This is a genomic window from Corynebacterium afermentans subsp. afermentans, assembly GCF_030408355.1.
Taxonomy (GTDB): domain Bacteria; phylum Actinomycetota; class Actinomycetes; order Mycobacteriales; family Mycobacteriaceae; genus Corynebacterium; species Corynebacterium afermentans.
On sequence record NZ_CP046606.1, the window covers coordinates 678203 to 789693 of the forward strand.

Sequence of the window (111491 nt, forward strand, 5' to 3'; positions counted from 1 at the left end):
CCTAGATGTCGCCGCCAGAGGGCTAGCTTGCGTTCTTTTGTCTCCTAATTTCCGAATGCGTTTACCCAGAAACGCACTGTTGGGATTGGGTTAGACTTTCCAATAGCCAAGGTGATTGACACGGAGTTGACGGAGGCACGTTGTACGACGTCGTAAGGAATGCTTATGCAAAGCGCGCTCCCGAATACGTTGAAGCCTTGGGGTCCATTCAGGATATGAGTCCGCAAGATGTAGCACTGATTTCTGAATGGGGAAGAGCTGTCGATGGTCCGGTGCTGGATGCGGGGTCGGGTCCCGGACACTGGACGGACCTATTGCGAACTTTGAAATGTGAAGTAGTCGGGCTAGATATGGTCCCAGAGTTCATTGAGATTGCGAAGAATAGATTTCCCTCAACCAACTTCGTTTTGGGCGACTTGTCGAAGATACCCCTTAAGGCCTCCAGCCTCGGAGGGATTCTTGCCTGGTACTCATTGATTCATTTGCGGCCAGATGACTGGGGCTTGGTCCTGAGTGAATTTGCTAGAACTCTTAGGCCTGGTGGATCTCTTCTTCTCGGAGCGTTTTTGGGGGAACAAGGGGCTCCGTTCGAGCATGCAATTACTGAGGCTTACTACTGGTCAGAGCTAGAGCTACGAAAACAGTTGAAGTCGGCTGACTTTCAAGCAATCTCTGTTCACTCTCGATGCGTGGCCGGCATTAGGCCGCATGTGGATGTTCTCGCACAGCGTTGTTAGATGGGGTCACCTTGGCTTTTTGGACAGTTACCGTTGCGGCAGCACGTCCATAGAAGCCACGAACAAGTGAACAACACTCCCAAGCAGAGGTGCCCAAAGAGAACAATGCGCGGTCGTTTTGCCAACCGGCGCAACCGCGAGTGCTCCATGAGTTAAAAATATTAGAACTAATGTTCAGTGTCTCGGTAGTGAATCACGCCAGTGTGAGACAATCAATGCTGTCCGGTCCATTCCTCCCTAAAGAAGGTGACACGATGGCCAAAGACAACAACCAGAACCTCGGTGTAGCATGGTTCGACAAAATTCAGGGCAACATTGCTAGTGCTGTCCTTGGGAATTCGCTAGCTATCGCACAACGGGCCACAGGCCTTACTAGCTCTTTGGAACTTGCTACAGCATCGAACAGCGCACTCGAAAAGATCGGTGCGATGCAGACGGTCACACACGCACACGAGATCGCTGACCGCATCTCCGGCGTACTTGAAGAGGAACAACGTCAACAGTTGAATATGGTCGGAGTGCTCCGCCCCGGCATGGTCGTAGGTATGGACCCCACAAATTGGCAGCAAATCACTGGGCTAAAGACTTCCATTGATGCTGTAGCGAAGCTCGATATGCCAATGGCAAATATTTCTGCCCTCACCGAAGTTGGCAGAATTACTCCCCCAAAAGGCATGATCGACGAGATCGGTATCACCAGAATTGGTCAATCCGTAACCGACGCACAGACCCGAATGATGGCTGTTCCACGCGGACTGGCCCCCGCAATCGAGCAAGCAACCAAACACCTCACCGCCTCTCAGCAGCTGCTTAAACAGATGCAGAATGTGTCAGCAGGAATGCCGGTGGCCCTTGAGGGGGCTGCAGTAGCGTTGCCCGATTTCGAGAAATTCGCGGCGGCATCAAGAATCGTCGGCGGACACTTCAACAAGAACAATGTCGACAACGTTCTACGTCGCTTCGAACAGCTCGAGAAAGAGCTCAACCTCGACATCCCAGTTAAAGCCACTGACGATATTGATGACTTGGTTGAAGATGCCAAAGCCGTTGAATTCGTTGAAAGCCAGATCATCGAAGATGGAATTCTCAAACCATCAATTTCGCAGGCATTGCTTGGTTTCAACCTCAGTGATCTTACCCTCACGCAATCGGGCACCCTGGTTGCATTCGGAGGATCTGTCGCTACCTATCTCCATTATGTTCTTGGGGAATTGCTCGATGAAAACATCACCGCAGCACGATTTCTCACCATTGCGATTGTCTATTTCCTCCCCGTTTATGGCGCCGCAATGGCCGCAGATGGAGCACTTAACAATGGTCAGGATTCACCGGCTGCATAGTGGCCATTTGTAGCCGGCAGTCTGGTTCGACTCCATTCAGCCCGCCTCGTAGCGTCATTTGAATGAATTCGACTCACGGATACACCCAAAACACCAACATCCGTTCCGGCACACGTTTGAGCAGAAATCGGCAGGGCAGCTGGCGTACGGAGATATGGAGGTTGATGACCTTGAGGTGCTGCATCATCTGCCGGTCAGGACCGTGCCAGTGCTTATAGGATGGGATGCTGCATTTAGAGATAGTAGGGCTGACTCGCACAGGTTGGGTGAGTTCCTCATTTACCCACGCTCGACAAGAAGGAGCGATCTTGTCTCTAAGTGCCTGAAAACGATAGTGATGCTTAATGGGTTACAACCACCTAACATGCGTCGAATGCGAACCACATGGATAGTGGGTCACCTCGAAAATCACGTTCCATAAGTTGCGATCTGTGAAGCGGTAGGCAATACGAGCCCACGTGAGATCCTCTCCGAGGGCATCTCGGTGCTTCTGGCTTGAGGAGGTTTCTGAATGGGATCCAGGTTTGAAATGGGCTTCGGCGGGGCACTTGCCGCGCGAGAGGAAAATGGAGCGCCATGGGTTCCGCCATGGTGGCAGAGTTTCGTCATTGTGCCTCTTGCAGTAATCGCCATGTACGTTGTGTTTCCTGTTAGCGAGGGTTCCGACACTTGGCTTTCAAATGTGTTCATTCCAGTCGCCTGGACTCTTGGCGTGTACTACGTCTTTATCCTGCCCATCTTTCACTTCCGCAGGTATCGATGGAATAAGAAACACGGCGAATAGGCGGTCACGCGTCACCTACCTGCGCAAACTACCGGTTGAACGGCTGGGAGACCCACGTGAACGGCCGGTCCAGAAGGGTGGTGCCGAGCTTGGAGGGGGTCAGCTCGAAGGCGTCGGAGGTGCCGTCGATAGGCGAAAGCTCGAGGCCATCGCCCTCGGCGCGCCAGGTGAACTCCATCGTTTCCTCGACGGGGCCGCGCGGGGCGGCGTTGACGCCGTCGTCGGTCATGGGCGCGGTGAGCTGGATAATCACCCGGTCGCCGTCGAGGGTGTAGAAGCCTTCCTGGAGGTCGCCGGAGGCTCGTCGTAAGGCAACGAGCCCATGGAAGGAGCCCTCGGGGGTCTCGGCGCCCTCCACTCGGTAGAAGCTGCCGGCCGCGGGGCCGTCGATGGAGCCGAACGCGATCGCCGCCCAGCGCTGGTCGTCGGACAAGGCGGGAGCCGCTTCGATGTCGCCGCCGGACACCGCATACAGGCCGGAGAGCTCGGTGCCCTCGCGGTCGAGCGCCTTCGGGATGCCGGTGAACATGGCAAACCCGGCCGCGCCGAGTACGACCACGGCGGCGACGGCGGGGAAGAAACGGGTCACGCGGTGGACCTTGTCGCTGGTGATCACCTGCGGCGCCTCGACGGCCTCCGTCGCGCGCCCCGCGAGGAAGCGGAACAGCCGCGGCAGCCACGGCGCCAGCACCAGCAGGTACAGCAGCGCCTGGAGGGCCGAAGGGATCTTCACGGGCACGTCGAACGTCATGTTCAAAAGCCACACCACAGCCAGATCAATGAAGCCGATCAGCCCGCCCAGCCAGGCGGTGCGCCGCCACAGCAGCAACAGAGCGGCGACGAATTCGGCCAGCCCCGCGAGGAACTGCACGACGGGGGAGAACCCCATGAACGTCCACAACAGGCCCATCGGGGACTTCTCACCGAGGGTGATCAGCAGCTCCGGGAAGTCCGGCCGCGACATTTGCATCAGCCCGAGTTTGAACCCTGCGTACGGCATGAGCAGCACAATCGCCGCCATGCGTATGACCCAGTGCAGTGCCCATCCAATTTGTTTCGTGTTCATGGGCAGCAGTCTAGTTAGAATTGGCGGGGTGAAACCTCGGGCAGTTGTCGTCGGCGCCGGGCCCAACGGGCTCACGGCCGCCGCGCGCCTCGCGGCCAGCGGCTGGCGGGTGGAGGTGCTCGAGCGCGCAGGCAAAGTCGGGGGCGCGGCTGCGACGCAAATGCTTGACGACGCCACGCTGGTCGACCTCGGCGCCGCCTGCCACCCCTTCGGGGCCGCCAGCCCGGCTTTCCGGGCGCTGCAGTTGGAGGACTACGGGGTGCGCTGGCTGCGCGCGCCGTACGAGATGGCGCACCCGCTCGATGGCAGCGCGGCGGTGCTGGCAGGCTCGCTGGAGGACACCGCGGCGGGCCTTGGCATCGACGAGAAGGCCTGGGCGCGGCTGCACAAGCCGGTGGTAGCGCGCGTGGACGATTTGCTTGAAGACGTGCTCGCGCCGATGCCGCGCGTGCCCGGCCACCCGCTCGCGCTGGCGCGGTTCGGCGCGCGCGGGCTGTGGCCGGCCACGGCGCTGGGGCGGGCCGCGCTGCGCACCGAGGAGGCCCGCGCCCTGCTCGCCGGCAGCGCGACGCACGCGATCACCTCGCCGTCGCGCCCGCTGACCGGGGCGTTCGGGCTGCTGTTTGGCGCGCTCGGCATGACACGCGGGTGGCCGGTGGCGGAAGGCGGCTCGGGCGCGGTTACGGCCGCTCTGGCCAAAGTTGTCGAGGAGCACGGCGGTCAGGTGCACCGCGGCGAGGAGGTCCGCGCCCTGCCCGATGCGGACGCGGTGATCTTGAATCTCACACCACGGCAGGTGCTGCCTCTCGACGGCACGTCGCTGCCCGCCCGCCGCGCCCGGTCCATGCGCCGGTGGCGTTACGGGCCGGGCGTGCACAAGGTTGACTTCTTGCTTAACGCCCCAGTGCCGTGGGCGGATCCCCGGGTGGGGAAGGCGGCCACGGTGCACGTCGGCGGCACGGCGGAAGAGATCGTGCGCGCCGAACGAGACGTGGCCAGCGGGATCATGCCCGAGCGCCCCTTCGTGATGGCGGCGCAGCAGTACGCCGCCGACCCCTCGCGCGGGCTGGTGCTGTGGACCTACGCCCACGTCCCGCATGGCTACCGGGAGCGCTACCCGGGTGAGGTGGCTGAGAAAATCACGAAGCAGATCGAACGGTTCGCGCCGGGCTTTCGCGCTGTGGTCAAAGAGAGAATTGAGACGCCGCCGCAAGAACTGGAGGCGTGGAACCCCAACCTCGTCGGCGGCGACATCGCGGGCGGCGCCATGGACGGCACCCAGCTGCTCATGCGCCAGCCGCACCGGCTGCGCAAGGGGCTGTACCTGGCCTCCGCGTCGACGGCGCCGGGCGCCGGGGTGCACGGCATGCCCGGCTGGTGGGCCGCCGAGGCGGCGCTGCGGGACTTCGGGGCTACTCCTCGCCGGTGAGCTCGCGCAGCTTCGCGCGCACCGCGGAGGCCTCCGGGTTGGTGGCGTGTGTGCCGTCGGAGTAGAGCACGGTGGGCACGATGCGGTTGCCGTCGTTGACGGACTCGATCCAGGCGTTGACCGCGTCCATGCCGTCGGCGTCCACGTCGACCAGGTCGTAGGGGGTCTCGGTGCGGTCGAGGCGCTCGCGCAGCTTGCGGCAGAACGGGCACCATTCTGCGGCGAAGATGGTCACGTGCGAGGAGGTCTCAGGTGCGGCAACGGTCATGTCAAACCCTTTCAAAACGTTGGAACTTGTAGCGCAGGCCGGTCGTGGAGGTCTGCCATTCGCCGTCGCGGACCAGCTCGAAGGCGTCGTCGATGCGGGGCGCGTGGACGGCTGTGTTTGCGGGGAGGTCCGGATGGACGTCGATAAGTGTGCGCTCGATGACATCAACCTCATCCAGGGTGGCCTCGTAGACCTGGGCGCCGCCGATGATCCACGCGTCCGACTCCAGGTCCGGGATGTCGCGGCACACCGACGCGCCGTCCGACCACTCGTCGGCCTCGCGCGAGGACAGCACAATGTTTTTGCGGCCCGGCAGCGGGCGCACGGGAAGCGACTCCCAGGTGCGCCGCCCCATGATGATGGGGCTGCCCAGGGTGGTTTCCTTGAAGTGCTTGAGGTCCTCGGGCAGGTGCCACGGCATGCCGGCGCCGTCGCCGATCACGCCGTCGAGGCTTTGCGCCCAGATTGCGCCCAGGGTCATACGGACACCTCCGCCTTGATGGTGGGGTGCGGGTCGTAGCCCACAACCTCGATGTCGTCGAAGTCGTAGTCGAAGATCGACGCCGCCTTGCGCAGGCGCAGCTGCGGGTACTCGCGGGCGTCGCGGGAGAGCTGCTCGCGCACCTGGTCGAGGTGGTTGTTGTAGATGTGGCAGTCGCCGCCCGTCCAGATCAGCTCGCCGACTGCAAGGCCCGCCTGCTGCGCGAACATGTGCGTCAACAGCGCGTAGGAGGCGATGTTGAACGGCACGCCGAGGAACATGTCGGCGGAGCGCTGGTACACCTGCATGCTCAAGCGGCCGTCGGCGACGTAGAGCTGGAACAGCAGGTGGCACGGCATCAGCGCCATCTTGTCCAGCTCGGCCACGTTCCAGGCGGAGACGAGGTTGCGGCGCGAATCCGGGTTCTCGCGCAGGGTGCGTAGGACCTCCTCGATCTGGTCGATGTGCCCGCCGTCGGGGGTGGGCCAGGAGCGCCACTGCACGCCGTAGACCGGGCCGAGCTCGCCGTCATCGTCGGCCCACTCGTTCCAGATGCGCACCCCGTTGTCCTGCAGCCAGCGCACGTTGGAGTCGCCGCGCAAGAACCACAGCAGCTCGCCGACGACCCCCTTGAAGTAGACCTTCTTCGTGGTCAGCAGGGGAAAGGACTCGGACAGGTCGTAGCGGATCTGGCGGCCGAACACGCTGCGGGTGCCGGTGCCGGTGCGGTCGCCCTTCTCGGCGCCGTTTTCTAAAACGTTGCGCAGCAGGTCCTCGTACGGGGTGGAAATCACTTAGCTACTCCTTCAAAGGTGCCGTGCTCGTCGTGGTAGCGGGAGGCGGCCTCCAGAATGTCGTCGGCAAGTTCGGGCCGGCAGATCACAATATCGGGGATGTAGGTGTCGGTGTTGTTGTAGCGCAGCGGGGTGCCGTCGAGGCGCGAGGCGTGCAGCCCCGCCGCGAGCGCCACGCCCACCGGCGCGGCCTGGTCCCACTCGTACTGGCCGCCGGCGTGGACGTAGGCGTCGTAGTCGCCGAGCAGCACGTGCATCGCCTTCGCGCCCGCGGACCCCACGGGCTGCACCTCGAAGTCGAGGGTGTGGGCAACATGCTTCGCGACGGCCGGGGGCCTGTTCCTCGACATCGCCACCTTGCCCGCAAACGGCCCGGAGACGTGGCGGACATCGGACGACTTGAACACCACACCTAAGTCCGGCAGGCCCACCGCGGCGTGGGTGGGCACCCCGTCCTCCACCAGCGCAACGTGTACCGCCCAGTCCTGGCGGCCCGTGGCGAACTCCTTCGTGCCGTCGAGGGGGTCGACGATCCAGACCCTGTCCTTCGACAGGCGGTCTTGGTTGTCGGCGGCCTCCTCCGACAGGAAGCCGTCGTCAGGCCTGTGCTGCGAAAGCACCCTGGAGATCCAGCTTTGGGCGAGCTCGTCGCCCGCCTCGCCGAGCTCGCGGCCCCGCAACAGGCCCACGCCGCGCACGCCTTTGAGGATCTCGCCGGTGCCCTCGGCGATGAGGTTGGTCAGCCGGGAATCCGAGTACTGAGCAGTCATGCACCCGACTCTACCGCTAAGGTGGGCGTGATGAACGCGCCGATCCTCAGCCGCTTCCACCCGCAGGTGGCCCAGTGGTTCGGGGACGTCTTCGCCGCGCCGACCGCGGTGCAGGAGCAGGCGTGGCGCGCGATCTCCGACGGCGAAAACGCGCTGGTGGTCGCCCCCACCGGCTCCGGCAAGACGCTCGCGGCATTTTTGTGGTCGCTGAACTCGTTGGTGGAGCGCGCCGGGCAGCAAGCCCTGCCTATCGACGGCGCGAACAGCTCCACCCACGGCGGCGTGCGAGTCCTCTACATCTCGCCCCTGAAAGCGCTGGGCGTGGACGTGGAGAACAACCTGCGCGCGCCGCTGGCTGGCATCGCGCGGGTGGCGCAGAAGTTGGGCCGCGACATGCCGGACATCTCGGTCGGGGTGCGCTCGGGCGACACCCCGCAGTCCGAGCGCAACCGGCAGGTGCGAAAGCCGCCGGACATTCTGATCACCACGCCGGAGTCGCTGTACCTCATGCTCACCTCGAAGGCGGCGGGCATCTTGAAGACGGTGGACACGGTCATCGTGGACGAGATCCACGCCCTGGCTGGCACGAAGCGCGGCGTGCACCTTTCGCTCTCGCTGGAGCGGCTGCGGCGGCTGGCGGGTAACTTCCAGCGCATCGGCCTGTCGGCCACGGTGCGCCCGATCGAGGCGGTGGCCAACTTCCTCGGCCCGAAGACCACCATCATCAATCCGCCCGCCGAAAAGCGCTGGCAGCTTTCCGTGAGCGTGCCCGTCGAGGACATGAGCGACCTGCCCGTGCCGGAGGACGCCTCCACGATCGGCGACGCGGTGTTCGACGACGCGCTGGAAGAGGCGGAGCCAGTCCAGCCGCCGGGCGCGGTGAACTCCATCTGGCCGCACATCGAGCGCTCCATTTACGACGAGGTGATGGCGCACCGCTCCACCATCGTGTTCGTGAACTCGCGCCGCACCGCCGAGCGGCTGACCAGCCAGCTCAACGAGCTGTGGGCCAAGGAGCACGACCCGGAGGCGCTCTCGCCGCAGACGCGGCGCCCGCCGGCGCAGCTGATGAAGTCGGTCGACACCGCTGGCCACGCCGCGAACGTGATCGCGCGGGCCCACCACGGCAGCGTGAGCAAAGACGAGCGCGCCCAGACCGAGACCATGCTCAAGGAGGGCACCCTGCGCGCGGTTGTGTCCACCTCCTCGCTGGAGCTGGGCATCGACATGGGCGCGGTTGACCTGGTGATCCAGGTGGAGTCGCCGCCGTCGGTGGCCTCCGGGCTGCAACGCGTGGGGCGCGCCGGGCACACCGTCGGCGCGGTCTCGGAGGGCACCTTCTACCCGAAGCACCGCTCCGACCTGGTGCAAACGGCGGTGACGGTGCCGCGGATGCGCTCCGGCCTCATCGAGGAGCTGCACACCCCGCGCAGCCCCCTGGACGTGCTGGCGCAGCAGACCGTCGCGGCGGTGGCGGTCGAGGACCTGGACGTCGACGAGTGGTACGACACGGTGCGCCGCGCCTGGCCGTACCGGGACCTGGCGCGCGAGGTATTCGACTCGGTGATCGACCTGGTCGTCGGCGTCTACCCGTCCACGGACTTCGCCGAGTTGCGGCCCCGCGCCATCCTGGAGGGCTCGGTGCTGAAGGCGAGGCCCGGCGCCCAGCGGGTCGCCGTCACCAACGCCGGCACCATCCCGGACCGAGGGATGTTCGGCGTCTTCCTGCTCGCAGGCGCCGAGGACAAGGCTCCCCGCCGCGTCGGCGAGCTCGACGAGGAGATGGTCTACGAGTCTCGCGTCGGCGACGTGTTCACCCTCGGCGCCTCCAGCTGGCGCATCGAGAACATCACCCGCGACCAGGTGCAGGTCTCACCCGCGCCGGGGCACACCGGCCGCCTGCCGTTCTGGACCGGCGACGGGCTCGGCCGGCCGTACGAGTTGGGCAAGGCGGTGGGCGCGTTTCGTCGAGAAGCAAAGAGCTCGCTGGACAAAAGCCTGGACGAGCGGGCGCGGACCAACCTGCTGCAATACCTCGAGGAGCAGGAGGAGGCCACCGGCATCCTGCCGGACGAGACGACGCTGGTGCTCGAGCGGTTCACCGACGAGCTGGGGGATTGGCGCGTGGTGCTGCACACCCCCTTCGGCAAGGGGGTGAACGCGGCGTGGGCGCTGGCCACCGGCTGGCGGGTGGCGCAGGAGACCGGCATGGACGCCCAGGCGGTCGCGGGCGACGACGGCATCGTGCTGCGCCTGCCGCAAGGCGACAAGGATCCGGACGGGGCGGTCTTCCAATTCGACGCCGACGAGATCGCCGACATCGTCACCGAGCAGGTGGGCAACTCCGCCCTGTTCGCCTCCCGGTTCCGCGAGTGCGCCGCCCGCGCCCTGCTTCTGCCGCGCCGCAACCCCGGCAAGCGCGCGCCCCTGTGGCAGCAGCGCCAAAGAGCAGAGCAGCTGCTGGACGTGGCCCGCAACTACCCGTCGTTTCCGATCATCCTGGAGACGGTGCGCGAGTGCCTCCAGGACGTCTACGACCTGCCCGCCCTGCAGGAAGTCATGCGCGACATCAACACGCGCCGGGTGCGCATCGCCGAGGTGACCACGGACCAGCCGAGCCCCTTCGCCTCCTCGCTGCTGTTCAACTACACCGGCGCGTTCATGTACGAGGGCGACACCCCGCTGGCGGAGAAGCGGGCCGCGGCGCTGTCGCTGGACCCGTCGCTGCTGGCCAAGCTGCTCGGCACCGTGGAGCTGCGCGAGCTCTTGGACGCCGACATCATCGCGGAGGTCGACGCCTCGCTTCGCCGGCTCGGCCGCGCCGAGACCTCGGAGCAGTTCGCCGACACGCTGCGCATCGTGGGGCCTTTGCCTATCGACGAGCTCCGCCTCTACACCACGGTGCCCCTCGAGTCCTTGGAGCAAGCTTTGGGCGCGCGGATGATGCGGGTGCGCATCGGCGGGCGCGAGCACGTCGCCCAGGTGCTCGACGCGCCGCTGCTTCGCGACGGCCTCGGCGTGCCCGTCCCGCCCGGCGTGGCCGCCCAGGTGCAGACCATCCCCGACGCGCTGGCCCAGCTGGTCGGCCGCTGGGTGCGCACCCGCGGGCCGTTCACCCTGCGCGACCTGGCCGACGCCTTCGGCCTGGCGGTCGGCGCGGCGCACGCGGCGCTGCAGCCGCTGGTGGACAAGGACAAGGTCATCCCGGGCCGCTACCGGCAGGGAATCGAGGAAGAGGAATACGTCGCCGCCGAGGTGCTGCGGATCATCCGGTCGCGCTCGCTGGCGGCGGCGCGCGCCCAGACCCGCCCCGTTTCGCAGTCCGCCTACGGGCGCTTCCTGCCCGCGTGGTCGAACGTCGCCCCGGTGGGGGTGACCCCGGCGCTGCGCGGGGCGGACGGGGTCTACTCGGTGCTGGAGCAGCTCGCCGGGGTGCGGCTGCCGGCCAGCGCGTGGGAGTCCCACATCCTGCCGGCCCGGGTGGGCGACTACTCGCCGGTGATGCTCGACGAGCTCACCGCGTCGGGGGAGATCACCATCGTCGGCGCCGGCAAGGCGGGCGCGCGCGACCCGTGGATCATGCTGCTGCCGGCGGACTACGCCGCTCAGCTCATGCCGCAGGTCGACGAGCCGCTGCTGTCGCTGACCCAGTCCCAGGTGATGGAGAAGGTGCGCCGCGGGGGTGGGTTCTTGTTCAGCGATCTCCTCGAGCCCACTACCACGACCGAGGAGCTGCGCGAGGCGATGTGGGACCTGGTCGAGGCTGGGTTTTTGGCCCCCGACTCGTTCGCGCCGATCCGGGCGCGGCTCGCCGGAGGCAAGACGGCGCACAGGGCGCGCCGGAGGCCGTCGCGAAGCAGGGTGCGCTCGGGGCGGACCTCGTTCGCGGCGAGCGTGCCGCCGGACATGGTGGGGCGGTGGTCGCTCACACCGACGCCCGACGACGACGCGACGCGGCGGTCGGTGGCCCTCGGCGAGTCGCTGCTGGACCGCTACGGGGTGGTCACCCGCGGCTCGGTGGTGGCCGAGGACATCCTGGGCGGGTTCGCGCTGGCGTACAAGACGCTGTCCGGGTTCGAGGCCTCCGGCAAGGCGATGCGCGGCTACCTGGTGGAGGGGCTCGGCGCGTCGCAGTTTTCCACCCCGGCGACCATCGACCGGCTGCGAGGCCACCAGGATTCCGACGACGTGGTCGGCTGGCCCTCGGGCGCCCGCGAGCCGCACGTGCACGTGCTCGCCGCCACGGACCCGGCGAACCCGTACGGGGCGGCGCTGCCGTGGCCGGCGCAGGGACCGACCCGCTCGGCCGGCGCGATGGTGGTGCTGATCGATGGGCTCCTGGCCGCGCACGTCACCCGGGGCGGGAAAACGATGACCACGTTCTTCGACTTCTTCCCGGACGGGGTCGACGACCCGATGCCGTTGGTTGTCGGCGCGCTCACGGACGCGGTGCGTGCAGGCCGGATGCAGCCGTTGAGTGTGGAAAAGCTCGACGGTGGGCCGGCCTTTTCGCTCAAGGAGTACGGGGCGACGGCGACCCACAAGGGCGCGAAGATCGGCGGGCGTGCCTCGGCGCCCCCGAAGCGGCGCGGGCGCAGCGTGGCGGAAGCGCTGGGGGAGCTCGACGGCAATGAAGGTGCCGGACCAACCTTCGACGACTAATTCACGTTGGAAGCGCATGGCTTTTAGGGCCGCATCGGCATGCGGTGGGTGGGTCGATGGTTGGCCTGGCCCGCGCGCCCCGGTGGTGGCGGTGGGGAAGTGGGCCAGTGCGTTTCTGCAGGTGGTGGAGCCGACGTCGAGTTCCGTTTCGCCCGGATCCGATTGACCGCCGAGTGCATGGCGGGATCCGTGGTGTTGGTGTGGCGGGTACCGTCGGCCTTTACCAGGACGGCGCCGCCGGTCTCCGGGTCGTAGTCCATGTACCCCTTATTAAAGGAGCCGTCCCGGTGGTCGTTGTTGCACCTGTGGTGGGTGGGGCACAGGCCGGTGAGGTTCTCGATGTCGGTCGCGCCGTAGCGTAGCCAGGAGATGATGTGGTGGGCCTCGCACTCGCTCATTGAGGTCGTGCAGCCGGCCCAGGAGCACACGCCCTGCACCGCGAACATGGCGATGCGCTGGCCCACCGACGCGAGCCTCCGCGACCGGCCGAGGTGCAGCGGCACCCCGGAAAGCCCGTCGACGGTGAGCAGGAAATCGCTCGTGCCGCCCATTCCTAGACGAACCAGATCGAAGGCGTCGAGCTCCACCCCGACGTTGGTCTGGAACAGGGTGTTGGCGTCGGCCCCGGCGAGGTCGTCCAACGTGATGGACACGACCACCGACGCCGCGCCGCCGTTCGCGGCCTGCTGCCCCTCCTCGTACTGGCGCAGGATAGCCATGTACTGGTCGTAGCGGCGCTGCCCCTTTGTGCGCGGGTCGCGGTCGCGCTGGAGCTCGGCTGGGATGTTGGCATTCGGCGACAGCCCTTTGTCGGTGAGCGCCTTGTACAGCGCGTAATCGGCGCGGGTCATGGACAGCGTCACGTCGAAGGTACCGTCGCTGTTCTCCCTGCCCAGCGAGGCGTCGCGCTTTTCAAAGCCAGCGTTCGGGTTCGCCTTCACGTGTGGCTTGTTGGCCTCGGCGACCAGGCGCTTCACAAACAGCCGCAGATCTTTCTCGTCGCGGTACTTCGCCTGCTCCATCGCGCGGGCGTAGATGCGCATCCGCTCGCCTTCGGCTGCCTTGAGCAGCTTGTCCAGCTCGCGGCGGATGATGTCCTGCTTGGCGGCCGGGACCTCGTCGGCACGCTTGCGGGCCTCCTCCTGGTCCTTGCGGCGGCGCTCGGCTTCCTCGTCGGCGGCCTTGCGTGCGGCCTCCTCCGCAGCGGAGCGGTCCTCCTCCGAACCGTCCTCTGCGTCGAAGAGGTCGTCCAAATCCGGCTCGGGCGGAGGCGGCGCGTCGAACAGCGCCTTCGCCCTCGCGAGGCGGTTGTACGCTTCCCCGCGGGAGATTCCGAGCTTCTCGGTCAGGTAAGCGTCCGGGTGGTTCGCTCCGACCAGCTTGCCGGCGTCCGCCAGCACGCACGCCTGCGCGAAGGCGGCGTCGACGTACGCCTTCTTGTCCATCGCGCGTTCGAGGCGCGCGATGTCGCGGGTGATGGTGGCGAGGGGGAGGGCCGAAGGATCGTCCAGAAGCTGGCGCAACTGCGACAGGCCGTCGGTGACCTGGTCCACGAGCTCGGCGATTCCGTTCATGACACACCCTCCTTCCCGCAACATTTCTCGGGTGTTGGGTGTCAATGTATCGGCGCGTCCGACACGCCAAATCAAAAATAGAACAGGTGTTCTAAATTAGCTGCTTGACCAGGTGGTTAGCAGCCAAAAGGCTGAGTCGTGGGTTCGCTTCACGTACGTCTTTCACTGCGCGCACGAACTGCGCTTTGGGGTCGGTGCCGGTCTCCGCGAGCACCCCGCGCGCCCACTCGACAGCGGCGTCCATGTCCGGGAAGAAGCCCACCAGCGACTCTTCCGGCGTCGGCCCGGTGTTAACAGTGTTGAAGATTTTGCGTAGAAATTGGAACATAGACCCCACTATGCCCGAAGGTGATTCCGTCTATCAGCTTTCAAAACGTCTGCAGTGGATGCAAGGCCGCGAGGTCACAGCCACCAGCATTCGCGTTCCGCGCTACGCCACCGTCGACTTCACGGGCATGACCTGCGAGCGCGTCTGGCCGTACGGCAAGCACCTGTTCATGCAGTTCGCCAAAGACGGCTACCAGCCGCAAATCCTGCACACCCACCTGAAAATGGAGGGCACGTGGTCCATGTACCGCGCCGGCGCCAGGTGGAAAAAGCCCGCTCACGCCGCCCGCGTGGTGCTTTCGCTTAGCGACGAACCAAAGGCCGACATCGAACTCGTCGGCTTTTGGCTCGGGCTGGTCCGTGTCTTCCCGGCCAGGGAATACCAACAAGAGATGGGCTACCTCGGACCAGACCTGCTCGACCCCGACTTCGACCTCCACGAGGCGGTGAGGCGCATCGAAGCCGAGCCCGGCCGCGAGATTGGCCGTGCGCTGCTAGATCAGCACAAACTCGCCGGCATCGGCAACGAGTACCGGGCGGAGATCAACTTCTTGGCTGGAACGCATCCGGCGGAGTTGGTGCGTGACGTGGACGTCGAGAAGCATGTGCGTCTCGCCCGCAGGCTGATGTGGGCGAATAAAGATGCCCCCGTCCGCGTGACCACCGGGATCAAGCGGGCGGGGGAGACGAGTTACGTGTTTGGCCGCAACAATAAGCCGTGCAGGCGGTGCGGCACCCTGATCACCAAGGGATTCCTCGGCGGGGAGGGCGACCTGGAGCGGGTTATTTGGTGGTGCCCGCGGTGTCAGCCTGCACCTTCGCCGCGTTTTTCTCGCGCACCGCACGGCGGATGAAGAACACCAAAAAGCCCAGGATGATCAGGAGAAGCACCACGTAGATCACGTTGGAGTAGGTGTCGGCGTACTCGGTGGCCTTCTCCCAGTTGTCGCCGAGGACGAAGCCCAGGTAGATCAGGATGGCGTTCCAGATGCCGGAGCCCAGGGTCGTCCACAGGCCGAAGGTGACCAAGTTCATCTTGCCCAGGCCGGCGGGGATGGAGATCAGCGAGCGCACGCCGGGGATGAGGCGGCCGAAGAACACGCTCGGCTTGCCGTATTTGGTGAAGAAATTCATGGCGGCGTCCACGTCGGAGGTGCGCACGAGCCACATCCAGTCGGCGATTCTGCGCAGTCGCTCGAGTCCCAGCCACACGCCGACCCCGTAGAGCACGTATGCGCCGATGACGGACCCCAGCACGGACCAGATGAACACGTTCAACATGTTCAGCGACCCCTGCGCGACGGTGAAGCCGGCGAGTGGCAGCACCACCTCGGACGGGATGGGCGGGAAGAGGTTCTCCAAGAGGATCGCGATGCCGACGCCGGGTGCGCCGAGGGTCTCCATGAGGCCCACAATCCAGTCGATGATGCTCTGCATTGGGCCTATCTTGCCCTACTCAACCTCAAGCGTCCAAGTGTGCACCGGCGCGTCTGCCTGGGAATTTTTCATGTACTGGCGTAAAACCCGCGCGAGTCCATCGGCGTCGCCCATCAGCGGTGCTCCCGGTACCAGGCGATCAGGCTGTCGGTGGAGGAATCGCCCGTGTCCGGCGCCTCTTCGCCCGCGACGGCGGCGGCCAGGTCGTTCGCCTGCGCCTTGCCCAGCTCCACGCCCCACTGGTCGAAGGCGTTAATGCCCCAGATCGCGGCCTCGACGAACACGACGTGTTCGTACAGCGCAATCAGCGCGCCCAGGCTGAACGGGGAGAGCTCCTTCGCCAAGATGGTGGTGGTGGGGCGGTTGCCCGGCATCACCTTGTGCGGGGCCAGTGCGTGTGCCACGCCCTCGGCCTCAATCTCCTGCTGGGTCTTACCAAAAGCCATGACCTTCGTCTGCGCGAAGAAGTTGCCCATGAGCAGGTCGTGCATGGAGCCCTCGCCGGTGGCGGTGGGCAGGTCCGCCCGCGGCTTGGCAAAGCCGATGAAGTCCGCCGGCACAAGCGTGGTGCCTTGGTGGATCAGCTGGAAAAACGCGTGCTGGCCGTTGGTGCCCGGCTCGCCGAAGTAGATTTCGCCGGTGTCGTGGTCGACGCTTGCGCCGTCGATACGCGTGTGCTTGCCGTTGGACTCCATGGTCAGCTGCTGCAGGTACGCGGGGAAGCGGGCGAGGTCCTGCGAGTACGGCAGCACCGCGTGCGTCTGCGCCTTGTGGAAATTGCGGTACCAAATGTTCAAAAGCCCCATCAGCACCGGCACGTTCTCCTCAAACGGAGCGGTGCGGAAATGCTGGTCCATGGCGTGGAAGCCGTCGAGCATGCGCATGAAATCCTCCGGGCCGATGACGGCCATAAGCGACAGCCCGATCGCGGAATCCATGGAGTAGCGCCCGCCTACCCAGTCCCAGAACGGGAACATGTTGGCGGTGTCGATGCCGAACTCGGCCACCTTCTCCGCGTTGGTGGACACGGCCACGAAGTGCTTCGCAATCGCGGACTCGTCGCCGTCGAACTGCTCGAGCAGCCAGCGCTTCGCGGCGTGCGCGTTGGCCAGCGTCTCCTGGGTGGTAAACGTCTTGGAGGCGACGATGAACAGCGTTTCTTCCGCATCGACCTCCGCGAGCACCCGCGTCATGTCCGCCGGGTCCACGTTGGAGACGAACTCTGCGGTAATTCCTGCGGTGGCGTAGGTGCGCAGCGCTTGCGCAGCCATGGCCGGGCCCAGATCCGAGCCGCCGATGCCGATGTTGACCACCTTGGAAATCGTCTTGCCGGTGTGGCCCACCCACTCGCCGCTGCGCAGCTTGGTGGCGAACTCTCGCATCTGCTTCAGTACCGCGTGCACGTCCGCGGTGACGTCCTGGCCGTCCACGGTCAGCTCGGTGCCTTCGGGGGCTCGCAGGGCGGTGTGCAGCACCGCGCGGTCCTCGGTGGTGTTGATTCGCTCGCCGCTAAACATCGCCTCGATGCGGCCTTTCAGGTCCGCTTCTTCCGCGAGCGTGAGCAATTGCTTTGCGACGTCTCCGTCCACCAAGTTCTTCGAAAGATCCACCCGAAGCCCGGCCGCGTCGAATGTGTAGCGCTGCGCACGCTCATCGTCCGCCCGGAACAAATCCCGCAGGGTGGTGCGGGACTTTTCCGCGTGGAGTTTTTCCAGCTTGCCCCAGCTTTCGGTGGACGTGATGTCGTGCATGTCAGCCTCCCAGGTGGCAGTCCAGGTCGCGGTTGGGTTGTCCTTGTTCAAAGGTAGCCAAAACTCGCAAGGAGCGTCCGTGTGACGGGAATGCATGGATAATGGCTGCCATGAGCATTGTGAAAATCAACGCGATTACTGTCCCCGAGGGCGCCGGAGAAGAGCTGGAGCGCCGGTTTGCCGCCCGCAAGCATTCCATCGACGGCCACCCCGGATTCGAGGGCTTCCAGTTGCTGCGCCCGGTCAAGGGCGAGGACCGCTACTTCGTGGTCACCCGCTGGGCGGACGAAGAGTCCTACAACGCGTGGTGGGAAGGCGCCGGCCGCGCCGGGCATGGAGAAAACGCGGGGGAGAAGCCCCGCAAGCCGGTGTCGCAGTCCGCGGACTTGCTGGAGTTCGAGGTCGTGCTCGACTCCACCGACGGCGCAACCACCGCCGGTGAGGCGTAACGGGGCCTTACCCCAGCTTGCCCCGGCCCAGGCGCAGCAGGATCTGCGCTAAGCCGGGGCCTTCCTCACCCAGTTCGTCGCGGAACTGGTTAATTATGGCCACTTCGCGGGTATGCACCAGGCGGGTGCCGCCGGAACCCATGCGGGTTTTGCCGATGGCGCGGGAGATTTCGCTGCGGCGCTTCACCGCGTCGAGGATCACGCGGTCGAGCTTGTCGATCTCTTTGCGGTACGCCTGAATCTCCGCGTCCGAGAGTGGGTCGTCTGTGCCGGAAGGCATGCGGATTTCAAGCTCGCTCATGACTGATCATTATGCCAGTTCGAACACCCGCACGGGTCGTGTCGGAGGCGTTAGTACAGTTACGGCCATGACTGATCTGACCCTGGGTTTGAATCCGCAGCAGCAGGCCGCCGTCGTCCATGAGGGCAGCCCGCTGCTCATCGTTGCGGGCGCGGGCTCCGGCAAGACGGCGGTGCTCACCCGCCGCATTGCGTACCTGCTGCACAACCGCGGTGTGGCGCCGTGGCAGATCTTGGCCATCACCTTCACCAACAAGGCCGCCGCGGAGATGAAGGAGCGAGTAGGCCAGCTGGTCGGTCCGGAGGCGGAGCGGATGTGGGTGGCTACGTTCCACTCGGTGTGCGTGCGCATCCTGCGCCAACAGGCGCAGCTGGTGCCGGGGCTGAAGACCAACTTCACCATCTACGACTCGGACGATTCGCGTCGGCTGCTGGGCATGATTGCCAAGGACTTCAACCTTGATTTGAAGAAGTTCACGCCGCGCACCCTGGCCAACGGCATTTCCAACCTCAAAAACGAGCTGGTCGGCCCGGAGCGTGCGCTGGCGGACGCGGAGCGCACCCACAACCCGTTCGAGACCACCGTGGCCAAGGTCTACGCGGAGTACCAGCGCCGCCTGCGCCAGTCCAACGCCCTGGATTTCGACGACCTGATCGGCGAGGTGGTGCGCATCTTCAAGGAGCACCCCCAGGTCACGGACTATTACCGCCGCCGCTTCCGCCACGTGCTGGTGGACGAGTATCAAGACACCAACCACGCCCAGTACGAGCTCATCCACACCCTTGTCGGCGACGGCCCGGATGCGCCGGAGCTTGCGGTGGTGGGCGATTCGGATCAGTCCATCTACGCGTTTCGCGGCGCGACCATCCGCAACATCGAGGAGTTCGAGCGCGACTACCCGAACGCCACCACGATCATGCTGGAGCAGAATTACCGCTCCACGCAGAACATCCTCGGCGCGGCGAATGCGGTGATCGCGCAGAACGAGGGACGCCGCCCGAAGAAGCTGTGGACGGATCAGGGTTCCGGCGAGAAGATCGTTGGCTACGTCGCAGACAATGAGCACGATGAGGCGCGCTTCATCGCCTCCGAGATCGACACCCTGGCCGATAGGGGAGTGCCGTACTCGGACATGGCGGTGATGTACCGCACCAACAACGCCTCCCGCGCGCTCGAGGACATCTTCATCCGCTCCGGGATCCCGTACAAGGTTGTCGGCGGCACGCGCTTCTACGAGCGCCGCGAGATCCGCGACATCGTCGCCTACCTCAAGGTTCTGGAGAACCCGGACGACACGGTGAGCATGCGCCGCATTGTCAACGTGCCCAAGCGCGGCATCGGCGACAAGGCGCAGGCGATGGTGGCGCTGCATTCGGAGAACAACAATCAAAGCTTCGGGCGATCGCTTGTCGACGCCACCTCGGGCAACGTTGACATGCTGGCCAAGGCCGCCACAAACTCGATCACGCGCTTCGTGGACTTGATCCGCCAGATACGAGACGACATGCCGTCGATGCGCAACGAGGTCACGGGCATGCCGGACTTGGGCGCGTTGATCACCCGGGTGTTGGAGGACACCGGCTACCGCGCCGAGCTGGAGGCGTCGAACGACCCGCAGGACGGCGCGCGCCTGGACAACCTCAACGAGCTGGTCTCTGTCGCCCGGGAGTTCTCCTCTGAGGCCGCGAACCAGGTGGCGTACATGACGGACGAAGAACTCAACGAGGTGATGCAGGAAGGCGAACCCGCCCCGGGCTCCCTGCAGGCGTTCTTGGAGAAGGTCTCCCTGGTGGCGGACGCGGACCAGCTGCCGGAGCACGAGCAAGGCGTGGTCACGCTGATGACGCTGCACACGGCGAAGGGCCTGGAGTTCCCGGTGGTGTTTGTCACCGGGTGGGAGGACGGGCAGTTCCCGCACCTACGCGCCCTGGGAGACCCGGCGGAACTCGCCGAGGAGCGACGCCTGGCGTACGTGGGTATTACCCGCGCGAAGGAGCAGCTCTACCTGACGCGAGCGATCCTGCGCTCTTCATGGGGCTCCCCGGTGACCAACCCCGCCAGTCGCTTCCTCGCAGAGGTCCCGGAGGACCTCATCGACTGGCGGCGGTTGGAACCGGAGCGTTCGTTCAGTTCTGACGCGTGGGGCGCGACCACCCGCTCCCGCCCGCCGGCCCGTTCCCGCCGGGGCGGGTCCGGGGCCAAGGTGCACAAGAACCTCAACCTGGCGGTGGGGGACCGGGTTAATCACGCCAAGTACGGGCTTGGCACCGTGATGGCGGTCGAGGGCTCGGGCGTTCGGGAGACGGTGACGATTGACTTCGGCTCCTCGGGCACCGTCCGCCTGATGACGATCGGCGGCGTGCCCATGGAGAAGCTCTAGCCCGCTAGATCTTGATCCCTTGGGCGGCGAACCACGGCACCGGGTCTACCTGGTTCACGCCGTCCGGCTTGATCTCGAAGTGGAGGTGCGGGCCGGTGGACTGGCCCTCGTTGCCGATGGAGGCAATCTTCTGTCCGGCGGTGACGCGCTGGCCCACGGAGACGTCGTAGTGGCGCATGTGGCCGTAGACGGACACCTCGCCGCCGTCGTGCTTAATTACGACCCAGTTGCCGAAGCCGCGAGCCGGGCCTGCGGAGATGACGGTGCCGTCCATGACGGAGTAGATCGGGGTGCCCAGGTCATTAGCAATGTCGATGCCCTGGTGCACGGTGCCCCAGCGCGGGCCGAAGCCTGAAGTGAAACGGCCGGATGCCGGGGTGACTACGGTGCGTCCGTCGGCGGTGCGGCCGCGCTGTGGCGCCACCCAGTCGCTGCCTTTCGCAGGAGCAAACGCGGCGGCGAGCGGAGCCTCGAGAGCGCGGGGGTCGTAGACGATCTTGTAGTCGCCTGCGGTGATCGTCGCGCCGCTTTCCTTGATGGCGCCTGCGGCTTTCGCAACTGCGCCTATAGCTTGGCCCGCGTCGGAGATGGTTGCGCCGCCCACGGTAACGGTCAGGGCGGTAGCAGGCGCGGGGGCCAGGGTGAGCGCCATTGCCGCTGCGGCCGAGACGGCTGCGATGCTCGAAGTGAGACGTCGGTTCATGTTTGGGGGATACCTTTTCTAACTCTGTAGAGGGCTAGGCGCGGTCTCGGCCACGCACACATGCAGAGAATCTAACCGGCAAAACGCCCGCTGGCAATGCTGTGACGTGCACGTTTGTTCGAATCTGGAGAAAAACTTAGGTGTCTGTCCAGCTCACCCGGCGTGTTACTGCTGTGAAAATTGTTACGCATGGTATTTAAGGTCGGGGGTGGTGTATTTACCCCCGTCAAAGAGGCTGTGCGCGTCAACTGCGCAAAAACGGGGCCTCCCGCACGTCGAAAAGCGAGGAAGGCCCCGTTGGAAAAGGGCTGAAAAGTTTAGAGGCCGATGCCTCGGGCTGCCAGCCAGGAAGCCGGGTCGGACGGGGTGGCGCCGTCCGGCCAGATCTCAAAGTGGAGGTGGGAGCCGGTGGAGAAGCCCTCGCTGCCCATGCCGGCGATGAGCTGACCGGGCTGCACAACCTCGCCGACGGCCACGTTGAGGGTCTGCATGTGGCCGTAAACGGAGATGGAGCCGTCCTCGTGGCGGATACGGATCCAGTTGCCGTAGCCCTGCGCCGGGCCAGAGTCGACCACGGTGCCAGCGGCAACGGCGCGGATCGGGGTGCCTGGGGAGTTGGCGATGTCGATGCCGTTGTGCATCGAGCCCCAGCGCATGCCGAAACCGGAGGTGAAAGCGCCCTCGGCCGGCTTGGTAAACAGTGGAGCGCGGGCGGCTTCGTCCAGGCGGGCAACCTCGTCGGAGTGCTGGATAGCCTTGTCGAGCTGCTCGGTGAGGTTTTCCACCGGCTTGTACTCGGCGATGGCCAGGATCTGCGGTGTCTCTTCGGCGGAAGCCTCGGTCACTCCCGGATCCGCGCTCTGCAGCTCGTCGGCGTCTGCGGCGAGCTTGATGTTCTGTCCCTGCTCGGCGACCTGGTTGCTGGTGAGGGCACCTGCAACGAGGCCGGAGAAACCAGCGGTGGACACAGCGCCGGTGGCTGCTGCGACGACGGCAACGCGCCCCTTGTTAGGGGACTGCTTGCGGTGCTTGCCGCCCTGCTTCTTAGAGTTGAACATGAGCCCTCTTTGAGATCTTCCGTTGGCCGTTCCTCCCGCTGTTCACGGCGGAATCGTAACCTTCCTGTTATCTACGAGAGGTTACTGTAACGAATTGGTTTCGTCGGAGCAAGACAGAAGCTGAAATATTTCTTAAATCGAGCTTATTGGGGTGAACGTTACATCCCCGTCTTTTTGGAGATGCGCGCCACGCCGTTGCGCGGTGAAGGTGCAACGCCGCTTTTTGCCAGGTGGCACGGGCACGTGGCGGGGCGTGCGGGTGTCATTGTGGTGGGTGCTGAGTCTGGGGTGGCAGAGTGGGACACGATGAGCACCACACCCAACCAGAGGCCGCGTCAGTCGGATGCGCGCCGTCAGCGTCGCAAAGGCGCAAGCAAGCGCAAGATCACGGGCATCAAACGCCCGGCTGCGAACGACAAGGTTCCTGCCACCGCGAAGGAGCGCGTGCGCCACTACCTGCCGTACGCGATCGTGCCCAATTTGGCGTTGGTGCTCGGGCTTGTCGCGTTGTGCTTCGCGGTGATCCTCATCGCTGGTTGGAGCCTCACGTATTTCCCCGGTGCGGTCGGTGAGGCATGGTTCGCGCTCCACGGCGTGCCGTTGCTTATCGACGGCGTCTCGCTCACCGCAATGCCGCTGCTGCCCGCAGTGGGTGTCGCGGCTGTGGTGGCGGTGCAGGTACGAAAAGCCACCGCGGGCCGCGTCAGTGTGCTTGACCTGCTGACTCTGCTCGGGCTTGCGCTCGGCCTGCCGCTCGTGGTCAGCGCCATCGCGTTGTTCATGGTCTTCGACGCCTCGAATGTGTACCCGGTTGGCACACCGCCTGTCGTCGCGGCGTTCGCTTACCCGCTGATCGTGCATCTGTTGGGCTTCATCATCGGTGTACGGCGCGTGGTGTGGCACGCCCTGGCAAAGCGCAGCGGCATCCCCGCCGAGACTGTCGACGCCGGGGCCAACGCGGCGAACCTCATCCTCCGCCTGCTCGCGGCGGCGGCCGTCGTTTTCCTTATCGTCCTTGCCTTCGGCTACGCTCGCGTCGGTGAGCTGGCCTCGCAGTTCCCGCAACTCGGCGTCGCTGGGGGAACCGCTTTGGCGGTGCTAAGCCTGCTGTACCTGCCTAACGCGGCGGTCGCACAGCTGGCGGTGCTCCTCGGCGGCAGCTTCGAGGCCGCCGGAGCGGGTGTGAGCCTGTTCGCCGCCTCCAACGTCGCGTACCCGCCGCTGCCGCTGTTCGCGGCTATCCCGGCGCAGATGCCGCAGTGGGCTCCGGTGCTGTTGGTTGTGCCGGCGGCGGTGCTGGCGCATGCCTTCGTGGCCAAGCCGATGACGCTCGAGGGCGTCGCGGCGACCGCGACGTGGGCCGCACTCATGGGAGCGCTGCTGGGCATCTTCTCGGCTGGGGGTGCCGGTGCCTACGGGCTCGTCGGAACTGATCCGTTCGCGCTCGCATTGTCGCTGTTTATCTGGGTGGCGCTAGCCGGCGCGCTTGTGCGCGGGGTGGCGCTGGTGAGGCAACGCGCATCCGCGCGCAGCGGTAGTTAGACTTAAGCCCGTGAGTGACTCTGCGAAATCGGTGGCCGTCCTCGCGTCGGGCACCGGCACCCTGCTGAAAGCGATCATCGATAACCAAGAGAACCGCTACCGCGTTGACATCGTGGTGGCGGATCAAATTTGTCCAGCGCTGCAACGGGCTAAAAACGCTGGCATCCGCACGGCCGTGGTGCCGATGGAAGCAAACCGCAACACCTGGAACGACAAAATGGTGGCCGCTGTGGCCTCCGTCGAGCCGGACTTGGTGGTTTCCGCGGGGTTCATGCGGCTGCTCGGACCGGCGTTCGTGCAGGAATTCGAGGGGCGAACGATTAACGCCCACCCGTCGCTTTTGCCGTCGTTCCCGGGGGCGCACGCGGTGCGCGATGCGCTGGAGCACGGCGTGAAGGTCACCGGCTGCACGGTGCACTACGTGGACGCCGGCCTGGACAGCGGCGAGATCATCGCCCAGCGCGCCGTTGAGGTGCAGCCGGGGGACACAGAGAGCGAGCTCCACGAACGCATTAAGAAGGTGGAGCGCGAACAGATCGTTCACCTGCTCCGCAACCTCGAAATTGCAAACGGAAAGGCTGTATTTAATGTCTAAGCGGGAAATTAAGCGCGCGCTGATCAGCGTCTACGACAAGACCGGGCTGGAGGAGCTGGCACGGGCGCTCGGCCAGGCGGGCGTGGAGATTGTCTCTACCGGCTCCACCGCCAAGCGCATCGCCGACGCGGGCGTTTCCGTCACCGAGGTCGCGGACGTGACCGGCTTCCCGGAGGTGCTCGACGGCCGTGTGAAAACGCTGCACCCGCGTGTGCACTCCGGCATCCTCGCGGACCTGCGCAAGGACAGCCACGTGGATCAGCTACAGGAGCTGGGCATTGAGCCGTTCGACCTCGTTGTGGTCAACCTCTACCCGTTCGAAGAGACCGTTGCTTCCGGCGCCACCTTCGACGAGTGCGTCGAGCAGATCGATATCGGCGGCCCGTCCATGGTCCGCGCCGCGGCCAAGAACCACCCGTCGGTCGCCGTGGTCACCTCGCCTGCCCGTTACGGTGAGGTCGTCGAGGCCGTCAAGGGCGACGGTTTCGACATCGAGCAGCGCAAGCAGCTCGCACTCGAGGCGTTTACGCACACTGCGCTTTACGACGCCGCGGTCTCCTCCTGGCTGTCCAACCAGCTCGGCGCGGACGCCTCCGGCGCCGGCGAAGGCACCACCGACTTGCGCTACGGCGAGAACCCGCACCAGGCCGCCCGCCTGGAAAACGAGGGCTGGGGCCTTGCCGCCGCCACCCAGCACGGCGGCAAGGAGATGAGCTACAACAACTACCAGGATGCCGATGCTGCATGGCGCGCCGCCTGGGACCACGAGCGTGCGTGCGTGGCAATTATCAAGCACGCCAACCCGTGCGGCGTGGCCGTCTCCGATGTCTCCATCGCGGACGCGCACAAGAAGGCCCACGCGTGTGACCCGGTCTCCGCCTACGGTGGCGTGATCGCCTGCAACCGCGAGGTCACCCTGGAGCTGGCAGAGCAGATCAAGCCGATCTTCACCGAGGTCGTCGTCGCACCGTCCTATGCCGCGGACGCGCTCGAGCTTTTGCAGACGAAGAAGAACCTGCGCATCCTCGAGGTCGAGCCGAAGCAGCAGGACGAGGAGCGCAAGCAGATCGCCGGCGGCTGGCTCGTGCAGGAGCGCGACCGCTTCCAGGCAGAGGGCGACAGCGCCGCCAACTGGACCCTGGCGGCCGGCGAGGCTGCCGACGAGCAGACCCTCGCGGACCTCGAATTCGCGTGGCGCGCAGTGCGTTGCGTGAAGTCGAACGCGATTCTGATCGCGGCCGAAGGGGCGTCGGTAGGCATTGGCATGGGCCAGGTCAACCGAGTCGACTCCGCAAAGCTCGCCGTGGACCGCGCCAACACCCTCGACGAGGGCCGCAACCGCACCAACGGTGCCGTCGCCGCCTCCGACGCGTTCTTCCCCTTCGCGGACGGGTTCCAGCTGCTGGCTGACTCCGGTGTGAAGGCCGTGGTCCAGCCCGGCGGCTCCATCCGCGACGAGGAGGTCATCGCCGCCGCCGAGGCCGCCGGCGTGACCATGTATCTGACCGGCACCCGCCACTTCGCCCATTAGAAAGATCGTTTCCCGTGCCCTCTAAAGTTGCAGCCCTGGCCCTGACCGCGGGCCTGGCGTTTCCCATGTCATCGGTACCGACGTACACGGCGATCGACCAGATTCCCGTGATTGGCCAGCCGATCGTGCAGGCCTACAACCAGCTGCCCCCGCAGGTGAAAAACGCCATCCGCCTGCCGCTGCCGCTGACCACCCCGAAGCCCGGCAAGGCGCAGCATGTCGCACCGGCCGTGGACGTCCAGGCACAGCTGGACCGACTCGTCGCGGACGTGGTGGGGCGCCATGGTGGCCGCGCCACCGTGGCGGTCGGCCCCTTCACCGCGGGCGACAACCGTCCGGAGCCGGCGTTTTCGACCATGAAGGTGCCGCTGGCCATTGCCGCGCTGCGCCAGGACCAGGCGTTTTACCCGGACGCTGAAGCCGCTGTGACCCGCTCCGACAACCCCGCCGCGCACCGCATGTTCGGCCAGGTGCCGGCCGCGAGTTACGAGGGCGTGATCCGCGAAGCGGGTGCCCGTACGACCACCCCGGCCGGCTACCAGATGGGTACGATGTGGACCACCAGCGACCAGGCCGAGTTCGCCTCGGGCCTGCGCTGCGTTGCGGGGCACGAGCCGGTGCTGGACATGATGGGGCGGATCGTGGACTACCAGCACTGGGGCCTGGGCCGCATCGGCGGCGCCCGCTTCAAAGGCGGCTGGAACCACCACGAGGGCGGGCACCTGGCCCGTCAGTTCGGCCTGATCCCGGGCCCGCACGGCGACATCGCCGTGGCTATCACCGCCCACAGCCCGAAGGGCCACGAGGGCAGCTTCGCCATGCTGAACGAGCTCGCAAACGGGTTGAACGCCATGCGCGGCGACCTGCCCACGTCGCGCTGTTAGGGGTGTGCCATGACCAATCAAGGCTCCAGCAAATGGTCACCGGACCAGCCACACTTCACGGATCCGGACGTAGGACACACACAGCAGTTCAGCGCGGTGCCGCAGCAGCAGTACGGCCAGCCCAACGACTACCAGACGAGCTACCAGCCGCCTGAGCCGGCGGACAAGCGCGGCGGTCCGAGCCCGTGGCTCTACGTGCTCGCGGCGCTGCTACTCGCCGCACTTGTCGGTGTGCTCGCCTTTATGGGCGGTTCCGGCGCGTTCAACCGCTCCAGCGAGCCGGTGACCAGCACGGTGGTTGAGACTCGTACGCTGCCGAAATCGGAGGCTCCCGAGCAGCGGCCCAGTGAGCCGTCGAAGCGCACGTACTCGCAGTACGCCCCGGATACGGAGGTGACCTCCGCAGGGTTTGCCGCCAATGTGTACGAGGCGTTCCAGGGTACCTACGCCCGCACCGGCACGACGGATATGACGGTGTCCGTGTACAGCCCGGCCACCGAAATCACCTACCGCATGACCTGCTCTGGTGGGGAGACGGTGTACTGCACCGGCGGCAACAACGCCCGGGTCAAGATTTGGTAGCTCGCTGGCGCTTGGGGCTCGCCGCAGCCGGCGCACTGTTGTTGTCCGCCTGTTCGGGCGGCCAGGAAACCGTGACCGTCACCTCCGTGGTCACCTCTGAGGTCACGGAGGCGCCGGCCTCCGTCCCCGATGCGCAATTGCTTCTCGACGCCACGGTCGCCCACGTCGAATCCATCTACGGCGGGCAGCTGGGCGTCGCCACGGTAAGGAATGAGGAGCCGGTAGCGGCCGGATTCACCGCCCCGAGCCCCGCCTGGTCCACCATCAAGGTGCCAATCGCCATAGCCGCCATGCGCGCTTTTCCCGGACTCGAGGAAGACGCCCGCGCCGCGGTGAGCGCGTCGGACAACGCGGCGGCGCAACGCCTCTACGACGCCGTCGGTGCAGGCCCCGTCGACGGGGTCCTTGACCAGGTCGGACTTGCCACGGGATTGAACACGGAACCGCTCCGGCCCGAGTTTTCCACTTACGGACAAACCCAGCTCAGCGTGGCCGACGAAGCCGTGCTTGCGGGGCAGCTCGCCTGCGTGGAAGGCGCTGGGCCCGTGCTCGCGCTCATGGGGCAGATCGACCCTTCGCAGGCGTACGGACTGGGAACGATCGGGGCGCTGTTCAAGGGAGGCTGGGGTCCGGACACCGCGGGTGCCTACCAAGTACGGCAGTTCGGGCTCGTCCCGCGCGGAGACGGTGCGCTGGCACCGGTCGCGATCACGGCGCTGCCCGCGGACGGGACCTACGAGACGGGCCAGGCCATGCTGAGCGCTGCTGCGGAAACACTCGCCGCCGGTCCGATGCAGTTGCCGGTTGCGGCCTGCCAGCCCTAGTCCTGCTCGTTCTTGCGTGAGACCAAGTCCACCAGCTCGAGCATGCGCTCCGTGCGGCGGTCCGGCAGGTCCGTGTGGAGGACGTCCAGCACGGCGTCGGCGATGGTGACGGCGGGGGCGGGCAGGGCGTCGTCGACAAGCGGGAAGGGCGCGGTGCCTGTGTTGTCGCGCATCTCGATGGCCGCGAGCGTCATGTGGAACGGCAAGTCGATGCGCGGGTCGTCCTCGCCGACGATCTGCCCCGACAGCTTGCGGAAGATCCCCTCCAACTCTTGGCGCGCCTCGTGGTACTCCGCGAACTCCTCCGACAGCAGCACCGGCAGCTGGTAGAGCCTGCCGATGTTCCAATTCGACGACAGCAGGATCCGCGACTCCGCGGCCACCAGCGCCCACAGCTTCACCGCCGCCGACTCGTCGGTCTCGGCCAGATCCGACGCGAGCGCCAGCGCCGGCTGGATCGTGCCCATCAGCAGCGTGAGAAAGATGTCGCGCTTGGAGGGGAAGTGGTAGTACAGCGAAGCTTGGCGCATGCCCACCGCGTCCGCGATGTCATGGGTGGAGGTGGTGGCGAAACCCTTGCGGGTGAACAGTTCGGAGGCGGCGTCGAGGATCTCCTCGCGCGCGGTGGCGCCTCTTCGGCGGGGGCTTTGCTTGCGTGGCCGTCCGACCGGTTTCGCCATGCCTTCCGTCCTTTCTGGGGAGCTCGCTGTTTGCGGTTGCGCGGGATAACTATAGACGAAAAGCACCCGCTCTCGACCCTCCGGGGAGGGGAGTGCGGGTGCTTCTTTTGAGCCGAAGACTCTACGCTGTCATCGTCAACCGGCTAATTAGCGGGTGGTGAACGGCAGAAGAGCCATCTCGCGCGCGTTTTTCACAGCGGTAGCGACCTGGCGCTGCTGCTGCGGGGTCAGGCCCGTGACGCGGCGGGAACGGATCTTGTGGCGGTCGGAGATGAACAGACGCAGGGTCTCAACATCCTTGTAGTCGACCGACTCGATGCCCTTCGCCTTCAGCGGGTTCTTCTTCGGGCGGCGGGACTGCTCAATGCGCGGCTTACGCGAATTGTTGCGCTTCATAATGTGAGTCCTCCTTACCACGAAGACTTACGGACGCCAGGCAGCTCACCACGGTGAGCCATCTCGCGCATACGGACACGGGAAACACCGAACTTGCGGAGGTAGCCACGGGGGCGACCGTCACGCGAGTCACGGTTGCGCACGCGAACCGGGGAGGCATCGCGCGGCTGACGGTTGAGCTCGAACTGGGCGTCAAGACGGTCCTCGTCAGAGGTCTCCGGGTTCTTGATGATGGCCTTGAGCTCGTTACGACGCTCCGCGTAGCGGGCGACGATCTCTTTACGCTGCTCGTTCTTAGCGATCTTGGACTTCTTCGCCATGGATTATCGCTCCTCGCGGAATTCGACGTGCTTGCGAACAACCGGGTCGTACTTCTTCAGCGTGATGCGATCCGGGTTGTTGCGCTTGTTCTTGCGGGTCACATAGGTGAAACCGGTGCCCGCAGTGGACTTGAGCTTGATGATCGGGCGGATATCGTTACGTGCCATTAGATCTTCTCACCTCGTGCGCGGATCTTGGTGACGACGGACTCGATGCCGTCGCGATCGATGATCTTCAGACCCTTGGTGGAGACGTTCAGGGTGATGGTACGGCCCTCGGAGGGCAGGTAGAACCGGCGCTTCTGCACGTTGGGGTTCCAACGGCGCGAGTGGCGGCGGTGCGAGTGCGAGACGGTCTTGCCGAAAGACGGCTTACGTCCCGTGACCTGGCAATGTGCCGACATGGGTTAGCTTCCTTACTCTTCTTGCCGCCCACGACACGATCGCTATGTGAGGAAAAGCGCCAGGTGAGAAGCGGAGTGAGGGTCCGCGACCAGCGCAAGTGCAATCGGTTGACGCAGGCGTATACGTGTACTTCGACAACAGCGAGGAATCACCCTACCGTCTTAGGCCTCTATCTCATAATCGCGTCTGGCTGGCCTTTCGATCGCCCGACGCTAGCGACGCCCGGGGAGGGGCCACCGGGCCGAGGGGGCGTCGATAGGCGGAATGTGCAATTAGGTAAACGCGCACGTGAACTGTAAGATACTGCGGGTTATCCGGCGACCGCCGGATGCAAAGACCATTTCGCACCCAACTCGGGCACGATCTTCGCGCTCGCTTCTCGTCGCGAGAGGCGCGGAGAACCGACCCGTAGTTCAATCCTGAGGGAGACGAATCAAATGAGGAAAGACATTCACCCGGATTACCACCCGGTGATTTTCCAGGACGCAAACACGGGCCACAAGTTCCTGACGCGCTCCACCCTGACCTCCGCACGTACTGAGCAGTGGGAAGACGGCAACGAGTACCCGCTCGTGGTCGTGGACGTCACCGCTGAGTCCCACCCGTTCTGGACCGGCGCGCAGCGTCTCATGGACACCGCTGGCCGCGTGGAGAAGTTCAACCAGCGTTTCGGCGGCATGGCCCGCCGCAAGAAGAAGGCCAACTAGAGGGGATAAAGGAGACTCGTCATGGCAACACCGAAGTTCAAGAAGTCCCGCGCGAACACGCGTATGCGTCGTTCCCAGTGGAAGGCCGACAACGCCGACCTGCAGACCGTCAAGATCGACGGCCAGGAAGTGCGCATCCCGCGCCGCCTGGTCAAGGCTGCTCAGGCCGGTCTGATCGACGTCGAGCAGTTCTAAGCTTCTAAGGGTCGCATTAGACCCATCGAAGGAACCGGGACCCCCAGGTGGGGCCCGGTTTTTTCAGCTTAATTCAACGCTGAGGAAAATATAAGTCATAATAATCCTATGAAAATTCTCGTAGCCGACGACGAGCAGGCTGTCCGTGAGTCGCTGAGACGCTCACTGCGCTTCAACGGATACGACGTTGTGCTCGCCGTAGACGGCGAAGATGCGCTCGACCAGATCCGTATTGAACAGCCTGATCTGACCATCCTCGACCTCATGATGCCCAAGCTCGACGGCCTGGGTGTCTGCCGTACCCTGCGATCCTCCGGGTACGACGGCCCGATCCTCATGCTCACGGCTCGCGACGGAGTGTCCGACCGTGTGGCCGGCCTGGACGCGGGCGCGGACGACTACCTGCCCAAGCCCTTCGCCTTGGAGGAGCTCCTGGCGCGTGTTGGCTCGCTGCTGCGCCGCACCCGCTCCGAGGCTCGCAAGGCCGCGGGCAAAGACCAGACCCGCCTCCAGTTCGAGGACCTGGTCATGGACACCTCCACCCGCGACGTCACCCGCGGCGGCCGGGCAATCTCGCTGACGCGTACCGAGTTTGCGCTGCTGCACCTGCTGCTGCAGAACCCGCGCCATGTGCTGGCCCGCCAGACCATCCTGGAAGAGGTGTGGGGCTACGACTTCCCGACCTCTGGCAACGCGCTGGAGGTCTACATCGGCTACCTGCGCCGCAAGACAGAAGCGGGCGGCGAATCGCGCCTGATCCACACCGTTCGCGGCGTCGGCTACGTCCTTCGGGAGACCGCTCCGTGATTTTGCGGCGTTTCACAGGCGAAGCTGCTCTGCGGGGACAGGCCAATACCGGCCGGTCGCTGCCCAACAGCTTGGCCGTACTCGCCGGCGGCATCGTCGCCGTGGTCATTTTGTTGACCGCGCTGTTTACCTACCGGCTTTCAGAAACGACTCGTCTGACCGTCATGGACGATGACCTGCGCACCCGCACCTACGGCGTATCGCTGCAGTTGAAAGACCTGGACACGGACGATCAGGATGGCTTTGAAAAAGCCCTCGACGACTTCAGCCGATCCAGCCCGTGGGTGAAGGTCTCGGCCGCGCCCGCTGGCTCCAACGTGTTTTACGGCGACCCGGTGCCGGTGGCGGGGCCGTACACGGCGACGTCTTCAGGCGACATGCTCTCCCAACGCACCGTGGCGGGGGAGCGCGTGGTGGTGCGTCGCAGCGCCTCCGGTGTCACCGTGGCCATCGCAAAGCCGTTGGACGTGTTGAGCATCGTCTCCGGCAGTTGGGGAGCGGCCGCGCTCGTCCTCGCCGGCACAGGCGGGCTACTCGCCTGGATTGCGGGCGCGGTGATTTCCGCCGTTGGCCTCCGACCTGTGCGCCGGCTGCACCGAGCTATCGACGCCGCCAACGAGTCCGACCAGCTGACAGAGCTGCCCGTCGACGGCGACGACGAATTCGCGGACATCACCACCTCCGTGAATAAGATGATCGCCACGCTGGAAGACTCTAAGACGCGCCAGGCACAGCTGGTGGCGGACGCCGGCCACGAGTTGAAAACCCCGCTGACCTCGATGCGCACGAACATCGAGCTGTTGATGATGCTGTACAACTCCGGACAACAAGATCAGATCTCGGAGCAGGACCGCAAGGACTTAGAGCGCGACGTGATGGCGCAAATGGAGGAAATGTCCATCCTCATCGGCGACTTGGTGGATCTGACGCGAGACGAAGCGCAGCAGGGCGCCGAGCCCGAGGATCTCCGCCTCGACGAGGTGCTGGAGGAAGCACTCGACCGCGTGCGGCGCCGCCGCCCGGACCTGGCGTTCCAATTCGAAGCGGACCCGTGGGTCATCACCGGCGACCGGTTCGCCATGGGCCGCGCCCCGATCAACCTCATCGATAACGCCGCGAAGTGGTCGCCGCAGGGCGGCACCGTGCGCGTGTCGCTGAAGGCGGCGAAGCGCAACGCGGTGCTCATTGTCGACGACTCCGGCCCCGGCATCCCCGAGGACCAGCGCGAGAAGGTGTTCGAGCGCTTCTACCGCGCGCCCGAATCCCGCTCGATGCCGGGGTCCGGTTTGGGCCTGGCCATTGTGAAGCAGGTCTTTGACCGCCACAACGCAACCATCGTGGCGGAGGAGTCCGACGACGGCGGCGCACGCTTCCGCGTGGTGTTCCCAGGCCGCCCGCCGCAAACGGACAACGAGGATGCTGACGCCACAGCCGCAGAAACCCAGGCGCGTGTGATTCCGCGCAAGAGCTACAGCTAGACCCGCAGGCTAACGCGCACAGCAATTGTTCAGGAATTGTTACGAAACGCGGTGCATGCCCTCAAGTTCTGCCACAGGGCGGCGGGGCATAATGGCCCGTCATGAGTGAAACGAACTTCCCGGAAGACACTTCCAGTTTTCCGTCGAACAATGGCGTTTACCAGGTGCCGTCTCAGCCCCAGGCGTACAGCCGCCGTGCCAACGACGGCAAAGGCGGCAAGGGCATTGCAGGGGCATTTGCCGTTGCGCTGGCAACGGCTCTCGTTGCAGGCGGTGGCGCGGGCTACTTCGCCGGCTCGACCCAGGCGGGCAAGGGGACGCAGAGCGCGCTGGAAAGTGCTCCGGACAGCTCCTCGGAGGATTCCCGGAATGGATCTGGCGGTGTGTCGTCGCAAAGCGAACTGCGTAACCCGACAGTTGCGGACCCGGCCGAGGCCCCCGAAGGCTCGGTAGAGCAGGTGGCCGCCGCGGTGCTGCCCGCGGTGGTCTCCATCGAGGTGGCCACGCCCCGCGGCAGTGCGGAAGGCTCCGGCTCCATCATTTCCGCAGACGGCTATGTGTTGACCAACCACCACGTCATCGCCGGCGCCGACACGCCCGGGTCGAAGGTGCAGGTCACGTTTAACGACGGCTCACGCCGCAGCGCACAGTTCGTCGCCTCCGACGTCAACACGGATGTCGGCGTGCTCAAGATCGACGACGTCAACGACCTGCAGGTGATGCGATTCGGCAACTCCGACGAACTGCGCGTGGGTCAGGAGGTCGTCGCCGTGGGCTCGCCGCTGGGGCTATCCGCCACTGTGACCAGCGGCATCGTCTCCGCGCTCAACCGCCCGGTGCGCGCCTCCCAAGGCGGTGGGGAAAGCTCGCTGATGGACGGCATCCAAACCGACGCCGCGATCAACCCGGGCAACTCCGGCGGCCCGCTGGTGGACCGCAGCGGCAACTTGATCGGCATGAACTCCGCGATTGCTTCGCTGTCCGCGGGCGGCATGGGGCAGGGCGGCCAGGGCGGCTCCATCGGCCTCGGCTTTGCCATCCCGTCGAACTTTGCCAAGCGGGTGGCGGAGCAGCTCATTGAAACGGGCGAAGCGACCCAGCCGATGCTCGGTGTGCGCGTGAGCGTGATGCAGGGCTTCGGCGGCGGTGCCGTGGTGGCGGGGGTGGAGCCCGGCAGCCCCGGCGAGAAGGCCGGCCTGAAACCTGGTGACGTAATCACGCGCCTGAACGACCGGCCCATCGACTCTGCCGACGCCCTGATCGCCGCGACGCGTTCCAAGGCGTTCGGGGAGACAGTGACGCTGCAAGTGCAGCGGGAGGGGGAGTCTCAGCCGATTCCGGTAGAGGTGACCTTAAGTTCCGAGTAACTTCATATCTGACCTATCCGCCCCGTTATGTCTTAAGGGAGTCTGACCACGATGCCGGAATTGTTTGACGCGCTCGACATCACCGAGCCGGACGATGCGACGCTGCGCGCGTCCGAGCTGGAGAGCGATTCCCCGACGTCGCCGGGCGCCATCGTCGTGCTGGTGGGCGACCGCCGCTACGACGCGCCGGGCGACAACACCGACGAGATGGTGGTGGAGCTTTTGCGCGAGGCTGGCTTTGTGGTCGATGGCGTGGTGCGCGTGAAGTCCAAGAAGTCTGAGATCCGCAAGGCCATTGAAACTGGCGTGGTCGGCGGCGTGGATCTGGTGCTCACGCTGGGAGGCACGGGCGTCGGCCCGCGCGATAAGACGCCGGAAGCGACCCGCGCGGTCATCGACAAGGTGGTCCCCGGCGTCAGCCAGGCCATCCGCTCGTCCGGCCAGGCGTGCGGTGCAGTGGACGCGTGCACCTCCCGCGGCATCTGCGGCGTGTCCGGTTCCACGGTCGTGGTCAACCTCGCGTCCTCGCGCCAGGCGATTCGCGATGGTGTGTCGACGGCGACTCCGCTGGTACGCCACCTCATCGACGAGCTGAACCAGCACTCGGTATAACCCCGGCGCAGTACAGCAGGCAGATGGAACGCAAACGTAGGCGCGCCGTGCGCAAAGCGGACGTGGAATACGACCGGTCCGCGGACGCCGCGCCAAACACACAGGCAGAAGAAAACCCGGCCCTGGACGCTGAGCGCGAGGTGCTGCTCGGCGACGAAGAGCCGGGTTTGACGGGCCGCGATTTCTATGAGGCGGAGCGGCCTCCGCACTACGGGGAGTAGCTTTCAGCCAGTCCCGCTCAAGGACGAACTAGTTCAGCGGCTTGTGAACGTTGTTCGGGTTCTGGCCTGCAAGCAGGTCGCGGATCTCCGTGAGCAGCTCGGTGTCGGTCGGCTCCGGCTCATCCGGGTCGATGCCCTTGCGCCGCTTCTGCGCCTCGTCCAGCTTGTTCATCGGAGCGACGAGCAGGAAGTAGATCACTGCGGCGATGAGCAGGAAGTTGATGATGGCGGTGAGGACGGCGCCGAAGTCGACGAAGGTCGCCTCGTTGCCCTCGCGGACGAAGAAGCCCAGGCCGGAGTAGTCTAGGCCGCCGAGGGCTGCGATGAGCGGGTTGATGATCGCGTCGGAGAACGCGGTGACAACTGCGGTGAATGTCGCGCCGATGACGACGCCGACGGCAAGCTCGATGACGTTGCCGCGCATGATGAAGTCTTTAAATCCTTGAAGCATGCTTCGGGATATTAAACGCGCGCTCACGGTTGCTCAATACCAGCGTGAGCGGTTCCGACAGGGAAGCGGCGGCCACGGCTGCAGCCTCACCCTGTCTGAGCAGCACTAACACCGCGTCACCTTCTCCAGATGTGACGACAATCCCATTTTTAGCAACCACGCGGGGCCCTTGGCCCACAACGTCAACTTCTGCCCCGTGATGCAGCATGGGCAAAATGTCCGGTTCCGCCAGCGGCACTGGAACCATGGAGAACTCCTCGCCGTCCGGTTTGTCCTGGGTGAGCAGGCCCGCCAGATCGGGCCCGACTAGGCGCGTGGCCGTGACTACTTCGCCGCGGGAGGCGGCCGCCGCGAGCAGTTGCCCCTCCGCCAACGCCGCGTCGTCGAGCGCGTTGTCGGGCACCGACTCCGCCGGGAGCCGCCGCAGCTCCAGGTCGTCCGCGCTGAGCACGGTGCCGGGGGCGACATCGCGGGAGAAGGTCAGCGCTGGCGGGTCGGACCGTGAGGCGTCGATAAGCACATGCAGCACAGCGGCGACGACGAGGAAGACGGCTATCGCCCTGCGGATGAGCACGGAGCGGCGGTAGCCGGGGGAGCGGAGGTTGTTGAAGCGCGCGGAGAGGTCCATGGGAATAAGACGGCGTAAAGCGCGCCTCGGTTCCCTAGACGCGGAAGAAACCCTCCGGCGTGATCACGGCGTCCACCGCCTGGTCGTGCGCGTCATGCGGCACAGCGTCGACAACCTCCCAGTCGTAGACCACTGCCGCAACGGGAACATCCAGGTTCGACAACGCTCGGTCGTAGTAGCCGGCGCCTTTGCCCAATCGCATGCCCTGCCTATCGACGGCTAACGCCGGCGCCACCACCAGCCCGCAGGAGCGCAACACGTTTGAGGTGAAGCGCGGGCCCGTCGGCTCAGTGATCCCCAAGGCGCCGGCCGTATCCGCGGCCCCGAGCTGCGCCCAAGCGAGCACCCCGCCCGGTAAAGAAATGGGTAAAAACGGCGTGCGCGCCACAGCGACGAGCTGTGCCGCGAAATCCGCAGGGCCAGGCTCGGAGGCGAGCGGGTTATAGGCGGCGATGTTGGTGCCGCGCGCGTTGAAATCGTCGATGCACGCCAAGGTGGCCGCGACTATTGCCTGGTCGAGCTTTTGTTTTCGTTCCGTGCCGCGTAGCTCGCGCCGGTTGGCGAGGTGCGCCGCACGCATGGCGGCCTTCCGGGATTGGGTGGTTGCGTCCACTTCGGGGTGCTTACTCCTTGCTTCTTACGGGTCGCAGCCCGGTTGTGAAGGTTGGGGGCTGTAGGCTTTGCGTTTATGCAGAATTCTACTGACCTTCCCGTTGATGCTGCGAACGCTTCTGTGAAGACTGTTGTGGTTCCGGCGGCGGGTATGGGGACTCGTTTTTTGCCGGCGACGAAGACGGTGCCGAAGGAGCTTTTGCCGGTGGTGGATACCCCGGGCATTGAGCTGATTGCTGAGGAGGCTGCGGCGGCTGGGGCGCAGCGTTTGGCTGTGGTGGTCGCGCCGAATAAGGAAGAGATCATGCGGCACTTCGGCGAGTTTTCGGACTTGCAGGACCTGATGGTCGCCCGCGGCAAGCAGGCCCAGGCGGACAAGGTCGCCCGCGCCAACGGGTTGATTGAGGCTGTGGCGGTCACCCAGGATGAGCCGCTTGGGCTTGGCCATGCGGTTGGTTGCGCGGAAGAAGCGTTGGACGACGACGAGGATGCGGTTGCTGTGATGCTGCCGGATGATCTTGTGTTGCCGGCGGGTGTGATGGACAAGATGGTCGCTGTGCGCAATGCACTCGGGGGTTCGGTGTTGTGCGCGTTTAACGTCTCGCGCGAGGAGGTGTTCAACTACGGCGTGTTCGACGTGGAGGATGCCCAGGCTGATGTTGATGGCGTTGAGGTGCTCAAGGTGCGTGGCATGGTGGAAAAGCCTGCTGTTGAGGATGCGCCGTCGACGCTGGTGGCTGTCGGTAGGTACCTGTTGGACCGGGGGATTTTTGATGCGTTGCGGCGTATTGAGCCGGGTAAGGGTGGGGAGCTGCAGCTGACTGATGCGATTGAGTTGATGATCTCTGAGGGGCATCCGGTGCATGTGGTGGTGCATGAGGGCAAGCGTCACGATCTGGGCAACCCTGGTGGCTACATCCCGGCGAATGTGGACTTCGGTCTGCGCGATGAGAAGTATGGCGCGGCGCTGTATACCGCGGTGAAGAAAATCATCGCCGACTTCGAGGCAGAACACCCCGAGGTTGCCGCAAAGGCGCAGGACAACGCGTAGACGAAAGGGGCACGGGCCATGCGCAGCGTAGAGGACCAGCTTGCGGCTGTAGTGGACGCGGCGACCGCCCCCGAGCCGATCCGGGTGGCGCTGACGGACGCGCTCGGCCTGATGTGCGCCGAAGAGGTCACCTCCACCACGCAGGTTCCCGGGTTCCCTCAGGCGGCTGTGGACGGCTTCGCCGTGCGCGCGGTAGACGTGGGCGGCACCGCCGGGCTGCGCAGGCCCGAGCGCCGCGACCGCAACGAAAACGACCACAACGAAAACGACCAGGACGGTAACGGCGAGGAAGCCCCCGCCGCCCCACAGCCGAATCGCGAACGCGCCCTTCCGGTGGTAGGCGAGGTGCCCGCCGGCTCCCAGAAACCGCTGCGCCTACAGCCGCGCCAAGCGGTGCGCGTCGCTACCGGCGCCCCGCTGCCCACGCTCGCAGACGCGGTGCTGCCGCTGGAGTGGACGGACCGGGGCCGCAAGCGCGTTACCCCGCAGCGCCCAGTGCGAACTGGTGATTTCGTGCGTCGGCCCGGCGACGACATTCAGCCCGGCGACATTGCTGTGCGACAGGGCGCGGTGCTCGGCCCCGCCCAGATCGGCCTCGCCGCCGCCGCGGGCCGCGACAAGCTCCTGGTGTACCCGCGCCCGCGCGTAACGGTGATGAGCTACGGCCTGGAGCTGGTGGACTTGGATCGCCGCCCGGGCCTGGGGCAAATCTTCGACATCGCCTCCTACGTCGTGGCCGCTGCCGCCAAGGAGGCGGGCGCGGACGTGCACCGCGTCGGCATTATTAACGCCGAGCCGCGCCGCATGCGCGAGACGGTGGCCGGCCACATCGCGAAAAGCGAGTTCGTCATCATCACCGGCGCCGTCGGAGGCTCCGGCGCGGCGCCGATCCAGGAGATTTTGCGTGAGCTCGGGCAGATCGACACTACACGCGTGGCCATGCACCCCGGTTCCGTGCAGGGCCTCGGCCTGATGGGTGAGGAGCGCATCCCGGCGTTCCTTCTGCCGTCCAACCCGGTGAGCGCGCTGGTGATCGCGGAAACGTTCATCCGCCCCGCCATCCGCCGCTCCCTGGGCAAGACCGCGGTGACGCGCCGCACCGTCGAAGCCCGCTCCTTGCGCGAGCTCAGTTCGATTCCGGGCCGCCGAGGCTACATCCGCGCCCGCCTCATGCGCGATGCCGACACCGGAGACTACTTGGTCGAACCGCTGTCTGCTCTGGAGGCCGGGCCCGCGCACCTGTTGGCCGGTTTTGCGGAGGCCAATGCCATGATCTGCCTGCCGGAAGATGCCGTGCATGTGCGCCCCGGCGACATCGTGGACGTCGAGTACCTCCGGCAGCGCAGCTAGGCGCCACCCCGTGTTCGCGATGTTTCGCCAGCCCACCCCGGGCTGGCCTGAGTCCACGCCGACGGCCACGCTTCCCGACGGCAGATCCGTCCGCCTCCGTCCCCTGACCTCTCGCGATGGGGAGGATTGGGCGGGCACGAGAAACGTCGATAAGCAATGGCTCGAACCAGTCGAGCCAACCGTAGACGGCACCTGGGAGGACGCGCACTCGCACGCGGCGTGGCGCAACACCTGGCTAAACCTGAAGCGGCTGGCCAACCAGGGCACGGCGGTGCCGCTGGTCATCGAGGTGGACGGCGACTTTGCCGGACAGGTCACCCTGGGCAACATCCAGCACGGCATTGTCTCCGAATGCTGGGTGGGCTACTGGGTGCACTCGCCGTTTATGGGCCGCGGGGTGGCCACTGTCGCCTGCGCGTTGGGCGTGGACCACGCGTTTTCCCGCGTCGGGCTGCACCGCGTGACCGCCACCTACCTGCCGCACAACCCCGCGTCCGGCCAAGTGCTCAAGCTCAACGGCTTCCGCGAGGAGGGCTACCTGCGACGCAACCTGCACATCGACGGGCAGTGGCGCGACCACCACTTCGTGGCGTTGAACGCCGACGATTTCCCCACCACAGCCGTGCAGCGCCTGCGCGAGGCTGGCCGGGTGCGCTAAGGGCGAAAAACACCTGCGCTCCACCGGCGCGCCGACCCGTTCGCCTGCGCAAGTGCCGATACCGTGGACTCCTGACTTTAAGGGTGCAACTGACGCGGAAAGGTGGCATCGCCCATGGGCAGCCCGAGCTTAATGATCATCTTGATCCTGGTCGTGTGGATCATCGTCCTCGCGCCGTTGATGATCGGCAACAACAAGCCGATCCGCCGCTCCGGCGACGGCTACGACGAAACGCGCGTGCTGCATGAGGGCGGCACCGCGCCGATGGCTGAGCGCCGCCGCCCGAAGCTCACCGCCGCCGACATCCACCGCCACAGCGAGGACACCGACTATGAGGTTGTCGAGGCAACAGATGCCGAGGAGCAAGTGCTTATCGACGACGCTCCCGCCCTGCGCACCCTCTTCCGCCGCCCCGGCGCCGAGGATCAGGCCGACCACATCGACGGCGAAGTGATCGAGCACGTCGACGACGAGGCTGAGCCGGTCGAAGCTGAAACGGCTGAAGATGAAACGGCCGAAGATGAAACGGCCGAGGGCGGCTCAACCAAGGTCGTCGCCAGCGAGACCGGCGGCGGCTCCACCTCTGTAAAGATCCTCGCCGCGGAGGATGCTGCGGAGGACGATGCTGAGGACGCTGTGGCTGAAGCAGAGGCCGACCGCTACGAACTGGACGAGTCCTACACTGCACCCGAGGACTTTGGCTATGCGGGGGAGACCGGAGGCGTCGAGAAGCAGAGCGCCCCGGAAGCGGGCGTTGAGGAAGCACCGGAAGATCTCGACAACGAGGTCGACACCGCGGAGGCGGCCGAAGCGGGCGACGAGGACCTCGCCTTCGCCGCTGCGCGCCGCGGCCGCGGCGGATTCGACCCGGAGCGCGAAAAGAAGAACACCGCCACCCGCTTCCAGCGCCGCCAGCGCACCCTGCTGGCGCTGATCGCCGCGTGCGTGGTCACCTTCGTCATCGCGTTTGTCGCAGGCGGCTGGACCTGGGTGCTGCCCGCCGTGGCAGTGGGGATGACCGCATGGTTCATGGTCGCGCTGCGCCGCGTCGTGTTGCAGGAGCGCGCGCTGCACGCCCGCCGCCTGCGCCAGCTGCGCCGCGCCCGCATGGGTGTGGCCATGAGCAACCACACCGAGCACCCACGTGACGCACGCCTGCGCGCCGGCTCCGTCGTGCTGGACCTGGACGACGAAAGCCCCGACTTCGACACCCTGCCGTCCGCCCGCTACGCGCCGGAAAACGACCCCGGCTACGACGACTACGAAGACCTCGGCGGCTACGGTACCCGCGCCTCCTAAAAACCGTGAGAACCTCCACTGCGCTGGCGATTTAACCGGCGCGTGGGGGAGGAGTAACGTAACGAGGTGCCCAAGGGGCTATAGCTCAGTTGGTAGAGCGTCGCGTTCGCAATGCGAAGGTCAGGGGTTCGATTCCCCTTAGCTCCACAGTTGTCATGAGTCGCGTCATGCTTGACGCATGAGTCGCGACATGCTGGACGGACCGGCATCCCAGTTGTTTTTGTTCTGGGGTGCCGGTTTTGTTCATTCGGGGGGGCAGTGGTGGGTCGCCGTGTTTCCAGTAGGCCTTTTGGTAGTCGCGGGCGGTGATGATGTCGTTGCGTAGTGCTTCCGGCACGGCGTGCGGGTGGGTGTGAGGGGCGCGTGATTTCGGTGCGATTGCTTCGGCGCCGCCTGCGTCGTAGGCGTTGAGGATCTGGTGGACGCGTTGCCGTGAGATGCCGAAGCGTTTGGCGACGCTGGTGGGTGTGCCGCCTTGATCTCTGACGGCTCTGACGATGGCGATGTTGCGGTTAGGATTGTTCATAGTGTCAAACATGTCCCGACTCACCAGTCAAACATCACCGACACGACTGAGGTAACCCTAAGTGTCAACAATGACGCGACTGACCTGTCAAGGATCACAACGTCTTCCGCAGGCACACCCCGTCAAATATGTCGTGACTTCAGACACCCTTAGCTCCACAGTTCGATAAAATCCCTGGTCATGTTTGGCCAGGGGTTTTGTTGTATCTACCCTGGTAGGTGCACTATTCCTGGTGCTGTTGCAAAGTTGGGCGGGGAGCCGAGACGACCCAGTTTCTCATTTCCTGATGGCCGCTGCGTGCCGGCGTTCTCAGGCCGTCTCGAAGGCCCGGTTGACGATCACCGCGTCCGGATTGGGGTGCCCATAAGCAAACATCGTGCCCTGACCTTTCCACAATGAATGCATCGCTTCCATCCCTTTCAACGTCCGGTGGGCAGACGTCCGATTTTTGAACGCCCCCTCCGGTCCCAGGATTCGTTTCAACCGGCCATGATCTCCCTCGAGAACGTTGTTCAGGTATTTCACCTGACGGTGCTCCACCGTCTGAGGGCAGATTCCCTCCGCCTTCAGCTCGGAGATCGCCTTGGCCAGGGAGGGTGCCTTATCTGTATTAATTACCCGCGGGGAACCGGCTGTCGTATTCGATCGCAGCGTCTTGGCCAGGAAACGCTTGGCCGCCGCGACATTGCGCTTCGGAGAGAGATAAAAGTCCAGGGTCTGCCCACCGGCGGTAATAGCCCGGTAGAGATAGCACCACGTGCCGCCGACCCGAATATAGGTCTCATCCACCCGCCAGGACCGGGCCTGCCAGTCGGGTACCTGCCGGTACCACCGAGTGTGCTTATCCAACTCAGGGGCGTATTTCTGCACCCAGCGGTAGATCGTGGTGTGATCGACTGGCACACCCCGCTCGGCCATCATCTCTTCGGGATCGCGGTAGCTCACGCCGTAGCGGCAGTACCACCGCACCGCCCACAGGATGATTTCACGGGGGAAATGCCGACCGGAGAAGATGCCCATGGCCGTGATTATTTCACGCCGGTCTTTCTACTGCCCCAACTTTGCAATAGCACGCTAAAGCGTATGCCGTGCCATATGCCTAAACATACGGCATGTACTGTGGGGCGTATATTCACCCGCCCCATCGCGGTAGCTATGCGTTTTTCAACGCCCGATACACCGTAGGGCTTGAACGGAATTCATGTAGGCGCAATCAGGGGCTATAAAGTATCGCATTACTTGCATCCAAACCTGTACATTCAGAGAATTGCCTTGGACTGGCGGTAACAGGTACCAGATATGCGTTCGTAAAATTCGCGCGCGTTAATGTCGCTCCACGAAGGTCTGACTCGCTAAGAATTGCGTTCGTAAAATCTGCGTCGGTGAAATCTGCCGATTTCAAGTTAGCCCATGCCACCATGGAGCCGCGAAACGAGCATCCTTTGCATATGCTTCCTTCGAGATTGATATCCGTCAGGTCATAGTTGGACATATCTTTCCCGGAAATGTCTTTCCCAGCGAGCTCCGTGGCCCACGATTGAGGCATCGTTTTGTACATTTGCTATTTAATCTGCGGTGAATTGATAATCCATTGCGGGCAACGGCCTTGGTAGTCAAGACAGTGGGTGGTTGCAACAGCACCATCTTATCGGGGTGTGTGCCCTTGACTGCCGCGTCTGGTGCGCGCCGGATGCCGCAGAGGTAGTGGATGGTGCCGTCTGCCTCCTCGTGGTGGATGATGTGGCGCAGTGGGGTGCGCTCCTCGGGTGCCCGCCGCGCCGGGCTGGTAGTGGTTTTTGGGGAAAGCATGGGGTGCTCCTCGGGTCGGTTTTCGGTGCGATAAGCAACAGTTACGCAACAGATGCGGGCTCAATGGTTGTAAATAGTGCGTCTACCGGCGGGTTAATGGTTATCGTCGTGGAGCCCCCTTAGCTCCACTTGATTGCGGGACCCGGTCGAATACGGCCGGGTCCCGTTACGTTTTGCCGATCGGCAAAGCTGCCTCCCGTTGAAACTCAGGCATAAAGGAGCAGCTGAAGTGGAAGATTCGTTGGGCGCGCAGAAGATCCGTCGCGCGGTGCTGATTGTGGCGCTGTTGAACCTGGCCTACTTCTTCGTGGAGTTTGCCGGTGCGGTGGCCATTGGGTCGGCGTCCCTGTTCGCGGACTCCGCCGACTTTCTCGAGGACACCGCGATCAACCTGCTGGTGTTCTTCGCCGTGGCGTGGCCGGCCGCGCGCCGTCGCACCGCGGGTAGCGTGCTCGCAGCGCTGATCCTCATCCCGGCGGTGGCTGCGATTGTCACCGTCGTCACCAAGATCATGAACCCGGTCGCACCGTCGCCGGAGGGCCTGACCGGCATCGCGGTCGGTGCCCTGGTAGTCAACGTGATCTGCGCGATCCTGCTGATGCAGCTGCGCGGCGAAGGTTCCTCGCTTGCCACCGGCGCCTGGCTGGCTGCGCGCAACGACGCGCTGGCCAACCTGCTCATCATCGCCGCCGGACTGCTCACCTTCGTGTGGGAGACCGCCTGGTTCGACATCGTCGTCGGCGCTATCATCGCCGCGATCAATCTCTCCGCCGCCAAGGAAGTCTGGGAGGCATCCCGCGAGGAGCACGACTCTGTCGAGGACGCCTTCGCGGACATGGATGACGATTAAACGCCGCCTAGACGCCGCTTAAGCCCACACTCCGGACGCACCGCGGCGCCAGGTGCCCACCAGGTTGGTGTCGACGATGCCGGTGGATTCCATCAGCGCGTACATGGTCACCGGCCCCACGAAGGTGAAGCCGCGCTTCTTCAAGTCCTTCGCCAGTTGCTCGGACTCGGCCGAGCGAGTCGGCACCTCCGCCATGGTACGCGGCACTGGGGTGTGCTCCGGCTGGTAGGACCACACGAACTCGCCCAGGTGCGTGCCCTGTTCCCGCAGGTCAAGCGTTGCCTGGGCGTTTTTCACTGCTGCTTCGAGTTTGCGCCGGTTGCGGATCAAGGAAGCGTCGTCAAGCAAATGCTCGATGCTCATCCCCGCGACCTCCTCCGGGTTAAAACCGCGGAACGCCGCGCGCAGCGCCTCGCGCTTTTGCAGGATCAGACGCCACGACAACCCCACCTGGAAGCCCTCGAGGCAGACGCGCTCGAACATGCCTTGCTCGTCGGTGACGGGCATGCCCCATTCGGTGTCGTAGTACTCGCGCAAAAGCGGGTCGGCGGCGGCCCACGGCGGGCGGGCTCGCCCGTCGTCGCCGATGACGGGCCAGCCGGATTCGGGATCGGTCTCTGGTGTGGTGCGAAAATCAGTCATACGTATTGGACTCAGTTCTACCCCGTTTGGTTCCACGGGTACGCTAATCGGCATGAATAGGCCCGCCGTCCGCGACTTTGCGCTGCTTGTACTCCGGCTCGTGCTGGGCGCGGTGTTTGTGGCGCACGGCTACAACCACTGGTTCGAGATGGGCATGGCCGAAACCGGCCGCCAGTTCGCGGCGCTCGGGGTGCCGCAACCACAGCTGTCTGCCTACCTCACCGGCACCGTCGAGCTCATCGGCGGCGCGTTTTTGGCAGTGGGGCTCTTAACCACGATCACCGCGTCGCTCCTCGCCCTTATCGTTTTAGCCGCCGGGTACTTCGTGCACCTGGGCAACGGCTTTTTCATCGAGGCCGGGGGAGTGGAGTACGTGCTCGTGCTCGCCGCCGCGCTGTTTATCATCACCGTCTTCGGCACCGGCCGTGCCAGCCTGGACGGGGTGCTCACGCGTGGTTAGCCACGAGGAGGTCCAGGCGGCGCTGTCCGCGCGAATCGACGGCGAGAAGGCTGAACTCGACGACGCCATCGTCGACGCCCACGTGTCCGGTTGCGCGGAGTGCCGGGCGTTTTTGGACCGTAGCCTGGCCCTGTCCCAGTCACTCGGTGGGGACAGTGCAATGGCTCCGCCGCAGGACCTGTCTGCCGCGATCCTCGCGGGCGTGGACAACGAGTGGCGCCGCTTCGCCCGCCGCCGCGAACTCGGCATGGGCGTGGGGCGCCTGCTGCTCGGCGTTATGGCCGTGGTGTGGGTGTTGTGGGCCGTGCGCCTGATCCTCTCCGGCGGAGAGGAGCCGGTCGTGGCGTCCGCCGCGTCCGTTCGCTTCGGCGTGGCGCTGGCGCTGGGCTTTACTGCCTGGCGCCCGCAGCAGATCCCGGGCGTGGTGCTCATTGTGGGCACGATGTTCACCTTCACCGTCGGGTTCGCGGTGCGCGATTTCGTGCTGGGTACCGGCGCGTTCGAGCTCGCCGGGGTGCTCATCCCGCTGCTGAGCTTGGTGGCCCTGGTGTGGACCTGGGTGGCCGACCGGGGTGGAGCGTGGCGCCGGGCGTGGCAGATGCTCGACGCCCGGCCGTACTAGCTACTTCCAGCTGGGCAGCCACATGATGGATTCGTACCAGGCGTCCGGGATCTTAAAGCCGTAGAGGATGGGCGACCAGTAGATGAAGCTGGCCACCACCAGAGCGATGTAGACCGCGGCGGCGAGCTGGCCCCAGCGCATCTCAAAGCCTGCGACCTTGTTCACCCAGGACCACGTCACGGGCCGGCCCTTCTTGGCCAGGTTGCCCAACGCCAAGGCCAGCAGCACAGCGGTAAACGGCACCAGGGCGGCGGCGTAGAAGAAGTACATCTGGCGGTCGAAGGCGGCCAGCCATGGCAGGAAGCCGGCGGCGAACGCGATCACCGGCACGATGACGCGGAAGTCCTTGCGGGTCAGCCAGACCCAGCACGCCCACAGCAGCACCGGCACGGTCAGCCACCAGATGGCGGGGGTGCCGAACATGTAGATCATCTCGCGGCACTTGCCGTCGCCGGGCGCAATGGAGCACTCGAGGTCGGTGGCGGAGTAGTAGAGGATCGGGCGCGCCGAAACCAGCCAGGCCCACGGCTTGGAATCCCAGGGGTGGGAGTGGCCGGAGGACGACGTCAGCGAGGCGTGAAAGTTCAGCACCGAGAAGTGGTAGTAGAACCAGCCGGCGATCGGCTCGGGCAGGTTAGCCAGCCAGGGCCAGTCGGAGCCGGCGATGGTGCCGTCTGTAAGCGAGTGGCGGTACACGGAGGTCTCAGAGGCGAACCAGGCGCGCCAGGACCACAGGTACAACACGGCGGGGATGAGCACGATGGAGGCGAGGGCCGACGGGACGTCGCGAAGCAGGGTGCCCGAGATCGGCTTCTCCACGCCGTAGCGGCGGCGCAGGAACAGGTCCCAGAACGACGACAGCAGGCCGAAGAACATGATGTAGTACAGGCCGGACCACTTCACTGAGAGTGTCAGACCGAGCAGCACGCCGGTGGCGAAGCGCCACCAGCGAAAGCCCATGCGCGGGCCGAACGGGCCCGCGTCCTCGAGCTTGCCGGCCAGCCACGCGTCGTGCCAGCGGTGGTGCACCTCGCGCATGTCGCCGGCCAGGGTCCACGCCGCCATCACCACGAACAGCACCTGGAAGACGTCGAGCATGCCGAATTTGGCGGAGACCAGCAGGACGCCGTCGAAAAGCGCGATGATGCCCGCGATGATCGCAATGTTGGTGGACTGGCTCAGGCGCCGCGCGAGCAGGAACACGAACACGATCACAGCAGTGCCGAACAGGCCGGTCATGAGGCGCCAGCCGAGTGGGGAGTAGCCGAAGAGGAGCTCGCCCAGCGCGAGCAGCTGCTTGCCCAGCGGGGGGTGCACAACCAGCCCGTAGCCGGGGTTGGACTCGATGCCGCCCAAGACCGGGTTGAACCAGCTTTCCACCATGTCCCATGCCTGCGGTGCGTAGTGCTTCTCGTCGAAGACGGGGGTGCCGGAGCTGGTCGGTTGCACTAGCCCGATAAAGCGGGTGAGCAGCGCCAGCACGCCGATGACGGAGGCGGCGATAGTGTCGCGGCGAGTCCACGGCACAGTCACGGGTGCCTCGGGGGCAGGCTGGGCGGGCCGCAGGGAACGCGTGGTATCTGGTGCCGCCTCGTCGGCGTCAGACGGCGGTCCGGCGGGGTTCGGGGTGCTCGTGGTAGTGGTCACGACGCAAGATATTAGCGCCTTGGGCGTAAGCTCCCGTGGTATGTCCGCCGAGCAAGACAACCTGACACAGAACCTCCCGGCCGGAGTTGTGCTCGCGGCCACCCCGCTTGGTAACGCGGCAGATGCGTCGCCACGGCTGGCGCAAGCGCTCGCGGCCGCGGACGTGATCGCCGCAGAAGACACACGCCGCACGCGCGCGCTCGCCGCGGCGCTCGGCGTGGAAGTCGCTGGGCGGGTGGTGTCCAACTTCGACCACAACGAAGAATCGAGGGTGCGGGAGCTTCTCGACGCCGCACGCGCCGGCACCGTCGTCGTTGTCACCGACGCTGGCATGCCGCTGGTGTCCGACCCCGGCCACTCCATCGTCGCCGCCGCCCACGACGCCGGCATCCCCGTCACTTGCATCCCGGGCCCCTCCGCGGTCACCACGGCCCTGGCGTTGTCGGGGCTTAACGTGGGCCACTTCATCTTCGACGGCTTCGCGCCCCGGAAGACCGGCGCGCGCCGCGCGTGGTTGGAAACACTCGTGCACGAGCGCCGCGCCGTGTGCTGCTTCGAGTCGCCGCACCGCATTGAGCAGTTGCTTATCGACGCCGCGGACGTTCTCGGCCCCGAACGCCGCGCCGCGGTGTGCCGCGAGCTGACCAAGACGTACGAGGAGGTCAAGCGCGGCACGCTGGGGGAGCTTGCCGAGTGGGCTGCCGACGGGGTGCGCGGGGAGATCACGCTGGTGATCGAAGGTGGCACCGGGCAGCAGGCCGAGCCCGAGGACTTAGTCGATCTGGTTTTGGAGCTGGTCGACGGAGGCCAGCGCATGAAAGATGCGGCGAAACAGGTGGCGAAGCAGTACGGAGTGAAGGTCAGAGACCTCTATGCTGCCGCGTTGGATGCGCGAAGCTGACGTCGATAAGCAATAGTTCCCTGCGCGCGAGCTAGCACAATGGTGTGATCTGCGCTAGCCTGCTTGGGTTCTTGAAAACCCCTGAAAATTTGCGAGGAGAACTATATGTCTCAGCGTGATCTCCAAAGGGATCCCCACGATCCTGATGTGGAGCCGCGGAGTACGGATCCCATCAAGACTGCAAAATCTTCCGCAGTTGGCGAGATCGCCGCACTGCTGCGCGCAGACCGCGACGGCGCGCAACCCGATTACACAGACCCTGAGGAAAGCGTCGTTAGCGAAGCCGACGCAGATGACGCCCCGATCAACTGGGGCATCGTCATTCCTCTGGCAGTGATTGTCGCGGCGATCGTCGGCTGGGGCCTTGCCGCGCCCGACAACTTCTCCAACTTTGCGGACAGGGCGTTCGGCTGGGTCATTGACAACCTGGGCTGGGCCTTCGTCCTCGGCGGCACCATCTTCGTCGCCTTCGTCATCGTCATCGCGGCGTCGAACTTCGGCACCATCCGCCTCGGCACCGCCGACGAACGCCCAGAGTTTAAGACAACATCGTGGATCGCCATGATGTTCGCCGCCGGCATGGGCATCGGCCTGATGTTCTACGGCGCTGCCGAGCCGCTGGCGATGTACCTCGACGGTGTGCCGGGCCACGACGAGCACGAAGTCGGCACCGCGATGGCGCAGACCATGTTCCACTGGACGCTGCACCCGTGGGCCGTCTACGCCATCATCGGCCTGGCTATCGCGTACTCGACGTTCCGCCTCGGCCGCAAGCAGCTGTTGTCCAGCGCGTTCATCCCGCTGATCGGCGAGAAAGCAGCCAACGGCTGGCTGGGCAAGCTCATCGACGCCTTCGCCGTCTTCGCCACCATCTTCGGCACCGCCTGCTCCCTGGGCCTCGGCGCGCTGCAGATCAGCTCCGGCCTGGAAGCCTCCGGTTTCGTGGAGAACCCGTCCAACAAGCTGATCATCGGCATCGTGGCTGTGCTCACCCTGGCGTTTTTGCTGTCCGCAATGTCGGGCGTGTCCAAGGGCATCCAGTGGCTGTCCAACACGAACATGGTCGTTGCCGCAATCCTGGCGATCTTCGTGTTCGTGTTCGGCCCGACCGTGGCGCAGCTGAACATGCTGCCGACCGCTGTTGGTAACTACCTGCAGAACTTCTTCGAAATGGCTGCGCGCACCGCTGAGAGCCAGGACGGCGAGGCCGGCGAGTTCCTCTCCGGCTGGACCATCTTCTACTGGGCTTGGTGGATTTCCTGGTCCCCGTTCGTGGGCACCTTCCTGGCGCGCATTTCCCGCGGCCGCACCGTGCGCGAGTTCTGCCTCGGCGTGATGCTGGTTCCGGCTGGCCTGTCCACCGTGTGGTTCGCCATCTTCGGCGGCACCGCTATCAAGATGGAGCAGGCTGGCGAGTCCATCGTCGGCGGCGGCTCCAACGAAGAGCAGCTGTTCAACCTGCTGCACTCGATGCCGGGAGGCTACGTTATGGGCGTGTTTGCCCTGATCCTTCTGGGCACCTTCTTCATCACCTCGGCGGACTCCGCGTCCACCGTGATGGCGTCTATGACCCAGTCCGGTAAGACCGAGGCGAAGCCGTGGCTCGCCGCAATGTGGGGCCTGGCCACCGCATTCGTCGGCCTGACGCTTCTGATCTCCGGTGGCTCGGACGCGCTGAACTCGCTGCAGTCCGTGACCATCGTGGCCGCAACTCCGTTCTTGATCATCCTGATCGTGCTGATGTTCGCGATTGTCAAGGACATGTCCAACGACACGATCTACCTGGACAAGAAGGAGCAGGAGCGCTTCAACCGTCAACTGGCTATCGAGCGTCGCATGCACCGCGATCAGCAGCAGCTGGAAGAGCGCAAGGCGCAGGTGAAGAAAATGCTCAATCCGCGTTCGCGCTAGGAGCTTTCGCTTTTCGACGAACTAAAGTTGCGGCCCCGCCAAGCAGTGCAGTGCTTGACGGGGCCATAACTTATGCTGTGAGCCATGACTTCTTCCGAGACCAACAACAACGTTCTTGTGTGCGTTGCGTGGCCGTACGCCAACGGCCCGCGCCACATTGGCCACGTCGCCGGCTTCGGCGTGCCGTCCGATGTCTTCGCCCGCTACCAGCGAATGACGGGCAAGAACGTGCTCATGGTCTCCGGCACCGACGAGCACGGCACCCCGCTTTTGGTGCAGGCCGATAAGGAAGGCGTGACCGTCAAGGAGCTGGCGGACCGCTACAACAAGCAGATTGTGGAGGACCTGGCGGGCCTGGGTCTGTCCTACGACCTGTTCACCCGCACCACCACCCGCAACCACTACGCGGTGGTGCAGGAGCTGTTCCGCGGCCTGAACGAAAACGGCTACATGATTCGGGAGACCACCCAGGGCGCGATTTCCCCGTCGACGGGCCGCACGCTTCCGGACCGCTACATTGAGGGCACCTGCCCGATCTGCGGCGCCACCGACGCCCGCGGCGACCAGTGCGACACCTGCGGCAACCAGCTCGACCCGGCGGACCTGATCAACCCGGTGTCCAAGATCAACGGCGAGACCCCGGAGTTCATCGAGACCGAGCACTTCATGCTCGACCTGCCCGCGCTGCACGACGCGCTGGAGCAGTGGCTTTCCACCCGCGAGGACTGGCGCCCGAACGTGCTGAAGTTCTCCCTGAACCTGCTGGAGGACATGCGCCCGCGCGCCATGACCCGCGACATTGACTGGGGTATCCCGATCCCGGTGGAAGACTGGCAGGACAACCCGTCGAAGAAGCTCTACGTCTGGTTCGACGCCGTCGTTGGCTACCTGTCTGCATCGATTGAGTGGGCGCACCGCTCCGGCAACCCGGAGGCGTGGAAGGACTTCTGGCAGGACCCGGCCACCGAGGGCTACTACTTCATGGGCAAGGACAACATCACCTTCCACTCCCAGATTTGGCCGGCGGAGCTGCTCGGATACGCGGGCAAGGGCGCCAACGGCGGCACGGTCCGCGAGCTCGGCGAGCTGAACCTGCCCACCGAGGTCGTCTCCTCCGAGTTCCTCACCATGTCCGGCTCCAAGTTCTCCTCGTCCAAGGGCGTGGTCATCTACGTCAAGGACTTCCTCGCCGAGTTCGGCCCGGACCCGTTGCGTTACTTCATCGCCGTGGCCGGCCCGGAGAACAACGACACGGACTTCACCTGGGACGAGTTTGTCCGCCGCGTGAACAACGAGCTGGCGAACGGCTGGGGCAACCTGGTCAACCGCACCGTGTCCATGGCGCACAAGAACTTCGGCCAGGTCCCAGCACCCGGCCCGCTCGAGGCGTCCGACGAGCGCATCCTCGACCTAGCGGCCGAGACCTTCACCACCGCCGGCGAGGCCCTGGGCAAGGCGCACTTCAAGTCCGCGATCACGAAGATCATGCACGTCGTTGGCGAGGCCAACGCCTACATCGCCGAGCAGGAGCCGTGGAAGCTGGCCAAGGACGACTCCCAGCGCGAGCGCCTGGCTACCGTGCTGTGGACCGCGCTGCAGGTCGTCTCCGACTGCAATGCCATGCTCACCCCGTTCTTGCCGTACACCGCGCAGAAGGTCCACGAGACTTTGGGCCGCACCGGCATCTGGGCCGCCGAGCCGCGCGTCGAGGAGGTCGGGGACGACGAGGAGTTCAACCTCGTCGGCGCTGGCCTGCCGGAGAAGGGCCAGACCTACCTGACCATCACCGGCGACTACTCCCAGCAGCAGGCCGAGTGGAAGCGCGTGGACGTCACCCCGGGCACGGAGCTGTCCAAGCCGCAGCCGCTGATTGCCAAGCTGGACCCGGAGCTGGGTGAGACCGGCCCGGAGTGGGCGCCGGTGCAGTAGCCCCGCGCGGCACCATTTCCGCTAAACCCAGCTAGTAGGATCCAGCTATTCTGCCCCAGGGGGTCAATAGCTGGGCCCTACTAGCTGGATCCGCGCTTTTGGGGCGCGGGTGCCGGACGCAGCGCGGCGGGGTGCTCACAAGAACTGCCCCAGGAACTTGGTCAGGGTGCCGGGCTCCTCGTCCTCGAAGCGCTGGTCCACCACCACGAGCGGGGCGGTGTATTTCTCGCCCGCGCTGCCGACGTCTTTGGCGACGACGAGGTCGGTGCCGTAGTCGTCGATAAGCAATTGCCACTGAAACCCCTCCCGCACGAGCGCCTGTCCGAGCGCGGTGCCGTAGAGGCGCGCGGTGTCGCCGCGGGGGAACGCGCGGCGCACGTCCGGCGGGAGCGCGAGGTAGTCGGCGAGTTCGGCTTCGAAGGACTCCACGATGTCCGCGGGCGAGCCGTTGATGCCGCGGCCGGCGGCTTCGGCGAGGTCCGCCTCGATTTGGGTGGTGGTGGCTGAGTCGATGTCTTCAAATGCCATAGGGTGCATCGTATGAGCAAAAAGAAACCGCGTCCCACACCCGTGCCCGCCGAGCCGATCGCCGGGCTAATCGACGCCCACACGCACCTCGCGTCCTGTGGCGCACGCACCAAGGATGAGGTGGACGCGTTCGTCGAACGCGCCCTATCCGCCGGCGTTGAGCGCATCTGCACCGTCGGCGACGGCCTCGAGGAAGCGGAGCTCGCGCTTCAGGCCGCCCACCTCAACGAGCGCGTGTTCGCGGCGTGCGCCATCCACCCGACGCGGGCGGACGAGCTTGACTGCGACGCTCGCGCCCGCCTGATCGAGATGGCCGCCGACGAGCGTTGCGTGGCGGTGGGCGAGACCGGCATCGACACCTACTGGCTAAAGCACGACGCGGAGGGCACCGCACCGCTAGAGGTGCAGGAGGAGGCGTTTCGCTGGCACATCGACTTAGCCTGCGAGACGGGCAAGGCGCTGATGATCCACAACCGCGAGGGCGACGCCGACATGATGCGCATTCTCGATAGCGCGCCGCGGCCTAAGCACGTGATCCTGCACTGCTTCTCCTCGCCGTTGGATGTGGCGCGCGAGGCGATTGAACGCGGCTATGTGCTCAGTTTCGCCGGCAACGTGACGTTCAAGCGCAACGATCACCTGCGCGAGGCGGCGGCGCTGGCGCGAGTGGGGCAGCTGCTGGTGGAAACGGACGCGCCGTACATGACGCCCGAGCCGTACCGCGGGGCGAAAAACGAGCCGGCGTTGATCGGGCATACGGCGAAGGTTGTGGCGCAAGCGCGCGGCATGGAAGTGGCCGATGTGGCGCGTGAGATTGCAGAGACGTTTTCGCGGGTCTACGGGGTGTGACCTGGCACGTCCGTCCTTGAAACCCCGCGGGCGTTACCGTATCGTTACCCGGGTTATTAGCTGAAGCACTTTCAGCTGAGCCGACCCGTGAGGAAACACATGTCCCGTCAGATCAAGCGGATCAACCCGAAAAGCACCGCCACCAAGCGCGCCGTCGCCGGCACCGTCGCCGGCGCCGTCCTGGTCGGCGGCGCGGGCACGGCACTCGCCACCCAGAAGCAAGTCACCGTCGACGTCAACGGCGAGGAAACCAATGTGCGCACCTACGCCTCCGACGTGGCAGGCGCGCTTTCTTCCGCCGGTGTCGATGTCGCGCCGGACGACCTGGTCTACCCGGCGCCGGGGGAGGAGCTGTCCAGCGGCGACACCGTCACCGTGCGCACCGCGAAGCCGGTTGCCGTGGTCATCGACGGTGTTGCACAGGAGATCACGTCCACCGCCGGCACCGTCGGCGAGCTGATCGAGCAAGCCGGCGTGGCCGGACACTCCGCTGTGGACGTGGACCGCGACCAGCCGATCACCCACGGCATGAACCTGGACGTGACCACCCCGAAGATCGTCGCGCTGCGCGACGGCGGGAACCTGACCTACGTCTCAGCCGCCGCGAAGACCGTCGGTGACCTGCTTGCCGCCCGCGGCGTCACCTTCGACACCGACGACCGACTCAACGCCGCGCTCACCGACGCCATCGAGCCGGGCATGGAGATCGTGCTCGACCGCGTCAGCACCGTGGACCGCCCGGAGACCGTCGTCGTCGAGGCCCCGGCTGAGTACGTCGACGACGACTCGCTCGAGGAAGGCACCGAGGAGGTCCGCGAAAAGGGCGAACAGGGCGAGACCGAGGTCATCCACCGCACCGTCACCGTCAACGGCAAGGTCGAGTCCGAAGGCGTCGCTGAGGAAAAGGAAGTGAAGAAGGCCAAGCCGGCCCTGATCGCCCGCGGCACCAAGCAGGCCGGCAACACCGGCGCGGCCGCCCCCGCGGTGGCCTCCGGCAGCGTCTGGGATTCGCTTGCGCAGTGCGAATCCGGCGGCAACTGGGCCATCAACACCGGCAACGGTTTCTACGGCGGCCTGCAGTTCACCCCGTCCACCTGGGCGGGCCACGGCGGCACCGCGTACGCGCCGAGCGCGAACCTGGCCACCCGCGAGCAGCAGATTGCCATCGCCGAGCGCGTCCAGGCATCCCAGGGCTGGGGCGCTTGGCCGGCCTGCACCGCCCGCCTGGGTATCCGCTAGATGGCGGGGGCGCAACTCCTCGGGCCAGCCGAGATCCGCGACCTCGCCGCCGAGCTGGATGTCACGCCGACGAAGAAGCTGGGGCAGAACTTCCTGCACGACCCCAACACCGTGCGCCGCATCGTCGCGGCCGCGGATCTTTCTGCCGACGACCACGTCGTGGAGGTCGGGCCGGGCCTCGGCTCGCTCACCCTGGGGCTGATCGACACCGCCGCGAGTGTGACCGCGCTCGAGATCGACCCGCGCCTGGCCGGGCGCCTGTCCACCACCGTGGAGACGTTCGCCCCGCAGTACGCCGAGCGGCTGTCCGTGATCAACACCGACGCGCTGAAGGTCGCCCGCGCCGACTTTGACGTCGCGCCGACCGCGCTGGTGGCGAATTTGCCCTACAACGTCTCGGTTCCGGTGCTGCTGCATTTGTTGGCGTCGTTGCCGTCGATACGCAGGGTGCTCGTGATGGTGCAAAAGGAAGTTGCCGACCGCCTCGCTGCCCAACCCGGCTCGAAGACCTACGGCGTGCCCAGCGTCAAGGCCGCGTTCTACGGCGACGTCTCGCGCGCCGGCACGATTGGCAAGCACGTGTTCTGGCCGGCACCGAACATCGAGTCGGGGCTGGTGCGCATCGACGTCGCGGCCGACGCCCCACGCGAGCTTCGCGACACTATCTTCCCGCTGGTGGACGCCGCATTCGCCCAGCGCCGCAAGACGCTGCGCTCCACTCTGGCCGGCATCTACGGCTCGGCCGCGGCCGCCGAGGACGCGTTGCGCGCCGCCGGCATCGACCCGGGCCTGCGCGGCGAGAAGCTCACCGTCGCAGACTTCATCCGCCTGGGGGAGGCCCGCCATGGTGCGTGAGATCGTCGCCTCCGCGCCGGGCAAGGTCAATCTGCACCTCGGCGTCGGTGAGGCGCGCACGGACGGCTACCACGACCTGGTCAGCGTTTTCCACGCGGTGGACCGGCGCGAGGTGGTGCGATTGCTTCTCGACGGCGACCCCGTAGCCGGCCCAGCAGTCGAGTCCATGCACACCACGTTTTTCGTGGACGAGCCGGACGAGGACATCGACGGGCCGAACAACCTGGCGTGGCGCGCCGTCGAGGCCGTGGTGGCGCGCGCGGGCGTGGCGGTGCCGCGCGTGCGCATCGAGGTGGACAAGCACGTCTTCGTCGCCGGCGGCATGGCGGGCGGCTCCGCCGACGCGGCCGCCGCGCTGGTAGCGGCCAACGCGCTGGTGGCGCAGTTCGGCGAGCCGTTGCCGGACGAGGCGCTGCACGAGATCGCGGCGTCGCTCGGCGCGGACGTGCCCTTTTCGCTCATGGGCGGCACGGCGCTCGGCACAGGCCGCGGCGACGAGCTGGTCGAGATGCTCTCGCGCGGCCGGCTGCACTGGGTGTTCATCAACCCCAAGATCGGTATCAACACTTCGGGAGCGTTCTCGCTTCTCGACGACCTCCGGCACGGCAACCCCGCCCTCGTGCCGCATTTGGACGCCACCGAGCTGTCCCAGGCGCTGACCTCCGGCGACGTGGCGCGCGTCGCTGCGGCGCTGCACAACGACCTGGAGGCGCCCGCGTTGTCGATGCGGCCGGTGCTCAAGCGCGTGCTCGGTGTAGCCGCAGAGGCTGGCCGCCGTGCCGTCGTCTCCGGGTCCGGCCCCACCGTGGCCGTGCTCTGCGATGATGCCAACGCCGCGCGGTTCGCCGCTGAGCACTTGGCGGAGCAGTTCGACGGCTACGAGGTCTTCGTCGCCGAAGGCCCCGACCACGGCGCGGTGGTGGGGAAGGTGGGTTAACCGGAGGCGTCGTTACGCGTGCGCCTGCGTAAGATTGCAAGCCATATGGCTAACCTGATCAACCTGGAAAACGTCTCCAAAACCTGGGTGCTGAAAACGCTTCTCGACGGGGTCTCGCTCGGCGTGCAGACCGGTGAGCGCATCGGCATCGTCGGCGTCAACGGCGGCGGCAAAACCACCCTGCTGGAAGTGCTCACCGGCATCGAGCCGCCGGACGCAGGGCGCGTCTCGCACACCTCGGATCTGCGCATGGCGGTGGTGACGCAGCGGTTCACACTGGATAGCGCGCTCACGGTCGGCCAGGCCGTCGTCGAGCCGCTGGGCCTGCAGACCTTCGAATGGGCCTCCAACGCCCGCGTGCGCGAGGTGCTCCAAGGCACCGGTGTGGCGGAGCTTGGCCTGGACACCCCGGTGGGGCAGCTCTCCGGCGGCGAGCGGCGCCGCGTCAACCTCGCCGCCGCGCTCGTGCAGGACCTGGACCTGGTGGTGCTGGACGAGCCGACCAACCACCTCGACGTCGAAGGTGTGCAATGGCTTGCCGACCACCTGCTCTCGCGCAAAGTCGCGGTCGTGGTGGTCACCCACGACCGCTGGTTCCTCGACACCGTAGCCACGCTGACGTGGGAGGTGCATGACGGCACGGTCGATGTCTACGAGGGCGGCTACAACGACTGGACCTTCGCGCGCGCCGAGCGCGCCCGCCAGGCCGACGCCATCGAGCAGCGCCGCCAGAACCTCGCCCGCAAGGAGCTGGCGTGGCTGCGCCGCGGCGCACCGGCGCGCACCTCCAAGCCGCGCTACCGCATCGAGGCCGCCGAAGCCCTGATCAAGGACGTCCCGCCGCCGCGCGACACCGTCGAACTCATGGCCTTTTCCAAGCAGCGCCAGGGCCGCGTGGTCATCGAGCTCGAAGACGCGCGCATCGACGCCCCCGACGGCCGCACCCTGGTCGACCACCTCACCTGGCGCCTCGCGCCGGGCGAGCGCATCGGCCTGGTCGGTGTGAACGGCTCGGGCAAAACCACCCTGCTGCGAACCCTGGCCGGCGAGTACCCGCTCGCAGCCGGCAAACGCATCGAGGGGCAAACCACCCGCATTGGCTGGCTGCGCCAAGAACTCGACGACCTCGACCCGGAGCGCCGCGTCATCGACGCCGTCGAGGATGTGGCCACCTACATCTCCCTCGGCAAGAAGGAGCTGTCCGCCTCCCAGCTCGCCGAACGCCTCGGCTTCTCGCCGAAGCGCCAACGCACCCCTGTGCGCGACCTCTCCGGCGGCGAGCGCCGCCGCCTCCAACTCACCCGCGTGCTCATGAGCGAGCCGAACGTTTTGCTTCTCGACGAGCCCACGAACGACCTCGACATCGACACCCTCCAAGAGCTGGAAAACCTCCTCGACTCCTGGCCCGGCACCCTGGTGGTTATCTCCCACGACCGCTACCTGATTGAGCGCATCGCCGACAACACCTACGCGCTGTTCGGCGACGGCAAGCTGACCAACCTGCCCGGCGGCATCCAGCAGTACTTGGACACCCGCGCCGACCAGGCCCGCACTGCCGGCGTGCTGGATCTGGGGGAGGGGAAACCGGAGGGCGTCGAGAAGCAAATGAGCTCCCAACAAGAGCGCGAACTGCATAAGAAGATGAAGGCCCTCGAGCGCAAAATCGCCAAGGAAAACGAGCGGGCGGAAGCACTCGAAACCGAAATCGCCGAGCTTTCCGAAGCCGGCGAATTCGACACCATCGGCGCCAAAACCAAAGAGCTCAACGCCGTGAAGGACGCCCGCGAGGAGCTCGAGATGGAATGGCTCGAACTCGGCGAACAGCTCGAAGGCTAGGGTGGGGCGCATGATTTTGATCAACGTGCGATTCAAGCCCCTGCCCGAACACGTCGACAACTTCCGCGAACTGGTCAAGGACTTCACCGACGCCTCCCGCGCCGAAGAAGGCAACATCTTCTTCGACTGGTACCGCAACGAAGACAACCCCGACGAATACCTGCTCATCGAGGCATTCCAAGACGACGCCGCCGAAGCCCACGTCAACTCCGACCACTTCAAGGCCGCCCAGGAATTCTTCCCCACGATCCTCAAAGAGACCCCCACCATCATCAACACCCTCATCGAAGGCAAGACCGAGTGGGACCAGATGGCGGAGTTCAAGGTCTCCTAGGGGTAACCCCAGAGGGGCGCAATGTTTCCTGGAGCGCATTCATGGCTTAATATCTCCCCCGTCACATTTTCCTAGAACGTGAAAGGGGTGTCCCCAGTGACCGCTCCAGATCCGACCCAGAGTGGGTCCACCGCGGCCGACGTGCCCGCGAAACCACCAGCCGCGGCGAGGGGGATCGGCCCCATGATCGGCGCCATCTTCCTCATGGCCACCTCGGCCATCGGCCCAGGATTCCTCACCCAAACATCCGTCTTCACCGTGAAGATGGGCGCAGCGCTCGCCTTCGCGATCCTGCTGTCCATCGTCATCGACATCGCCGTGCAACTCAACGTCTGGCGCATCCTCGGCGTATCCGGCCTGCGCGCCAGCGAACTCGCCAACAAGGTGGTGCCCGGCCTCGGCTGGGCACTCGCGGTGCTCGTCGGCGTCGGCGGCTTCATCTTCAACATCGGCAACGTCGCCGGCACGGGCCTCGGCCTGCAGGCACTCGCCGGCATTGAACCGCGCATCGGCGGCGCCATCTCCGCCGTCATCGCCCTGGTGGTGTTCCTGTCAAAGCGCGCCGGCGCCGCACTCGACGTCATCGTCGGCATCCTCGGCGCGATGATGATCCTGCTCATGCTGTATGTCGCCATCTCCTCGAACCCGCCGGTGGCGGAGGCCATGCGGCAGACGGTCGCGCCTGAGGCGATCGACTTCAACGTCATCACCATCCTCATCGGCGGAACCGTCGGCGGATACATCGTGTTCGCCGGCGTACACCGCCTCATCGACGCAGGCCACACCGGGCCGGAAAACATCGATTACCTCACCCGGTCCTCGGTCACCGGCATCATCGTCACCGGCATCATGCGCGTGCTGCTGTTCCTCGCGGTGCTCGGCGTGGTGGCCACCGGTGTCACGTTGTCCAAGGACAACACTGCCGCCGACGTGTTCTACCAGGCCGCCGGCGAGTTCGGCCGCCGCGCGTTCGGCCTCGTGCTGTGGGCCGCTGGCCTGTCCTCGGTGATCGGCGCGTCGTTTACCTCCGTGTCGTTTATGACCAAGCAGGGCTTCGACCCGAAGAAGCGCACGATGTTCACCGTCGCGTTTATTGTCGCCTCCGCCGCGATCTTCCTCGCGCTCGGCGGCACCCCGCCGCAGAAGGTGCTGCTGTTCGCCGGCGCGTTCAACGGCTTGATCCTCCCGATCGGTTTCGCGGTGGTGCTCTTCGCCGGCATCTTCCGCCGAGACCTGTTGCGCGGCTACAAGCCGCCGGCGTGGATGCTCACGATCGGTGTGCTCGTGCTGGTGCTCACGCTGTACATGGGTTGGAGCTCCATTAGCAAGCTTCCGGAGATTATCTCGATGTAGCGTTGAGGCATGTACGCCTCCTACACCCCAGCGCAAGCCCGCGCGTTGTTCCGCACCACGGATGTGGCGACAACGGCGGGCTTTTCCGCTGGCTTCGCCCAGGCCAATCTGATCGCGCTGGATCGGAAGTACGCGTTCGATTTCTTGTTGTTCGCGCAGCGCAACCCGAAGCCGTGCCCGCTGCTCGGGGTGTTAGAGCCGGGCGAAGTTTCCTCGCCGCTGCTTGCGGGTGGCGATATCCGCACCGACATTCCGTCCTACCGGGTGTTTTCGCACGGCTCGCTTATCGACGAACCAACGGATGCCACCGCCTACTGGACCGAGAACACCGTCGCATTTGTCATCGGGTGCTCCTTCACCTTCGAACAGGCATTGCTAGACAACAATGTGCCGGTCGCCCACATCGAACAGGGGGTGAACGTGCCGATGTATCTGACCAACATCGACTGCGAACCTGCCGGGGTATTCAGCGGGAAGATGGTGGTCTCCATGCGTCCCATCCCGGCGAACTTGGTGTCGGACGCGGTGCGGATCACCTCGCGCTACCCGGCGGTGCACGGAGCGCCGGTGCACGTGGGGGAGCCGGGGCTAATCGGCATCGACGACCTGGCCGCGCCCGATTTCGGCGACGATGTAGACATCCCAGCAGGTTGGGTGCCGGTGTTCTGGGCGTGTGGGGTCACGCCGCAGTCGATCGTGATGCATTCGAAACCGGAGCTGGCAATCTGCCATTCGCCGGGCAAGATGCTCATCACCGACGTGCGGGACGTGGCGTACCAGGTTCCCTAAAGGTCCCGGCTGTGGACAACTTTGGTGCTTTTTGAAGCGGGTTATCCACAGTTTCTGGTTGTGGGGGTTGTGTGGGGTTGCGTTGGGTTTAGGGTCTGTGGCCATGAACTCGTTCGACGCATTCATCCAGGCGATGTCCGCAGTATCCATGGAGACACTGCGGCACTTCGACCTGCCGGTTGCCCTTGCTGCCGGGATGGCGCCGGATCGGGCGCGTGCGTGGGATCAGATGCAGGACGTCTACTACGGGACAACGAAATTCACCCGCAAGCAATCGGAGGCTGTGCAGAAAGCCCGCGGGTTCTCCCTCGACGAACTCGGACTGATCGAACGTCGCATCAGCGGAGTGAAAGATGCCGGCGAGCGGTGGCGGCTGCGGCTAGAACTGTTGGATGTCACCGGCGGGTACCGCGCGATCGAACGCGCCGCACGAGAGATCGTGCCCCGCGAGGACAATGCCCCGACAAAGAAACAGGTGGCGTTCTCGGCGCCGAGAAACGGGCGGGCGCGCATCACCATCGACACCACCGACCGCAAAGCAGCCGACTTAGAGCATCGCCTGCGGCAAGGCATCGACGCCACGCTGCCGGCGGCGGCGCAGATGGAGGAGGCGTTCTGGCGCATCGTCGAAGGTAAGGCTGGCGGGGTGGTCGCCGCCGCGCCACGGCCGATTGTGATGGTGCCGATCACCGAGCACGCACGCATCATGGCGGGTGACGGCGACGACGTCATCCTGACGCTGACTGACGGCACCATCATGACGGGTGCGGAGTACCTCCAGCAAGAGTTCGGCGAGGCACTCGAGGTCGCAGCCTTCCACCCCGAGGAAGGCGCGGTGAACCTCTACGACACCGAGCGCTTCGCCAACCAGAAACAGCGCGATCTTGCCTGCATGGTCTCACCCGTGTGCGCGTTCCCCGGCTGCCGCCACGGGGCGTACGGGTCGGAGATTCATCACGTGACAGCGTGGAAACACGGCGGGCTGACCAACATGAACAACCTGGTGCCGCTATGCAGGTATCACAACCGGATCAACGACGATGACCCCTGGCGCACCAAACGCGGCCGCATCGCCATGATCAGGGGCGCACCCTGGTGGATCTCACCCCGCGGGTACCACATCAAAAACACCGACCGCGGAGCACTCGAGCAGCTCTTCGGCCCCCGAAGAGCAGGCCCCTAGACAACGCGAAACGCCGCCGCCCAACAACGGACGACGGCGTAACACCCGCGCGCCTAGGAAATCGTCGCGATGGTGGCGTTCGCCTTGACGCGCTCGCCCTGTTGTGCGGCGAGGGAGATCTGCCCGTCTCGAGGCGCTTTGATCTGCGATTCCATTTTCATGGCCTCGACTGTGGCGATCGCGTCGCCCTTGGAGACAACGTCGCCGTCGGCGACCAACCATTCAACGATGGTGGCTTCGTACTTCGACGTCACGGCTCCTGCTTCGTCGCTGGCCGGGCCAGCTGTTTCGGCCGGGGCCGTGGCCGCGCCGCCGCCGAGCATGGCGACGGGGAAGCCGATGGTGTGCAGTCGGCCGTCGATTTCCACGACGACGTCGCGGCGCTCGTCGTAGATGTGCTCGATGTCGACGCCGTTGTGTTTCTGCGACGGTGAGTAGTTGTGGTCGACCCAGTCGGTGTAGACGTCGAGGCTCTCACCGGTGATTTCGGGCGCGTCGACCATGTCGCGGTGGAACGGCAGCACGGTGCGCACGCCTTCGATGACGAACTCGCTGAGCGCCTGCTTTGCGCGGGCGAGGGCGGTGTCGCGGTCGGGTCCCCAGACTACGAGTTTGCCCATGAGCGAGTCGTAGTACGGCGGGATTTGTCCGCCGGTGCGAACGCCGGTGTCGATGCGCACGCCTGGTCCGGTCGGCACGTCGAAGCGCGTCGCCGTGCCGGGCGAGGGGGCGAAGCCGTTGGTGACATCTTCGGCGTTGATGCGGAACTCAAAAGCATGACCGCTTATCGACGGGTCGATCCCGTTGCCGCCGTTGCTCTTCGAGTCGACGAAGGAAAGGGGCAACCCATCCGCGATCCGGAACTGCTCGGCGATGATGTCCACGCCGGTGACGGCCTCGGTGATGGGGTGCTCGACCTGGACGCGGGTGTTGACCTCCAAAAACGACACGGTGCCGTCTTCGGAGACGATGTATTCGACGGTGCCGGCGGACTGGTAGTTCGCCTTGCGGATGATTTCGCGGGCGCCTTCTTCGATGGCGCTGCGCTGCTCGTCGGTGAGGAACGGGGCGGGGGCTTCCTCGATGAGTTTTTGGAAGCGGCGCTGGGTGGAGCAGTCGCGGGTGCCGAGCACTGCGACGTTGCCGTGCGCGTCGGCAAGCACTTGCGCCTCGACGTGGCGCGGGTGGGTGAGGAACTTCTCCACGTAGCACTCGCCGCGGCCGAACGCCTCCTTTGCCTCGCGACCAGCGGAGGCGAAGCCTTCCTCGATGTCGGCTTCGTCGAAGACAACTTTCAGGCCGCGGCCGCCGCCGCCGAAGGCTGCCTTGATCGCGATCGGCATGCCGTGCTTGTCGGCGAAGTCGCGGGCTTCCTCCCAGGTGGACAGCGGCTCGCCGGTGCCTGGTGCGAGCGGGGCGTCAACCTCGACGGCAAGGGCGCGGGCAGAGAGTTTGTCGCCGAGTAGTTCGATGGCCTCCGGCGATGGTCCGATCCAGGTCAGGCCGGCCTGCTCGACGGTGCGGGCGAAGTCGGCGTTTTCGGACAGGAACCCGTAGCCGGGGTGGAGGCAGTCGGCGCCGGCGCGGTGCGCGATCTCGATGAGCGCCGGGATGTTCATGTACGTCTCGGCGGAGGTCTTGCCCGGCAGCAGGTAGGCCTCGTCGGCGATCTGGGTGTGCAGCGCCCCGGTGTCCGGCTCGGAATAGACGGCGATGGAGCGGATGCCCAGATCGCGGGCGGTGCGCGCGATGCGCGCGGCGATCTCGCCGCGGTTGGCAATCAGTACGGCAGAAAGAGTCATGAATTAACCTTCCAGGGTGTAGCGCTCGAAGCGGAGTTTTCCGCCGGGCGGGAGTTGTGCGGCGATGTCGACGTCTTCATTGATCACGGTCGCGATAACAGGGTAGCCACCGGTCACGGCGTGGTCGCGCAGGAAGAGCACCGGTTGGCCGGACGGGGGGATCTGCACGGAGCCTGCGACCATGCCTTCGCTGGGCAGCTCGCCGTCGCGCGAGCGGGTCAGCGGGGCGTCGGATTCGAGGCGCAGGCCCACGCGGTTGGAGTCGCCGGTGACGGTGAAGGTGGTGGCGAAGAACCGGTCCACGGCGTCTTTATCGAACCAGTCGTCGCGGGGACCGAGGACGCAGCGCACCACGCCGACGACGTCCGCGCCGTCGCGTTCGACTCGCAGCGGGTTGGTCAAAAGCGAGTTGGCGGACTGTGGAGGGGTCAGTGACATGGCGATGGTGTCGCCGGCTGCCAGCGGTTTCGGGCCGAGCCCGGAGAGCATGTCGGTGGCCGCCGAATCCAGCTCGGTGTCGGCGATGAGCCCGCCGCGCACGGCGATGTAGGTGCGAAAACCGAGGCGCGCCGGCTTGACGACGACCTCCGCGCCCGCCGGCACAATCGTCGGGGTGGCCAGCGGCGCGGGGCGCCCGCCGACGGTGACGTCGGCGTCGGCGCCGGTAACGCAGATGACAGTCTCGGCCAGGGCGGTCATGGTCAGCCCGCCGACGTTTTCCAAAAGCGTGGCGTTGCGTTTGTTGCCCACGGCGGCGTTGGCGGTGCGGGCGGAGGCGCGGTCGGTGGACCCGGACGTGGTTACGCCCAGGTTGCCGTTGCCTTGTCGGCCGAGGTCCTGGTACAGCGTCTGCAGGCCCGCGTCGTCCAGCGTGAACACGGGGCGCCGCGGCGGTGTGGCCAGGTGCTTGCGCGCGGTCTGCGTGTCCGCGGGCAGGGTGTCCACAGCGTGGTAGTGCACGCGGTCGCCGGGGGCGACGAGCGCGGGCGGGGTGGCGGTGGAGTCCCACATCGGGGTGGCGGTGGTGCCGATGAGCTGCCAGCCGCCGGGGGAGGTGCGCGGGTAGACGGCGGAGAACTCGCCGGCGAGGGCGACAGCACCTGCGGGCACGGCGGTGCGCGGCGAGTCGCGGCGCGGGATCGTCAGCGCGCGCGAGGCGTCTTCCGGCACGCAGTAGGTGAACCCGGGGGCGAATCCGCCGAAGGCGGCGACCCAGGTGGTGGAGGTGTGCCACTCGATCAGCTCGCGCGGGCTCATGCCTAGCGACGTCGCCAGCGCGTCGACGTCCTCGCCGTCGTAGCGCACGTCGATGTCGATGTCGCGCGACGTGCCCATATCCGCAGCTGCGGGTGAATAACCGGCGAGCACGTCGACGGCGTTGGTGGTGGCGGTGGGCGAGTCGAAGGTTACGAGCACGGTGCGCGCGGCGGCGACGACGTCGGTTTGGTGCTCCAGCGGCGAGGCGGAAAGCGCCGCGTAGAAGTCCATGACAGTTTTCAGGTCGGGCAGGTCCACGATGAGGGCGCGGGTGCCGACTCGCTTTACGGGGTAGTTCACAGGACGGCCTCGATGCGGATGCCTTCGTCGGCAAGCTTGTGCACGACGCTGCGGGTCAGTTCGACGGAGCCGGGGGAGTCGCCGTGGACGCAGACCGATTCGGCCTGGACTTTGACTTCGGTGCCGTCGATGGCGGTGACGGATCCGGTGGAGGCGACCTGGAGTACCCGCTTGGCGACGGCCTCCGGGTCGTGCATGACCGCACCCGGCTCACGGCGCGACACGAGCGTGCCGTCGGGGTTGTAGCCGCGGTCAGCGAACGCTTCACGGATCACGCGCAGGCCTGCCTTTTCGGCGATGTCGACGGCGACGCCACCGGGAAGCAGCATCACGGCAAGGTCGGGGCTAAATGCTTTGATGCCGTCGATGACCGCCTTGGCGTGGGTTTCGTGGTGGACGATCGTGTTGTAGAGCGCGCCGTGGGGCTTGACGTAGCGCACGCGCATGCCGTGGACGCGGGCCAGGGCGTCGAGGGCGCCGATTTGGTAGAGCGTTTCGTCTGCGAGCTCGGCTGGGGCGTAATCGATGAAGCGGCGGCCGAAGCCGGCCGGGTCGTTGTAGGCCACGTGCGCCCCGAGGGTCACGCCGTGGGCGGCGGCATTTTTGAGGGTGCCAGCGATGGAATGGGGGTCTCCTGCGTGAAATCCGGTGGCGACGTTGGCGCTGGAGACCATCTCCAGCATGGCTGCGTCGTCAGCTACCGGGTTGCCCGCGGTGGTCTCGCCGAGGTCAGCATTGAGGTCGATGTGCATGGCCCTAGTTATACAACCTGGGTCATGTGACCTCGCACTCAGGTTTGGAAGGGGGGTGGGCTAGACGATGCCGTTGTTGATCTTCTCGATCATTTCGATGATGGCTTCCGCCTGCACCATCAGATGTTCCTGCAGGTAATCCGAGGCGCCCTGGCGGTCGCCGGACTTGACCAGTTCGACGATGTGCTCGTTGACCTCGATGAAGCGGCGGTTGAAGCTCGGGTCGTGCTCCAGAATCGGCAGTGTGGCCAGGCGGAGGAAGGCGTCGAGCTGGTCCATAGTGTCGCCGAGCGTCTTCGAGCCCATTGCGGCGAGCACGACGTGGTGGAATGCCTGGTTGACGGCGATGAACAGGTCGTCGTCTTCTTCCTCGATGGCGACGCGGGCTTCCTTGTTCAGCTCGTCGAGCCGCTCGACGTCCAAGTCTGGGCCCCACAGTAACGCCGCCGGCTCGATGGCGGCCCGGGCGCGGAAAGTGTCGGTGACGAACTCTGGCGACGGGGTGGCCAGGAAGACGCCGCGGTTGGGGATGCGTTCGCAGAGGCCTTCTGAGGTCAGCATGGCGAATGCTTCACGCAACGTGTTGCGGGAAACCCCGAAGCGCTCGGCGAGGGCTACCTCGTTGAGCTTTTGCCCGGGAGCGAATTCGCCACGTGAGATCGCGCGTCGGACCTCGGCGGAAACGTTGTGTGCAAGCATGGCATCCGTATTGAAATCAGTTGTCACCTACCATGTTTCTGCAGGTGGGTGACCACGTTGGTTAGAACTAGGGAAAGTATAACGCATTTATTGTTGAACAATGCACTGGTTGCCTCATGTTGATCTATCTTCTCAGGTTCCAGCGCCTTTTTAGTGCTCACGGCACCTGCGGGTACGGTTACACCCATGAGCCACGACAACAAACCACCGAAACTGTCCAAGAAAGCCTACGAAAAGGAGCTGCTGCGCCTGCAGGCTGAGCTTGTGGCTATGCAACAGTGGGTGGTGGAAAGTGGCGAGCGCTTGGTCATTGTCATGGAAGGCCGAGACGCCGCCGGCAAGGGCTCCGCGATTAAGCGCATCACCCAGTACTTGAATCCTCGCACCTGCCGCATCGAGGCACTGCCGAAGCCGACGGATCGCGAGCAGGGCCAGTGGTACTTCCAGCGTTACGTGGAAAAGCTGCCTACGGCCGGCGAGATCGTCATCTTCGACCGCTCTTGGTACAACCGTGCCGGCGTGGAGCGCGTAATGGGCTTTGCGTCCTCGCAGGAGTACCGGCGGTTTTTGCACCAGGCACCGATCTTCGAGCGCCTGTTGGTCGAAGACGGCATCATGCTGCGCAAATACTGGTTCTCTGTTTCCGACGAGGAGCAGTACAAGCGTTTCAAGTCGCGCCGCAACGATCCGCTGCGTCAGTGGAAACTCTCGCCGATGGACCTGGAGTCCATCACAAAATGGGAGGACTACTCCCGCGCGAAGGACGAGATGTTCGTTCACACCGACATCCCGTCGGCGCCGTGGTACACGGTGGAAAGCGAGGACAAGAAGCGCTCCCGCATCAACGTCATTTCGCACCTTTTGTCCACTATCCCGTACGAGCACACCAAGCCGGACCTGCCGGAGATCCCGGAGCGCCCGGAGACCACGGACTATGAGCGTCCGCCTCGCGAGGAGTTCCGCTATGTCCCCGACGTCGCCGCCGAGCTCGAGGTGGGCAAGCAGTCCAAGAAGAAGAAAAAGAAAAAGAAGAAGTAGCTAGCGCTTCTTTGGCGCGCCCCGTGGGGTGGAGACGGTTTTGTTGCCGGGGATCCAGAACCGCCACGGGGCGTCGGCGTTTTTGGAAATGCCGATGCGTGGGCCGGCCACCCATTCCGGCTCCGCCTCGCGCAGGGTGAGCTCGACCGGCGTGCCGTTGTCTCCCAACTCGAGCCCGAGGGCTCGGCCCAGGTTGCCCGGCCCCCGCGCCAGGTTCTCGTAAGCGATCGGCGCCCGGTCGGGGCGCTGCCGCCGCTCCCGCGCCAAATCCTCGCCGGCGACAACCTCGCCGCCGCGCATGAGGCACCCCTGGCCGTCGCCCTCCGGAGCGCACACGATGTTGCCGTTGTGGTGGATGCCGTAGGAGAAGTACACGTACAACCGCCCGGGCGGACCGAACATCGCCGCGTTGCGCGCCGTTTTACCGCGGTACGTGTGCGCCGCCGGGTCGTCTGCGCCGAGGTACGCCTCGACCTCGGTGAGCCTGATGCTCACCCCGTTGTGCGTGATCACGCACCCAAGCAACTGCGGGGCGACAACGTTAGCGGGCTGTAAAAAGTCGATCATGAGAGCCACTTCGCCAACCTTGCCACGGCCGCGCCGTCCGTGTTGGTGCCCACTACCTCGTCGGCGACGGCTTTGACGTCCTCGTGCGCGTTGCCCATCGCCACGGCGTGCCCGGCGGCGCGCAGCATGCCGAGGTCGTTGAGGTAGTCGCCGAACGCCGCCGTCTCCGACATCGCAACGCCCATCGCCTCGGCCAGCTGGGCGAGTGCCAGGCCCTTGTCGGCGTCCGGGTGCATCAGGTCCACCCAGTGCTTGCCGGAGACCACCGCGCGCAGCTCCGGCACCAGTTCGCGCACCCACGGGTAGGCGTCGCGCTCGGCGTCCGACTCCACGTACAGGGCGATTTTGATGGTGGGGGAGGCGGAGCCGTCGCCAAGCAAGGTGCGCGAGGCGTAGTACTTGTCCACTTCCGCGTCCATGGCGGGCGGCAGGGCGGCGGTGGCGGCGACCGAAGGGGCGCACACCACGGCATTCGCCGCAAACGGCGCGCTGGGCAGGGCGGACAACAACCGCTGCACCGGCGCTTCTGGCAGGGCCGTGGTGGAGACCACCTCGCCGCCGCGCGCAACCACCGCTCCGTTTTCCGCGATGAAGTCCTCGCAATCCGGGAACATTTGCTGCAACGTGGCCAGCTGGCGCCCGGACGCTGGCGCGAGGGTTATCCCGCGCGAGCGCGCGGTCTCCAGCAGTGGCCAAAACGCATCCGGCACACGTCCGTCGCCGTCGAGGAGTGTGCCGTCCATGTCCAACGCTATTAACCGAGGTGTCCGCATTGTCCCCACACTACCGGTGTGATGTGGAACACTGGGAAAGCATGACCGATCTGATCAAGACCGAAGTACGCGAAACCACCGGCGTGATCACCCTGGACCGTCCGAAGGCGTTGAACTCACTCAACCACGAGATGGCCCGCGCCATCGACGCCACGTTGAAGCAGTGGCGTAACGACGATGCCATCGCCCAGGTGGTCGTCCAGTCCGCGGGCAAGCACTTCTGTTCAGGCGGCGATGTGCGCGCCGCGCGCGAGGGCATCCTCGACGGCCGCAGCACTGAGGTCGACGCCTTTTTCGCCGACGAGTACGCCATGAACCTCGACATTGCGAACTACCCCAAGCCCTACATCGCGCTTTGCAACGGTGTGATCATGGGCGGCGGCATGGGCATCTCGGCCCACGGCTCGCACATGGTGGTCACGGAAGATACCTTTGCCTCCATGCCGGAGATGAACATCGGCTACGTCACGGATGTGGGTATGTCCTGGCTGCTGCAGAACCTGCCGAAGCGCCCGTCGCTGCCGCTGGGAAAGTTCCTCGCGCTCACCGGCTACCGTCTCACTCCCGACGACATGCTGGCCACCGGTCTGGCCACGCACAAAGTCGCGTCGCTCGACGGAGTGCTCGACGGCATCGTCGCCGAAGGGCCCGGCTACCTTGACACTGTCGCCATTGCGCCGGGGGAGTCGGAGCTTTTTTCGCTTTACGACGGCATCGAGCACACGTTCCAGGGTTCCTGGGCTGAGATTCAGGAAAATTTGGACGGGGAATTGGCGGAGCTCGTCGCAAAGCGGACGGCGCAGGCATCCCCGTCGGCCCTGGTCGCAGCCGCCGAGCTGTTCGCCGCGAACGCCACGCAGGACCTCGCCGGAGCCCTGGATAACGAACGGCGACTCGGGGCCATGATGACCCGCGAACCCGACTTCGCCGAGGGGGTGCGCGCAGTGCTCGTGGACAAAGACCAGTCCCCGAACTTCGCCCCGCAGCCAGAACCCGGCAAGTACCGGGACGTCCTGCGCAATTAGTTATTGGGCTAGCGGGGCATCAGCCGCGTAATGACCTGCCCACCAAGGCCGAGCAGAGCCCAGACCGAGAAGAAGGCCGCGACGGCAATCGCGATGACTTCGGGCGCGCCCATCTTGCTGGACGACGTTTCTGGCGCCGGAACGGGCGTCGCGGTCTCGGTGAGGCGGGCCTTTGCGTGGTCTGAGGTTGCGCCCAGCGGGAGACAGTCTTCAAGCTCATCGAGCGTGTAGAACATCGAGCCTTCTTCGATCGGCACGCAGCCGGAGTGGAACGGAACTTCGGCCTCGTTGTACAGCATCCGGACAATGGTGTCGTCGTTGTCGTTTTGGAACGCGTCCCATTGAATGTTCGCTCCCATCGGCGTGACCTTGTCGCCACGCCACGAGGAGTTGGAATAGTCCATGACCTGGTTCGCCGGCACGCCCTTCTCCGAGCCCGGCAGTTTCAATAACGCCGCTAGCGGAACGATGGTCTCCGCGTGGCCGAAACGGAACTCGGCCGCGGTGTCACCGCCCTCGGCGCGTTCGCGCACACCGGCGAGCATGTGGTCGAGCAGTGGCGCGAAGTTGTCGTACGAGACCGTTTGGCCTGCGATAGCTGGGCCCTTCTCGTAGTAGTCCTCGACATCGAGAAGGTATGCGAATGTCGGGCCGTCGGACTCATCCATGTATTCGTCGAAGATCCAACCTTCGGCGGGCTTCGCCGGCTCTTCCTCCATGGCTGGGGCAATGATGTACAGGTTGTAGAACTGCAGGGCGGCATCAACGATGCCCTCAACGGTCTTGTCTTTCTTCTCAACGCCGACGAATGCCAGGGTGCCGTTATCGATCGCGTCGATGAACTCCGGCGCGAATATCTTTCCCAGTAGGCTCGTGGCCGCCTCGCGGGATGCGGGTTTTGCGTAGGCTTGCTCCACCTTTTCTTCGAGTACGTCGCCGTCGGCCCACGCTTTGTATGCCTCGTAGCTCGGTGCCGTTTTGTCCTTGTGCGCGTAGAGGAGGTCTCGGCGGGGCTCGAGCTCTACATGGCCGTCGGCCGCACCGTACGTGAGGCTGTCGGTAAGTTCCGGATTGGTTTCAAGCAGGCCCTTGCCGAAGTACCAGCCGGATTCAATCGCGCGGTCCTCACCGGAGGACAGGAAACTAATGGAGTGCTTCTCGCGGTCGACAGCGTCGAACAGTTCCGCGTTGCGCCGCGCGTTGCGCTCGCCGATGCCGTTCAACTCGGCGCGACCGAAGGCAGTGAGGTTGCCGTACCCGCCTTCACCCGGACCAGTCAGTTCGCGGTTAGCTTTGCTCATCGCCTCGACCTGCGGGATGAGGCGTTCGCCGAGTTCTGTGAGCTGACCGCGTTCTTTCGCGGCGGTGAGCATCTGGCCGGCGAGGTCGTCGTACTTGAATGAAGACAACCCTCGCGATCCGTGGCGGTTGACCGAGCTCGTGTAGATCTGCTGAAAACCTTCGGGGGCCTTGCTGTAACTGTCGATGGTTCCGGCAGGGAAGTAGTGCTGCTTTGTGGAATAGTACGTCGCGTTATCGGCGCTGGCAGCCGCAACGTTGCTGACAGCTACAGACGCAGCTACGACTACACATACAGCTCGACGGGAAAATATGGACATGGGAAGCGGGCTCCTTACAGGGGGGGGACAAGGCCACTGCCGACGCTAAACCTCCGAGATGAAGTTAAAGTGAACACACGCTAGGGGATCCTTGCCCGGCGGGTTCGCGCAGGCGCTAAAGTAAGGGGGCGATCACGGGCGAAGAAATTGCCCCCGATTCCCACATACAAAAGGAGCGACGTTGACCGAAACGACCAACCCCCGCGACGAATGGAACCACAAGCTCACCCTCGCGCAGGAGATGCTGCCGCTGATCAGCCGCCTGCACCGCGAGCACAACGCGGCGACCTCGGTCTACGGCCGCCTGCTGGTGGGTGTCACCGACATCGACATCATTAAGGCGCACCGCTACGCCCGCCGCATCGACGAGAAGGAACTCGCGCTCGACGAGACGCTGCCGATCCTGCGCGAACTCGTGGAGATGGACTTGGGCACCGCGTCGATCGATCTGGGCCGCCTGGCCAAGGAGTTCAAGCACTCCGACGAGCAGGACCTGCGCGCCTTCCTCGACCGCGAGCTCGCCGACGTCATCGGCACCTCCTCCGAACTCGAAGCCCGCGACGTCGTGCTCTACGGCTTCGGCCGCATCGGCCGCCTCCTCGCCCGCATCCTGATCGCCCGCGAGGCGATGTACGGCGGCGTGCGCCTGCGTGCCGTGGTGGTGCGCAAGAAGGGCGACATCGACATCATCAAGCGCGCCTCCCTGCTGCGCCGCGACTCCGTGCACGGCGCCTTCAACGGCACCATCACCGTCGACGAGGAGAAGGAAATCATCTGGGCCAACGGCACCCCCATCCAGATGATCTACGCCAACGACCCGGCAGAGATCGACTACACCGCCTACGGCATCGACAACGCCATCGTGGTGGACAACACCGGCGCATGGCGCGACCGCGACGGCCTGTCCAAGCACCTCGAGTCCAAGGGCGTGGACCGCGTCCTGCTTACCGCGCCGGGCAAGGGCGACATCCCGAACATCGTCTACGGCATCAACCAGGACATGATCGGCGACGAGCGCGTCCTGTCCGCCGCGTCCTGCACCACCAACGGCATCACCCCGGTGCTCAAGGTGATCAACGACCGCTACGGCGTCAAGCACGGCCACGTCGAGACCGTCCACTCCTACACCAACGACCAGAACCTGGCGGACAACTTCCACAAGGGCAACCGCCGCGGCCGCGCCGCCGGTCTGAACATGGTGCTCACCGAGACCGGTGCCGCCAAGGCCGTGTCCAAGGCGCTTCCGGAGTTCGAGGGCAAGCTCACCGGCAACGCCATCCGCGTGCCCACCCCGGACGTGTCCATGGCCGTGCTGAACCTGGACCTGGACAAGGAAGTGGAGAAGGACGAGGTGAACAACTTCCTGCGCCGCGTGTCCACCCACTCCAACCTGCGTCAGCAGATCGACTACGTGAACTCGCCCGAGGTCGTCTCCACCGACCTGCTCGGCACCACCCACGCGTCCGTGGTGGACGGCCTGGCCACCATCGCGTCCGGCAACCACCTCGTGCTCTACGTCTGGTACGACAACGAGTACGGCTACTCCCACCAGGTGGTCCGTGTCGTCGAGGACATCGCGGGCGTGCGTCCGCGCGTGTTCCCGGAGCGCAAGGACCCGGCTGAGATCCAGTAGTCATGGTCATGCGCCGAAAGCTCGCCGCCGCAGCCAGCGTGTTCGCGCTGGCTGGCTGCGGCGCGCACGGAACCGAGATGGGGCTGCAGGACGCCGCGCTGGCCGGGGACTTCACCGTCGCGGACGTGGCGGGGCCGGACGTGGAACGCGCCTACGTGTTCTGCCCGTACACGGACAAGGCTGAAGCGCAGCGCCTCGGCTTCGACCCAGGCGACGTGCCCGGCATTGACGATGACGTCCAGGCCTGGGAGACAGCCTCCGGCATCGGGGTGATCGCAGGTGGGCGTGCGGAGATCGAGTGGTTCAACCCGCGCAAAGTCGACGCCTGCGGGCTGGAGGTGGAGCCGTACCAGGAGATCGACCCGGCGGCGACGGTGCGCGGGAGCGCCGAAACCCGCGAGTACGGAGGCGGAGAGACCGCCGAGGTCACCGTTTTGCGCTTCGAATGACCTCGTCGTAGTAGCCCAGCACCGTCTCGGTGGAGGCACGCCACGTCCAGCGCTCCGCCTCGGCGCGCCCGGCGGCGGACATGCGCTCGCGCAGCTCCGGCTGCGTCAAAATACGTTCGATCTGGTCGGCCCAGGCTGTGTCCGGTGCCTCCGGGTCGACCAAGACACCGGTGTCGCCGTCAGCGACCACAAACGGCAGCCCGCCGGCGTTCGCCGCCACCACCGGCACGCCGGATGCAAATGCTTCCAGCGCGGCAAACCCCAAGGTCTCGGTGGTGGAGGGAAACAGCAGCACATCGCCCGAGGCGTAGGCTGCGCTGAGATCCGCCCCAGACAAATACCCGGTGAAGGTGGCCCAGGCGGGCGGGTCGGCGCGGAGCTCGTCGTAAAGCGGGCCCTCGCCCACAAACGCCAGGCGCGCATTGGGCACGCGCTTGCGCACCTCTTCGACGATGGGGACGCAGCGGTCCACGGATTTCTCGGCCGAGATGCGGCCGACGAAGATGACCAGGGGGTCGTCCGGATGGCCGTCGGAAAGCAGGCTGCGCATCTTTCGGGTGCGCGCTTCCGGGGTGAAGCTTTCCGTATCCACCGCCTTCGGCCATAGCCGCACGTTGTCGATGCCGTAGTCGGCGGCCTTGTCCATCATCGGGCCCGAGGTCACCATGTTCAGCCCGGCGCGGCCGTGGAAGGTGCGAAGCCCCCACTCGGCGATTGGCTTCACCCACGGGATGCCGAGTTTCAGGCAGTACTCCGGCACGTCGGTATGAAACGAGGCGACGACGGGGTAGCGGCGCGCCACCACCAACGTGGACCAGCCAGCCGTCCAGATGGGGTTGACGGCGTGCACGACGTCCGGGTTGAACTCGCGCAGGCGACGGTAGGTTTTCGGGCCCAGCATGCCGTGCTTGACCTCCGGGTACACCTTCAAGCTGTGCGAGCGGATCGGCACAACCTCAAAGCCCGCGTACTCGGCGGGCGGGTTACCGGGCGCGAAGATGAGCACCTCGTGGCCCAGCGCCGCCAACTGGTCCAAGTGGCGGGTGGTGCGGGTGACCACGCCGTCGATTTTGGGCAGGAAGACCTCGGTGAGAAGCGCGATGCGCATCTACTTCTCGCCCTGCGGCACGCCGGCGGACTGCGCGGCGGTCCACAACGAGCGCGCCGGGATCTTCGAGCGGTCCGCGCGGTCGGCGTACTTTTTCGCCACGTCTTCGACCTCCACCAGCAGGCCTTCTTCCAGCTTCGTCGGCTCCAGGCCGAGATCGAGGAAGGCGTCGTTGACCACGTGGAGTTCGTTCTCCGCGGACTCCTTGCGCGGGTTGGGCACCATCTGCACCTCGGCGTCCGCGATCTTTGCGACGAGCTCCGCCAGATCCCGCACCCTGTGCGTCTCCGTCATCTGGTTGAAGATCTTCACGCGCTCGCCGCGCGCCGGTGGGTTCTCCACCGCCAGCTGGATGCAGCGCGCCATGTCGCGGATGTGGATGAACGCGCGGGTCTGCCCGCCGGTGCCGTGCACGGTCAGCGGGTAGCCGATAGCGGCCTGCATGAGGAAGCGGTTGAGCACGGTGCCGTAGTCGCCGTCGTAGTCGAAACGGTTGATCAGGCGCTCGTCGCGAAGCGTCTGCGGGGTGTGGGTGCCCCAGATGATGCCCTGGTGCAGGTCCGTGATCCGCAGCTCGTCGTTCTTGGCGTAGTACGCAAACAGGTGCTGGTCCAACACCTTGGTCATGTGGTAGATCGAGCCCGGGTTGGTGGGGTAGAGGATCTGCTGTTCCACAATGCCGTTTTCGCCCGCGTCCACCTGCACATCAAGGTAGCCCTCCGGGATTTTCATGCCGGCGGTGCCGTAGCCGTAGACTCCCATGGTGCCCAGGTGCACGACGTGGATGTCTTGGCCGGATTCCACGATCGCGGTGAGCAGGTTGTGTGTGGCGTTGACGTTGTTGTCCACGGTGTAGCGCTTGTTGCGCGGGGACTTCATAGAGTACGGCGCGGCGCGCTGCTCGGCGAAGTGGATCACCGTGTCCGGCTCGTAATCCTTCAGGAAAGCCAGCAGTGCGTCGTAGTCCTGGGCTACGTCGATGTTTTCGTAGCCGATCGTATTGCCGGAGACCTCGTTCCAGGCCGACAGCCGCTCGTCGATAGTCGCGATCGGCGTCAGCGACTCCGCGTCGAGCTCTTCGTCGATGCGGCGCCGCGACAGGTTGTCCACGATCGTGACCTCGTGTCCGAGGTCTGAAAGGTGCAGGGACGCGGGCCAGCCACAGAATCCGTCGCCGCCCAGAACTGCAATTTTCACTAAAACTCACCTTTCTACGAGCGTATTTCCACATACGTTACCGCTGTCTGCGAACGGACGTTGGACGAACCCTCCAAAGACTACTTCAGCCCTCATACAATCCGGGATGCGCATCGCCTACCGATGACCGAAGGAGCTCTCATAGCGAAGTGCGTCGTCGTGCCCGCGCTCGAGGAGTCGCCCCCTTCGCCTCGATCGCTTGGGGCCGACGAGCGTGTGCCACCCAAACACCGTATGGAAAGACTCGCTACGATGCCTGCTCCCCGTAGTAGCGCTTCAGGTACGCGATAGCCTGGTCGATGGCGTGGTGGGTGTCCACCGCCTCCATCGACGGCAGGCCCTCGGAACGGAACTGCGGGCCCAGGTTCTTAAACGGGCTGATGGTGCGATCTTCGTGCATGGCCGCGTGGATGGACTCTAGGATGTCGTTGATCCTGCGCGCGACGATTTTCTTCTGGGCGCGGTTGAAGGTGGGTGGGGCGAAGGGGTTGTCGTCGATAAGCATGTGCCCCGAAAGCCTGCTCACGCGCGGGTCGAACGCGAACACCGCAACCGGGAACGTGAAATCAGAATTCATGTTCGGGCGGAACTCGATGCAAAACGTGGTGTAAAGCGCGTTGTCCTGCGAATCCTGCAGCATCGCCACCGTGGCGGTAGTCATGTCCTCCGCCTCGAACGATGCCCGGCGCTTCAGCGCGAACGCGGGGTCCTGCGGCTCGGTGATTTTCACCGTTTTGTCGTCGAGCGCGACGAGGATGCGGCCCAGCTCGGCGACCACGTTCGCGGCGTCTTCGGACGAGTACCACTCGGGCGCCTGTGGGCTGCCGGGCTGCAGCATCGCCAGTTCAACCTCGTGGGAGTCGATGTCGTGCACGATCACGGCGACGCGCAGGCCGGTGTCGATGACGTAGTCGGCGTCTAAGTGGCGGGCGATGTCTTCGTCGAAGTACGGGTCGTCCTGCTCGAGCCCGAGGTCGTCGGCGAGGTCCGCCGCCTCGTCGTCGTAGGTGTCCAGGTAGTACAGCTCGTAGGTATCAAATCGCATGGGTCCCCCCTAGGTTTCGTGCGGCAGCCCCCTGCTCCCGCTTATCGACGACACTAAAGTCCGCCACCTGCCCGCGCAAGAGATCCCGTGCTCATGAAAATGCGCACTGGCGGTGGAACCGGTGCGGGCAATAACGTTGCGCGTATGGATGAGCAAGCGAAGTTGGAGCGGGTCTATAGCTACCCGTTCGGCGACATTTACGGCAACTACCTGACCAAAGTGGAGCGAAAGGGCCACAGCCGCGACGAGCTGGATGACGTGCTCGGCTGGTTCACCGGGCTCGCGCCAGGCGAGCTGAAGGCGGCGGCGGAGTCGGATAAGACGCTGCGTGACTTCTTCGACGCGATCGCGCTCAACGCGAACGCCGATTTGATCACAGGGAAGGTGTGCGGCGTGCGCGTCGAGGAGGTCGAGCAGGACCTCATGCGCAAGATCCGCCAGATGGACCTGCTTGTCGACGAGCTGGCCCGCGGCAAGAAGATCACCAACATTAAGCGCGGCTAGCGCATGTCGCGTAGCACCTCGAATGCGCGTCGGACCAGAGCACGGCCGTCGTCAGCTGCGCGTGGCTCTGGCAGGGCCAAGTATGTCTTGACCGCGGTGGCGCCCGCGATGCCGTAGGCGTTGAGCAGCACTTCGGCGTCGAATGCTGTCGCGCCGGGGGTGCGCCCGCGGATACTCGCGACCATCGGCTGTGCGATTTCGCGCATGGTCTCCTCAGCAGGGGGCGCCGCGGACTCCGCGCGGGTGCGATCACTCAGCAGCACGAGAGTGGATGCAGAGTAGAGCTCGAGGCCGTCCTCCTCGAGCGCGTCGATGATGATCGCCTCAATGGCTTCGGCAGCCGAGAGTTGCTCCGGCAGAGCCACGATCTGCTCGGCGATGGTAGCGAACACTTTGCGCAGGAACTCTTCCAGCGCTTCGTCGATGTCTGCGAAATAATTGTGGAAGGTCCGCGGGGACACGCCCGCACGCTCGGAGACTCGCGCGACGGTGGCGGCGGCCGTACCCTCTTCGAGCAGCAGGGCCGCGGCCGCCTCCGAGATGGCGCGCCGAGTCGCGGCCTTCTTCCCCTCGCGCAGGCTCATAGCTACACCTTAACCGGCTCAGCGCCTGGAGTTTCGTTGTGGTGCAGCTTCTCGCCCTCGATATCCAGATTCGGCAGCGCCTTGTCCAGCCAGCCGGGGATCTTCCAGGCGCGATTGTCCAGAATGTACATCGTGGCCGGGATCAGGGTCATGCGGACCACGAAGGCGTCGATAAGCACACCCGCGGCGAGCGCGAAGCCCATGGCCTTGATGAACGGCTCATCGATGAGCACGAACGCCGCGAACACCGAGATCATGATCAGCGCAGCCGCCGTGACCACGCGCGCACCGTGCTTGTAGCCGTTGGCCACCGCGTTGCCGGCGGTCTTGCCGCGGGAGACGTACCCCTCACGCATGCGGGTGACCAGGAAGACTTGGTAGTCCATGGCCAAGCCGAAGGTCAGGCCGATGAGCATGATGGGCAGGAAGGACAACAGTGGCTGCGGGTCGTCGATGAGGCCGAACATACCCTCCTGGAAGATGGCCACGGTCACGCCGAACGTCGCAGCCATGGACAGCCCGAAGCCGAGCGCGGCGATCAGCGGGACCCACAGGGAACGGAACACCAGCATGAGGACGATGAACGCAAGCCCCAGGACAATGGCGATGTAGGGCACCAGCACGTCGGAAAGCATCTGCGAGATGTCGTCGAAGATCGGCGTGATTCCGGTGATGCCGAAGGTTGCGCCGGTTTCGTCCTCGAACGGCTGCTTGAACTCGCGCAGGCGCTCCAAGGTGTCGGTCGTAGCCTGGTCGGTCGCGCCCGAGTCCGGCGTGATCAGGATTTGGGCAGCGTCGAAGTTCTCAGTGGACTGGACGATCTGCGCGTTGACCACGCCCTCGGTGCCGGCGAAGTCCTGTAGCAGCGTCTGGTAGGCGCGCATGCGGTCTTGCTCATCGATATCGGCGGTGTCCACGTACGCGATCATGGGGGCATTGCGGCCGTGACCGAAGGCGTCGTCGATAAGCTCGTACGCTTCGCGCTGCGGGGAGCCCAGCTTGGCAGTGCCGTCCGTCGGCATGGCCAGGCGCAGGTTGGCGGCGGGGATAGCGAGGATGCCCAGCAGCACAACACCGGCAATGAGGTTCAGCCACGGGCGCTTACGAATCTGGCGGGCCCAGAGCAGGCCCATGGTCGGCTTTTCGTCCTCCGGGTCCGGCACCTTCGGGCCGGGAATTCGGATCGCGAACGCGCGGGAACCCAGCAAACCGAGCAAAGACGGCAGGAACGTCAGCGCCACCAGAACTGCAATGGCGACAGTCGCCGCGGCGGCAAGTGCCATGGCGGTCAGGAACGGGATGCGGATGATCGATAGTGCGGCCAGCGCAATAAGCACAGTCGTGCCGGCGAAGACGACGGAACCGCCCGCGGTACCCAGCGCCATGCCCATGGCGTGGGCGCGCTTCGCCTTATCCATCTTCTTCAGCTCCTGCGCGAGTTCCTTAGGTGAGAGATCGTTGAGGCCGGAGGACGAAATCAGCTCGTTGCGAAAGCGCGCGACGATGAACAGGGAGTAGTCGATGCCCACGGCAAGCCCGATCATGGACGCCAGCGTCGGGGTCATGTCGGAGATCGAGTCGGTGAACAGGGTGCCCAGCTGCACGCCGAGGATGCCCACGCCCACGCCAATAACAGCGGCGATCAACGGCAGACCGGCTGCTACCAGGGAGCCGAAGGTGACTAGCAGCACGATCGCGGCAACCGCCATGCCGATAAGCTCGGAGGTGCCGTCCATTTCCCCGGCACTGCTGAACGCGTTGCCGTTGTACTTCACGGTGAGCTCGGAGTCGTCGTAACGTTCGAGAATGCCCTCGACCTCATCGAGGGTCTCCGCCGGGATTTCCATGATGTTGTCCTCAGCGAACGTGACGGACACAGTGCCGGTGGTTCCGTCCGGGTTCAGCGGCGACAGTGCCGCGATGTCAGCGTCGATCTGCTCCTGGGGCATACCCTGGGCCGCCTTAGCTTCGCTCATCTGCTTGGCCATGCCGCCGGCGGCGAGGACTGGGTTGACAATCGCGTCTGGATCGCGGAAATAGCCGGTGGCCTTGAGCTCGTCGAGCATCGCGTCGACCTCGGCCATCACCTCCGGGTCCTTCAGCGTCTTCTCCTCCGGTGCCTTGACCACGACGGTGCCGGAGGGCACGCTCATCGCGTCCTCGTCGGTGCCGAAGCGCTCGTTCATCTCCTCCTGCGTGACGGTGGAATCCATATCAGGCATGGAAAATGTGGGGCTGGGGGATTTTGCAAAGTTCACGGCGCCGAAACCGAGGGCGGCCAAAAGGATCAGCCAGACGGCCAAGAACGGCCAGACTTTTTTGTATGACCAGCTGCCGAGCCGGTAGAGGAATTCAGACATGTTGCACACAGTACGCAAAATTGCGCAGTTCGTGCAATATCTTAGGGTAGGGGTGCTAATCCCAGCCGGTGTCGCGCGTGCTGCGCTGGTTGAGGTGGTGGCCCATGTGAGGGATGACAAAGTTGAGCAGACCCCGGCGAGGGGAGTAGATCAGTTCCCGGTCGATAAGCTTCTGCCGCACCATGGAGACTTGCTGAACGCGTTTGCCCAGTTGCTGTGCGATGGCCGCGCTTGGTACCGCCTGCTGACCCTCCTGTACCTCGGCCATCGCTTCGAGGTATGCGAGCTCGGCGGCGGGCAGGTGCAGCAGCGCTGGTTGGTGGACTAAATCGCCCAGTGTTTTCAACACGTCTGGGGTCACTGCCGCGAGGTCGTCGTGGGAGACCGGCTGGTCCCGGCGGTTAGCACGCTCGAATAGGTGGTAGCCGAGGAGCTGGATCAAAAAGGGGTAGCCGCGGGTCAGCGCCGCGGCGTCCGTAAGTACCCCGTTGGGGATCTCCACGCCACCTTGCGCGGCGGTATCCCGAAGCACCGTCAGCGTTTCAGCTGGTGTCATTGGGGCGAGCACGGCGTGCTGAGCGCGGCGCAGGAACGTGGTCCCCGGGTGCTGCAGTAGTGACTCCACGCCGTCAGGCAATCCGGCGGCGGCGAAGGCGATGTCGCGCCCGTCCCGGCGCAGATCCTGAACCGCGGCCGTGAGTTGCCACAACTCTTTCGCGTTGACGCTTTGAACTTCGTCGAGGGTAATTAGTACGCCGGATTCGGGCGGCAGCTCATCGCAAAGCGTGTTCAGCGAACCGATCAAGGAGGGAGCCGGCTTGTCCCCTGGGGCGGCAGTGGTGGAAAACCCGCCGATGCCGGAGACCGTCACGCCTGAAATTCGGCGCCGGCCCGGATCCTGCTGCCGGAGTGTGGCGAGCGCCTGCGGGATCACGGTCGCAACTAGCGGTTCGATCAGCTCGTACGGCTGAGCGCGCAACACGATCCAGCCATGGCTGGCGGCTTCGTCTTCGAGCTCGTTGAGCGCGACCGTCTTACCGATGCCACGTGGCCCCGAAACGAGCAGGGTTCGCCGCGGGTCGCCGGGCCCGCCGTCCAGGCCGGCGCCGAAGTTACGTGTCAGGCTGTCGTCGCCACCGAGCACGACGGGGGAAACACCAAATGTGGGAATGAAAGGATTTCGCAACAGAACCTCCATGAGTCTTTAGACTCTTTATACACGCGGAGGTCTTTATACTCTTTATACTCTTTATACTCGCAGCTCGGTGACGTTTTCCTGTGGAGTTCGCGGTTTTGTGAGGTTGTTACAGCAGGACGGATACGCCGCGCACGATCGAGTCCCACAGCCCGATCACCGAAAAGCTCAGCGCGTTCAGCGAATCCTGCCAGGACGCCGGCAAGAAGTTGTCGGTGGTCAGCATCGTGCGCAGATCCTCCGCACCGTGGTGCATGTTGTAGTTCAGCTGCGAGCTCAGATTCATGGCAGCGATGCTACCCCCAGCACGGCCGCGCGCCCCCGGTGAACCGTACAAACATCCCATTTTGCAGGCTTTATAGGAGTGACTAGCGTCAGGTATATAACAACCGAATTAAGGAGGGGCACGCAGTGGCTACAGCAGTCACACCAGCAGCTAACTCAGAGCAACAACCTGTGGAAAAGGAACGCAACACCGGCAAGGTCATCGCGTTCATCTTGGCGTTTGTGGCACTCGGGGTGGTGATGATGCTGCCGATTGCGGGCCTGGCCATGCCGGCGAAAATCGCGCTCGGCATGCTCGCCTTCGCCGTGATCATGTGGGTCACGGAAGCGGTGTCCTACTCGGTTTCCGCCGTGATCATCGTCGGCCTCATTGCGATCCTGCTCACCTTCGCCACCGACCCCGAGACCGGTCAGGCGGTCGGCGCCTCGAAGGGCTTGAGCATCGCGATGAGCGGATTCTCCTCGTCTGCGGTGGCGCTCGTCGGTGCCGCGCTCGCGCTGGCGACAGCGATGCAGGCCACGGGGCTGCACCGCAGGCTGGCGCTCTACGTGCTGAAGACTGCGGGAGAGAAGGTCTCCAACATCGTCATCGGCGCGATCGTCATCTCCATCATTCTGGCGTTTTTCGTCCCGTCCGCAACGGCGCGCGCCGGCGCCGTCGTGCCGATTCTCATGGGCATGGTCGCCGCGTTCGGCCTGGCCAAGGAGTCGAAACTGGCGGCGCTGTTGGTCATCACCGCGACGCAGGCGGTGTCCATTTGGAACGTCGGCATCAAAACTGCCGCGGCACAGAACCTGGTAGCCGTCGGCTTCATCGAAGACCAGCTGGAACAGACCATCTCCTGGGGTCAGTGGTTCTTGTGGGCCGCGCCGTGGTCTGTGCTGATGTCGATCGCGCTGTTTTTCATCATGCGCTGGGCGATCAAGCCGGAGGCTGAGGCGATCGAGGGCGGGCGTGGGCTCGTCGAAAAGCAGCTTGCAGAGATGGGGCCGATGACCGGCGCCGAGAAGCGCCTCACCGCAATTGCCGTTGCGCTGCTGCTGTTCTGGGCGACGGAAGGCGTGCTGCACCCGATCAGCTCCGCCACCATCACCATCGTCGCGGTGGGCATCATGCTCACCCCGATCATCGGCGTGATGGATTGGAAATACGCCCAAGAACACATCAATTGGGGCACCCTGGTCGTATTCGCCGCCGGTATCTCGCTGGGTAAGTTCCTGCTGGACACAGGCGCGGCGACCTGGTTGTCGGAGGCGACGTTCGGCGCCATCGGCCTCGCGTCCATGCCGATCATCGCCACGATCGCGCTGGTGAGCCTGTTTAACATCCTTATCCACTTGGGGTTCGCCTCGGCGACCTCGCTGGCATCCGCGCTGATCCCGGTGTTCATCGCGCTGGCGGCCACCCTGGACGTGCCCAACAACGGCATCGGCTTCGTGATCATCCAGCAGTTCGTCATCTGCTTCGGCTTCCTGCTGCCGGTCTCCGCGCCGCAGAACATGCTGGCCTACGGCACCGGCGCGTTCACCTCCAAGCAGTTCCTGCGCACCGGCATTCCGCTGACGATCGTGGGCTACCTGCTCATCCTGTTGTTGTCGGCGACCTACTGGAACTGGATCGGTCTGCTCTAACAGGGGTCGTCGGTCCCAAGCACAGCGGCGACGTGGTACTCGGTACTGACCGCAAGCGGTGTGGAGCGTGCATCGAAAAGGCGCTGAGCGCGGCCGGCGACCTCAGCAGCAAGAGCGACCTCATCCGCCGATTCCGCTCCCACTGCTGCAGCGGTCAGTGTTCGCGCGAGCGCGAACACGCGCATGAGTCGGGGAATTGCGTTCGCGTACACGGCGCCAGTCACTGCAACCGCGTCGGGTTCCGTTTCCATCAACACATCGCGCGCGGCACAAAGCAGCGAAATAGCCTTTGCTGCGTCATCCACGTTTCCGTATGAAAACCAATTCAGGACAATTTCGTGGGGCTGAAATGCTAGGTGAGGTGAGGGCGCGCAACCCTCAAAATCGGGGACTACCAAGCAGCCCTCGGTGGTGACGTCAAGCGGGAGTGCGATCTCTTCTCTTCGCTTCACTACCGGAATGGCTTTGTCCAGGCCGATGAGCTCTTCTTCGCCTATGTCGGTGACCGCATAAGCCACCCTCTCACCGATGACTACGGGTTTTGTGAACTCGAAGACCACGTTATCCACATATTCGATGAGCTCTTTCGGGATGTCTTCGACGAGCATGTAGCTGTATTCGCCCCAGAAAGGGTTGATGATGCCGAGTTCCCGGAACCGCTCGAATTGCCGTTTTCTTGCGTTGCCATCAAGGTCGGTCGTCTGCAGACCCATCCGCCAGTACATGAGCAGCTGCAACTTCCACTCGGGCCGAAACTCGCGCGATTGGGCGCATTTGAGGTCTAGAAGTTGATGTTCGGTCGCGAGATCGTATTCGCCGCTGGTTACTTTTTGGGTGTGGTATCCGTCGATTAGCACGTGCGCGTTGGTGACCCTGGAACCTAACTGGGCCAGTTGCTTTTCTGCCACCCACACCGCGGCGTTGAACAGGCTGACGTGAAACTCGTTGAGGGAATCGGCCCACTCAATTAGTGCGAACGCCTCGTCTTCGATGCCGGGATCAATGAAACCAAACCGGTGTTGTGCGAGCCCGCACGCTTTGCCGATTGCGCGCATTACGTCGATTGGGATGAACATGTCGTCGGCTTCGAAAAACGCGCTGCGTTTAACTCCGATCGGTTTACGTTTTTGGCGGAACTCGGCTGTTAACTCGTGGTGCACGGCGCGTGCCACGCTGTTGTCCGCCAATTCGTCTTCGAGGAGAAACTCTAGGGCCGTTTCTAAGCCGAGGGGATGTCCGAAGTTGGCGCCAGGCCGGCAGAGTTCGAGCCGTAGCGCGAGCTCAATGATCGAGCCCATCCAGTTGCGCGGCTCGTTTTCCAATGACCTTCGCTGTTTCGGTGTCATCGTCGGACCTTCGACCGGCCGGCAGTGCAGCTCGATGGATTCCAGCAAGCGTTCACACTCGGGACTTCGGGCTACCTGCCTCGCTAGTTGCGTGACACTCATTGGCTCGCGAGCTGAATCACACACGGCTACTCCACAATCAGGCCCAGGTGCAGCGCGGAAAGTTCGTGCTCGCCTGGGCCTTTCGGCAATTCAGCGAGCTCGCGGGCGGTCGCGGGCGTCACCGGAATGATCCACCCGAGCTTCGGGTCCAGCACCGGCACGGCCTCGCGGTCCACCGGCACGAAAGTGACGTCGCGTTCGCCTTCGTGCCGCAGCTGCACCGCGCCGCCTGCGGCGATGCGGTCGAGCGCGGCCACCGTGGTGGTCACGATGACCATCTTTTCCTCGGTGTCGGGGGAGAGTTTCGCGGTGTGCACCTCAAGCTTGTCGACGTCCAAAGGTTCAAACCGGTCCGGAAAATCCACCAACGGCGTGTGGCCGAGGCCGAGGAGTTGGCGCGCGCGACTGAGAAGTCCCATGTTGGCTGAGTGTATAAGGTGGCGGTCATGGACATGATGTCGCGCGCCCGAGGAGTGCTCTACGGCCAGTGCATCGGAGATAGCCTTGGGGCGCAGGTGGAGTTCTATAAGTCCGAAGACATCGCCGCCGAGTACCAAGGCGGGGTGCGCGAGATGCACGACGGCGGCTACTGGGGGCTGAAGGCTGGCCAGCCCACGGACGACACGGAGATGGCCATCGAGCTCATCGACGCCCTGCGCCGTGCTGGCGGGTTCGACGAGTCGGAGGCACTGGCCGGCTACCAGCGGTGGATGGCAACCGACCCGTTCGACGCCGGCAACACGTGCCGCAGCGCGCTGGAGCGCGGCGAGAAAGACCACGGGTCTCAGGCTAACGGGGCCTTGATGCGCATCAGCCCGCTCGCGGTTGCTTACGCAGGCAAACCCGAGGAAGCGGAACGCTTCGCCCGCGCCGACGCCGAGCTCACCCACCCGAACCCCATGACGGTGGCGGCTAACGCGGTGTACGCCGGTGCGCTCGCGGATGTGCTCGGGGGTGCGGACCCGCTGGAGGCACTGCGAACCCGCCTCGAGCGCGAAAACCTCGACCAGTACCGCGACGACCGTGCGATCGCCCGCGGCGACACCACAGCGACGTGGGAAACGCAGCTTCCCAACAATGGCGGGGGCTGGGTGTGCACCGCGCTCAACGCAGTCGTCTACCACGTCGCACAGGGCACCGACTTCGAGGAGGCGCTGGTGCAAACCATCGCGCTCGGCGGGGACACGGATACCAATGCCGCCATCGTGGGCGCATTTCTCGGTGGCGTGGTAGGGGAGCACTCCATCCCGCAGCGCTGGCGCGACGTCATCGACGTTATCGAGCCGCCGCTGGCCCACAACCGCCCGGAGCGCTACGTCCCGCGACCGTGCGATTGGGGTGAGGCGCTACTTGCCGAATAACAATTTCATCGCCCCGAACTGGTGGTACGGGTTCGGCACCGCATACCCCCTGGGTGAGACCCACACCGGCATCCCGCCGATGAAGCGCACGCGGCCGCGTTTGTTGATGTGCGCGTCATCGTCGTTCGTCCGGTTGTGGTACGGGCACAGCATGGCCAGGTTGTTCATGTTTGTCTCGCCGCCGTGCTTCCACGGCACGACGTGGTGCACTTCGCAGTGGTCGGCGGCGTGTCGGCAGTCGGGAACCAGGCACACCGGGGAGGTCGCCTTAGCCAGGATGCGCTGCTTCCAGTTGGCGTGGCGCTGTCCCGTATACAGGTTCACAGCGCCCTCCTCCGGGTGGAAGAGCGCGACCTGGAGAGTGTCGCCGACGAGGTGCTGCAGGCACTCGGCGCCGGTGATGGTGGTGCCGTCGGTCAGCCCCAGGATCGTCTCGTCGCCGTCGCCGTCGAGGATGCGGACGTAATCCTCGAGCGGCACCAGGATCAGTGGGGTGGGGGAGGCGGTGGGTACGCTGTCGCCGTCGCGAAGCAATGCGACAAAACGCTCGAGCATTTGCGGGCCAGCGGGTTTGGAGGTGTCGATGCCGCGGCGCAGGGCCGCTTCGAGGTCGGCGAGGAAGCGTTCGTCGAAGATGATGCGCAGCACCCGCTTGCCGTCAACGGACTTGGAAAAGGAGATCGAATCCTTCCGCGGCTTCTTTACCGCCGGGATCAGCTCTTTCGCGGCGCGTTCGAGCGACTTGTACCGCTTCGACGCCTTGAGCAGCGCCAGCCGCAAACGCCACCGCGTGCCCTCGTGCGTGATGGGCTTGAGCCGGCGCTCGATCATGGCGAGCTGCTCCACGGAAAATTCCCCTTCGCGGGCCCTGTTCAATGCTTTGCGTTGCTGCTTGACGTGTCTCGTACGGCCGAAATACACCTTCTCCAGCTGCTGCCAGGCGGTGGCGGTGGTCGGGTTCATGCCGATAGAAAGTGCGGTGTCACGGTCAAAATGTTCAAGGTGGTCAACGGTCGGGCGGTTTTGGACGAAGTGTTGGAAGCTCATGCCGGCAAAAGTAAACGCAAAAAGCAACCCCGCAAGCCCCGATAAACGAAATCTGTGGACAACCTTCCTCCGGGGTCCGGGTTATCCACAGATTTGCGACACCAGGGAACCGGGGTGGCTCGCGCCCGTTTACAGTGGTTGACATGGCAGAAAAGGGCACCTCTTACCGCGCTGAGCTGGTCATGCCGTACGGCACCGGCGACGTGGTCGTCTCCCCGCACGACTACTCCTCCCCGCTGGGCACCCGGCTGTCGCGCGCCGGCTGGAAGTCGGTGCTGCGCCGCATCGTCACTGACTTTGCCAACGACGCCATGGTGGATCGCGCAGCCGCGATGACGTACTACACGCTGCTGTCGGTTGCGCCGATACTGCTTGCGTCGTATTCCATTTTCAGCCTGCTCATGCCGCGCGAGGAGGACGCCCCGGATTCGCTGCTCGCCGAACTGATCCGCTCGTATGTGCCTGCGGAGTTGCAGGAAGATGCGCTGGCGCTGGTGCTGTCGATTGTCGGGACGCCGTCGCAAAGCACGATTGCCCTCGTGGTCTCTGTGCTGATCTCGCTGCTGTCGGCGTCGGGCTACGTGCGGTCGTTTTCGCGTAACGCGAACCTGATGTACGGCCGCACTGAAGGCCGCCCGATTGTGGTGACGTGGGCGACGATGTGGCTGGTCACTCTCGTGCTCGTCATCGGCGCGGTGGTGATTATTTTGGGCGCGCTGCTTACCGGCGGCATCGTCAACGCCGTCCTCGGACCCCTCGCACGTCCGCTGCAGCTGGAGGACGAGCTGGAGTACCTCACCTCGATTTTCCTGCCTGTGTGGGACTACCTGCGCGGCCCCGTGATCGCGGTGGTGGCAGTTGCGCTGGTCAGCGTGCTCTACCACTTCACCCCGAACGTGCGGCCCGGGCGGTTCCGGGTGCTGACGCTCGGCTCGGCGCTGGCGCTCACGGTGGCCAGCGCGCTGTGGGTGGGTTTCGGCTGGTATCTGAAACTGGTCGGCGTGCGTAGCACCTACGGCGCGTTCGGGACGGTGCTGGCGGTGCTGGTGCTGGTGTGGACGATGAACGTGGTGCTGTTGATGGGCGTGAAAATCGACGCCGAGGTGCTGCGCGCCAAAGAACTTCAGGCGGGGATGGATTCGCGCCGTTGCATTCAGGCGCCTCCGCGCTCCAGCATGGGCGCTGCGGGGCGGCTACAGATGCGGCGCTGGACTGATCGGGCAGCGGATGAAATCTTGGACGGATGATCACAAACCCGCCGGTAGGGTGGCACCATGGCACTGATTGATCCCCGCACAAAGTACCCGTCCGAGTTCCCCGCCGAGCCGCGCCAGAACAACCCCGGCCTGGACGTGCAGATGGCAACCGAGCCCGATCTGGGGCAGGACTCCTACGCCGGCTCCGGCAAGCTCGAGGGCCGACGCGCACTGATCACCGGCGGCGACTCCGGCATCGGCGCCGCCACCGCCATCGCATTCGCCCGCGAAGGTGCGGACGTGGCCATCTCCTACCTGCCGGAGGAGCAGGAAGATGCCGACCGCATCGTGAAGCTCATCGAGGACGCCGGCCGCAAGGTGGTAGCCATCCCTGGCGACCTGCAGGAGCTGGACAACTGCATCTCCGCTGTGGAAAAGACCGTCGAGGGTTTAGGTGGCATTGACATCCTTGTCAACAACGCCTCGCGCCAGGTGTGGAACGACGGGCTGCTCAACATCTCCGACGCCGATTTCGACGCCACTATGAAGACCAACATCTACTCGGCCTTCCGCGTGACCAAGGAAGCGGTCAAGCACATGGAGCCGGGCTCATCGATCATCTTCTCCACCTCTATCCAGGCGTACGAGCCATCCAAGGAGCTGCTGGACTACGCCATGACGAAGGCTGCGTTCAATAACTTGGCCAAGGGGCTGTCGGGCGAGCTGTTGCCGTCGAAAGGTATCCGGGTCAACGCGGTTGCGCCGGGGCCGATCTGGACCGTGATCCAGCCGGCGGAGGGGCAGCCGAAGGAGGTCGTGGACAACTTTGCCCAGGACTCCGACATCGGCCGCCCGGGCCAGCCCGCGGAACTGGCGGGCGCGTACGTATTCCTCGCCTCCGAGGCGGCGTCCTACATCTCCGGCGAGACGCTCGCAGTGACCGGAGGTGCGCTGACCCCGTAGGGTTGAACACCGTTCAAAACTAGCGGTGAGCTGCTATGGTTCGTGTGCATGAACCCACGCGAGATCGCCGACATTGACGCTGCCCACATCTGGCACCCCTATGCGGAACCAGGGCAGTTCACCTACCCCGTCGAAAGCGCTAAGGGCCCATGCATCGCACTTTTCGACGGGCGCGTGCTCATCGACGCCATGTCCTCCTGGTGGGCCGTCATCCACGGCCACTGCAACCCGCGTTTGGTCTCGGCGGCGGAGGCGCAGATTGCGAAGATGAGCCACGTCATGTTCGGCGGGCTCACCCACGAGCCGGCGGCGACGCTGACGAAACGCCTGCTGGAGTTGACCGGCGGGGCGTTTTCCCAGGTGTTCTACTCCGACTCAGGCTCGGTGTCGGTGGAGGTCGCGATGAAGATGGCGCTGCAGTACGCCATCGGGCAGGGGCACCCGGAGCGCACCACGTTTTTGACCTGGCGCTCCGGCTACCACGGCGACACGTTCGCCACCATGAGCGTGTGCGACCCGCAAGGCGGCATGCACGCGATGTGGGGCGACGCGCTGAAACCGCAGGTGTTTGCCCCCGCGCCGCCGGTGCGCGGCGCATCGGCCGGCGAGCATGCGGCGTATTTGGACGAGTTCGCACGGCTGATCACACCGGAGATCGCCGGCGTGATCGTCGAGCCAGTGGTCCAGGGCGCCGGCGGCATGCGCTTTCACGACCCCGAGTTGCTGCAGGGGCTACGCCAGCTTTGCGACGCCTCCGGCATCCCCCTCATCGCCGACGAAATCGCCACCGGGTTCGGCCGCACCGGCCAGCTGTTCACCACCCTGGACAACGGCGTCGTGCCCGACATCATGTGCGTAGGCAAGGCGATGACCGGCGGGTTTATGACACTCGCAGCCACCCTGGCCATCGAGAAAATCGCCTCGGGGATGGAGCCGCGCGCGCTCATGCACGGCCCGACGTTTATGGCCAACCCGCTCGCCTGCGCGGTGGCGGCCGAGTCCGTTGCCATGGTGGCGGAGGGGAAGTGGCGCGACCAGGTCGCGCGGATCGAAGCGGAGCTCGAGCGTGGCCTTCGCCCGCTGGCGGACATCCCGGGCGTGGGCGATGTGCGTGTGCTTGGCGCCATCGGCGTGGTCGAGCTCGAACACGATGCGCCCATGCGCGAAACCACCGAAGCCGCCATGGCAGAAGGCGTCTGGATCCGCCCATTCGGTCGGCTGATCTACACCATGCCGCCCTACATCTGCACAGAAGAAGAGATTGCCCAGATCTGCCGGGGCATTGCGGCAGCAGTCAAGGAGGCCACGAAATGATCATTGCGGTAACCGGCACCAACACCGACGTGGGCAAAACGGTGGCCACCGCCGCGATCGCAGCCGTGCTCAAACGCCGCGGCTTCGACGTGGTGGCCGCCAAGCCCATCCAGACGGGCGAGGAGGCGGGGCAGGGGGATGCGTCAGCCGTCGCAAAGCTTGCTGGCATCGAGACGTTCGAGCGGTGGCGCTACCCGGAGCCCCTCGCCCCGAACCTCGCCGCGCGGCGCGCCGGGATCCAGACGCCGAGCCTGGACGAAGTCACCGAGTGGATCCGCAGCCTCGACGCCCCGGAGCGCGTGGTGCTGGTGGAAGGCGCCGGCGGGCTGCTCGTGCGGCTCGCGGACGACTACACCCTCGCCGACATCGCCAAAGCCACAGGCGCGCCGCTCGTGGTGGTCACCTCGCTGGGGCTGGGCAGCCTGAACCTCGCCGAGCTGACCTGCGTCCACGCCCGCGCGACGGGACTGGAGGTGCTGGGGCTCATCGGCGGCAGCATGCCGGACAACCCGAACCTGCCCACGCGCCTCAACGTCGAAGAGATGCCGGAAGTCACCGGCGCCGAGTACTGGGGCCACCTGCCGGAAGGCTGCGGGCGACTCAGCCAAGACGAGTTCGCCGACGTGGCCTGGGATGCGATCGGGGCGCGAGTTAGTCCGCGATGAGCGGCTCGATGGTCAGCTCCGGGTGCTCTTTTTCCACGAACGCGAGCTTCCACTTGTCGCCGAACAGGGCGATGAGCTCGCCGTCGGTGCGGGTGAAGATTTCCACGCCGCGCTGACGGCCCAGCTCCGGCGCGGACTCCGCGTCGGTGCGGCGCGCCACCGAGTACGGGATCGGCTCGGTGACGGTCTCGACGTTGTACTCGTTTTCCATGCGCGCCTGCATGACCTCGAACTGCATCGGGCCGACGGCTGCCATGACGGGGGCGGCGTCGCCGCGGGCATCGTTGCGCAGGATCTGCACCACGCCCTCGGCGTCCAGCTGGTCCAGCGCTTTGCGGAACTGCTTGTACTTGCCCAGCGACTTCGCGCGCAACGTGCGGAAGTGCTCCGGCGCGAACTGCGGCATCGGTGGGAACTGGACCTTCTTGCCGGCATAAATCGTGTCGCCGGGTGCCAGCGCGCCGGCGTTGACCAGGCCGATGATGTCGCCCGGGTACGCCGTCTCCACAGTGTCGCGGTTGCGGCCGAACACCGTCAGCGCGTACTTCGTGGAAAAGCTGCGCCCGGACTGCGCGTGCGTGACCTGCATGCCGCGGTCGAACTCGCCGGAAACCACGCGCATGAACGCCAGGGTGTCGCGGTGGTTTTTATCCATGCCAGCCTGAACCTTAAACACCACGCCGGAGAAGTCGTCGCCGACCTCGCGCTGCTCGTCCATCGCAGTGGTGGACGCCTCGACGGCCTTCGGGTCGGACGCGCGGCCCTCGGGCGCGGGGGCGATGGCGCACAGCGTGTCCAGGATCTGGTGCACGCCGAAGTTCAGCATCGCGGAGGCGAAGATGATCGGCGAGGTGATGCACTGTTCGAAGAGTTGCTGGTCGTGAACGGCGCCGTCTTCAAGCAGAAGCGACGCCTCCTCGACGGCGGTCTCCCACACGTCGCCTTCCTTCGCCTCCGCCTCGTCGGGGGAGTAGTGCTCCTCCGGGGCGATGGTGGAGCCGCCGGCGGTGCGCGTGAAGTGCACATATCCGTCGATGTCGCCGTCGCGGGAGACGTGCGCCAGCCCGCGGAAATCGCCTGCCTCGCCCACTGGCCAGTACAGCGGAGTCGGCTGCAGGTCGATCTCGGAGACGATCTCGTCGACAAGCTCGAGCGGCTCGCGGCCCACGCGGTCCCACTTGTTAATCACGGTGACAATCGGCAACCCGCGCGCCTTGCACACGCGGAAAAGTTTCAGGGTTTGCGGCTCGAGGCCTTTGGCTGCGTCGATAAGCATCACTGCGGCATCGACGGCGGAAAGCACACGGTAGGTGTCCTCGGAGAAGTCCGCGTGGCCCGGCGTGTCCACCAAGTTGACCACGTACGGCTCGCCCTCGTGGCCGTCGGGGGCGTACTCGAACTGCAGCGCCGAGGAGGCGACCGAGATGCCGCGGTCTTTTTCCATCTCCATCCAGTCCGACACGGTGGACTTGCGGTTGCCCTTGCCGTGCACCGCTCCGGCCTCCGAAATCACGTGCGCGTGCAGCGCCAGCGCCTCCGTAATCGTCGACTTACCGGCGTCCGGGTGGGCGATGACGGCGAATGTGCGGCGGCGCGCGGCCTCGGAAACGGTACTCATAAGCAGCTAGCTTATCGACGCACCTCCGGCCAAGTACAGTCGTGTCCATGACAACAATCGGAGTGTTTCTCGGATCCGTACGCACCGGCCGCATCGGCGAAGATGTCGGCGCCTGGGTGATGGACGCCGCCGCCGAGCGCGACGCGGACTACCGCCTGCTCGACCTGGCCGATTTCGACGTGCCGCACCTGACCGCCGAGGTCGTGCCTGGTGCGGCGAACAAGCAGTACGACGACCCGGTGGTAACCCGCTGGTCCGAGGCGGTGGACGCCTGCGACGGGTTCGTCTTTGTAACGCCCGAGTACAACCACTCCATCCCGGGCACGATGAAAAACGCCTTCGATTCGCTCTTCGGCGAGTGGGCTGGAAAGCCCGTGGCGTTCGTGGGCTACGGCGGCGACGGCGGCGTGCGCGCGGTGGAGCACTGGCGCCAGATTGTGGCGAACCTGTCCATGCGCGGCATTCGCAACCAGGTGGCGCTGGACATTTTTGGCGAGGACGTTGAAGACGGCGAGCTCGCCCCGCGCGAGGACAAGCAGGCGGCGCTCACGCGCGCGCTGAGCGACCTGGAGGCCGAGCTGGGCTAGTCCGCCAGCGGGAGCTCGAACTTCAGGCCCTCGCATGTGATGCGCCCGGGCTGCTTGCCGTTCCACTCGGGCGTGAAGCCGACCTCCTCGAGCGCTTTGACGACCGCCCGGCCGATTTCGGCGTCGGACTCGTCGCCGGGGTTGTCCAGGGAGCTGAAGCCGAATAGGAGTTCGCCGGTGTGGATGACGCTGTCGATGTCCTGCATGGTGCAGTAGGCGTAGCCTTTATGGCCGTCTTCGCGGGCGACGTCGGCGCCGTCCTCGGCGGCCTCGCCCATGTCGTAGCCCTCGTCGAAGGAGAAGGCGAGATCGCGCTTGGCCAGGGCGTCGCGCAGCGCGTCGATGCGTTTGGCATCCTCGGAGGCTTCGGGGACTAAGCGGGCGTATTCGTCCCGGACCTCCTCGAAGACGGACACGGGGACCCCGTCGTCCTCGAGTCCGGCGGTGATCATGTCTGCGCTCCAGCCGTGGCAGAGCTGCAGGGAGATTGCGCTGGTGGTCTCGTCGGGTTCAAAAAGGCCGGGTGCGGGCGGGTACTTGCTGTCGAACATGGCGTGGTGTGTCATGCCCCACACGCTACCGTGCGGCGTGGATCACATTCTGGGTCTTGCCCAGGCCTTCGCTGATAATCAGCTGCGAGGCTTCGGCGGCGAGCGCGACCTGGGCGGAAATGTCACCCTCGATGGGGGAGAGCACCCAGTCCGGCACCGCCACACCTTTCGGCGGGCGCCCGATGCCCATGCGCACACGCAGGTAGTCGCGGGTGCCCAGGTGTTCGGTGATGGACTTCAGCCCGTTGTGGCCGTTTTCGTTGCCGCCGAGTTTCACGCGCACTTTCCCGGCGGGCAGGTCCAGCTCGTCGTGCACCACGATGATGCGCTCCGGCGTAACCCCCAGGGCCTGGGCCAGCGGGCCGACGGCCTCGCCGGTGGTGTTCATGTACGTCGTGGACCGGGCGTAAGCCACGCCGTCGCGCACCTGCACATGGGCTTTGATGCCGGGCACCGGCTTGAGCTGGTCGGCGAGCTCGTCGAGCGCCATGTACCCCACGTTGTGCCTGGTGGCGGCGTATTTCGCACCCGGGTTGCCCAGCCCCACCACGAGCCACTCCGCCTCCAGTGTGGGTGTGCGTTTGCGCCTGAAGAATCCGAACATGATGCATACTTTAGCCATGGACTTTCCACGCGTAGTCGCAGCGCCCATGGCCGGCGGGCCGTCCACGCCCGCGCTCGTCAACGCGGTGAGCTTCGGGTTCATCGCACTCGGCACCTGCACCGCCGTCCAAGCACGCGAGTGGCTCGCCGCGTGCGAGCCGCCGTTCGGCGCCAACCTGTTTGTGCCGCAGCGCGAGCCTTTGCTTGACGACGTCCTCACGCTCGCCGGCCGCCTCCACCAAAAAGTCCCGGACGTCTCCTCCGATTACGCGGAGAAGTTCGCGCTCGTTCTTGACGCCGCGCCGGCCGTGGTCTCGTCCACGTTCGGTTGCTTCACCGAAGCCGAGATCGCCCAACTGCACGCCGCGGGCTCGGAGGCGTGGGCGACGGTAACCAACCCGGTCGAGATCGCCGAGGCGCAGCGCAGGGGCGTCGACGGCATGATCGTCCAGGGCCCGCGCGCCGGCGGCCACCGCGCAACCTGGGACCAGCACGACGATCCCGATCAGCGCCCGCTGGAGGAGCTGCTCGCGCTCGCGGACGGTCCGGTGATCGCGGCGGGAGGGGTGCGGGGACCGGAGGACGTCGCCAAGCTTGATGCCCCCGTCGCCTGCGGCACCGCGTTCTTGCTCGCCGACGAAGCCGGCACCAGCGCGCGCAACCGCGACCTGCTGCGCACGGACACGCCCGCGGTGGTCACCCGCGCGTTTTCCGGGCGGTGGGCGAGCGGGGTGGAAACCGCCTTCACCCGCGAGCACCCGGACCTGCCGCCGACCTACCCGTACCTACGCCCCATGACCAGGGACAACGACTACTGCCTCGTTGGCGCGGACCGCGGCGAGCTCATGGCAGCCCCAGCGCGCGAGATCGAGCGGATGCTAACGCCGTAGCCGGCCGGGGCGATGTTTTAGGTATGAAACTTTCCAAGATTGCCATCGCCACCGCAACCACCGGCGCGCTTGCGATGGGCGCGCTCGCCCCGGCCGCTCCCGCCGCGCCTGCCGAAAACGACCGCGCGTACAGCGGCAGCTCCTGGGGGCTGTACAGCTTCCTCATGACCAACATCATGAACGGGCTCGACCAGATCAACGGCGGCGCGGACAGGCACCCGACCGAGAAATTCGGTGGGGTCATGCTCAGCGCGTTGCCGCTGGCGATCCTGCTGTTCCCGCTGCAGATGATCGCCGAGGCTGAGGTCCGCCTGCTGGACCGCTTGGGCGTCTAGTACACCCGCGTCGTGTTCTCGATCGCGCCCAAGCCCTCGATTTCCACGCGCACGGTGTCGCCGTCGGCGAGGTAGCGCTTCGGCTCGCGGGCGTGGCCCACGCCGGCGGGCGTGCCGGTGGCGATGACGTCGCCGGGCTCGAGCGGGTAGAGATGCGAGATGAACTCCACCAGCTTCGCCGGGGTGAACACCAGATCGTCGGTGGGGGCGTGCTGCATCACCTCGCCGTTGACGGTGGTGGTGATCGCAGGGCCCGGCTGCCACTCGGTGTCCAGCCACGGGCCGAAGCCGGCGGTCTTCTCCAGCGATTTGCCCTGATGCCACTGCTGCGTGCGCTTTTGAAAGTGGCGCTGGGTGTAGTCGTTGATCACCGAGTAGCCCGCGATGTGCTCCGCGCCGTCTATGGCGTGGCGGGCGCGGGTGCCGATGATGACCGCGAGCTCGCCCTCGAAATCGAGCGTGTCGGCGTTGAAGCTGGGCACTTCGGCGTCGTCGTAGGCGCCGATGAGCGCCTCCGGGTACTTGATAAACAAGGTGGGCACATCGGGTTGCTCGTGGCCCATCTCCGCGATGTGCTTGGCGTAGTTCAGGCCGACGCAGATGATCTTGCCAGGCCGCGGGATCACCGGCGCGAGGTCGCCAGGGGCGAAGGTGATCTCCTCGCCTTCGTCGAAGGTGCCGTCGCGCAACAGCTTGCCGACGTCCTCCGCGCCCAGCTTGACCGCCCTATTGTCATCGGTGATGCGCGCGGCGGTGGTGGTGTCTCCGGTTCTGATCGTGGCAAGTTTCATGCGCGCTAGCCTATCGCGCGCAGGATCTCATCCGCCGCGTCCGCCGACGCGATAGCCAGATCCACCTGCTCTTTCGCGCTGAATGGTTTGAGCACGTAGTCCGCCGGCGCCATCCTCCCCGGCGGGCGGCCGATGCCCACCGCCACCTTGTTATACGGCTTGCCGCCTAAAGATTTCGTGATGGACTTCAACCCGTTGTGCCCGTGGTCGCCGCCGCCGAGGCGCAGCTTCACCTCGCCGAGCTCCAAGTCCAGCTCGTCGTGCACCACGTACAAATCGGCCGGCTGCACGCCGAAGTAATCCATCAACGCTTTGACGGGGCCGCCGGAGACGTTCATGAAAGACTGGGTGCGGGCGATGACCGCATGGTCGTCGTCAAGCAAGCGCCCCTTCGCCAGCTCGGCGATCTCCGTGTTCGTGCGCTTGTGCACCGCAAGCTGCGCCGGCATGGGGGTCGCGCGGCCGAGCAGTTCCTCCACGACGAACACGCCCGCGTTGTGCCGCGTGGCGGCGTACTGCGGGCCGGGGTTGCCAAGGCCGACGATCAAGATAGTCACGCCCACGAGGATAACCCACCCGAGAATGCGGAAAACCCGCCGCCGCGGCAATGCGGGGGCGGGTTTAAGCAGGGGAGGGTTTACTCCTCGCCCTTCTCCTCAGCCGGAGCGTCGGACTCGGCGCCGGCCTCAGCGCCGCCTTCCTCAGCCGCCTCGGCCTCAGCTTCGAGGTCCTCGTCAACCTGCTCGTAGGTGACGTTGACGATGAGGGTCTCTGCATCGGAGATGAGCTCTGCGCCTTCCGGCAGCTTGACATCGGTTGCGTAGAGAGCGTCGCCGATCTCCTTGCCCTCGATGGACACGGTCAGCTCGTCCGGGATGGACAGCGCGTCGATCTCGATCTCGACGTAGTCGGTCTCCTGCAGCACAACTGCGCCCGGAGCGGCCTCGCCCTCCATGACAACCGGGACCTCGACGGTGACCTTCTCGCCGCGCTTAATGCCGAACAGGTCGATGTGGTCGATGTCCAGGGTGATCACGTTCTGGTCGATGTGCTTGACCATGGCCATCAGCTTCTCGCCGTCGAGCTCGAGCTCGACGATGGCGTTGGCGCCGTCGTTACGCACGATCGCGGTCATCTCGATGAGGTCGACCGCGAAGTGGATGTTCTCGATGCCCTTTTCGTACAGGACACCCGGGATCTTGCCGTCGCGGCGCAGACGGCGTGCGGAGCCTTTGCCGAACTCCTCGCGACGCTCACCCTTGATGACGGTGGGGGTAATAGCCATGTTGTACTCCTTCGTGTGTGAAGGGCCACAGGCCTTGCCTGCGACCACTAAACGGATATGTGCTCGTCGAGTGATCGCAAAAGGATCTCAAAATCGCGTCGATAACGGCCCTTTAAAGGCCCTCGCCGAGACTGCTACAGGGTAGCAGCCGGTTTCTGCCACACAAAATGCCCGCCCGCCTGGGCTTCCTCGTACTCGTGCCCCAACGGGATGCCGCCGCGTTCGCGCATCAGCAGCGTGACCACGAAGCCCGTGACCGTCGCGGCCATCAAGTACACGGTGATCGCGGTGGTGCCGCCCGTCGCCTCGCGCAGGGCAGCGGCGATGGTGGGGGCGAACGCGCCACCCAGGATCGCGCCGAGCGCGTAGGAGATGGACGCGCCGGACGCGCGGATGGAGGCGGGGAAGAGCTCGGCGTAGAACGCGCCGATCTCGCCGTAGGTCAGGCCGAGGCCGACGGTGAGGAAGACCAGCGCCGCGGTGATCTTCGGTAGCGACCCGGTGTCCACAAGCGGGAACAGTACCGCCACGCCAACGGCCTGCACGACGAAGCCGATTAAAAGCGTGCGGCGGCGGCCGATGATGTCGGAAACCCAACCGGCGAACGCGGTGGTGCACAGCCAGGTGGCGGCGGAGGCCGTCACGGCCCATAAAATGTCGCCGCGCTCGATCGCCAGCCCGGCCGGGTCGGTGGCGTAGTTCTGGATGTAGCCGCCGGTGGTCATGTAGCCCACCGTGCCGTTGGCGGCGAAGATCAGTGCTGCAGCGACCACGAGCCCGGCGTGGCGCTTGAACAACGACCCGACCGGGTTTTTCGCGCCGACCTCGCGCATCTGTTCCACCACGGGCGATTCCTCCACGCCGGTGCGGATCCACCAGCCCAAAAATGTCAGCCCGATGGACAGCATAAACGGCACGCGCCAGCCCCACTGCAAAAACGCCTCGCCGGGGGCGATCATGGTCATCAGCGCCAGCACGCCGGAGGACAGCAGCAGCCCCGCTGGCACGCCCACCTGGGGCCCGGCGCCGTAGAGGCCGCGCTTGTTGGTCGGCGCGTGCTCCACGGCCAAAAGCACGGCCGAGCCCCATTCGCCGCCGGCGGAGGTGCCCTGCAGGATACGCAGCAGCACCAGGGCGGCCGGCGCGAACCAGCCGGCGGTTTCGTAGGTGGGCAGCAGCCCGATCAGCGCGGTGGCGGTGCCCATGGTGAACAGCGTGACCATGAGCACGCCGCGGCGCCCCAGCCGGTCGCCGAAGTGACCCGCCAGCACCGCGCCAAGCGGCCGGAACAAAAATGACAGGCCGACGGTGAGGAAGCTGACGATCGTCGCCGCCGCGGGCCCGAGCGGGCCGAACATGACCTGGTTGAACACCAGTCCGGCGACGGCGGCGTAGAGGAAGTAGTCGTACCACTCGATGGCGGTGCCGATGGTCGTGGCCGCGATGACGCGGCGTTGCTCACTGCGCACGGCTGAAAGCCTCTAAAAGTGCGTCGGTTTCCTCCGCGTTAGTCACCGTCACGCGGATGCCCTCGGGGAAAGCGCGCACCAGCACGCCTTCCGCGGCCAGCCGGTCCGCCAACTCCTGGCCGGCGCCGGGCAGCCACACAAAGTTCGCTTGGCTTTCTGCGAGCCCAAGCTTCTCGACGACACGGCTCCGCTCGGCCACGGTGCCGTCAATACGCGCACGCAGTGCTTCCTGCGCCTCGAGCGAGGCGAGTGCCGCCTCCTGCGCCACCGCGCTGACAGAAAAGGGGATGGAAACTTTATTCAGTGCCTCGATGATCGGCCGCGGGCCGAATGCGTAGCCGATGCGCGCGCCGGCCAGCCCGTACGCCTTGGAGAAGGTGCGAAGCCCCACCACGTTGGGGTAGCGGGTGATCACCTCAGTGGCGACAGGCGTGTCGGCGGCGTGGTTGTACTCGAAATATGCCTCGTCGAGCACGACGAGCACGTCCGCAGGCACCTCGTCCATGAAAGCGGCGAACTCGGCGCCTGTGATTGTGGTCCCAGTCGGGTTGTTCGGGTTGCAGATGAAAATCAGCTTGGTGCGGTCGGTCACCGCGGCGGCTAGTGCCGGCATGTCCAGCCTGTCGTCGCTGCCCAGCGGCACGCGTACCGGGGTGGCGCCGACGACCTGGACGAAGATCGGGTATGCCTCGAAGCTGCGCCAGGGGAAGATCACTTCGTCGCCGGGCTGGGCCGCAATGGACACCAGCTGCTGGCACAAGGCGGATGAACCGGCGCCGAGCGCGACCTGCTCCGGCGCCACCCCGAGGTGCTCGCCAAGTGCCGCGCGCAGCTGCAGCGCCCCGATGTCCGGGTAGCGGTTGATCTCGCCGAGCGCCTTGCGCATGGCGTCGAGCACCGGCGGCAGCGGGCCCTCGGCGCACTCGTTGGAGGACAACTTGATGGCGCGCTCGTCGCGCACGCCAGGGACGTACGGGGGAATGGCCTCGAGGTCGGGGCGGATCATTCGCGGCTCCTCTGCGTGGTCAGTGAGATCAGGCCCAGCACGATAATCCAGCCGGTCAGCGTGGCCAGGCCCATCCGGTATTCCGGAAGAATACCCATCAGCACGAGCACGAGGATGAAAAACGCGATGCAAATCCAGTTGGCCGCCGGGTACAGCGGCGCCGCAAATGTCGCGCTCTTGGAGGTTTTGCGGAAGTTCAAGTGCGATATGCAGATGCCCGCCCAGGTGATCAGCTCGGTGCCGACGATGATGGCGAGCAGCACCGCGAAGATTTTGCCTTCGAAGAAGAAGTTCAGGATGACGACGGTGCCCATCAGCGCGGCGTCGAAAAGCAGAGCTTTGGTGGGCAGCCCCTTCGCGCTGGTGGCGGCGAACGCGCGGGGCGCTTGGCCGTTGCGGGCGAGGTCGCGTAGCATGCGCGCGCCCGAATACGTCATGGTGTTGAGTACCGAGAACACCGCCACCACGATGACCACGTTGAGCGCGGTGGCCGCCGGGCCGAAACCGACACCGGAAAGCACGCGGATGAACGGACTTTCATTCGATTCCTGCTCGTTCCACGGGGCGAGCAGCAGGATGGTGCCGATGCCCCCGAGGTAGAACACCAGAATGCGCCACACCACGGAGTTCACGGCGCGCGGGATCGCGGACTTCGGGTTGTCCGCCTCGCCGGCGGCGGTGCCGATGGACATGATGCCGCCGAATGTGAACGTCACCGCCACCAGAGCGAACAGCACGCCGGAGATGCCGTTGGGCATAAACCCGCCGTGGTCGGTGATGTTGGAAAACCCGATCGCCTCGTCCGGCCCCAAGCCGAGCACGAGCGCGAACCCGAGCACGATCATGATCACGAGTGCCGCAACTTTGATGAGCGACAGCCAGTATTCCGTCGTGGCGAACACCCGCACGTTGAACAGGTTGAGCGCGACCACCAGCAGCAGCGTCACCAGTGCGGTGACCCAGTGGGGCAGGGCGGGGAACCAATAGTCCAAGAACGTGCCCATGGCGGTCAGCTCCAGCATGCCCACCACGACGGTGGTGAACCACCAGTTCCAGCCGGTGATGAAGCCGGCCACCGGCCCGATGAACGCGCGCGAGTACGCGGCGAAGGAGCCGGAGACGGGGTGCTCGACCGCCATCTCGCCGAGCATGCGCATGAGGAGGTACACGATCGCGCCGACGAGCGCGAAGGAGATCAGTACCGCGGGCCCGGCGTACTGGATTGATCCGGCGGAGCCCAAAAACAGGCCCGTGCCTATCGACGAACCAAAGGCAATCATCATCAATTGCCTACTTTTGACGCTCCTGTGCAGGCCCTGTTCTTGCAGGCTTTGGTTCTGGCTCAAGGTTTAGTTTCCTGTCGGTGGTCGTGTAGTGGTGCGGGACATACCTCGGAATTCGGCGATGGCGGTGTCGCCGTCGTAAAGCGTGACGTCCGAAAGCCCGTTGCGCCCCCACGTGTGGCGTTCGCGCGCAACACCGCGGATGGTGTGGCCCATTTTCGCGGGCGCGAGGAAGATGATCTCGGACTGTGCGCTCACGGTCGGGTCAGTGCGCCGCGAGTTGCATGCGCCGCCGAACAGCGCGTCGGCGAAGGTGAACAGCACGCCGCCCTGGCACACGCCGAAGCCGTTGGCGTGGCGCGCCTCAACTGTGAACTCGCCCTCGGCCAAGCCAGGCTCGAGGCGTGTGATGGTCGCGCCGAGGTACTCCAGGGTTGCGTCGTTGTCGAACATGGACTTCGCGTGCTCGAGGTCGGGGGTGAAATCCACCGACGGGGCGTAGCGCTCGTACATCCTTTTTCCTTCCCGTATGCGTGAAGCCGGGGCAGCGCAAGTGCTGCCCCGGCTGTCGTGGTCCGGCGAACCGTGGCGGTTACGCCTGGCCCTCGAATAGGGTGGTCACGGAACCGTTTTCAAAGATCTCGTGGATCGTCTTAGCCAGAAGCGGCGCGATCGACAGCACCGTGAGGTTGCTCCAGCCTTCGGTGTCCTGCGGCAGGGTGTCGGTGGTGATGACTTCCTCTGCGCCGCAGTCGCTGAGGCGCTCGCGGGCCGGGTCGGAGAACACGCCGTGGGTGCAGGCGATGACCACGGACTTCGCGCCGGCCTCTTTGAGCACGCCGACGGCGCCGGCGATGGTGCCGCCGGTGTCGATCATGTCGTCCATGAGGATGCAGTCCTTGCCGTCGACGTCGCCGACGACGCGGTTGGACACGACCTTGTTCGCGGCGTCGATGTCGCGGGTCTTGTGCACGAACGCCATCGGGGCGTCGCCGAGCATGTTGGCCCACTTCTCGGCCGACTTCACGCGGCCGGCGTCGGGGGAAACCACCACGAGGTTGTCCAGCGGGTACTTGGACTTAATGTAGCCCACCAGGATCGGCTGGGCGTGCATGTGGTCCACCGGGCCGTCGAAGAAGCCCTGGATCTGGTCGGTGTGCAGGTCCACGGAGACGATGCGGTCCGCGCCGGCGGCGGTGAGCAGGTCTGCAATCAGGCGGGCGGAGATCGGTTCGCGGCCGCGGTGCTTCTTGTCCTGGCGGGCGTAGGGGTAGAACGGCAGGATCGCGGTGATGCGCTTGGCGGAGCCGCGCTTGAGCGCGTCGATCATGATGAGCTGTTCCATCAGCCACTTGTTCAGCGGCTGGGCATGGGACTGCATGACAAAGCAGTCGGCGCCGCGGACGGACTCTTCGAAGCGGATGAAGATCTCGCCGTTGGCGAAGTCGCGCGCGGTGGTGGGCACCAGCTCGATGCCGAGCTCCTTGGCCACAGCTTCTGCGAGGGCCGGGTGGGCGCGGCCGGTGAAGACCTTGAGGTCTTTGTGGCTTTCGGTGGAGTAACCAGTCATGTAATTAACCCTCTCGCTTCGCGTTTTTTGCTGCTTCAGCCGCGTCAGTGCCCGGGCGGCGGTCTTCCACCCAGCCTTCGATGTTGCGCTGGCGGCCTTCCTTGATGGCCAGCGCGCCGGCGGGCACATCTTCGGTGACCACTGTACCCGCGCCGGTGTAGGCACCATCACCGATGTGCACCGGTGCGACGAACATGGTGTCGGAGCCGGTGCGGCAGTAGTCGCCGATGGTGGTGTGGTGCTTGTTTACGCCGTCGTAGTTGGCAAACACGGAGCTTGCGCCGATGTTGGAGTGCTTGCCCACGGTGGCGTCGCCGATGTAGGTCAGGTGTGGCACCTTGGAGCCTTCGCCGATCTTGGCGTTCTTGGATTCGACGAAACCGCCGAGCTTGCCGCGGGCGCCGAGTTCGGTGCCGGGGCGGATGTAGGTGAACGGGCCGACGGTGGCTTCCTCGCCGATGACGCCGAGTTCGCCCTGGGTGCGCACGACGGTGGCGCGGGCGCCGACTTCCATGTCGGTCAGGGTGGTGTCGGGGCCGATTTCGGCGCCGTCGCCGATGGCGGTGGAGCCCCACAGCTGGGTGTTCGGGTGGATGAGAACGTCGCGGCCGATTTCCACCTCGACGCCGATCCAGGTGGTGTCCGGGTCGATCACGGTCGCACCGCCTCGCATCGCCTTCTCGACGAGCCTGCGGTTGAGCTCCTTGCCAGCCTCCGCCAGTTGCACTCGGTCGTTCACGCCGGCCAGTTCGCGTGCGTCGGGGGCGGTAAAGGCGGTGACCCGGAGGCCGTCGCCACGCGCGATGCTCAGCACATCGGTGATGTAGAACTCGCCCTGGGCGTTGTCCGGGGTGACGCGCGTGAGGGCGTCGCGAAGTACCTTGCCGTCGAAGGCGAACACACCGGAGTTGACCTCGCGGACGGCGCGCTGCTCGTCGGTGGCGTCCTTTTCCTCCACGATCTCGAGGACGTCGCCGGCCTCGCCGCGGATGATGCGGCCGTAGCCGGTGGGGTTGTCGAACTCGAGCGAGAGCACGGTGACCGCGGCGTGCTCGGCCTCATGCTTTTCCACGAGCGCCTGCAGGGTCTCCGGGGTGAGAAGCGGCACGTCGCCGTTGGTGACCACCACGGTGCCGTCGAAGTCCGGGATGGCGGACAGGCCCACCTGGACGGCGTGGCCGGTGCCGTTTTGCTCCTCCTGGATTGCCTGGCGGATCTCCACGTGCATCTGCTCGGCGATCTGCTCCACGGCCGGGGCGACCTGGTCGCGCTGGTGGCCGACAACCGCAACCAGGTGGTTGGGATGCACACCGGCGGCGGCGTGCAGGGAGTGGGACAGCAGGCTACGCCCGCCGATCTCGTGCAGCGTCTTCTGGCGGTCGGACTTCATGCGGGTTCCGGCGCCGGCCGCAAGCACGACAACGGCACGTTCGAAGTGGGTAGGCACTCGAATGCTCCTTGTTTTATGGGATTTGTAGCGGGTTTTTGTCGGCCACAAGCATAACGCCTAGGAGGCGGCCGCCGAGACTTCTTTCAGGTTCCGCGCGCCGACAACACCGGCGTAGCCCACAACGGCCAGGAAGATCAGCGCCGCCTGCGGCCCGAGCACCGCAATCGCGGAGGACACCGCGCCGACGACGAGGAGGACCACGCCCATCACCGTGTTGGAAGCGCCGGTGATCATGGTGCGCTTGTCGCCGTCGGCCATATCCACCAGGTAAGTCTTACGGCTCACGCGCACCGCGGTGTGGGCGAGGTTGACCAGGAAAAAACCCAGTGGCATGACCCAGGCGTTCACCGCAGAAGGCGCCAGGCGGGCGCTTGCGACAAGGGCCACGATCACGGTCGAGGCCACGCCGGCGGCCCAGGCCATCGTGCTTTTCGACGACCTATCGGAAAGCTTGCCCGACACCCTGCCACCCAGCAGCGACGCGCCGCCGGAGGCGATGATGAATGCGCCCAGGCCCGTCAGGTCCGCGCCCTCATCGCCGGCCATCACCACGATGAACGGGGTGGAAAGTGCGGTGACCAGCATCAGCGAGCGCACCACCAGGAACTTCTGCAGGTCCCGGTCGCCCTTAACCAGCGCCCACATTTCCTTCATACTCTGGCCGTCGTTGGACTCCGGTTCGGCTTCCGGCTCGTCGATGCCACCGAAGACCAGCGACGCCAGCGCCCACGTCAAAGCGCCCACGGCGAGTAGCGCGGCGATTGTCCACTGCGGCAGGTTGTTCGGCAAAAACGTCAGCAGCAGGCCGATTGCGAGCGTGAACGCGCCGGCCAGGGCGGTGGCGCGGCCGGTGATGCTGCCGCGGCGGCCCTTGGAAATCGTGCGCCCCTGCACGTCCTTGCCCGCCAGCGAGCACAACGAGCGAAACAGCGCATGGGCGGCTAGAAGGATCAGGATGACGGCGCCGAGCGGAGTGCCGTCGAGAAGCAAGGCGCTGAGCGCAATGAGACCTGCGGCGATGGCTTGGCCCCACGAACCGATGAGCCACACGCGCTTGCGGGAGCGCTTCGAGGTCACCCACGGGCTCAAAAACGCCTGCGGCAGCATCGAGCCGGATTCGCGGATGGGCACGAGAAACGAGGTCATCACCGCCGGCACGCCCGCGGCGCCGAAGAGCCACGGCAGCACCGTTTTCGGAGCGACGAGCTGGTCGCCGATGTTTTGCAGGCCGTTGGACCAGACGAACCGGCGTGCGTTGCGTTCCTCGCGTTGATCGTTAGACATACAGCGGATAGTAGGGTCGAAAGAGAGTATCAGCGAACCGGGAGGCGGACATGGCAATGAGCAGACGCACATTCTTCAGGGGCACACTTCTTGCGACGGCGGCGCTGGCCGCAGCAGCCACGGGTACGGCCTGCTCGACGTCCTCGCAGACGAAACCGCTGGGCGCTGACGAAAAGGCGCGCCCGCTTCGCATCCCGCCGCTGTACGAGGGCGAGCTCGACGGCAACGTGCGCCGCTTCGAGCTGACCGCGCAGGAGGGCGAGTTCGAGATCGTGCCCGGCATGATGACCAAGACCTGGGGTTTCAACGGCCCGTACCAGGGCCCGACGCTGTACATGCGCCGCGGCGAGGAAATCGACATGACGGTGCACAACGAGCTGCCGGAGCCGACGGTTGTGCACTGGCACGGCCTGCACCTTCCAGCCACCGCCGACGGCGGGCCGGCGCTCATGTTCGACCCTGGTGAGTCCTGGTCGCCGTCGTGGACCGTGGACCAGCCGGCGGCGACCTGCTGGTACCACCCGCACCCGCACGAAAAGTCCGCCGTCCACGCCTACCGCGGACTGGCCGGGGGCATCGTGCTTGACGACGACGATTCCGCCTTCCCCGGCCTCCCCAACGACTACGGGGTAGACGACATCCCCGTGATCATCACTGACGCCAATTTCACCGAGGACGGCCAGCTGGACGAGGACAACGGCTGGGTCGGATCCACCGTGATGGTCAACGGCATGACCAAGCCGCGCTTCGAGGCGACCACCCGGCGCGTTCGCCTGCGCGTGCTCAACGGCGCGACGATGCGTTTCCACCACCTGTCCTTAGGCAAGCCGTTCCACGTGGTGGCCACGGACCAGGGCTTCCTGGACGCCCCGGTCGAGGTCGACGGCGTGCTGCTCAGCTCCGGCGAGCGCGTGGAGATCGTGGTGGACTTGGAACCGGGCAAGGACTTGATGCTGCGCAGCGACGGCCTCCCGGATTTAGGTGGCATGCCGGATAAGGAAACCGCAGAGATGTTCGGCTTCACCGACAAGTTCGACCTGCTCGAGATCGCAGCGCCGGCCGAGGACGCCCCCGAGGTGCCCGAGCTCGCGGATTCGCTGGTGCCGTTCGAGGTGCCTGATGCGGAGTCTGTGGAGGTGGAGCGCGAGTTCCGTCTCAACGGTGTGGAAATCAACGGCAAGACCATGGACATGACGCGCGTGGACTTCACCGTGGACCACAAGGGCCCGGAGATCTGGCACGTGACCAACGAGAACGACGACATGGCCCACAACTTCCACATCCACGACGCGCGCTTTGCCGTCATCGGTGTGGAAAACGGCGAGTTGGAGTTCACCACCGGCTGGCACGACACCATCACCGTCCCGCCGCTGGCCACGGTGAGCCTGCTTGTGCAGATGGGCTACTACCCGGACCCGAGCCTGGCGTACATGTACCACTGTCACATGCTCAACCACGAAGACAGCGGCATGATGGGCCAGTTCGTCATCGTCGAACCTGGCCAGGAGGCGGACCTGGATCTTCCGGCCGGCCCCGGAGGGCACTAGCCGCGCACGTTGTGGCCGATGACTGCTGGCAGGAGCAGGGGAGCGTCGCCGAGCAGCGCCTTGAGGTTGCCGTCGCGCTCCACCGCACTGGTGACAGTGCGGACCTTCGAACCGGACTTGTCGCGCCCGCGACCCCGGTTCGCGCCAGCCGCCATAGGGCCCGCAGCGAAGGCGCCGCCTCGCGCGCCGTGGGCGTTGTTGCTTGCCGCACCGTTCGCCCCAGCGGCGGCGTAGGACGAGCCCGCGCCGCTGCCGCCAGCGCCTGCACCACCGATACCTGGGCGCATGCCGTTGACACCTTGCCCCGTTCCGGAGTGTGATCCGGCTCCAGCGTTGAACCCAGCACCTGCCCCCGTCCCAGCGCCGCGGCCAGCACCCGGCGCGGCACCGAAACCGCGGCCGTTAGCGAAGCCGCTACCGGCACCGCTGCCGGTAGTGACAGCGCCGCCTGAACTGGGGCGGGCGTTGTTGGCGAGCCCTGCGCTATTGCTTCGACCAGACGCTGCGCTGCGGCCACCTGCGACGGCGTTGCCCGGCGCGAGGCCAAGTCCCGCCGCACCGGTGCCGGCGTTGGCGGGGCTTGCGGCCGCGTTGGTGTGCGGCGTGCCGCTGAAACCGCTGATGGTCGGGGTGGCGGTGTTGACAGGGGAGGCGGGAGTGCTCGTCGACAAGCTGCCTGCTGCTGACGGGGCAGGCGGGGCGAGAACCGCCGAAGCAGACTGGGTGGGAGCCGCGCCCGCGGCGATGCGCTCAAAGGTCTCAGGGGTGGGGCGGCCGTATTGCTGGATGACCTCCGCCGGCGACTTCGCGTGTGCGAGGTCGCCATAGCCGCGGCTGGTCAAAACCTCCTGGAGCCCGGGCGGCAGTTCAGTCGGCGTATACGACGTGGTGGCCGGGGCGGGCACGTCGGTGCTGGCGTACGGCGTCGACGGCAGCTTGCCTGCCTCGGGCAACAGGCGGTTAAACGCTGGAATTGCCGGCTGGAGCCCCGAGGGGACGCGGACGGAGTACGACCCGAGATAGTCCGACTCGATCTGCCGTTTGATCTTCGGATCCTCCGCCGCGGCGTAGGCAGCTGCGGCGGCCGCCGCGTACATACTCTCCGAGTCCGCCGTCATGCCGAGCGCCTCCGTGTGGTTGGCGAGCGAACGCGAGTTCGCCACGTATTCCAAGCCCGCATTCTGAATCTGCGTGAGCTTTTTCATCGCCTCTTGGATCCAGACAGTGTCCGCCGACGAACTCAAAGCGTGGTGGACCCCGTTGAGCTCATCCATGGCATCCGCGATGAGCTGAGCGTTGGAGTTCCAAAAATCCGACGCCGAGTACGCCAACGACGTATTGGTGAGGTTCAGATTCATTTCTGCGCCGAGCAACGACGTCTCCGACGCGGAGGATACGGCTGTGTTGTCGAACGTTTGGGTCTCCGGGTCCGCGGCTTTGAGCTGCTGGAACCCCTGGGAGTACATCGGCGTTAGCGCCTGAGCTGAATGGCCGAGCGGTGCCAGCAGCGAGCCCATCATCCCGGAGAACGACTCATCCGTCTGCTGCGTGTTGGTCAACGCCAGCCACAGGTTGTCTGCGGTGTGCTTCAGATACAGCGCGATAGCCTGGTTGGCCTCCGGTGCTCTCTCATCCCCGATCGGGCTGAGGCGCTCGCCCGCCTCATCCAAGCCTCCCGCGTTGGAGAACCCGGAGAGGGATGCCAGTTGTTTGCCACCCTGCCCCCTTATCACCGTCTTAGCTACTGAGCGAAGTTGGTCGATTGCCTTTTCGACCTCGGCTGAATCCAGTTTCAGAATCATTTGTTCCCCCTGCGTATGAACCTGTATGAGCTCACCGTAGCCAGGCGGGTGTTGTATTTAAAGGGAGTGCTCACTTTAGTGAGCATCAGCCTGCATTTGCCCTGTACAATTTTTCAAGATTCTGAACCGCTGTGTGGCAAATTGCGTCCTGGGAAGTCTCTTCGCCCCAGCCACTTACTAGGGAAACAAGACCCCCACGAACGGTATCCAATTGAGCGTAACAGTGAGCACCGAACTCACTGACGGGCCCGTATACAAATGCTTGAGGCAGAAGATTGGATTCGTACCCCGGAAGTAAAGTGACTTGTTTTTCAACCTCGCCGCGAGAGGCGTTGTTTTGGGCAAACCCCTCAGAAGGAAATTGGGGATTATTGGAAAAATGACATAGCTTTAGTCCCCGCGCCAAACCCGCGTACTCCTCCGGGATCGGCTCCACGTTGTGGAAGCCGGCGGCGGCGAATTCTTCGGGGGAGATTTCGGTGCAGGGGTCGAAGATGTCGTCGCCGAGGGTGTAGGGGTCGAAGTCGCCGATTTCGAGGGTGCCGCTTTCGAAGTGGAACGCGGCGTGGGCCTCGGCGGAATCCGGGGAGTCGGCACCGTGCGAGGCGGACTCGGTGGTGTTTTGGCTGGGGGTGGGGGACGCAGGGGCGTCGATAGGCAAAGGCTCCGAAGCGCAACCCGCGAGTACCCCGCATGCAACGAGCCAAGCGATGTGGCGTTTCACGTACCCCTCCAATAAAAAAGCTTCCCCACCAGGACTCGAACCTAGAATGACGGTACCAAAAACCGTAGTGTTGCCGATTACACCATGGGGAATAGCACCGCTGATTGTAGACCAGACCCGCCAACTGCCAAAGACGGGGTTAATACTACGACGCTCTAAGCTAGGTCGCATG

Annotated in this window: 112 protein-coding genes, 1 tRNA gene and 1 pseudogene (1 of these 114 cut by a window edge); 56 read left to right on the forward strand and 58 right to left on the reverse strand. The window is 65.3% G+C overall.

The window, feature by feature from the left end; genetic code table 11:
• Positions 1 to 215: 215 nt before the first annotated feature.
• On the forward strand, positions 216 to 737 hold the full coding sequence (locus CAFEA_RS11275) for a class I SAM-dependent methyltransferase (RefSeq protein WP_350308270.1): 522 nt from the start codon (positions 216 to 218) through the stop codon (positions 735 to 737).
• Between the two features lie 254 nt (positions 738 to 991).
• Complete coding sequence (locus CAFEA_RS03175) at positions 992 to 2077, forward strand: hypothetical protein (RefSeq protein WP_143313290.1); 1086 nt, start codon at positions 992 to 994, stop codon at positions 2075 to 2077.
• Between the two features lie 812 nt (positions 2078 to 2889).
• Here CAFEA_RS03175 and CAFEA_RS03180 read toward each other — a convergent pair.
• The gene (locus CAFEA_RS03180; RefSeq protein WP_143313288.1) at positions 2890 to 3927 is read right to left on the reverse strand and encodes a hypothetical protein; all 1038 of its coding nucleotides are present in this window, start codon (positions 3925 to 3927) and stop codon (positions 2890 to 2892) included.
• Between CAFEA_RS03180 and CAFEA_RS03185 the strand changes: the two genes are divergently transcribed.
• Complete coding sequence (locus CAFEA_RS03185; RefSeq protein WP_253705002.1) at positions 3926 to 5356, forward strand: phytoene desaturase family protein; 1431 nt, start codon at positions 3926 to 3928, stop codon at positions 5354 to 5356. The genes CAFEA_RS03180 and CAFEA_RS03185 overlap by 2 nt on opposite strands.
• Here CAFEA_RS03185 and CAFEA_RS03190 read toward each other — a convergent pair.
• Genes CAFEA_RS03190 through CAFEA_RS03205 form a run of 4 tightly spaced genes read right to left on the reverse strand, consistent with a single transcriptional unit; the run spans position 5340 to position 7669 of the window.
• On the reverse strand, positions 5340 to 5624 hold the full coding sequence (locus tag CAFEA_RS03190) for a mycoredoxin (protein WP_034999444.1): 285 nt from the start codon (positions 5622 to 5624) through the stop codon (positions 5340 to 5342). The two genes, CAFEA_RS03185 and CAFEA_RS03190, sit on opposite strands and share 17 nt — an antisense overlap.
• 1 nt (position 5625) lies before the next feature.
• Positions 5626 to 6105, reverse strand: coding sequence for a dihydrofolate reductase (locus CAFEA_RS03195; protein ID WP_063938233.1), 480 nt, complete (start codon positions 6103 to 6105; stop codon positions 5626 to 5628).
• Complete coding sequence (locus CAFEA_RS03200) at positions 6102 to 6899, reverse strand: thymidylate synthase (RefSeq protein WP_063938236.1); 798 nt, start codon at positions 6897 to 6899, stop codon at positions 6102 to 6104. The genes CAFEA_RS03195 and CAFEA_RS03200 overlap by 4 nt, the downstream gene beginning before the upstream one ends.
• Entirely contained in the window at positions 6896 to 7669 is a 774-nt protein-coding gene (locus CAFEA_RS03205) for a 3'(2'),5'-bisphosphate nucleotidase CysQ (RefSeq protein ID WP_063938238.1), read from the reverse strand. Before CAFEA_RS03205 ends, CAFEA_RS03200 begins: the two co-directional genes overlap by 4 nt.
• 30 nt (positions 7670 to 7699) lie before the next feature.
• Here CAFEA_RS03205 and CAFEA_RS03210 point away from each other — a divergent pair, with 30 nt between their 5' ends.
• Positions 7700 to 12331 (forward strand): ATP-dependent helicase, encoded by a 4632-nt coding sequence (locus tag CAFEA_RS03210; protein ID WP_063938240.1) that lies wholly within the window; start codon positions 7700 to 7702, stop codon positions 12329 to 12331.
• Positions 12332 to 12354: 23 nt separating this feature from the next.
• Here the strand turns inward: CAFEA_RS03210 and CAFEA_RS03215 are convergent, their stop codons facing one another.
• Positions 12355 to 13905 carry an HNH endonuclease signature motif containing protein gene (locus CAFEA_RS03215; RefSeq protein WP_063938242.1) on the reverse strand — a complete coding sequence of 517 codons (1551 nt, stop codon included), beginning with the start codon at positions 13903 to 13905 and terminating at the stop codon, positions 12355 to 12357.
• Positions 13906 to 13996: 91 nt separating this feature from the next.
• Complete coding sequence (locus CAFEA_RS03220; RefSeq protein ID WP_034999453.1) at positions 13997 to 14233, reverse strand: YciI family protein; 237 nt, start codon at positions 14231 to 14233, stop codon at positions 13997 to 13999.
• A gap of 10 nt (positions 14234 to 14243) precedes the next feature.
• Between CAFEA_RS03220 and CAFEA_RS03225 the strand changes: the two genes are divergently transcribed.
• Entirely contained in the window at positions 14244 to 15086 is an 843-nt protein-coding gene (locus tag CAFEA_RS03225; RefSeq protein ID WP_034999454.1) for a DNA-formamidopyrimidine glycosylase family protein, read from the forward strand.
• On the opposite strand, the gene CAFEA_RS03230 is transcribed toward CAFEA_RS03225, so the two are convergent.
• A complete protein-coding gene (locus CAFEA_RS03230) occupies positions 15016 to 15669 on the reverse strand; it encodes a DedA family protein (RefSeq protein ID WP_063938244.1) in 654 nt (217 codons plus the stop codon). The two genes, CAFEA_RS03225 and CAFEA_RS03230, sit on opposite strands and share 71 nt — an antisense overlap.
• 113 nt (positions 15670 to 15782) lie before the next feature.
• Positions 15783 to 17420: a glucose-6-phosphate isomerase gene (gene pgi / locus CAFEA_RS03235; protein WP_076590006.1), complete on the reverse strand. Its 1638-nt coding sequence runs from the start codon at positions 17418 to 17420 to the stop codon at positions 15783 to 15785.
• A 110-nt stretch (positions 17421 to 17530) separates the two neighbouring features.
• Between pgi and CAFEA_RS03240 the strand changes: the two genes are divergently transcribed.
• The gene (locus CAFEA_RS03240; protein WP_063938438.1) at positions 17531 to 17869 is read left to right on the forward strand and encodes an antibiotic biosynthesis monooxygenase family protein; all 339 of its coding nucleotides are present in this window, start codon (positions 17531 to 17533) and stop codon (positions 17867 to 17869) included.
• Positions 17870 to 17876: 7 nt separating this feature from the next.
• Here CAFEA_RS03240 and CAFEA_RS03245 read toward each other — a convergent pair whose 3' ends face one another.
• Entirely contained in the window at positions 17877 to 18170 is a 294-nt protein-coding gene (locus tag CAFEA_RS03245) for a chorismate mutase (protein ID WP_034999457.1), read from the reverse strand.
• On the opposite strand from CAFEA_RS03245, the gene pcrA reads away from it, so the two are divergent.
• Positions 18109 to 20550: a DNA helicase PcrA gene (pcrA, locus tag CAFEA_RS03250; protein WP_082855701.1), complete on the forward strand. Its 2442-nt coding sequence runs from the start codon at positions 18109 to 18111 to the stop codon at positions 20548 to 20550. The two genes, CAFEA_RS03245 and pcrA, sit on opposite strands and share 62 nt — an antisense overlap.
• 4 nt (positions 20551 to 20554) lie before the next feature.
• Here pcrA and CAFEA_RS03255 read toward each other — a convergent pair whose 3' ends face one another.
• Both CAFEA_RS03255 and CAFEA_RS03260 read right to left on the reverse strand, forming a co-directional pair.
• Positions 20555 to 21253: a M23 family metallopeptidase gene (locus CAFEA_RS03255; RefSeq protein ID WP_034999460.1), complete on the reverse strand. Its 699-nt coding sequence runs from the start codon at positions 21251 to 21253 to the stop codon at positions 20555 to 20557.
• A 317-nt stretch (positions 21254 to 21570) separates the two neighbouring features.
• Positions 21571 to 22311, reverse strand: a complete 741-nt coding sequence (locus tag CAFEA_RS03260) for a M23 family metallopeptidase (protein ID WP_063938248.1) — start codon at positions 22309 to 22311, stop codon at positions 21571 to 21573.
• A gap of 306 nt (positions 22312 to 22617) precedes the next feature.
• On the opposite strand from CAFEA_RS03260, the gene CAFEA_RS03265 reads away from it, so the two are divergent.
• Genes CAFEA_RS03265 through CAFEA_RS03295 form a run of 6 tightly spaced genes read left to right on the forward strand, consistent with a single transcriptional unit; the run spans position 22618 to position 28269 of the window.
• The gene (locus tag CAFEA_RS03265) at positions 22618 to 23853 is read left to right on the forward strand and encodes a cell division protein PerM (RefSeq protein ID WP_143313280.1); all 1236 of its coding nucleotides are present in this window, start codon (positions 22618 to 22620) and stop codon (positions 23851 to 23853) included.
• A gap of 10 nt (positions 23854 to 23863) precedes the next feature.
• Positions 23864 to 24448 (forward strand): phosphoribosylglycinamide formyltransferase, encoded by a 585-nt coding sequence (purN, locus tag CAFEA_RS03270; protein WP_238635449.1) that lies wholly within the window; start codon positions 23864 to 23866, stop codon positions 24446 to 24448.
• Complete coding sequence (gene purH / locus CAFEA_RS03275; protein ID WP_063938253.1) at positions 24441 to 25979, forward strand: bifunctional phosphoribosylaminoimidazolecarboxamide formyltransferase/IMP cyclohydrolase; 1539 nt, start codon at positions 24441 to 24443, stop codon at positions 25977 to 25979. The genes purN and purH overlap by 8 nt, the downstream gene beginning before the upstream one ends.
• A 14-nt stretch (positions 25980 to 25993) precedes the next feature.
• Positions 25994 to 26863, forward strand: coding sequence for a serine hydrolase (locus CAFEA_RS03280; protein WP_082855702.1), 870 nt, complete (start codon positions 25994 to 25996; stop codon positions 26861 to 26863).
• A 9-nt stretch (positions 26864 to 26872) separates the two neighbouring features.
• Entirely contained in the window at positions 26873 to 27445 is a 573-nt protein-coding gene (locus CAFEA_RS03285) for a hypothetical protein (protein ID WP_126858369.1), read from the forward strand.
• A gap of 11 nt (positions 27446 to 27456) precedes the next feature.
• A complete protein-coding gene (locus CAFEA_RS03295) occupies positions 27457 to 28269 on the forward strand; it encodes a serine hydrolase (protein ID WP_083651412.1) in 813 nt (270 codons plus the stop codon).
• Here the strand turns inward: CAFEA_RS03295 and CAFEA_RS03300 are convergent.
• From CAFEA_RS03300 to rpmB, 5 genes are all read right to left on the reverse strand, one after another.
• Positions 28266 to 28949 carry a TetR/AcrR family transcriptional regulator gene (locus CAFEA_RS03300; RefSeq protein WP_063938259.1) on the reverse strand — a complete coding sequence of 228 codons (684 nt, stop codon included), beginning with the start codon at positions 28947 to 28949 and terminating at the stop codon, positions 28266 to 28268. The genes CAFEA_RS03295 and CAFEA_RS03300 overlap by 4 nt on opposite strands.
• A 147-nt stretch (positions 28950 to 29096) precedes the next feature.
• Positions 29097 to 29348, reverse strand: coding sequence for a 30S ribosomal protein S18 (gene rpsR, locus CAFEA_RS03305; RefSeq protein ID WP_172796731.1), 252 nt, complete (start codon positions 29346 to 29348; stop codon positions 29097 to 29099).
• Between the two features lie 11 nt (positions 29349 to 29359).
• On the reverse strand, positions 29360 to 29665 hold the full coding sequence (rpsN, locus tag CAFEA_RS03310; RefSeq protein WP_034999472.1) for a 30S ribosomal protein S14: 306 nt from the start codon (positions 29663 to 29665) through the stop codon (positions 29360 to 29362).
• A gap of 3 nt (positions 29666 to 29668) precedes the next feature.
• Positions 29669 to 29833 carry a 50S ribosomal protein L33 gene (rpmG, locus tag CAFEA_RS03315; RefSeq protein WP_006841072.1) on the reverse strand — a complete coding sequence of 55 codons (165 nt, stop codon included), beginning with the start codon at positions 29831 to 29833 and terminating at the stop codon, positions 29669 to 29671.
• The gene (gene rpmB, locus CAFEA_RS03320) at positions 29833 to 30069 is read right to left on the reverse strand and encodes a 50S ribosomal protein L28 (RefSeq protein ID WP_063938261.1); all 237 of its coding nucleotides are present in this window, start codon (positions 30067 to 30069) and stop codon (positions 29833 to 29835) included. Before rpmB ends, rpmG begins: the two co-directional genes overlap by 1 nt.
• A gap of 438 nt (positions 30070 to 30507) precedes the next feature.
• Between rpmB and CAFEA_RS03325 the strand changes: the two genes are divergently transcribed.
• From CAFEA_RS03325 to CAFEA_RS03355, 7 genes are all read left to right on the forward strand, one after another.
• Entirely contained in the window at positions 30508 to 30777 is a 270-nt protein-coding gene (locus CAFEA_RS03325) for a type B 50S ribosomal protein L31 (RefSeq protein ID WP_034999480.1), read from the forward strand.
• 21 nt (positions 30778 to 30798) lie between these two features.
• Positions 30799 to 30972 carry a 50S ribosomal protein L32 gene (gene rpmF, locus CAFEA_RS03330; protein WP_034999483.1) on the forward strand — a complete coding sequence of 58 codons (174 nt, stop codon included), beginning with the start codon at positions 30799 to 30801 and terminating at the stop codon, positions 30970 to 30972.
• Between the two features lie 108 nt (positions 30973 to 31080).
• Complete coding sequence (locus CAFEA_RS03335) at positions 31081 to 31779, forward strand: response regulator transcription factor (protein ID WP_034999485.1); 699 nt, start codon at positions 31081 to 31083, stop codon at positions 31777 to 31779.
• Entirely contained in the window at positions 31776 to 33257 is a 1482-nt protein-coding gene (locus tag CAFEA_RS03340; RefSeq protein WP_063938263.1) for a HAMP domain-containing sensor histidine kinase, read from the forward strand. Before CAFEA_RS03335 ends, CAFEA_RS03340 begins: the two co-directional genes overlap by 4 nt.
• Positions 33258 to 33358: 101 nt before the next feature.
• On the forward strand, positions 33359 to 34624 hold the full coding sequence (locus CAFEA_RS03345) for a S1C family serine protease (RefSeq protein ID WP_063938265.1): 1266 nt from the start codon (positions 33359 to 33361) through the stop codon (positions 34622 to 34624).
• A gap of 51 nt (positions 34625 to 34675) precedes the next feature.
• The gene (locus CAFEA_RS03350) at positions 34676 to 35236 is read left to right on the forward strand and encodes a MogA/MoaB family molybdenum cofactor biosynthesis protein (protein ID WP_051106437.1); all 561 of its coding nucleotides are present in this window, start codon (positions 34676 to 34678) and stop codon (positions 35234 to 35236) included.
• A 23-nt stretch (positions 35237 to 35259) separates the two neighbouring features.
• A complete protein-coding gene (locus CAFEA_RS03355; RefSeq protein ID WP_126858374.1) occupies positions 35260 to 35457 on the forward strand; it encodes a hypothetical protein in 198 nt (65 codons plus the stop codon).
• Between the two features lie 28 nt (positions 35458 to 35485).
• Here CAFEA_RS03355 and mscL read toward each other — a convergent pair whose 3' ends face one another.
• Genes mscL through CAFEA_RS03370 form a run of 3 tightly spaced genes read right to left on the reverse strand, consistent with a single transcriptional unit; the run spans position 35486 to position 37149 of the window.
• Entirely contained in the window at positions 35486 to 35908 is a 423-nt protein-coding gene (gene mscL / locus CAFEA_RS03360; protein ID WP_034999490.1) for a large conductance mechanosensitive channel protein MscL, read from the reverse strand.
• Positions 35892 to 36536, reverse strand: coding sequence for an SAF domain-containing protein (locus tag CAFEA_RS03365; protein ID WP_034999491.1), 645 nt, complete (start codon positions 36534 to 36536; stop codon positions 35892 to 35894). The genes mscL and CAFEA_RS03365 overlap by 17 nt, the downstream gene beginning before the upstream one ends.
• 34 nt (positions 36537 to 36570) lie before the next feature.
• Positions 36571 to 37149: a 5-formyltetrahydrofolate cyclo-ligase gene (locus tag CAFEA_RS03370; RefSeq protein ID WP_126858376.1), complete on the reverse strand. Its 579-nt coding sequence runs from the start codon at positions 37147 to 37149 to the stop codon at positions 36571 to 36573.
• 75 nt (positions 37150 to 37224) lie between these two features.
• On the opposite strand from CAFEA_RS03370, the gene CAFEA_RS03375 reads away from it, so the two are divergent.
• The 5 genes from CAFEA_RS03375 to CAFEA_RS03395 all read left to right on the forward strand — a co-directional run bounded on the left by CAFEA_RS03375 (position 37225) and on the right by CAFEA_RS03395 (position 41653).
• Positions 37225 to 38199 (forward strand): UTP--glucose-1-phosphate uridylyltransferase, encoded by a 975-nt coding sequence (locus tag CAFEA_RS03375; protein WP_063938267.1) that lies wholly within the window; start codon positions 37225 to 37227, stop codon positions 38197 to 38199.
• 18 nt (positions 38200 to 38217) lie between these two features.
• Complete coding sequence (gene glp / locus CAFEA_RS03380; RefSeq protein WP_063938269.1) at positions 38218 to 39549, forward strand: molybdotransferase-like divisome protein Glp; 1332 nt, start codon at positions 38218 to 38220, stop codon at positions 39547 to 39549.
• 19 nt (positions 39550 to 39568) lie between these two features.
• Positions 39569 to 40207 carry a GNAT family N-acetyltransferase gene (locus CAFEA_RS03385; protein WP_063938446.1) on the forward strand — a complete coding sequence of 213 codons (639 nt, stop codon included), beginning with the start codon at positions 39569 to 39571 and terminating at the stop codon, positions 40205 to 40207.
• Positions 40208 to 40321: 114 nt separating this feature from the next.
• On the forward strand, positions 40322 to 41506 hold the full coding sequence (sepX, locus tag CAFEA_RS03390) for a divisome protein SepX/GlpR (RefSeq protein WP_143313278.1): 1185 nt from the start codon (positions 40322 to 40324) through the stop codon (positions 41504 to 41506).
• 74 nt (positions 41507 to 41580) lie between these two features.
• Positions 41581 to 41653 (forward strand) — tRNA-Ala (locus CAFEA_RS03395).
• Positions 41654 to 41804: 151 nt separating this feature from the next.
• Here the strand turns inward: CAFEA_RS03395 and CAFEA_RS03400 are convergent.
• The 3 genes and pseudogenes from CAFEA_RS03400 to CAFEA_RS11280 form a co-directional block, all read right to left on the reverse strand.
• A pseudogene (locus CAFEA_RS03400) lies at positions 41805 to 42032 on the reverse strand (helix-turn-helix domain-containing protein); the annotation flags it as partial.
• A gap of 309 nt (positions 42033 to 42341) precedes the next feature.
• Complete coding sequence (locus tag CAFEA_RS03405) at positions 42342 to 43052, reverse strand: IS6 family transposase (protein ID WP_063938273.1); 711 nt, start codon at positions 43050 to 43052, stop codon at positions 42342 to 42344.
• Positions 43053 to 43245: 193 nt separating this feature from the next.
• Positions 43246 to 43590 (reverse strand): pentapeptide repeat-containing protein, encoded by a 345-nt coding sequence (locus tag CAFEA_RS11280; protein ID WP_049358518.1) that lies wholly within the window; start codon positions 43588 to 43590, stop codon positions 43246 to 43248.
• Between the two features lie 480 nt (positions 43591 to 44070).
• Between CAFEA_RS11280 and CAFEA_RS03410 the strand changes: the two genes are divergently transcribed.
• A complete protein-coding gene (locus CAFEA_RS03410) occupies positions 44071 to 44691 on the forward strand; it encodes a cation efflux transmembrane domain-containing protein (RefSeq protein ID WP_253704995.1) in 621 nt (206 codons plus the stop codon).
• A gap of 18 nt (positions 44692 to 44709) precedes the next feature.
• Here the strand turns inward: CAFEA_RS03410 and CAFEA_RS03415 are convergent, their stop codons facing one another.
• A complete protein-coding gene (locus CAFEA_RS03415; RefSeq protein ID WP_063938275.1) occupies positions 44710 to 45333 on the reverse strand; it encodes a DNA-3-methyladenine glycosylase I in 624 nt (207 codons plus the stop codon).
• A 52-nt stretch (positions 45334 to 45385) separates the two neighbouring features.
• Between CAFEA_RS03415 and CAFEA_RS03420 the strand changes: the two genes are divergently transcribed.
• Complete coding sequence (locus CAFEA_RS03420; RefSeq protein WP_063938277.1) at positions 45386 to 45793, forward strand: DoxX family protein; 408 nt, start codon at positions 45386 to 45388, stop codon at positions 45791 to 45793.
• Positions 45786 to 46415: a zf-HC2 domain-containing protein gene (locus CAFEA_RS03425; protein ID WP_063938279.1), complete on the forward strand. Its 630-nt coding sequence runs from the start codon at positions 45786 to 45788 to the stop codon at positions 46413 to 46415. Before CAFEA_RS03420 ends, CAFEA_RS03425 begins: the two co-directional genes overlap by 8 nt.
• Here CAFEA_RS03425 and pmt read toward each other — a convergent pair whose 3' ends face one another.
• On the reverse strand, positions 46416 to 48062 hold the full coding sequence (gene pmt / locus CAFEA_RS03430) for a protein O-mannosyltransferase (protein WP_063938281.1): 1647 nt from the start codon (positions 48060 to 48062) through the stop codon (positions 46416 to 46418).
• Positions 48063 to 48102: 40 nt separating this feature from the next.
• Here pmt and rsmI point away from each other — a divergent pair, with 40 nt between their 5' ends.
• From rsmI to metG, 3 genes are all read left to right on the forward strand, one after another.
• A complete protein-coding gene (gene rsmI / locus CAFEA_RS03435) occupies positions 48103 to 48963 on the forward strand; it encodes a 16S rRNA (cytidine(1402)-2'-O)-methyltransferase (protein ID WP_063938283.1) in 861 nt (286 codons plus the stop codon).
• 105 nt (positions 48964 to 49068) lie between these two features.
• Positions 49069 to 50874: a BCCT family transporter gene (locus CAFEA_RS03440; RefSeq protein WP_034999505.1), complete on the forward strand. Its 1806-nt coding sequence runs from the start codon at positions 49069 to 49071 to the stop codon at positions 50872 to 50874.
• A gap of 84 nt (positions 50875 to 50958) precedes the next feature.
• Positions 50959 to 52803 carry a methionine--tRNA ligase gene (metG, locus tag CAFEA_RS03445; protein ID WP_063938285.1) on the forward strand — a complete coding sequence of 615 codons (1845 nt, stop codon included), beginning with the start codon at positions 50959 to 50961 and terminating at the stop codon, positions 52801 to 52803.
• 135 nt (positions 52804 to 52938) lie between these two features.
• Here metG and CAFEA_RS03450 read toward each other — a convergent pair whose 3' ends face one another.
• On the reverse strand, positions 52939 to 53331 hold the full coding sequence (locus tag CAFEA_RS03450) for a DUF3806 domain-containing protein (RefSeq protein ID WP_063938287.1): 393 nt from the start codon (positions 53329 to 53331) through the stop codon (positions 52939 to 52941).
• A 12-nt stretch (positions 53332 to 53343) separates the two neighbouring features.
• Here CAFEA_RS03450 and CAFEA_RS03455 point away from each other — a divergent pair, with 12 nt between their 5' ends.
• The 9 genes from CAFEA_RS03455 (at position 53344) to CAFEA_RS03495 (ending at position 62706) form a co-directional block, all read left to right on the forward strand.
• On the forward strand, positions 53344 to 54180 hold the full coding sequence (locus tag CAFEA_RS03455; protein WP_063938288.1) for a TatD family hydrolase: 837 nt from the start codon (positions 53344 to 53346) through the stop codon (positions 54178 to 54180).
• Positions 54181 to 54279: 99 nt separating this feature from the next.
• Complete coding sequence (locus CAFEA_RS03460) at positions 54280 to 55419, forward strand: resuscitation-promoting factor (RefSeq protein ID WP_063938291.1); 1140 nt, start codon at positions 54280 to 54282, stop codon at positions 55417 to 55419.
• Positions 55420 to 56274 (forward strand): 16S rRNA (adenine(1518)-N(6)/adenine(1519)-N(6))-dimethyltransferase RsmA, encoded by an 855-nt coding sequence (gene rsmA / locus CAFEA_RS03465; protein ID WP_063938293.1) that lies wholly within the window; start codon positions 55420 to 55422, stop codon positions 56272 to 56274. It abuts the gene before it with no gap.
• Positions 56264 to 57211 (forward strand): 4-(cytidine 5'-diphospho)-2-C-methyl-D-erythritol kinase, encoded by a 948-nt coding sequence (locus CAFEA_RS03470; protein ID WP_063938295.1) that lies wholly within the window; start codon positions 56264 to 56266, stop codon positions 57209 to 57211. The genes rsmA and CAFEA_RS03470 overlap by 11 nt, the downstream gene beginning before the upstream one ends.
• A 45-nt stretch (positions 57212 to 57256) precedes the next feature.
• Complete coding sequence (locus CAFEA_RS03475) at positions 57257 to 59047, forward strand: ABC-F family ATP-binding cassette domain-containing protein (protein ID WP_063938450.1); 1791 nt, start codon at positions 57257 to 57259, stop codon at positions 59045 to 59047.
• A gap of 10 nt (positions 59048 to 59057) precedes the next feature.
• Positions 59058 to 59381, forward strand: a complete 324-nt coding sequence (locus CAFEA_RS03480) for a putative quinol monooxygenase (protein ID WP_034999517.1) — start codon at positions 59058 to 59060, stop codon at positions 59379 to 59381.
• Positions 59382 to 59564: 183 nt separating this feature from the next.
• Complete coding sequence (locus CAFEA_RS03485; protein WP_063938297.1) at positions 59565 to 60734, forward strand: NRAMP family divalent metal transporter; 1170 nt, start codon at positions 59565 to 59567, stop codon at positions 60732 to 60734.
• A gap of 9 nt (positions 60735 to 60743) precedes the next feature.
• Positions 60744 to 61523, forward strand: a complete 780-nt coding sequence (locus tag CAFEA_RS03490; RefSeq protein ID WP_063938299.1) for a putative hydro-lyase — start codon at positions 60744 to 60746, stop codon at positions 61521 to 61523.
• 103 nt (positions 61524 to 61626) lie between these two features.
• Entirely contained in the window at positions 61627 to 62706 is a 1080-nt protein-coding gene (locus CAFEA_RS03495; protein WP_063938301.1) for an HNH endonuclease signature motif containing protein, read from the forward strand.
• 53 nt (positions 62707 to 62759) lie between these two features.
• On the opposite strand, the gene CAFEA_RS03500 is transcribed toward CAFEA_RS03495, so the two are convergent.
• From CAFEA_RS03500 to CAFEA_RS03515, 4 genes are read right to left on the reverse strand one after another with little or no spacing between them, the layout of a single operon-like run.
• Positions 62760 to 64508 (reverse strand): ATP-binding protein, encoded by a 1749-nt coding sequence (locus CAFEA_RS03500; protein WP_063938302.1) that lies wholly within the window; start codon positions 64506 to 64508, stop codon positions 62760 to 62762.
• A gap of 3 nt (positions 64509 to 64511) precedes the next feature.
• A complete protein-coding gene (locus CAFEA_RS03505; RefSeq protein WP_063938304.1) occupies positions 64512 to 66065 on the reverse strand; it encodes a 5-oxoprolinase subunit B/C family protein in 1554 nt (517 codons plus the stop codon).
• Positions 66062 to 66817 carry a LamB/YcsF family protein gene (locus tag CAFEA_RS03510; protein WP_063938306.1) on the reverse strand — a complete coding sequence of 252 codons (756 nt, stop codon included), beginning with the start codon at positions 66815 to 66817 and terminating at the stop codon, positions 66062 to 66064. The genes CAFEA_RS03505 and CAFEA_RS03510 overlap by 4 nt, the downstream gene beginning before the upstream one ends.
• 60 nt (positions 66818 to 66877) lie before the next feature.
• Positions 66878 to 67516 (reverse strand): GntR family transcriptional regulator, encoded by a 639-nt coding sequence (locus tag CAFEA_RS03515; RefSeq protein WP_063938308.1) that lies wholly within the window; start codon positions 67514 to 67516, stop codon positions 66878 to 66880.
• A gap of 186 nt (positions 67517 to 67702) precedes the next feature.
• Between CAFEA_RS03515 and ppk2 the strand changes: the two genes are divergently transcribed.
• The gene (ppk2, locus tag CAFEA_RS03520; protein ID WP_063938310.1) at positions 67703 to 68554 is read left to right on the forward strand and encodes a polyphosphate kinase 2; all 852 of its coding nucleotides are present in this window, start codon (positions 67703 to 67705) and stop codon (positions 68552 to 68554) included.
• On the opposite strand, the gene CAFEA_RS03525 is transcribed toward ppk2, so the two are convergent.
• Both CAFEA_RS03525 and CAFEA_RS03530 read right to left on the reverse strand, forming a co-directional pair.
• Positions 68555 to 69121, reverse strand: coding sequence for a DNA-3-methyladenine glycosylase (locus CAFEA_RS03525; protein WP_034999527.1), 567 nt, complete (start codon positions 69119 to 69121; stop codon positions 68555 to 68557).
• Positions 69118 to 69894: a Cof-type HAD-IIB family hydrolase gene (locus CAFEA_RS03530; RefSeq protein WP_063938312.1), complete on the reverse strand. Its 777-nt coding sequence runs from the start codon at positions 69892 to 69894 to the stop codon at positions 69118 to 69120. Before CAFEA_RS03530 ends, CAFEA_RS03525 begins: the two co-directional genes overlap by 4 nt.
• Positions 69895 to 69935: 41 nt before the next feature.
• Here CAFEA_RS03530 and CAFEA_RS03535 point away from each other — a divergent pair, with 41 nt between their 5' ends.
• Positions 69936 to 70919 carry a 3-hydroxyisobutyryl-CoA hydrolase gene (locus CAFEA_RS03535; protein ID WP_063938452.1) on the forward strand — a complete coding sequence of 328 codons (984 nt, stop codon included), beginning with the start codon at positions 69936 to 69938 and terminating at the stop codon, positions 70917 to 70919.
• Between the two features lie 8 nt (positions 70920 to 70927).
• Here CAFEA_RS03535 and CAFEA_RS03540 read toward each other — a convergent pair whose 3' ends face one another.
• The gene (locus CAFEA_RS03540) at positions 70928 to 72328 is read right to left on the reverse strand and encodes a histidine-type phosphatase (RefSeq protein WP_063938314.1); all 1401 of its coding nucleotides are present in this window, start codon (positions 72326 to 72328) and stop codon (positions 70928 to 70930) included.
• Between the two features lie 451 nt (positions 72329 to 72779).
• Between CAFEA_RS03540 and CAFEA_RS03545 the strand changes: the two genes are divergently transcribed.
• Together CAFEA_RS03545 and CAFEA_RS03550 are read left to right on the forward strand one after the other, a co-directional pair.
• Complete coding sequence (locus tag CAFEA_RS03545) at positions 72780 to 74171, forward strand: glyceraldehyde-3-phosphate dehydrogenase (RefSeq protein WP_143313255.1); 1392 nt, start codon at positions 72780 to 72782, stop codon at positions 74169 to 74171.
• A gap of 8 nt (positions 74172 to 74179) precedes the next feature.
• Entirely contained in the window at positions 74180 to 74620 is a 441-nt protein-coding gene (locus tag CAFEA_RS03550; protein ID WP_143313250.1) for a hypothetical protein, read from the forward strand.
• Here CAFEA_RS03550 and CAFEA_RS03555 read toward each other — a convergent pair.
• The 3 genes from CAFEA_RS03555 to CAFEA_RS03565 all read right to left on the reverse strand — a co-directional run bounded on the left by CAFEA_RS03555 (position 74598) and on the right by CAFEA_RS03565 (position 77970).
• Positions 74598 to 75728 (reverse strand): glycosyltransferase family 4 protein, encoded by a 1131-nt coding sequence (locus CAFEA_RS03555; RefSeq protein ID WP_063938320.1) that lies wholly within the window; start codon positions 75726 to 75728, stop codon positions 74598 to 74600. The genes CAFEA_RS03550 and CAFEA_RS03555 overlap by 23 nt on opposite strands.
• Positions 75729 to 76925, reverse strand: a complete 1197-nt coding sequence (locus CAFEA_RS03560) for an NAD-dependent epimerase/dehydratase family protein (RefSeq protein WP_063938322.1) — start codon at positions 76923 to 76925, stop codon at positions 75729 to 75731. It lies immediately after the preceding gene.
• Between the two features lie 247 nt (positions 76926 to 77172).
• Positions 77173 to 77970 (reverse strand): hypothetical protein, encoded by a 798-nt coding sequence (locus CAFEA_RS03565; RefSeq protein ID WP_063938324.1) that lies wholly within the window; start codon positions 77968 to 77970, stop codon positions 77173 to 77175.
• Positions 77971 to 78114: 144 nt separating this feature from the next.
• Here CAFEA_RS03565 and CAFEA_RS03570 point away from each other — a divergent pair, with 144 nt between their 5' ends.
• Entirely contained in the window at positions 78115 to 78474 is a 360-nt protein-coding gene (locus CAFEA_RS03570; protein WP_063938325.1) for a DUF2200 family protein, read from the forward strand.
• Here CAFEA_RS03570 and CAFEA_RS03575 read toward each other — a convergent pair.
• The 4 genes from CAFEA_RS03575 to CAFEA_RS03590 form a co-directional block, all read right to left on the reverse strand.
• A complete protein-coding gene (locus CAFEA_RS03575; protein WP_082855706.1) occupies positions 78471 to 79058 on the reverse strand; it encodes a TetR family transcriptional regulator in 588 nt (195 codons plus the stop codon). The two genes, CAFEA_RS03570 and CAFEA_RS03575, sit on opposite strands and share 4 nt — an antisense overlap.
• Positions 79059 to 79060: 2 nt before the next feature.
• Complete coding sequence (locus tag CAFEA_RS03580) at positions 79061 to 81418, reverse strand: MMPL family transporter (RefSeq protein WP_063938327.1); 2358 nt, start codon at positions 81416 to 81418, stop codon at positions 79061 to 79063.
• Positions 81419 to 81473: 55 nt separating this feature from the next.
• The gene (locus CAFEA_RS03585) at positions 81474 to 82604 is read right to left on the reverse strand and encodes an ATP-binding protein (protein WP_159437626.1); all 1131 of its coding nucleotides are present in this window, start codon (positions 82602 to 82604) and stop codon (positions 81474 to 81476) included.
• A 118-nt stretch (positions 82605 to 82722) separates the two neighbouring features.
• Positions 82723 to 82899: a hypothetical protein gene (locus tag CAFEA_RS03590; protein ID WP_156490105.1), complete on the reverse strand. Its 177-nt coding sequence runs from the start codon at positions 82897 to 82899 to the stop codon at positions 82723 to 82725.
• Positions 82900 to 83024: 125 nt separating this feature from the next.
• On the opposite strand from CAFEA_RS03590, the gene CAFEA_RS03595 reads away from it, so the two are divergent.
• Positions 83025 to 84530, forward strand: a complete 1506-nt coding sequence (locus CAFEA_RS03595) for a DASS family sodium-coupled anion symporter (protein ID WP_172796729.1) — start codon at positions 83025 to 83027, stop codon at positions 84528 to 84530.
• On the opposite strand, the gene CAFEA_RS03600 is transcribed toward CAFEA_RS03595, so the two are convergent.
• Together CAFEA_RS03600 and CAFEA_RS03605 are read right to left on the reverse strand one after the other, a co-directional pair.
• Positions 84527 to 85924 (reverse strand): hypothetical protein, encoded by a 1398-nt coding sequence (locus CAFEA_RS03600; RefSeq protein WP_143313251.1) that lies wholly within the window; start codon positions 85922 to 85924, stop codon positions 84527 to 84529. The two genes, CAFEA_RS03595 and CAFEA_RS03600, sit on opposite strands and share 4 nt — an antisense overlap.
• A gap of 80 nt (positions 85925 to 86004) precedes the next feature.
• Positions 86005 to 86397, reverse strand: coding sequence for a hypothetical protein (locus CAFEA_RS03605; protein WP_034999546.1), 393 nt, complete (start codon positions 86395 to 86397; stop codon positions 86005 to 86007).
• Positions 86398 to 86424: 27 nt separating this feature from the next.
• Here CAFEA_RS03605 and CAFEA_RS03610 point away from each other — a divergent pair, with 27 nt between their 5' ends.
• On the forward strand, positions 86425 to 87339 hold the full coding sequence (locus tag CAFEA_RS03610) for an ADP-ribosylglycohydrolase family protein (protein WP_063938332.1): 915 nt from the start codon (positions 86425 to 86427) through the stop codon (positions 87337 to 87339).
• Here the strand turns inward: CAFEA_RS03610 and CAFEA_RS03615 are convergent.
• Positions 87325 to 88386 carry an HNH endonuclease gene (locus CAFEA_RS03615; protein WP_076589962.1) on the reverse strand — a complete coding sequence of 354 codons (1062 nt, stop codon included), beginning with the start codon at positions 88384 to 88386 and terminating at the stop codon, positions 87325 to 87327. The genes CAFEA_RS03610 and CAFEA_RS03615 overlap by 15 nt on opposite strands.
• 143 nt (positions 88387 to 88529) lie before the next feature.
• Between CAFEA_RS03615 and CAFEA_RS03620 the strand changes: the two genes are divergently transcribed.
• From CAFEA_RS03620 to bioD, 4 genes are read left to right on the forward strand one after another with little or no spacing between them, the layout of a single operon-like run.
• Positions 88530 to 89633 carry a YihY/virulence factor BrkB family protein gene (locus CAFEA_RS03620; RefSeq protein WP_063938336.1) on the forward strand — a complete coding sequence of 368 codons (1104 nt, stop codon included), beginning with the start codon at positions 88530 to 88532 and terminating at the stop codon, positions 89631 to 89633.
• 27 nt (positions 89634 to 89660) lie between these two features.
• Positions 89661 to 90545: an SDR family oxidoreductase gene (locus CAFEA_RS03625; protein WP_063938338.1), complete on the forward strand. Its 885-nt coding sequence runs from the start codon at positions 89661 to 89663 to the stop codon at positions 90543 to 90545.
• A 48-nt stretch (positions 90546 to 90593) separates the two neighbouring features.
• The gene (locus CAFEA_RS03630) at positions 90594 to 91859 is read left to right on the forward strand and encodes an adenosylmethionine--8-amino-7-oxononanoate transaminase (protein ID WP_063938340.1); all 1266 of its coding nucleotides are present in this window, start codon (positions 90594 to 90596) and stop codon (positions 91857 to 91859) included.
• Positions 91856 to 92524: a dethiobiotin synthase gene (gene bioD, locus CAFEA_RS03635; protein WP_063938342.1), complete on the forward strand. Its 669-nt coding sequence runs from the start codon at positions 91856 to 91858 to the stop codon at positions 92522 to 92524. Before CAFEA_RS03630 ends, bioD begins: the two co-directional genes overlap by 4 nt.
• On the opposite strand, the gene CAFEA_RS03640 is transcribed toward bioD, so the two are convergent.
• Positions 92511 to 94142: a peptide chain release factor 3 gene (locus CAFEA_RS03640; RefSeq protein ID WP_063938343.1), complete on the reverse strand. Its 1632-nt coding sequence runs from the start codon at positions 94140 to 94142 to the stop codon at positions 92511 to 92513. The genes bioD and CAFEA_RS03640 overlap by 14 nt on opposite strands.
• Positions 94143 to 94189: 47 nt before the next feature.
• Here CAFEA_RS03640 and CAFEA_RS03645 point away from each other — a divergent pair, with 47 nt between their 5' ends.
• Positions 94190 to 94729, forward strand: a complete 540-nt coding sequence (locus CAFEA_RS03645) for an NADPH-dependent FMN reductase (protein ID WP_063938345.1) — start codon at positions 94190 to 94192, stop codon at positions 94727 to 94729.
• Here CAFEA_RS03645 and CAFEA_RS03650 read toward each other — a convergent pair.
• The gene (locus CAFEA_RS03650; RefSeq protein ID WP_063938347.1) at positions 94726 to 95295 is read right to left on the reverse strand and encodes a DUF6891 domain-containing protein; all 570 of its coding nucleotides are present in this window, start codon (positions 95293 to 95295) and stop codon (positions 94726 to 94728) included. The two genes, CAFEA_RS03645 and CAFEA_RS03650, sit on opposite strands and share 4 nt — an antisense overlap.
• 10 nt (positions 95296 to 95305) lie before the next feature.
• Positions 95306 to 95884 carry an aminoacyl-tRNA hydrolase gene (gene pth, locus CAFEA_RS03655; RefSeq protein ID WP_063938350.1) on the reverse strand — a complete coding sequence of 193 codons (579 nt, stop codon included), beginning with the start codon at positions 95882 to 95884 and terminating at the stop codon, positions 95306 to 95308.
• Positions 95885 to 95900: 16 nt separating this feature from the next.
• Here pth (CAFEA_RS03655) and CAFEA_RS03660 point away from each other — a divergent pair, with 16 nt between their 5' ends.
• Both CAFEA_RS03660 and CAFEA_RS03665 read left to right on the forward strand, forming a co-directional pair.
• Complete coding sequence (locus tag CAFEA_RS03660) at positions 95901 to 96773, forward strand: nitronate monooxygenase (protein WP_143313253.1); 873 nt, start codon at positions 95901 to 95903, stop codon at positions 96771 to 96773.
• A 23-nt stretch (positions 96774 to 96796) separates the two neighbouring features.
• Positions 96797 to 97108, forward strand: coding sequence for a hypothetical protein (locus CAFEA_RS03665; RefSeq protein WP_063938354.1), 312 nt, complete (start codon positions 96797 to 96799; stop codon positions 97106 to 97108).
• Here the strand turns inward: CAFEA_RS03665 and CAFEA_RS03670 are convergent.
• The 10 genes from CAFEA_RS03670 to CAFEA_RS03715 all read right to left on the reverse strand — a co-directional run bounded on the left by CAFEA_RS03670 (position 97105) and on the right by CAFEA_RS03715 (position 107246).
• Positions 97105 to 97899: a fumarylacetoacetate hydrolase family protein gene (locus tag CAFEA_RS03670; RefSeq protein WP_063938356.1), complete on the reverse strand. Its 795-nt coding sequence runs from the start codon at positions 97897 to 97899 to the stop codon at positions 97105 to 97107. The genes CAFEA_RS03665 and CAFEA_RS03670 overlap by 4 nt on opposite strands.
• A gap of 5 nt (positions 97900 to 97904) precedes the next feature.
• Positions 97905 to 98456, reverse strand: a complete 552-nt coding sequence (gene pth / locus CAFEA_RS03675; RefSeq protein WP_063938456.1) for an aminoacyl-tRNA hydrolase — start codon at positions 98454 to 98456, stop codon at positions 97905 to 97907.
• Positions 98457 to 98536: 80 nt separating this feature from the next.
• Complete coding sequence (locus CAFEA_RS03680) at positions 98537 to 99184, reverse strand: 50S ribosomal protein L25/general stress protein Ctc (RefSeq protein WP_063938358.1); 648 nt, start codon at positions 99182 to 99184, stop codon at positions 98537 to 98539.
• 134 nt (positions 99185 to 99318) lie between these two features.
• Positions 99319 to 100653 carry an MFS transporter gene (locus CAFEA_RS03685; protein WP_063938360.1) on the reverse strand — a complete coding sequence of 445 codons (1335 nt, stop codon included), beginning with the start codon at positions 100651 to 100653 and terminating at the stop codon, positions 99319 to 99321.
• Positions 100643 to 101659, reverse strand: a complete 1017-nt coding sequence (gene hisC, locus CAFEA_RS03690) for a histidinol-phosphate transaminase (RefSeq protein WP_063938362.1) — start codon at positions 101657 to 101659, stop codon at positions 100643 to 100645. The genes CAFEA_RS03685 and hisC overlap by 11 nt, the downstream gene beginning before the upstream one ends.
• Positions 101656 to 102942: an amino acid permease gene (locus tag CAFEA_RS03695; protein WP_082855709.1), complete on the reverse strand. Its 1287-nt coding sequence runs from the start codon at positions 102940 to 102942 to the stop codon at positions 101656 to 101658. Before CAFEA_RS03695 ends, hisC begins: the two co-directional genes overlap by 4 nt.
• Before the next feature lie 66 nt (positions 102943 to 103008).
• Positions 103009 to 103455 (reverse strand): hotdog fold thioesterase, encoded by a 447-nt coding sequence (locus CAFEA_RS03700; RefSeq protein WP_063938364.1) that lies wholly within the window; start codon positions 103453 to 103455, stop codon positions 103009 to 103011.
• A 79-nt stretch (positions 103456 to 103534) separates the two neighbouring features.
• Positions 103535 to 104512, reverse strand: coding sequence for a ribose-phosphate diphosphokinase (locus CAFEA_RS03705; protein WP_063938366.1), 978 nt, complete (start codon positions 104510 to 104512; stop codon positions 103535 to 103537).
• Positions 104513 to 104516: 4 nt separating this feature from the next.
• Entirely contained in the window at positions 104517 to 105959 is a 1443-nt protein-coding gene (gene glmU, locus CAFEA_RS03710) for a bifunctional UDP-N-acetylglucosamine diphosphorylase/glucosamine-1-phosphate N-acetyltransferase GlmU (RefSeq protein ID WP_076589952.1), read from the reverse strand.
• Positions 105960 to 106019: 60 nt separating this feature from the next.
• A complete protein-coding gene (locus CAFEA_RS03715) occupies positions 106020 to 107246 on the reverse strand; it encodes an MFS transporter (protein WP_063938368.1) in 1227 nt (408 codons plus the stop codon).
• A 56-nt stretch (positions 107247 to 107302) separates the two neighbouring features.
• On the opposite strand from CAFEA_RS03715, the gene CAFEA_RS03720 reads away from it, so the two are divergent.
• The gene (locus CAFEA_RS03720; protein WP_082855710.1) at positions 107303 to 108793 is read left to right on the forward strand and encodes a multicopper oxidase family protein; all 1491 of its coding nucleotides are present in this window, start codon (positions 107303 to 107305) and stop codon (positions 108791 to 108793) included.
• On the opposite strand, the gene CAFEA_RS03725 is transcribed toward CAFEA_RS03720, so the two are convergent.
• Together CAFEA_RS03725 and CAFEA_RS03730 are read right to left on the reverse strand one after the other, a co-directional pair.
• Positions 108790 to 110595: a hypothetical protein gene (locus tag CAFEA_RS03725; protein WP_063938372.1), complete on the reverse strand. Its 1806-nt coding sequence runs from the start codon at positions 110593 to 110595 to the stop codon at positions 108790 to 108792. The genes CAFEA_RS03720 and CAFEA_RS03725 overlap by 4 nt on opposite strands.
• An 85-nt stretch (positions 110596 to 110680) precedes the next feature.
• Positions 110681 to 111319: a DUF3558 domain-containing protein gene (locus CAFEA_RS03730; RefSeq protein ID WP_159437627.1), complete on the reverse strand. Its 639-nt coding sequence runs from the start codon at positions 111317 to 111319 to the stop codon at positions 110681 to 110683.
• Between the two features lie 169 nt (positions 111320 to 111488).
• Here CAFEA_RS03730 and CAFEA_RS03735 point away from each other — a divergent pair, with 169 nt between their 5' ends.
• Positions 111489 to 111491, forward strand: partial view of a TetR/AcrR family transcriptional regulator gene (locus tag CAFEA_RS03735; RefSeq protein ID WP_051106450.1) — the 5' end (the start) only. 651 nt of this gene lie beyond the right edge of the window; 3 of the gene's 654 nt are visible here — the first part of the coding sequence; its start codon is at positions 111489 to 111491; its stop codon lies off the right edge, out of view.

Bases quoted from the DNA above. Each gene is read 5' to 3' on its own strand.
- CAFEA_RS11275 (WP_350308270.1), top strand. From the start codon at position 216: ATGAGTCCGCAAGATGTAGCACTGATTTCTGAATGGGGAAGAGCTGTC.
- CAFEA_RS03175 (WP_143313290.1), top strand. From the start codon at position 992: ATGGCCAAAGACAACAACCAGAACCTCGGTGTAGCATGGTTCGACAAA.
- CAFEA_RS03185 (WP_253705002.1), top strand. From the start codon at position 3,926: ATGGGCAGCAGTCTAGTTAGAATTGGCGGGGTGAAACCTCGGGCAGTT.
- CAFEA_RS03180 (WP_143313288.1), bottom strand. From the start codon at position 3,927: ATGAACACGAAACAAATTGGATGGGCACTGCACTGGGTCATACGCATG.
- CAFEA_RS03190 (WP_034999444.1), bottom strand. From the start codon at position 5,624: ATGACCGTTGCCGCACCTGAGACCTCCTCGCACGTGACCATCTTCGCC.
- CAFEA_RS03195 (WP_063938233.1), bottom strand. From the start codon at position 6,105: ATGACCCTGGGCGCAATCTGGGCGCAAAGCCTCGACGGCGTGATCGGC.
- CAFEA_RS03205 (WP_063938238.1), bottom strand. From the start codon at position 7,669: ATGACTGCTCAGTACTCGGATTCCCGGCTGACCAACCTCATCGCCGAG.
- CAFEA_RS03210 (WP_063938240.1), top strand. From the start codon at position 7,700: ATGAACGCGCCGATCCTCAGCCGCTTCCACCCGCAGGTGGCCCAGTGG.
- CAFEA_RS03215 (WP_063938242.1), bottom strand. From the start codon at position 13,905: ATGAACGGAATCGCCGAGCTCGTGGACCAGGTCACCGACGGCCTGTCG.
- CAFEA_RS03220 (WP_034999453.1), bottom strand. From the start codon at position 14,233: ATGTTCCAATTTCTACGCAAAATCTTCAACACTGTTAACACCGGGCCG.
- CAFEA_RS03225 (WP_034999454.1), top strand. From the start codon at position 14,244: ATGCCCGAAGGTGATTCCGTCTATCAGCTTTCAAAACGTCTGCAGTGG.
- CAFEA_RS03230 (WP_063938244.1), bottom strand. From the start codon at position 15,669: ATGCAGAGCATCATCGACTGGATTGTGGGCCTCATGGAGACCCTCGGC.
- pgi (WP_076590006.1), bottom strand. From the start codon at position 17,420: ATGCACGACATCACGTCCACCGAAAGCTGGGGCAAGCTGGAAAAACTC.
- CAFEA_RS03240 (WP_063938438.1), top strand. From the start codon at position 17,531: ATGAGCATTGTGAAAATCAACGCGATTACTGTCCCCGAGGGCGCCGGA.
- CAFEA_RS03245 (WP_034999457.1), bottom strand. From the start codon at position 18,170: ATGAGCGAGCTTGAAATCCGCATGCCTTCCGGCACAGACGACCCACTC.
- CAFEA_RS03255 (WP_034999460.1), bottom strand. From the start codon at position 21,253: ATGAACCGACGTCTCACTTCGAGCATCGCAGCCGTCTCGGCCGCAGCG.
- CAFEA_RS03260 (WP_063938248.1), bottom strand. From the start codon at position 22,311: ATGTTCAACTCTAAGAAGCAGGGCGGCAAGCACCGCAAGCAGTCCCCT.
- CAFEA_RS03265 (WP_143313280.1), top strand. From the start codon at position 22,618: ATGAGCACCACACCCAACCAGAGGCCGCGTCAGTCGGATGCGCGCCGT.
- purH (WP_063938253.1), top strand. From the start codon at position 24,441: ATGTCTAAGCGGGAAATTAAGCGCGCGCTGATCAGCGTCTACGACAAG.
- CAFEA_RS03285 (WP_126858369.1), top strand. From the start codon at position 26,873: ATGACCAATCAAGGCTCCAGCAAATGGTCACCGGACCAGCCACACTTC.
- CAFEA_RS03300 (WP_063938259.1), bottom strand. From the start codon at position 28,949: ATGGCGAAACCGGTCGGACGGCCACGCAAGCAAAGCCCCCGCCGAAGA.
- rpsN (WP_034999472.1), bottom strand. From the start codon at position 29,665: ATGGCGAAGAAGTCCAAGATCGCTAAGAACGAGCAGCGTAAAGAGATC.
- rpmG (WP_006841072.1), bottom strand. From the start codon at position 29,833: ATGGCACGTAACGATATCCGCCCGATCATCAAGCTCAAGTCCACTGCG.
- rpmB (WP_063938261.1), bottom strand. From the start codon at position 30,069: ATGTCGGCACATTGCCAGGTCACGGGACGTAAGCCGTCTTTCGGCAAG.
- CAFEA_RS03325 (WP_034999480.1), top strand. From the start codon at position 30,508: ATGAGGAAAGACATTCACCCGGATTACCACCCGGTGATTTTCCAGGAC.
- rpmF (WP_034999483.1), top strand. From the start codon at position 30,799: ATGGCAACACCGAAGTTCAAGAAGTCCCGCGCGAACACGCGTATGCGT.
- CAFEA_RS03335 (WP_034999485.1), top strand. From the start codon at position 31,081: ATGAAAATTCTCGTAGCCGACGACGAGCAGGCTGTCCGTGAGTCGCTG.
- CAFEA_RS03345 (WP_063938265.1), top strand. From the start codon at position 33,359: ATGAGTGAAACGAACTTCCCGGAAGACACTTCCAGTTTTCCGTCGAAC.
- CAFEA_RS03350 (WP_051106437.1), top strand. From the start codon at position 34,676: ATGCCGGAATTGTTTGACGCGCTCGACATCACCGAGCCGGACGATGCG.
- CAFEA_RS03355 (WP_126858374.1), top strand. From the start codon at position 35,260: ATGGAACGCAAACGTAGGCGCGCCGTGCGCAAAGCGGACGTGGAATAC.
- mscL (WP_034999490.1), bottom strand. From the start codon at position 35,908: ATGCTTCAAGGATTTAAAGACTTCATCATGCGCGGCAACGTCATCGAG.
- CAFEA_RS03365 (WP_034999491.1), bottom strand. From the start codon at position 36,536: ATGGACCTCTCCGCGCGCTTCAACAACCTCCGCTCCCCCGGCTACCGC.
- CAFEA_RS03375 (WP_063938267.1), top strand. From the start codon at position 37,225: ATGCAGAATTCTACTGACCTTCCCGTTGATGCTGCGAACGCTTCTGTG.
- glp (WP_063938269.1), top strand. From the start codon at position 38,218: ATGCGCAGCGTAGAGGACCAGCTTGCGGCTGTAGTGGACGCGGCGACC.
- CAFEA_RS03385 (WP_063938446.1), top strand. From the start codon at position 39,569: ATGTTTCGCCAGCCCACCCCGGGCTGGCCTGAGTCCACGCCGACGGCC.
- sepX (WP_143313278.1), top strand. From the start codon at position 40,322: ATGGGCAGCCCGAGCTTAATGATCATCTTGATCCTGGTCGTGTGGATC.
- CAFEA_RS03405 (WP_063938273.1), bottom strand. From the start codon at position 43,052: ATGGGCATCTTCTCCGGTCGGCATTTCCCCCGTGAAATCATCCTGTGG.
- CAFEA_RS11280 (WP_049358518.1), bottom strand. From the start codon at position 43,590: ATGTACAAAACGATGCCTCAATCGTGGGCCACGGAGCTCGCTGGGAAA.
- CAFEA_RS03415 (WP_063938275.1), bottom strand. From the start codon at position 45,333: ATGACTGATTTTCGCACCACACCAGAGACCGATCCCGAATCCGGCTGG.
- CAFEA_RS03420 (WP_063938277.1), top strand. From the start codon at position 45,386: ATGAATAGGCCCGCCGTCCGCGACTTTGCGCTGCTTGTACTCCGGCTC.
- rsmI (WP_063938283.1), top strand. From the start codon at position 48,103: ATGTCCGCCGAGCAAGACAACCTGACACAGAACCTCCCGGCCGGAGTT.
- CAFEA_RS03440 (WP_034999505.1), top strand. From the start codon at position 49,069: ATGTCTCAGCGTGATCTCCAAAGGGATCCCCACGATCCTGATGTGGAG.
- metG (WP_063938285.1), top strand. From the start codon at position 50,959: ATGACTTCTTCCGAGACCAACAACAACGTTCTTGTGTGCGTTGCGTGG.
- CAFEA_RS03450 (WP_063938287.1), bottom strand. From the start codon at position 53,331: ATGGCATTTGAAGACATCGACTCAGCCACCACCACCCAAATCGAGGCG.
- CAFEA_RS03455 (WP_063938288.1), top strand. From the start codon at position 53,344: ATGAGCAAAAAGAAACCGCGTCCCACACCCGTGCCCGCCGAGCCGATC.
- CAFEA_RS03460 (WP_063938291.1), top strand. From the start codon at position 54,280: ATGTCCCGTCAGATCAAGCGGATCAACCCGAAAAGCACCGCCACCAAG.
- rsmA (WP_063938293.1), top strand. From the start codon at position 55,420: ATGGCGGGGGCGCAACTCCTCGGGCCAGCCGAGATCCGCGACCTCGCC.
- CAFEA_RS03470 (WP_063938295.1), top strand. From the start codon at position 56,264: ATGGTGCGTGAGATCGTCGCCTCCGCGCCGGGCAAGGTCAATCTGCAC.
- CAFEA_RS03475 (WP_063938450.1), top strand. From the start codon at position 57,257: ATGGCTAACCTGATCAACCTGGAAAACGTCTCCAAAACCTGGGTGCTG.
- CAFEA_RS03480 (WP_034999517.1), top strand. From the start codon at position 59,058: ATGATTTTGATCAACGTGCGATTCAAGCCCCTGCCCGAACACGTCGAC.
- CAFEA_RS03485 (WP_063938297.1), top strand. From the start codon at position 59,565: ATGATCGGCGCCATCTTCCTCATGGCCACCTCGGCCATCGGCCCAGGA.
- CAFEA_RS03490 (WP_063938299.1), top strand. From the start codon at position 60,744: ATGTACGCCTCCTACACCCCAGCGCAAGCCCGCGCGTTGTTCCGCACC.
- CAFEA_RS03495 (WP_063938301.1), top strand. From the start codon at position 61,627: ATGAACTCGTTCGACGCATTCATCCAGGCGATGTCCGCAGTATCCATG.
- CAFEA_RS03500 (WP_063938302.1), bottom strand. From the start codon at position 64,508: ATGACTCTTTCTGCCGTACTGATTGCCAACCGCGGCGAGATCGCCGCG.
- CAFEA_RS03510 (WP_063938306.1), bottom strand. From the start codon at position 66,817: ATGCACATCGACCTCAATGCTGACCTCGGCGAGACCACCGCGGGCAAC.
- CAFEA_RS03515 (WP_063938308.1), bottom strand. From the start codon at position 67,516: ATGCTTGCACACAACGTTTCCGCCGAGGTCCGACGCGCGATCTCACGT.
- ppk2 (WP_063938310.1), top strand. From the start codon at position 67,703: ATGAGCCACGACAACAAACCACCGAAACTGTCCAAGAAAGCCTACGAA.
- CAFEA_RS03525 (WP_034999527.1), bottom strand. From the start codon at position 69,121: ATGATCGACTTTTTACAGCCCGCTAACGTTGTCGCCCCGCAGTTGCTT.
- CAFEA_RS03530 (WP_063938312.1), bottom strand. From the start codon at position 69,894: ATGCGGACACCTCGGTTAATAGCGTTGGACATGGACGGCACACTCCTC.
- CAFEA_RS03535 (WP_063938452.1), top strand. From the start codon at position 69,936: ATGACCGATCTGATCAAGACCGAAGTACGCGAAACCACCGGCGTGATC.
- CAFEA_RS03545 (WP_143313255.1), top strand. From the start codon at position 72,780: ATGCTGCCGCTGATCAGCCGCCTGCACCGCGAGCACAACGCGGCGACC.
- CAFEA_RS03550 (WP_143313250.1), top strand. From the start codon at position 74,180: ATGCGCCGAAAGCTCGCCGCCGCAGCCAGCGTGTTCGCGCTGGCTGGC.
- CAFEA_RS03555 (WP_063938320.1), bottom strand. From the start codon at position 75,728: ATGCGCATCGCGCTTCTCACCGAGGTCTTCCTGCCCAAAATCGACGGC.
- CAFEA_RS03565 (WP_063938324.1), bottom strand. From the start codon at position 77,970: ATGCGATTTGATACCTACGAGCTGTACTACCTGGACACCTACGACGAC.
- CAFEA_RS03570 (WP_063938325.1), top strand. From the start codon at position 78,115: ATGGATGAGCAAGCGAAGTTGGAGCGGGTCTATAGCTACCCGTTCGGC.
- CAFEA_RS03575 (WP_082855706.1), bottom strand. From the start codon at position 79,058: ATGAGCCTGCGCGAGGGGAAGAAGGCCGCGACTCGGCGCGCCATCTCG.
- CAFEA_RS03580 (WP_063938327.1), bottom strand. From the start codon at position 81,418: ATGTCTGAATTCCTCTACCGGCTCGGCAGCTGGTCATACAAAAAAGTC.
- CAFEA_RS03590 (WP_156490105.1), bottom strand. From the start codon at position 82,899: ATGAATCTGAGCTCGCAGCTGAACTACAACATGCACCACGGTGCGGAG.
- CAFEA_RS03605 (WP_034999546.1), bottom strand. From the start codon at position 86,397: ATGGGACTTCTCAGTCGCGCGCGCCAACTCCTCGGCCTCGGCCACACG.
- CAFEA_RS03610 (WP_063938332.1), top strand. From the start codon at position 86,425: ATGGACATGATGTCGCGCGCCCGAGGAGTGCTCTACGGCCAGTGCATC.
- CAFEA_RS03615 (WP_076589962.1), bottom strand. From the start codon at position 88,386: ATGAGCTTCCAACACTTCGTCCAAAACCGCCCGACCGTTGACCACCTT.
- CAFEA_RS03620 (WP_063938336.1), top strand. From the start codon at position 88,530: ATGGCAGAAAAGGGCACCTCTTACCGCGCTGAGCTGGTCATGCCGTAC.
- CAFEA_RS03625 (WP_063938338.1), top strand. From the start codon at position 89,661: ATGGCACTGATTGATCCCCGCACAAAGTACCCGTCCGAGTTCCCCGCC.
- CAFEA_RS03630 (WP_063938340.1), top strand. From the start codon at position 90,594: ATGAACCCACGCGAGATCGCCGACATTGACGCTGCCCACATCTGGCAC.
- bioD (WP_063938342.1), top strand. From the start codon at position 91,856: ATGATCATTGCGGTAACCGGCACCAACACCGACGTGGGCAAAACGGTG.
- CAFEA_RS03640 (WP_063938343.1), bottom strand. From the start codon at position 94,142: ATGAGTACCGTTTCCGAGGCCGCGCGCCGCCGCACATTCGCCGTCATC.
- CAFEA_RS03645 (WP_063938345.1), top strand. From the start codon at position 94,190: ATGACAACAATCGGAGTGTTTCTCGGATCCGTACGCACCGGCCGCATC.
- CAFEA_RS03650 (WP_063938347.1), bottom strand. From the start codon at position 95,295: ATGACACACCACGCCATGTTCGACAGCAAGTACCCGCCCGCACCCGGC.
- pth (WP_063938350.1), bottom strand. From the start codon at position 95,884: ATGTTCGGATTCTTCAGGCGCAAACGCACACCCACACTGGAGGCGGAG.
- CAFEA_RS03660 (WP_143313253.1), top strand. From the start codon at position 95,901: ATGGACTTTCCACGCGTAGTCGCAGCGCCCATGGCCGGCGGGCCGTCC.
- CAFEA_RS03665 (WP_063938354.1), top strand. From the start codon at position 96,797: ATGAAACTTTCCAAGATTGCCATCGCCACCGCAACCACCGGCGCGCTT.
- CAFEA_RS03670 (WP_063938356.1), bottom strand. From the start codon at position 97,899: ATGAAACTTGCCACGATCAGAACCGGAGACACCACCACCGCCGCGCGC.
- CAFEA_RS03680 (WP_063938358.1), bottom strand. From the start codon at position 99,184: ATGGCTATTACCCCCACCGTCATCAAGGGTGAGCGTCGCGAGGAGTTC.
- hisC (WP_063938362.1), bottom strand. From the start codon at position 101,659: ATGATCCGCCCCGACCTCGAGGCCATTCCCCCGTACGTCCCTGGCGTG.
- CAFEA_RS03695 (WP_082855709.1), bottom strand. From the start codon at position 102,942: ATGATGATTGCCTTTGGTTCGTCGATAGGCACGGGCCTGTTTTTGGGC.
- CAFEA_RS03700 (WP_063938364.1), bottom strand. From the start codon at position 103,455: ATGTACGAGCGCTACGCCCCGTCGGTGGATTTCACCCCCGACCTCGAG.
- CAFEA_RS03705 (WP_063938366.1), bottom strand. From the start codon at position 104,512: ATGACTGGTTACTCCACCGAAAGCCACAAAGACCTCAAGGTCTTCACC.
- CAFEA_RS03715 (WP_063938368.1), bottom strand. From the start codon at position 107,246: ATGTCTAACGATCAACGCGAGGAACGCAACGCACGCCGGTTCGTCTGG.
- CAFEA_RS03720 (WP_082855710.1), top strand. From the start codon at position 107,303: ATGAGCAGACGCACATTCTTCAGGGGCACACTTCTTGCGACGGCGGCG.
- CAFEA_RS03725 (WP_063938372.1), bottom strand. From the start codon at position 110,595: ATGATTCTGAAACTGGATTCAGCCGAGGTCGAAAAGGCAATCGACCAA.